This window comes from Pelomonas margarita (assembly GCF_043555875.1).
GTDB classification, from domain to species: Bacteria; Pseudomonadota; Gammaproteobacteria; order Burkholderiales; family Burkholderiaceae_C; genus Pelomonas; species Pelomonas margarita.
Genome location: NZ_JBIGHW010000009.1, coordinates 1 through 113346 on the forward strand (window position 1 = coordinate 1; position 113346 = coordinate 113346).

General features: G+C 68.8%; 98 protein-coding genes and 2 riboswitches (1 of these 100 only partly in view). Of the genes, 45 read left to right on the forward strand and 53 right to left on the reverse strand.

Going from position 1 to position 113346, the window contains the following annotated elements; translation table 11 throughout:
- Positions 1-266: 266 nt before the first annotated feature.
- The 4 genes from ACG0Z3_RS16035 to ACG0Z3_RS16050 form a co-directional block, all read right to left on the reverse strand.
- A complete protein-coding gene (locus ACG0Z3_RS16035) occupies positions 267-1223 on the reverse strand; it encodes a TniB family NTP-binding protein (RefSeq protein ID WP_394399188.1) in 957 nt (318 codons plus the stop codon).
- Positions 1208-3175: a Mu transposase C-terminal domain-containing protein gene (locus ACG0Z3_RS16040; RefSeq protein ID WP_394399190.1), complete on the reverse strand. Its 1968-nt coding sequence runs from the start codon at positions 3173-3175 to the stop codon at positions 1208-1210. The genes ACG0Z3_RS16035 and ACG0Z3_RS16040 overlap by 16 nt, the downstream gene beginning before the upstream one ends.
- Positions 3081-3734, reverse strand: a complete 654-nt coding sequence (locus ACG0Z3_RS16045) for a hypothetical protein (protein WP_394399192.1) — start codon at positions 3732-3734, stop codon at positions 3081-3083. Before ACG0Z3_RS16045 ends, ACG0Z3_RS16040 begins: the two co-directional genes overlap by 95 nt.
- A gap of 349 nt (positions 3735-4083) precedes the next feature.
- Positions 4084-4383, reverse strand: a complete 300-nt coding sequence (locus ACG0Z3_RS16050) for a hypothetical protein (protein ID WP_394399194.1) — start codon at positions 4381-4383, stop codon at positions 4084-4086.
- 32 nt (positions 4384-4415) lie between these two features.
- Between ACG0Z3_RS16050 and ACG0Z3_RS16055 the strand changes: the two genes are divergently transcribed.
- Complete coding sequence (locus ACG0Z3_RS16055; protein ID WP_394399196.1) at positions 4416-5363, forward strand: hypothetical protein; 948 nt, start codon at positions 4416-4418, stop codon at positions 5361-5363.
- 21 nt (positions 5364-5384) lie between these two features.
- Here ACG0Z3_RS16055 and ACG0Z3_RS16060 read toward each other — a convergent pair whose 3' ends face one another.
- Positions 5385-7526, reverse strand: a complete 2142-nt coding sequence (locus tag ACG0Z3_RS16060; RefSeq protein WP_394399198.1) for a hypothetical protein — start codon at positions 7524-7526, stop codon at positions 5385-5387.
- A gap of 237 nt (positions 7527-7763) precedes the next feature.
- On the opposite strand from ACG0Z3_RS16060, the gene ACG0Z3_RS16065 reads away from it, so the two are divergent.
- Together ACG0Z3_RS16065 and ACG0Z3_RS16070 are read left to right on the forward strand one after the other, a co-directional pair.
- Entirely contained in the window at positions 7764-9557 is a 1794-nt protein-coding gene (locus ACG0Z3_RS16065) for an Eco57I restriction-modification methylase domain-containing protein (protein ID WP_394399200.1), read from the forward strand.
- Positions 9547-10557: a hypothetical protein gene (locus ACG0Z3_RS16070; RefSeq protein ID WP_394399202.1), complete on the forward strand. Its 1011-nt coding sequence runs from the start codon at positions 9547-9549 to the stop codon at positions 10555-10557. Before ACG0Z3_RS16065 ends, ACG0Z3_RS16070 begins: the two co-directional genes overlap by 11 nt.
- Positions 10558-10635: 78 nt before the next feature.
- Here ACG0Z3_RS16070 and ACG0Z3_RS16075 read toward each other — a convergent pair whose 3' ends face one another.
- Genes ACG0Z3_RS16075 through ACG0Z3_RS16085 form a run of 3 tightly spaced genes read right to left on the reverse strand, consistent with a single transcriptional unit; the run spans position 10636 to position 13936 of the window.
- Positions 10636-10848, reverse strand: a complete 213-nt coding sequence (locus tag ACG0Z3_RS16075; protein ID WP_394399204.1) for a KTSC domain-containing protein — start codon at positions 10846-10848, stop codon at positions 10636-10638.
- Positions 10848-12677, reverse strand: coding sequence for an ATP-binding protein (locus tag ACG0Z3_RS16080; protein WP_394399206.1), 1830 nt, complete (start codon positions 12675-12677; stop codon positions 10848-10850). The genes ACG0Z3_RS16075 and ACG0Z3_RS16080 overlap by 1 nt, the downstream gene beginning before the upstream one ends.
- Positions 12674-13936 carry an SIR2 family NAD-dependent protein deacylase gene (locus tag ACG0Z3_RS16085; RefSeq protein ID WP_394399208.1) on the reverse strand — a complete coding sequence of 421 codons (1263 nt, stop codon included), beginning with the start codon at positions 13934-13936 and terminating at the stop codon, positions 12674-12676. Before ACG0Z3_RS16085 ends, ACG0Z3_RS16080 begins: the two co-directional genes overlap by 4 nt.
- A 277-nt stretch (positions 13937-14213) precedes the next feature.
- Between ACG0Z3_RS16085 and ACG0Z3_RS16090 the strand changes: the two genes are divergently transcribed.
- From ACG0Z3_RS16090 to ACG0Z3_RS16100, 3 genes are read left to right on the forward strand one after another with little or no spacing between them, the layout of a single operon-like run.
- Entirely contained in the window at positions 14214-14567 is a 354-nt protein-coding gene (locus tag ACG0Z3_RS16090) for a GntR family transcriptional regulator (protein ID WP_268166774.1), read from the forward strand.
- On the forward strand, positions 14564-15433 hold the full coding sequence (locus ACG0Z3_RS16095; RefSeq protein WP_394399211.1) for an ABC transporter ATP-binding protein: 870 nt from the start codon (positions 14564-14566) through the stop codon (positions 15431-15433). Before ACG0Z3_RS16090 ends, ACG0Z3_RS16095 begins: the two co-directional genes overlap by 4 nt.
- A gap of 17 nt (positions 15434-15450) precedes the next feature.
- Entirely contained in the window at positions 15451-16329 is an 879-nt protein-coding gene (locus tag ACG0Z3_RS16100; protein WP_394399213.1) for a hypothetical protein, read from the forward strand.
- A gap of 73 nt (positions 16330-16402) precedes the next feature.
- Here the strand turns inward: ACG0Z3_RS16100 and ACG0Z3_RS16105 are convergent, their stop codons facing one another.
- Together ACG0Z3_RS16105 and corA are read right to left on the reverse strand one after the other, a co-directional pair.
- Complete coding sequence (locus tag ACG0Z3_RS16105) at positions 16403-17275, reverse strand: ferritin family protein (protein ID WP_268166770.1); 873 nt, start codon at positions 17273-17275, stop codon at positions 16403-16405.
- Positions 17276-17690: 415 nt separating this feature from the next.
- A complete protein-coding gene (gene corA / locus ACG0Z3_RS16110; protein ID WP_394399215.1) occupies positions 17691-18683 on the reverse strand; it encodes a magnesium/cobalt transporter CorA in 993 nt (330 codons plus the stop codon).
- Positions 18684-19085: 402 nt separating this feature from the next.
- On the opposite strand from corA, the gene hpf reads away from it, so the two are divergent.
- The 3 genes from hpf (at position 19086) to hprK (ending at position 21177) form a co-directional block, all read left to right on the forward strand.
- On the forward strand, positions 19086-19427 hold the full coding sequence (gene hpf, locus ACG0Z3_RS16115; protein WP_394399217.1) for a ribosome hibernation-promoting factor, HPF/YfiA family: 342 nt from the start codon (positions 19086-19088) through the stop codon (positions 19425-19427).
- A gap of 249 nt (positions 19428-19676) precedes the next feature.
- The gene (gene ptsN / locus ACG0Z3_RS16120; protein WP_394399219.1) at positions 19677-20147 is read left to right on the forward strand and encodes a PTS IIA-like nitrogen regulatory protein PtsN; all 471 of its coding nucleotides are present in this window, start codon (positions 19677-19679) and stop codon (positions 20145-20147) included.
- A 73-nt stretch (positions 20148-20220) separates the two neighbouring features.
- Positions 20221-21177: an HPr(Ser) kinase/phosphatase gene (gene hprK / locus ACG0Z3_RS16125; protein WP_394399221.1), complete on the forward strand. Its 957-nt coding sequence runs from the start codon at positions 20221-20223 to the stop codon at positions 21175-21177.
- Positions 21178-21193: 16 nt separating this feature from the next.
- On the opposite strand, the gene fur is transcribed toward hprK, so the two are convergent.
- Positions 21194-21634 carry a ferric iron uptake transcriptional regulator gene (gene fur, locus ACG0Z3_RS16130; RefSeq protein WP_394399223.1) on the reverse strand — a complete coding sequence of 147 codons (441 nt, stop codon included), beginning with the start codon at positions 21632-21634 and terminating at the stop codon, positions 21194-21196.
- 101 nt (positions 21635-21735) lie between these two features.
- Here fur and ACG0Z3_RS16135 point away from each other — a divergent pair, with 101 nt between their 5' ends.
- From ACG0Z3_RS16135 to ACG0Z3_RS16175, 9 genes are all read left to right on the forward strand, one after another.
- Positions 21736-22305 (forward strand): outer membrane protein assembly factor BamE, encoded by a 570-nt coding sequence (locus tag ACG0Z3_RS16135; protein ID WP_394399225.1) that lies wholly within the window; start codon positions 21736-21738, stop codon positions 22303-22305.
- A complete protein-coding gene (gene dapB / locus ACG0Z3_RS16140) occupies positions 22302-23042 on the forward strand; it encodes a 4-hydroxy-tetrahydrodipicolinate reductase (protein WP_394399227.1) in 741 nt (246 codons plus the stop codon). Before ACG0Z3_RS16135 ends, dapB begins: the two co-directional genes overlap by 4 nt.
- Before the next feature lies 1 nt (position 23043).
- Positions 23044-23682 (forward strand): MotA/TolQ/ExbB proton channel family protein, encoded by a 639-nt coding sequence (locus ACG0Z3_RS16145; RefSeq protein WP_394399230.1) that lies wholly within the window; start codon positions 23044-23046, stop codon positions 23680-23682.
- Between the two features lie 41 nt (positions 23683-23723).
- The gene (locus ACG0Z3_RS16150) at positions 23724-24107 is read left to right on the forward strand and encodes an ExbD/TolR family protein (RefSeq protein ID WP_394399232.1); all 384 of its coding nucleotides are present in this window, start codon (positions 23724-23726) and stop codon (positions 24105-24107) included.
- 125 nt (positions 24108-24232) lie between these two features.
- Entirely contained in the window at positions 24233-26863 is a 2631-nt protein-coding gene (leuS, locus tag ACG0Z3_RS16155) for a leucine--tRNA ligase (protein ID WP_394399234.1), read from the forward strand.
- Positions 26864-26942: 79 nt separating this feature from the next.
- Positions 26943-27428, forward strand: coding sequence for an LPS-assembly lipoprotein LptE (locus ACG0Z3_RS16160; RefSeq protein WP_394399236.1), 486 nt, complete (start codon positions 26943-26945; stop codon positions 27426-27428).
- Positions 27428-28498, forward strand: a complete 1071-nt coding sequence (gene holA, locus ACG0Z3_RS16165; protein WP_394399238.1) for a DNA polymerase III subunit delta — start codon at positions 27428-27430, stop codon at positions 28496-28498. Before ACG0Z3_RS16160 ends, holA begins: the two co-directional genes overlap by 1 nt.
- A gap of 39 nt (positions 28499-28537) precedes the next feature.
- Positions 28538-29125 (forward strand): methylamine utilization protein, encoded by a 588-nt coding sequence (locus ACG0Z3_RS16170; RefSeq protein WP_394399240.1) that lies wholly within the window; start codon positions 28538-28540, stop codon positions 29123-29125.
- Between the two features lie 3 nt (positions 29126-29128).
- The gene (locus ACG0Z3_RS16175) at positions 29129-31513 is read left to right on the forward strand and encodes a putative bifunctional diguanylate cyclase/phosphodiesterase (RefSeq protein WP_394399242.1); all 2385 of its coding nucleotides are present in this window, start codon (positions 29129-29131) and stop codon (positions 31511-31513) included.
- 8 nt (positions 31514-31521) lie between these two features.
- Here ACG0Z3_RS16175 and ACG0Z3_RS16180 read toward each other — a convergent pair whose 3' ends face one another.
- Together ACG0Z3_RS16180 and ACG0Z3_RS16185 are read right to left on the reverse strand one after the other, a co-directional pair.
- A complete protein-coding gene (locus tag ACG0Z3_RS16180) occupies positions 31522-31902 on the reverse strand; it encodes a hypothetical protein (protein ID WP_394399244.1) in 381 nt (126 codons plus the stop codon).
- A 171-nt stretch (positions 31903-32073) separates the two neighbouring features.
- On the reverse strand, positions 32074-33945 hold the full coding sequence (locus ACG0Z3_RS16185) for an ATP-binding cassette domain-containing protein (protein WP_394399246.1): 1872 nt from the start codon (positions 33943-33945) through the stop codon (positions 32074-32076).
- A gap of 275 nt (positions 33946-34220) precedes the next feature.
- Between ACG0Z3_RS16185 and ACG0Z3_RS16190 the strand changes: the two genes are divergently transcribed.
- Positions 34221-35129: an HDOD domain-containing protein gene (locus ACG0Z3_RS16190; protein WP_394399249.1), complete on the forward strand. Its 909-nt coding sequence runs from the start codon at positions 34221-34223 to the stop codon at positions 35127-35129.
- Positions 35130-35150: 21 nt separating this feature from the next.
- Here ACG0Z3_RS16190 and fghA read toward each other — a convergent pair whose 3' ends face one another.
- The 6 genes from fghA to ACG0Z3_RS23440 form a co-directional block, all read right to left on the reverse strand.
- Positions 35151-35981: an S-formylglutathione hydrolase gene (gene fghA, locus ACG0Z3_RS16195; RefSeq protein WP_394399251.1), complete on the reverse strand. Its 831-nt coding sequence runs from the start codon at positions 35979-35981 to the stop codon at positions 35151-35153.
- Between the two features lie 13 nt (positions 35982-35994).
- On the reverse strand, positions 35995-37329 hold the full coding sequence (locus ACG0Z3_RS16200; RefSeq protein ID WP_394399253.1) for a dicarboxylate/amino acid:cation symporter: 1335 nt from the start codon (positions 37327-37329) through the stop codon (positions 35995-35997).
- 164 nt (positions 37330-37493) lie between these two features.
- Positions 37494-38570 carry a lactonase family protein gene (locus ACG0Z3_RS16205; protein WP_394399255.1) on the reverse strand — a complete coding sequence of 359 codons (1077 nt, stop codon included), beginning with the start codon at positions 38568-38570 and terminating at the stop codon, positions 37494-37496.
- Between the two features lie 49 nt (positions 38571-38619).
- Positions 38620-39720 carry an S-(hydroxymethyl)glutathione dehydrogenase/class III alcohol dehydrogenase gene (locus ACG0Z3_RS16210; RefSeq protein WP_394399548.1) on the reverse strand — a complete coding sequence of 367 codons (1101 nt, stop codon included), beginning with the start codon at positions 39718-39720 and terminating at the stop codon, positions 38620-38622.
- A gap of 86 nt (positions 39721-39806) precedes the next feature.
- Positions 39807-41915 carry an FUSC family protein gene (locus ACG0Z3_RS16215; protein ID WP_394399257.1) on the reverse strand — a complete coding sequence of 703 codons (2109 nt, stop codon included), beginning with the start codon at positions 41913-41915 and terminating at the stop codon, positions 39807-39809.
- Complete coding sequence (locus ACG0Z3_RS23440) at positions 41912-44323, reverse strand: tetratricopeptide repeat protein (protein ID WP_474101457.1); 2412 nt, start codon at positions 44321-44323, stop codon at positions 41912-41914. Before ACG0Z3_RS23440 ends, ACG0Z3_RS16215 begins: the two co-directional genes overlap by 4 nt.
- A gap of 121 nt (positions 44324-44444) precedes the next feature.
- Between ACG0Z3_RS23440 and ACG0Z3_RS16230 the strand changes: the two genes are divergently transcribed.
- On the forward strand, positions 44445-45230 hold the full coding sequence (locus tag ACG0Z3_RS16230) for a CPBP family intramembrane glutamic endopeptidase (RefSeq protein WP_394399259.1): 786 nt from the start codon (positions 44445-44447) through the stop codon (positions 45228-45230).
- 43 nt (positions 45231-45273) lie between these two features.
- Here ACG0Z3_RS16230 and ACG0Z3_RS16235 read toward each other — a convergent pair whose 3' ends face one another.
- A complete protein-coding gene (locus ACG0Z3_RS16235) occupies positions 45274-46236 on the reverse strand; it encodes a Bug family tripartite tricarboxylate transporter substrate binding protein (protein WP_394399261.1) in 963 nt (320 codons plus the stop codon).
- Complete coding sequence (locus tag ACG0Z3_RS16240) at positions 46233-46793, reverse strand: MarR family winged helix-turn-helix transcriptional regulator (RefSeq protein ID WP_394399263.1); 561 nt, start codon at positions 46791-46793, stop codon at positions 46233-46235. Before ACG0Z3_RS16240 ends, ACG0Z3_RS16235 begins: the two co-directional genes overlap by 4 nt.
- A gap of 27 nt (positions 46794-46820) precedes the next feature.
- On the opposite strand from ACG0Z3_RS16240, the gene ACG0Z3_RS16245 reads away from it, so the two are divergent.
- The gene (locus tag ACG0Z3_RS16245; RefSeq protein WP_394399265.1) at positions 46821-48035 is read left to right on the forward strand and encodes a flavin-dependent oxidoreductase; all 1215 of its coding nucleotides are present in this window, start codon (positions 46821-46823) and stop codon (positions 48033-48035) included.
- Here the strand turns inward: ACG0Z3_RS16245 and ACG0Z3_RS16250 are convergent, their stop codons facing one another.
- The 4 genes from ACG0Z3_RS16250 to ACG0Z3_RS16265 form a co-directional block, all read right to left on the reverse strand.
- Positions 48036-49730: a DUF885 domain-containing protein gene (locus ACG0Z3_RS16250; protein ID WP_394399267.1), complete on the reverse strand. Its 1695-nt coding sequence runs from the start codon at positions 49728-49730 to the stop codon at positions 48036-48038.
- Positions 49727-50671, reverse strand: coding sequence for a glutathione synthase (gene gshB / locus ACG0Z3_RS16255; RefSeq protein ID WP_394399269.1), 945 nt, complete (start codon positions 50669-50671; stop codon positions 49727-49729). Before gshB ends, ACG0Z3_RS16250 begins: the two co-directional genes overlap by 4 nt.
- 66 nt (positions 50672-50737) lie before the next feature.
- Positions 50738-51922, reverse strand: a complete 1185-nt coding sequence (locus ACG0Z3_RS16260; RefSeq protein ID WP_394399271.1) for a benzoate/H(+) symporter BenE family transporter — start codon at positions 51920-51922, stop codon at positions 50738-50740.
- Between the two features lie 10 nt (positions 51923-51932).
- Positions 51933-53270, reverse strand: coding sequence for an APC family permease (locus tag ACG0Z3_RS16265; protein ID WP_394399273.1), 1338 nt, complete (start codon positions 53268-53270; stop codon positions 51933-51935).
- A 239-nt stretch (positions 53271-53509) separates the two neighbouring features.
- Here ACG0Z3_RS16265 and ACG0Z3_RS16270 point away from each other — a divergent pair, with 239 nt between their 5' ends.
- Positions 53510-54145: an NAD(P)H-dependent oxidoreductase gene (locus tag ACG0Z3_RS16270; RefSeq protein ID WP_394399275.1), complete on the forward strand. Its 636-nt coding sequence runs from the start codon at positions 53510-53512 to the stop codon at positions 54143-54145.
- A 107-nt stretch (positions 54146-54252) separates the two neighbouring features.
- Here the strand turns inward: ACG0Z3_RS16270 and ACG0Z3_RS16275 are convergent, their stop codons facing one another.
- The 7 genes from ACG0Z3_RS16275 to ACG0Z3_RS16305 all read right to left on the reverse strand — a co-directional run bounded on the left by ACG0Z3_RS16275 (position 54253) and on the right by ACG0Z3_RS16305 (position 64616).
- Positions 54253-56136: a potassium transporter Kup gene (locus ACG0Z3_RS16275; protein WP_394399277.1), complete on the reverse strand. Its 1884-nt coding sequence runs from the start codon at positions 56134-56136 to the stop codon at positions 54253-54255.
- A gap of 172 nt (positions 56137-56308) precedes the next feature.
- On the reverse strand, positions 56309-59257 hold the full coding sequence (locus ACG0Z3_RS16280) for a TonB-dependent receptor domain-containing protein (protein WP_394399279.1): 2949 nt from the start codon (positions 59255-59257) through the stop codon (positions 56309-56311).
- 169 nt (positions 59258-59426) lie between these two features.
- Complete coding sequence (gene gshA / locus ACG0Z3_RS16285; RefSeq protein ID WP_394399281.1) at positions 59427-60692, reverse strand: glutamate--cysteine ligase; 1266 nt, start codon at positions 60690-60692, stop codon at positions 59427-59429.
- A gap of 53 nt (positions 60693-60745) precedes the next feature.
- Positions 60746-61870, reverse strand: coding sequence for a GGDEF domain-containing protein (locus ACG0Z3_RS16290; protein WP_394399283.1), 1125 nt, complete (start codon positions 61868-61870; stop codon positions 60746-60748).
- Positions 61871-61971: 101 nt separating this feature from the next.
- Positions 61972-63501 carry an ammonium transporter gene (locus tag ACG0Z3_RS16295; protein WP_394399285.1) on the reverse strand — a complete coding sequence of 510 codons (1530 nt, stop codon included), beginning with the start codon at positions 63499-63501 and terminating at the stop codon, positions 61972-61974.
- Positions 63502-63536: 35 nt separating this feature from the next.
- On the reverse strand, positions 63537-63875 hold the full coding sequence (gene glnK, locus ACG0Z3_RS16300) for a P-II family nitrogen regulator (RefSeq protein WP_268166730.1): 339 nt from the start codon (positions 63873-63875) through the stop codon (positions 63537-63539).
- 21 nt (positions 63876-63896) lie between these two features.
- Positions 63897-64616, reverse strand: a complete 720-nt coding sequence (locus ACG0Z3_RS16305) for a TorF family putative porin (RefSeq protein ID WP_394399288.1) — start codon at positions 64614-64616, stop codon at positions 63897-63899.
- A gap of 287 nt (positions 64617-64903) precedes the next feature.
- Here ACG0Z3_RS16305 and ACG0Z3_RS16310 point away from each other — a divergent pair, with 287 nt between their 5' ends.
- On the forward strand, positions 64904-66415 hold the full coding sequence (locus ACG0Z3_RS16310) for a YifB family Mg chelatase-like AAA ATPase (protein WP_394399290.1): 1512 nt from the start codon (positions 64904-64906) through the stop codon (positions 66413-66415).
- Here ACG0Z3_RS16310 and ACG0Z3_RS16315 read toward each other — a convergent pair.
- Both ACG0Z3_RS16315 and metH read right to left on the reverse strand, forming a co-directional pair.
- Positions 66412-67005, reverse strand: coding sequence for a glycine zipper 2TM domain-containing protein (locus ACG0Z3_RS16315; protein WP_394399292.1), 594 nt, complete (start codon positions 67003-67005; stop codon positions 66412-66414). The genes ACG0Z3_RS16310 and ACG0Z3_RS16315 overlap by 4 nt on opposite strands.
- A 116-nt stretch (positions 67006-67121) precedes the next feature.
- Positions 67122-69815, reverse strand: a complete 2694-nt coding sequence (gene metH / locus ACG0Z3_RS16320; protein WP_394399294.1) for a methionine synthase — start codon at positions 69813-69815, stop codon at positions 67122-67124.
- Positions 69816-69834: 19 nt separating this feature from the next.
- Positions 69835-69905, reverse strand: a riboswitch (S-adenosyl-L-homocysteine riboswitch).
- An 83-nt stretch (positions 69906-69988) separates the two neighbouring features.
- Here metH and ACG0Z3_RS16325 point away from each other — a divergent pair.
- The 6 genes from ACG0Z3_RS16325 (at position 69989) to ACG0Z3_RS16350 (ending at position 76118) form a co-directional block, all read left to right on the forward strand.
- Positions 69989-71191: an HD-GYP domain-containing protein gene (locus tag ACG0Z3_RS16325; protein WP_394399296.1), complete on the forward strand. Its 1203-nt coding sequence runs from the start codon at positions 69989-69991 to the stop codon at positions 71189-71191.
- Between the two features lie 87 nt (positions 71192-71278).
- Positions 71279-71668 (forward strand): GntR family transcriptional regulator, encoded by a 390-nt coding sequence (locus ACG0Z3_RS16330; protein ID WP_394399298.1) that lies wholly within the window; start codon positions 71279-71281, stop codon positions 71666-71668.
- Positions 71665-72564: an ABC transporter ATP-binding protein gene (locus tag ACG0Z3_RS16335; RefSeq protein ID WP_394399300.1), complete on the forward strand. Its 900-nt coding sequence runs from the start codon at positions 71665-71667 to the stop codon at positions 72562-72564. The genes ACG0Z3_RS16330 and ACG0Z3_RS16335 overlap by 4 nt, the downstream gene beginning before the upstream one ends.
- Positions 72561-73229, forward strand: coding sequence for an ABC transporter permease (locus tag ACG0Z3_RS16340; RefSeq protein ID WP_394399302.1), 669 nt, complete (start codon positions 72561-72563; stop codon positions 73227-73229). The genes ACG0Z3_RS16335 and ACG0Z3_RS16340 overlap by 4 nt, the downstream gene beginning before the upstream one ends.
- A 10-nt stretch (positions 73230-73239) precedes the next feature.
- Positions 73240-75342, forward strand: a complete 2103-nt coding sequence (locus ACG0Z3_RS16345; RefSeq protein WP_394399305.1) for an acyltransferase family protein — start codon at positions 73240-73242, stop codon at positions 75340-75342.
- The gene (locus ACG0Z3_RS16350; protein WP_394399308.1) at positions 75339-76118 is read left to right on the forward strand and encodes an ABC transporter permease; all 780 of its coding nucleotides are present in this window, start codon (positions 75339-75341) and stop codon (positions 76116-76118) included. Before ACG0Z3_RS16345 ends, ACG0Z3_RS16350 begins: the two co-directional genes overlap by 4 nt.
- On the opposite strand, the gene ACG0Z3_RS16355 is transcribed toward ACG0Z3_RS16350, so the two are convergent.
- The 3 genes from ACG0Z3_RS16355 to thiL are packed head-to-tail and all read right to left on the reverse strand — an operon-like array spanning position 76115 to position 78103.
- On the reverse strand, positions 76115-76606 hold the full coding sequence (locus ACG0Z3_RS16355) for a CinA family protein (RefSeq protein ID WP_394399310.1): 492 nt from the start codon (positions 76604-76606) through the stop codon (positions 76115-76117). The two genes, ACG0Z3_RS16350 and ACG0Z3_RS16355, sit on opposite strands and share 4 nt — an antisense overlap.
- Positions 76607-76622: 16 nt before the next feature.
- Entirely contained in the window at positions 76623-77168 is a 546-nt protein-coding gene (locus tag ACG0Z3_RS16360) for a phosphatidylglycerophosphatase A family protein (protein ID WP_394399312.1), read from the reverse strand.
- Entirely contained in the window at positions 77165-78103 is a 939-nt protein-coding gene (gene thiL, locus ACG0Z3_RS16365; protein WP_394399315.1) for a thiamine-phosphate kinase, read from the reverse strand. The genes ACG0Z3_RS16360 and thiL overlap by 4 nt, the downstream gene beginning before the upstream one ends.
- Before the next feature lie 105 nt (positions 78104-78208).
- On the opposite strand from thiL, the gene ACG0Z3_RS16370 reads away from it, so the two are divergent.
- The 3 genes from ACG0Z3_RS16370 to ACG0Z3_RS16380 all read left to right on the forward strand — a co-directional run bounded on the left by ACG0Z3_RS16370 (position 78209) and on the right by ACG0Z3_RS16380 (position 81605).
- Positions 78209-80506 carry an NADP-dependent malic enzyme gene (locus tag ACG0Z3_RS16370; RefSeq protein WP_394399317.1) on the forward strand — a complete coding sequence of 766 codons (2298 nt, stop codon included), beginning with the start codon at positions 78209-78211 and terminating at the stop codon, positions 80504-80506.
- 235 nt (positions 80507-80741) lie between these two features.
- Positions 80742-81164, forward strand: coding sequence for a guanyl-specific ribonuclease (locus ACG0Z3_RS16375; RefSeq protein WP_394399319.1), 423 nt, complete (start codon positions 80742-80744; stop codon positions 81162-81164).
- A 45-nt stretch (positions 81165-81209) separates the two neighbouring features.
- Entirely contained in the window at positions 81210-81605 is a 396-nt protein-coding gene (locus tag ACG0Z3_RS16380) for a barstar family protein (protein ID WP_056873061.1), read from the forward strand.
- A 218-nt stretch (positions 81606-81823) separates the two neighbouring features.
- On the opposite strand, the gene rsmA is transcribed toward ACG0Z3_RS16380, so the two are convergent.
- The 3 genes from rsmA to ACG0Z3_RS16395 are packed head-to-tail and all read right to left on the reverse strand — an operon-like array spanning position 81824 to position 86234.
- Positions 81824-82615, reverse strand: coding sequence for a 16S rRNA (adenine(1518)-N(6)/adenine(1519)-N(6))-dimethyltransferase RsmA (rsmA, locus tag ACG0Z3_RS16385; RefSeq protein WP_394399322.1), 792 nt, complete (start codon positions 82613-82615; stop codon positions 81824-81826).
- On the reverse strand, positions 82603-83916 hold the full coding sequence (locus tag ACG0Z3_RS16390; protein WP_394399324.1) for a peptidylprolyl isomerase: 1314 nt from the start codon (positions 83914-83916) through the stop codon (positions 82603-82605). The genes rsmA and ACG0Z3_RS16390 overlap by 13 nt, the downstream gene beginning before the upstream one ends.
- A complete protein-coding gene (locus ACG0Z3_RS16395; protein WP_394399326.1) occupies positions 83913-86234 on the reverse strand; it encodes an LPS-assembly protein LptD in 2322 nt (773 codons plus the stop codon). The genes ACG0Z3_RS16390 and ACG0Z3_RS16395 overlap by 4 nt, the downstream gene beginning before the upstream one ends.
- A gap of 127 nt (positions 86235-86361) precedes the next feature.
- Here ACG0Z3_RS16395 and ACG0Z3_RS16400 point away from each other — a divergent pair, with 127 nt between their 5' ends.
- Positions 86362-86880, forward strand: coding sequence for a hypothetical protein (locus tag ACG0Z3_RS16400; protein ID WP_394399328.1), 519 nt, complete (start codon positions 86362-86364; stop codon positions 86878-86880).
- On the opposite strand, the gene ACG0Z3_RS16405 is transcribed toward ACG0Z3_RS16400, so the two are convergent.
- Both ACG0Z3_RS16405 and ACG0Z3_RS16410 read right to left on the reverse strand, forming a co-directional pair.
- Positions 86881-87828, reverse strand: a complete 948-nt coding sequence (locus ACG0Z3_RS16405; RefSeq protein ID WP_394399330.1) for a LysR family transcriptional regulator — start codon at positions 87826-87828, stop codon at positions 86881-86883. It lies immediately after the preceding gene.
- A 12-nt stretch (positions 87829-87840) separates the two neighbouring features.
- The gene (locus ACG0Z3_RS16410; protein ID WP_394399332.1) at positions 87841-89316 is read right to left on the reverse strand and encodes a M20 family metallopeptidase; all 1476 of its coding nucleotides are present in this window, start codon (positions 89314-89316) and stop codon (positions 87841-87843) included.
- An 80-nt stretch (positions 89317-89396) separates the two neighbouring features.
- Between ACG0Z3_RS16410 and ACG0Z3_RS16415 the strand changes: the two genes are divergently transcribed.
- The 4 genes from ACG0Z3_RS16415 to ACG0Z3_RS16430 all read left to right on the forward strand — a co-directional run bounded on the left by ACG0Z3_RS16415 (position 89397) and on the right by ACG0Z3_RS16430 (position 94634).
- Positions 89397-91172 carry a GGDEF domain-containing protein gene (locus ACG0Z3_RS16415; protein WP_394399334.1) on the forward strand — a complete coding sequence of 592 codons (1776 nt, stop codon included), beginning with the start codon at positions 89397-89399 and terminating at the stop codon, positions 91170-91172.
- Positions 91173-91252: 80 nt separating this feature from the next.
- On the forward strand, positions 91253-92587 hold the full coding sequence (locus ACG0Z3_RS16420) for a hypothetical protein (protein WP_394399336.1): 1335 nt from the start codon (positions 91253-91255) through the stop codon (positions 92585-92587).
- The gene (locus tag ACG0Z3_RS16425; protein WP_394399338.1) at positions 92584-94368 is read left to right on the forward strand and encodes an MORN repeat-containing protein; all 1785 of its coding nucleotides are present in this window, start codon (positions 92584-92586) and stop codon (positions 94366-94368) included. Before ACG0Z3_RS16420 ends, ACG0Z3_RS16425 begins: the two co-directional genes overlap by 4 nt.
- Before the next feature lie 47 nt (positions 94369-94415).
- Positions 94416-94634: a hypothetical protein gene (locus ACG0Z3_RS16430; protein ID WP_394399340.1), complete on the forward strand. Its 219-nt coding sequence runs from the start codon at positions 94416-94418 to the stop codon at positions 94632-94634.
- A 54-nt stretch (positions 94635-94688) separates the two neighbouring features.
- Here the strand turns inward: ACG0Z3_RS16430 and metW are convergent, their stop codons facing one another.
- The 3 genes from metW to ACG0Z3_RS16445 form a co-directional block, all read right to left on the reverse strand.
- Positions 94689-95261 carry a methionine biosynthesis protein MetW gene (gene metW, locus ACG0Z3_RS16435; RefSeq protein WP_394399342.1) on the reverse strand — a complete coding sequence of 191 codons (573 nt, stop codon included), beginning with the start codon at positions 95259-95261 and terminating at the stop codon, positions 94689-94691.
- Positions 95262-95339: 78 nt separating this feature from the next.
- Positions 95340-96518 (reverse strand): homoserine O-succinyltransferase MetX, encoded by a 1179-nt coding sequence (gene metX, locus ACG0Z3_RS16440; RefSeq protein ID WP_394399345.1) that lies wholly within the window; start codon positions 96516-96518, stop codon positions 95340-95342.
- Positions 96519-96562: 44 nt separating this feature from the next.
- Positions 96563-96638: riboswitch (SAM riboswitch) on the reverse strand.
- A 2-nt stretch (positions 96639-96640) separates the two neighbouring features.
- The gene (locus ACG0Z3_RS16445; protein WP_394399347.1) at positions 96641-98200 is read right to left on the reverse strand and encodes a methyl-accepting chemotaxis protein; all 1560 of its coding nucleotides are present in this window, start codon (positions 98198-98200) and stop codon (positions 96641-96643) included.
- Between the two features lie 185 nt (positions 98201-98385).
- Here ACG0Z3_RS16445 and ACG0Z3_RS16450 point away from each other — a divergent pair, with 185 nt between their 5' ends.
- Both ACG0Z3_RS16450 and ACG0Z3_RS16455 read left to right on the forward strand, forming a co-directional pair.
- Entirely contained in the window at positions 98386-98865 is a 480-nt protein-coding gene (locus ACG0Z3_RS16450; RefSeq protein ID WP_394399349.1) for a hypothetical protein, read from the forward strand.
- Between the two features lie 143 nt (positions 98866-99008).
- Positions 99009-100364 carry a hypothetical protein gene (locus ACG0Z3_RS16455; RefSeq protein ID WP_394399351.1) on the forward strand — a complete coding sequence of 452 codons (1356 nt, stop codon included), beginning with the start codon at positions 99009-99011 and terminating at the stop codon, positions 100362-100364.
- A gap of 28 nt (positions 100365-100392) precedes the next feature.
- Here the strand turns inward: ACG0Z3_RS16455 and ACG0Z3_RS16460 are convergent, their stop codons facing one another.
- The 5 genes from ACG0Z3_RS16460 to bufA2 all read right to left on the reverse strand — a co-directional run bounded on the left by ACG0Z3_RS16460 (position 100393) and on the right by bufA2 (position 104350).
- Positions 100393-101772 carry an amidase gene (locus ACG0Z3_RS16460; RefSeq protein ID WP_394399552.1) on the reverse strand — a complete coding sequence of 460 codons (1380 nt, stop codon included), beginning with the start codon at positions 101770-101772 and terminating at the stop codon, positions 100393-100395.
- On the reverse strand, positions 101772-102299 hold the full coding sequence (locus ACG0Z3_RS16465; RefSeq protein ID WP_394399353.1) for a peroxiredoxin: 528 nt from the start codon (positions 102297-102299) through the stop codon (positions 101772-101774). Before ACG0Z3_RS16465 ends, ACG0Z3_RS16460 begins: the two co-directional genes overlap by 1 nt.
- A 55-nt stretch (positions 102300-102354) precedes the next feature.
- A complete protein-coding gene (locus ACG0Z3_RS16470; protein WP_394399355.1) occupies positions 102355-103137 on the reverse strand; it encodes an HvfC/BufC family peptide modification chaperone in 783 nt (260 codons plus the stop codon).
- Positions 103134-103949 carry an MNIO family bufferin maturase gene (bufB, locus tag ACG0Z3_RS16475; protein ID WP_394399357.1) on the reverse strand — a complete coding sequence of 272 codons (816 nt, stop codon included), beginning with the start codon at positions 103947-103949 and terminating at the stop codon, positions 103134-103136. The genes ACG0Z3_RS16470 and bufB overlap by 4 nt, the downstream gene beginning before the upstream one ends.
- A 146-nt stretch (positions 103950-104095) precedes the next feature.
- Complete coding sequence (gene bufA2, locus ACG0Z3_RS16480) at positions 104096-104350, reverse strand: BufA2 family periplasmic bufferin-type metallophore (protein ID WP_394399359.1); 255 nt, start codon at positions 104348-104350, stop codon at positions 104096-104098.
- 273 nt (positions 104351-104623) lie between these two features.
- Between bufA2 and ACG0Z3_RS16485 the strand changes: the two genes are divergently transcribed.
- The 4 genes from ACG0Z3_RS16485 to ACG0Z3_RS16500 are packed head-to-tail and all read left to right on the forward strand — an operon-like array spanning position 104624 to position 109290.
- Positions 104624-105505: an N-acetylmuramic acid 6-phosphate etherase gene (locus ACG0Z3_RS16485; protein WP_394399361.1), complete on the forward strand. Its 882-nt coding sequence runs from the start codon at positions 104624-104626 to the stop codon at positions 105503-105505.
- Positions 105502-106857, forward strand: coding sequence for an MFS transporter (locus tag ACG0Z3_RS16490; protein ID WP_394399364.1), 1356 nt, complete (start codon positions 105502-105504; stop codon positions 106855-106857). Before ACG0Z3_RS16485 ends, ACG0Z3_RS16490 begins: the two co-directional genes overlap by 4 nt.
- Positions 106854-107987 (forward strand): acyltransferase family protein, encoded by a 1134-nt coding sequence (locus ACG0Z3_RS16495; RefSeq protein ID WP_394399366.1) that lies wholly within the window; start codon positions 106854-106856, stop codon positions 107985-107987. The genes ACG0Z3_RS16490 and ACG0Z3_RS16495 overlap by 4 nt, the downstream gene beginning before the upstream one ends.
- Before the next feature lie 4 nt (positions 107988-107991).
- A complete protein-coding gene (locus ACG0Z3_RS16500) occupies positions 107992-109290 on the forward strand; it encodes a glycoside hydrolase family 10-like protein (RefSeq protein WP_394399368.1) in 1299 nt (432 codons plus the stop codon).
- Here the strand turns inward: ACG0Z3_RS16500 and ACG0Z3_RS16505 are convergent, their stop codons facing one another.
- Entirely contained in the window at positions 109291-109758 is a 468-nt protein-coding gene (locus ACG0Z3_RS16505; RefSeq protein ID WP_394399370.1) for a M15 family metallopeptidase, read from the reverse strand.
- A gap of 177 nt (positions 109759-109935) precedes the next feature.
- Here ACG0Z3_RS16505 and ACG0Z3_RS16510 point away from each other — a divergent pair, with 177 nt between their 5' ends.
- Positions 109936-111201 (forward strand): glycerophosphodiester phosphodiesterase family protein, encoded by a 1266-nt coding sequence (locus ACG0Z3_RS16510; protein ID WP_394399372.1) that lies wholly within the window; start codon positions 109936-109938, stop codon positions 111199-111201.
- Positions 111202-111208: 7 nt separating this feature from the next.
- On the opposite strand, the gene ACG0Z3_RS16515 is transcribed toward ACG0Z3_RS16510, so the two are convergent.
- Entirely contained in the window at positions 111209-112150 is a 942-nt protein-coding gene (locus ACG0Z3_RS16515; RefSeq protein WP_394399374.1) for a LysR family transcriptional regulator, read from the reverse strand.
- Positions 112151-112225: 75 nt separating this feature from the next.
- Here ACG0Z3_RS16515 and ACG0Z3_RS16520 point away from each other — a divergent pair, with 75 nt between their 5' ends.
- Entirely contained in the window at positions 112226-113182 is a 957-nt protein-coding gene (locus ACG0Z3_RS16520) for a sodium-dependent bicarbonate transport family permease (RefSeq protein ID WP_394399376.1), read from the forward strand.
- Between the two features lie 3 nt (positions 113183-113185).
- Here the strand turns inward: ACG0Z3_RS16520 and ACG0Z3_RS16525 are convergent, their stop codons facing one another.
- Positions 113186-113346, reverse strand: the 3' end of a protein-coding gene (locus ACG0Z3_RS16525; RefSeq protein ID WP_394399378.1) for a DUF779 domain-containing protein. Its footprint extends 232 nt past the window's final position; only the last 161 of its 393 coding nucleotides appear in the window; its start codon lies beyond the right edge, outside the window; its stop codon occupies positions 113186-113188.

Below are 113346 nucleotides of genomic sequence, written 5' to 3' on the forward strand. Positions count from 1 at the left end.
CTCATCGTGGACGATTCAGCTACATTCAAACCAGTTCCTGCGCGCCTCCCCGGCGCCGCCACGGCAAGCTCAGTTTTGCCGTCCACGATCAGCCTGAAATGGGCGTCCACGATCGCTGAAATACGCACAGCGGCCGATGCCGATCAAGATCCAGCCACCTCATGCCTTGCTCGAACGCAATGCCGTTGGCGCGCAGAGCGCGTAGCGCAAAGCCGAGGCCGGACTCCGCAGGCACGAGATCCAGCCGCACCGGCAACTGGCGTGGGTCAAGCACTGCCATACGGGTTGGGGACTTCGGTGGTCGTGCCGTGCGACCGCTCGAAGGCCAGCCGCAGATGGGGGAGGCTCACTTCGCCGGCTTCAGCATCGACAGCGATCAGCACCGACTCGATGATCAAGCGCATCGTCGCCCGACGACTGCCTCCGGTGGCCAGGTGAGTGGCGGCTCGGATCGCGTTCTCCGTGAGAAGCCGCAGGCTCGGGGTCCGAACATGTTGGGCCAACCCGCGCAAGAAGGCCGACCAGGCGCCGTCGTTCTGGAAGTGCGACAGCGAGAGGGTGACAGAGACTCGGTCGGCCAACGCCCGATCGACATGGTCGATCCGGGGCAGTCGGTGGTCCGCCAGAAGAACCAGCCCGACGCCCGCGCGGTCCATGATCTCGCGCAGCATATTCACCGCGGAGGTGTCCCGGTCGTCCGCGGCACGCCCCCGCCCACGCAGGCACAGGCACTGGGCCTCGTCGATGAACAGAAGCCGGGTGCCTCTGTGCTGCAGGGCCTCGCAGGCGATGTCACGCATGGGCGTGATGCGGTCGTTGCGGACGTTCGTGAAGGGGTGACGCACCGCGTTGAGCACCTGCGACACGATCACCCCGGCGGATGCCCCTGGCCGCAGGCGCACGTACAGCGCGCCGAATCCGTCGACCACGTCAGGCGCTGGCGGCAGGGACTGCATGAAGTAGCGGGCGACGCTGGTCTTGGACGAACCAGGTGGCCCCGTCAGCAAGGCGCCCTGCGGAATCGAGACGTCGCGCGAGAGCTGGTATATGCGATCAAACGCCGCCAGGGCAGTCTTGATCTGTGGGAACAAGATGTACATGTCGGCGACCTCGCGAGCCACCCTGATGGCCTGGACCGAGTACATCGACATGCGCCGCGCCTGCGTCTCCCCGTCATCGTCATCGCCGGGCTCAAATCCATCGTCGATCACATCGCGCGCCATGAGCCGACTCCTTTCAGGACGACCGCCTCGAAGTCTTCTTCGCACAACGGCGGTGGCGGCTCGGGGAGGGGCGTCGATCCTCCGCCCGGGGTGGCCTTGACGTCGTAACTGCCCAGTACGCGCGCCGAGGTGTAGCCCGTCATGACGGCTGCAAGCTTGCGGTCGGCGCGAGTCTTCCAGGCCGTGGCGTCCGTCCAATGTTCATGAAGCCGCAGCCTGGCCTGCTCCAGGTACTCGACAGCGTTGCAGTTCTTCAGCTCCTGACGCGCGAACCTCCTGATCGTGCGATGCTGGATCGAACTCAGCCCGTCGGCGTACGCGTGCCAGCGGCAACTGCTGGCCACCCACTGCTTGCTCTTTGGGTCTTGCACCCAGATTCGACTCATGTCGTCGGGGTCCCATTTGATGAGCGCCTTGAACCGCTCGCCGTGGCACTTGCGCATGTCTAGAAGCTCTGGCCCCCCGTATGGAAGTCCGGCAAGCTCGACACCGCCAGGTCCCACGGTCCTCGTCGCTGACAACGCATATGTCAGACGCAGGGCTTCAAGGTCCGGCGGGTAATGAACGGGCGGCCGGCGCTGGATACCTTCCATGAACAGGTCGTGTGGTCGAGCCAACTTGCGCTGGTTGATCTGGAAGGGATGTACGTCCACAACGAACTGCACGATGCCCTTGACGAAGTCGGAGAACATCACGGCGGCGCCATCGACCGGATCGATTTCGACGACGTTCGCCATCCGCTTGTGAATGCGCCCCTTGGCAAGCGTCAACGTGTCGAGCGTTGAAAAGAAGCGTTCGACGTGCGGCTTCAACCAGGGCGTACGAACCCGGCAGTAGGTGAAGTCCATGCCCAACTCCCAGCCCATCAGCTGGAAGACCGGGCTGTGAAACTCCAGGCCGTTGTCGAGCACGAGCCGGTCCGGAATGCCTTCGGCCAGCCAGCGGTTGGATAACGACAGCCCTTTCGTCATGTCGTCCTTCGCCTGCACCGCGCAACGCAAGGCGCCTGCAACGCTGGTGAGGCCGGACCCATAGAAGCTCACATAGAAGCCGAGAACGTAGTTGGAGAAGGCGTCAACGAGCGCCGTCAGCGTGGGTCGTCCCAGCGGCAGGCCGGTGCGATCGCAGACTACGACCCAGTTCAACGGGGTGTGGTCGACTTCGACGCGCTGCAGCGGATATTCCGCGGCGCCACCGTCCATGCTCGTCCTGCATACCATGCGTGCGCGCGCCGCTCCATGGCGAGCCTCGATGACCCGGTAGCGATCGACGTCGGCGACCCGCCGGCTCAGCGTGGCCAAGCTCATGCGGGCATCGTCCTGGCTGAGCTGGCCGGCACGGACCTTCTTCGCGGCTTCGGCATGGATGGCAGCCAGCGTATGGACGAGCGAGTTGCGTGCTCGGGTCAGATAGACCTGTCGGAGGGCTTTGGCAACGATCTGCTCCATGATGGGAGAAATGCGGCGACCGGCCTTCCTGGTCGCTCGTTTGTCGACCACCGCGCCGGCATATCCCTGAGCTGCATGCAGCTGCCGCGCCCAACGCATCACGGCAGAGGTCGACGGTTTCCTGCTATCGCCGAGGCGTGCAGCGACGGTGTCGATCACCTGCGCGATCTGCGGACGCTGCCCCAAAGAGATGTGCGCTTGGTCGATGCCCTTCAAGTACGCCAGGCGACGCTCCAGCTCCTGTCGGGCAGCCGGCTTCAAGGCCGCGAGCGTTTGGATGCTCGGTGCTGCGGCCCGGGCCTCGCTCGGCGCCGCCGCGCCCTGATTGAGCAGGTTCAAACGGCCGCTCCAGACCTGCTTGAGCAGTTCTGCCTTGTCGAACAGGACCTGCCGCCGTGTCACGCAGTCCTCAAGGGCCAGCTTGCCGTCCGGCAGCTCGCGCGTCAGTTCCAGCGTTCGTTCGCCACGGCGAAACATCAAGCCAGCTTGCAAGCAGAAAGTCATCTTGTTTCTCCAGGAATTCGGGCAGGGTGATGAGGTCGGCCTCGCCGATGTGACGCTTGAAGGTCAGGCGGCGGCGGGCAAGCAGGTGGTAGATCAGCTCCAGCGGCACGCGCGCGCGAACGGCAAGGCGCACGGCGGAATACCCGGGAGGGTGGGCGCGGGCCTCGGACAGCACGCGCACAACGTCCGTCTCATCGGGAGCTGCCTTGCCGTAGCGATGCAGCAGCTCGGCGTGTCGGTGCCGGCCGCCAACGCGCAGCGACACGTTGGAGACGGCGTAGAAGCGTTCACCACGCTGGTGGAGGTACTGGGCCGCCTCGTTGAACAGCGCTCGGTAATCATCGAAACGCTTCTCCAGCTTGACCTCCCAGTACGACACGGCGCCGCTGTGGCACTCGACGCGGTAATCCGGCGTGTACGTCTGGCTGCCCAGCGGCAGCGTGCAAGGTTGGGCTGCGATGTTCTTCACCGCAGGGCAGAGCGCAGCCAGGCGCACGAAGTCAGCCTCGGTCGTTGCCTCGGCCTGAACAGGCGCCACCAGCGCCGGGATGTTGAGCAAGTGCACCGTTCGTGGCGTCGTGGGCTTGATGAGCCGACGTGCAGGCGCGGGGGACACGTCATCTGGCCGTAGTGCGGCGCTGATGACGTCTGTGGGTACTGGTGGTGATGCGCTGGTGCGCGTCGCAGGCACGGTCGGGCCTGCTGAAGGGCTGGGCTTCCGCATGGGCGGTCCTTTCAGGATGAAGGGATGAGTTCGCCCAGCTACCCCAAGGCTTGACGCCTCACGGTATGCAGCCCATACTGGCCACTCAAGTTGCTAGCTTGTCTTCTGGCCTTCGAGCCGGACGCGAAACCCGAGGTTGCCGCCTCGGGTTTTGTCGTTTCTGGGCGGGGAATGTGTCAGGTCTTCAGGTGTTTGGCTCCTCTCGCTGCGTTTGGGCTGTCGAATGAGTGGCGGCGAGTCGAGCTTGGGCAAGCCAGACAGCCACATCTCGGGTAAGTGCAAAGAATCCGCGCCGCTTCGGCAGCGTGAACAAGGGAACGGACACGCGGCCCCGCCTGCGCGCTTGGCGCAGCGACGCGGCGCTCGCAAGGCCTAGCGCCGCGATCAGCTTCTGACCGCCGAGCAGCGGGCCATGCAGCGATTCCAGCTCGCCTCGCAGTTCATCAGCAAAGGCAGCTTGCTCGGCAACTCGTTCCTGTGACATGTGGCCTCGGGCATCCGGTATGGATGCGCGAAGTGTTCTACGTGATCACGCTTCTGACCAGCCGTACAGATATTCGAATTTCTGTACTCTCCGTCGCAATGACTGACCAAGCCAGCACGCGCGGACGTGGACGACCACCGCGCCACATCATCGACGTGCTGTTCACCCACCTGTGGCTCGGCGCAATCAAGGCGCGGACGGGGCTCAGCACGCCTGACGCCGTAGAGGAGCACCTCGAGCCTCGGCTCGTTCAGCGCAGCAAGGACGGAACGAAGCGAACCAGGAAATGGGCGCTGTACGAAGCCGGCCAACGCGTGCCCCAGGGCCCAACGATCTCTGTGGCAGAAGCCCGATATCCAGGTACGGCGAGGTTCATCAACTCGCCGATGCGGGAGCTGCTTCGCGGGGACATGGTCTCGGCTCGGTGGGTGCGAGAGCAACTACTGTCGTTGCCAGCGCCAGTGGTAGACCTGCTCTGGGAGCCGCAGCCGGCGCACAGCGGACCGCCGCGCCTTATGCGCCCGTTTGATCAGGAGCGCGCTGACGCGCTGGTACGCCTAGGCGGCTTTGCTGCGTTGGAGGCGGCAGTCCTTCTGATGAAGTGGGCGGAGTTGATCTCGTCGCCCGCACTTCGGAAGCTCGCGCGCGAGACCTCCATACGCATCCAGCCCAGCCTCCGCGATTCGCTGGAACTATGGCCGGCAATAGATCCAGTGCTGGTGGCAGTCGATATCAGTTTTCCGAACTGGGTGTTTCTGAGACCAGATCTGCGATGCGAAGTGCTTCAGTTCACTTACGTCCGACAGGATGATGACCCCTTCGGTCCATGCGAAGTCGATGCTCCCGAAACCTTGGCGCGCGCGCTCTTTGAGCGGAATCGAGAAGCGCTTGAATCTCGCATCCAGAACCCAGCTTGCCCGCCCGTCTTAGTGAGCGAGTTGCTTGACCTCCTCGGCCACGCCGAACGTCGGCTCAACTGAGCAGCCCCGGTAGGCAACGATCTATCTCCCTTTTGCCAGGTAGGCGTTTCGCAGAAGGTGCATCGTCCGATCCACATCACCGGCCGATTCAAAGACCTGTCTGTTGATCCAGGCCGCGAGCGGCTCGCCCGCGAGCTTGGCTCGGAGCGCGCTGAAGACCATCTCTTTCCACCTCGCATCGAGCTCCCCCGTGCCAGTGGCCCGGAGGCACAGCAGTACGCGCTCTGGCGTTGCCGGCGCGCCCGCGATGGGATTCCAAACCATTGAAAAGCTCGCCTGTTCGGTCGCCTTGCGAGTCGCCGCGACGGCGAGTTCTGCCTGCCGTCGCTGCTGCTCGGCTTGGTTGAAGGCGTTTTCCTCGGCGAGCCTGGCATCTCGCTCTTCCAAGAATCTCTTCTTGAGCACCTCTGCATATCCCACCGTGCCCACCGGTTGGTTCAGAACCGGAGCTATCTCAGGGAACATTTCTGCCAAGAAGGCATCGTCACCGGTGTCACGAGCGAACGTCGCGCTGCCGGCAAGGAGGCTGGCCTTCACCCTGTTCCGATGGGCGGCATATGCCTCGTACTGAAGCGGAAAGGGCGAGACATTGAGGAACTCAATGATGGCGTGCAGAAGCCCCAGCCAAGAGTCTTGCGTCCGCGTCCAGGGCAGCTCGGATCCATCGCCGAGCGTGCTCTTGAAATCGAGTTGTTCGACCGACCCGTACGACACAGCCAGGATGCGCGAGATGCGCCAGGCCAAACCGCCGCGCTCCGTCAGCGACCGCGGCACCTGATCAGCAAGCCACAGATGCTGGATGCGCTTCTCGAACTCGCCGTTCTCCCAATGCATGCCATTGGAGGTGATCTCCAACTCGTTAGACCACCGTCGCTCTAGGACAGCGCGCAGCTCGCGCAGCGCCTCGCGCTGGGTGAGCTGGCCGGCCCAACTGGTTCGGCGGACGGCCTCACGCTGCAGCCGCTCTTTCTCGCTGGCCTCACGCTCTCTCTGCACCACGAGCCGCTTCGCGGTTTCTTCGATGGTCAGTTCGTGCCGAACCTTGTATCCGTTGACCTTGGCCTCGGCGTCCGCGATGAGCCGATCAAGGACTGGATGGCACAGCCACTCCTTAGAAGACACATCGGTTGCGACCAGCGACCCCAGCTCTGACCGAGTGACCTGGCCAGACCTCGCGAACTTGTAGACGTCAATCTGCAAGCACGCGAGGCCCGCCGCACGGATGCGAGCCAGCTTGGTCGCCGACACCGTGCTGGTCTTGGCCACCTCGATCAACAGGCGAAACCGCCCCAGCCCGCCCTGCCTGTCCACAGCCCAGCACACGATGTCGGGCCGAAATCCTTCGTGGTGCACCTCCCATTCGACGTCGCTCAACTCGAGGGTCAGTTCAGGCAGCGTCACTTCTGCCGTGTAGGGCTTCCCGTCGGAAGTCATGACGCTCGCCAGATGCCGGAACACGGGCGTCCTCAGCCGGCCAAGCGTCGCGAGCGAATCCTTCACCACCCAGTGCAGTAGCGACTCAGACGCTTGCTTGGCTGTCGCGCCCTCTGGCAGGTGGATGTCGTCCGGCGAGATATCGAGTCGCTCAAGCGCCTCCTGCCGTGCATCGTGCGCTGCGAGAGCATCCAGCCCGCTCTTGTCCGCGTGGGCGATCAACCGAAGGAACCGCGGCGTGATGCGGGCGTGCTCCAGGATCTGCGCCTCGGACATCATCGCCACCTCAGGATCCGTCACATGGATCTGGATCACAGCGTTGGCACTGCCGAACTCGCCGAGGTGCTGTTCGCCGCGAAGCGTGAAGATGAAAGTGCGGCCGCTCTTCAGCGTAAGTTCGACCTCGATGTCGCTGATAGCCCGTCGGCCAACGACCTCTTCCCGGATGACCTCGCCAACTCGGGCCTTCTCGTAGAGCTTGCCGCTGTGCCCGATGACCGCCCCGGAACCGGTAGGCGCTGGAATCTCGATGATCCCCTTCTCCGCGAAGAGCCGCAGCGCCGTGAGCTCGGCAACACGGTGCTTGCAACCTGGGCCTTGCTGCGCCTGGTGATGCCGGAAGAATGGCACGCGCGTCGAGGTCTCCTGCAGGCCGGGCGCCACCGCCTGCAGCGGCGCATCGCACGCGGGGCAGATGCACGCGCAGGCAAGGCCCTTGTCGGCGCGCACGAGTTGGCCGATGTACACAGGCTCCCGAGAACCCTGCCGGACGGCCCAAGCCATCCCGGACGTCCAGCGCTGAGCCTCAGGACCTTGTTGCCGCTGCTCCACGGTGTCTGACACAGTATTGCCCTCCCTTCATGGTTCGCAACCCGGCCTGTATCGACCTTCTGTGCGACAGCGTCATCGCTGCTGGGCTCGCCCCACCAGCCAAGCGCCAAGCGTATAGATCGGCTAGCTCATGCGATGAGCCAGACGTTGAAGATACTTCCTCGTACGGAGCTTTTCGGAACACTGCGTCCCTGTGCGGCGATCAATAGCCGTGCGGCGAACGTAGCTGGACTGACCAGCCCCGCCTCTAGAATGATTTTTCCCGTGGCGAACTCGTTGATCCATCCAAAAGACACTCCCGAACTCCGCAAGGAGCGCGGCGCCTTCTTCACCCCGGAAGCCATTACGGGTTTCGTGGCGCGGTGGGCCATCAGGTCAGGCGACGATCGCGTTCTCGAGCCATCCGCCGGGGACGCGGCATTTTTGGTGGCCGCCGTATCGCAGCTTGCGAAGCTCCGCGGAGGCAAAGGCGACGAGCCTGCGGTAGACGGCGTCGAGATTCACGCCCACAGCGCAAGGGTCGCTCGCCAAAGGGTGCGCGCGGCTGGAGGGAATGCCCGAGTTCGCCAAAGCGACTTCTTTGATGTCGCCCCAGATCCTGGCTACGACGTCGTCATCGGCAATCCTCCCTACATTCGTTATCAGAGCTTCTCGGGCGAGGCTCGGGCGAAGTCCAGACAAGCCGCGCTGCGCGGCGGCGTCGCGCTCACTGGCCTCGCTTCAAGTTGGGCTGCATTTACGGTGCACTCAGCACTCTTCTTGAAGCGGGGGGGCCGCTTGGGGCTCGTGCTTCCGGCGGAACTGCTGTCGGTGAACTATGCGGCGCCGGTGCGCCAGTTCCTGTTCGACCGATTCCGGAAGGTGGAACTGGTGCTGTTCGCGCAGCGAGTGTTTCCGGAGGCGGAGGCGGACGTCGTCCTCCTACTAGCCGAAGGTTACGGTGAGGGACCAGCGGGCCACGCGACGATTCGGCAGGCACGAAATGCCGAGAGCCTCGCCAGCTTGGAGGCAGGACAGGCGTGGACGCCCGTCGATCCCGCCGGCAAATGGACCAGCAGCATGGTGGACCAAGCCGCTCTCGACGCTTTGTACTCACTGACTCGCGCCGGACACTTCGCTCCTCTGGAGTCGTGGGGTGACACGACGCTGGGCATCGTCACGGGCAACAACAAGTACTTCGCAGTTTCGCCGGGGCGTGCCAAAGAGCTGGGACTCAAGGCTGCAGAGCTGCTTCCTCTGTCCCCTCCCGGCAGCTCGCATTTGCGTGGTCTGTCGCTGACTGCCGAATTGCTTACGAAACTAGGCAAGGACGGCCAGTCCACGCGGCTTTTTTACCCCCGCGAAGAGCCGTCAAAGGAGGCTAAGGCCTACATAGATGACGGGCACCGAACGGGTGTGGACTTAGCTTACAAATGCCGTGTCCGGAAGGTCTGGTATCGCGTGCCGCTTGTCCGGCCCGCCGATCTGCTTCTGACCTGCATGAACGCGGACACGCCCCGGCTCGTGTCGAACGAAGCAGACGCTTATCACCTCAACTCAGTGCACGGCGTGTACCTGTGCGAAGCCAATCGCGACATTGGCCGCGAGCTTCTCTCGCTGGCGAGCCTCAACTCCGTGACGTTGATGCATGCCGAGATGGTGGGGCGCGCCTACGGTGGCGGTATCTTGAAGCTTGAGCCAAAGGAGGCCGACCTCTGGGCTGTGCCCTCGCTCTCGCTTGTGTGCGCGCGCGCGCCAGCATTGCGTGCTGTCAAGAATGGTGTGGTCTCGCAGTTGGTCAAGGGAGAGTTGATGGGCGCGGTAGACCTTGTCGATCGTGCGCTTCTCGTCGACGGACGCGTGCTATCGCGCAAGCAGGCAGAGCAGATGAGAGCTGCGCGCGAATTGCTCGCAAACCGAAGAGAAATGAGGTCCAGCAGTGGCCAGTGAGAAGACCGCCAAAGCCAAGGCCTGGGCCCTATTTGACCGCATCGTCGAGATGGCAGCGCCAAAAGGCGAGCACACCAATCCCTGGGTCAAGACTGCAGACGGAAAGCGCCGCTACGAGCCCGACTACGGAACTCTGTGCCAGCTTCTTGGAGTGCCATTGGCCCTCAAGGCAAATACCCAGTCCGGCGTGCCGGCGCTCGCACTCGACGTTTGGCTCAGCTACGAATTGCGGCGAGCGGGCTTCGGGCCCGACCAAACTTGGCCGCGCCCGGAACACCCGCGCATCCTTCCGGCTTCTGTGGCCAACCTGCTGAAGGCCCTGCCGAGAGAGGATGCGACGGCAGTCAAGAAGCTGCTGAAGAAGGAGGGCGCGATTACCGGCGTGACCTCTGCAAGCGCAAAGATCCTGGGCAAGAACTATCTGAAGCAGGTTGACGTGATCATCACGGACTGGTCGACCGGGCCCGAGCTGTTGATCTCGACCAAACGCATGGACTCGTCATTCGGCAAGAACGCGCCGAACCGCGTCGAGGAGTCCTATGGCGACGCGAAGAATCTAAGGCTGCGACATCCCCAAGCGGCGCTCGGATTCGTGTTTGGCCTGAGCGCGAATGCGCTGGTGGAGGAGCCAGGCACCGCCGAATGGCTCTTCGACCTGTTGATCAAGCTTGGACAAGAGGACGACGCGTATCACGCGACAGGACTCGTGCTGATGGAGTACTCGGGTGCGTCGGTCGTCGATGACGGCGAAGAGCTTGAGCACGGCGTCCCCGAAGAGCCAGGCGTGGAGACCCAGGATGACGTTGTGCCAGCCGCGGATGGCGATCTGGAGAAGGCCATCGCCAAGCTGCCTAAGGTCAAGATCAGGCTCGACGCGACGCCCGATGAGCTCAACCCAGGACGCTTCCTCGCTGCGATGGTCGACCGCGTGCTCAAAGCGACGCCGGTAACGATGCACAAGGTCGCTCGCAAGCGTCGGGCGGAGCTTGCCTCAGCTTGACTATGCGTCGCCGCGCCTAAACGACCACGTAAGGTCAAATCTGCGCTGTCTCGCAGCCCGGCACTATTGGCAGTTGCGCTATCCGACTCGCGAAAATGGGTATGAATTCTTGATCTGGTAGGCCAAGAACTGCCCTTTAGACCCCGCCTCCTTAAACTGATCGAAGACTGCCTGCGTAACGTTGTAATACTGATAAACGGCGCCGTTCGTGAACTCCACTTCGAGCGTCTGCGAAGGTTCATCGTAGCCGATTGAGGCGACATTGGATGACGCTACGGGTTCTCGATTCATTATTTATCCCCCTGTGAATCCGTTGTATCTTCGACTGGAAATCGCACGATACCTAAGTCTCGCGTAACAGCAAAGGTCCTCTGCGCTCGCCAAGAAGCTACAACCCGGTCGTACCCCTCGGCAATACGTTTGTTGGCCCAGGCTTCGGATACCTTGGGATCTGAGCTTTTGGGGCGTTGCTCCGGCCGCGGCAGCGCTACTCGACATCGCACGGGTAGTCTGGCTGCCTCGCCAGCAACAATTGCTTCACCTGTCCTCAATACTGGAAGCAAGTCCACCAATCCGCCCAAATTATCGGGAAGCGCACCTTTCACACGTGCGCGATCGTCCGGATTTGACAATCGCAACGCCAAAATTGTGCCACATTGCGAAAGGATGGTTTCGTCTACTTCGGCAGGGCGTTGAGAGACAACCATCGCCCCTATTCCGTATTTACGCCCTTCCTTGGCAATTCGTTTCACAACGTCTGCTGCTGGCCCATCATCTTTGGCACCCGTAAGGTATCGGTGCGCCTCTTCCATCACGACGAGCAGAGGGCGATGTATTCCCCCTTCCGTTTTCTCCCGACTCCAATATAGCGCCTCATAGACAATTCGGAGAATTGAACCGACAAGTGTGGTCAAGACCGAACTAGGCACTCCCGACAAATCAAGAATCGTGACGGGCTTCTCATGGCCCAGCCAATCGTCTAGCAGCCGATCAAGATCGAGCGGCACTGTTCCATTCAGTGCAGGCTCCCACGGTCCAGGATGCAGGATGAAATCGAATCGATGATCTAGTAATCGCGACCGCATTAGATTTAGCTGCCGTCGAATACCCTTTGCCTGCTGGTTAAGAAACGGTCCCGCTGAACCCATTGCGGCTGGCGTGTACTTTGGTGCGGTCAAAGTCGCCGGATCCCCCGCGCTCTCCAGCGCAGGCTGATCTCGCTGCGGGCCGTTAAATGTCCGCATCTCGAAGTCGACTAGGTCATACCAGCATTGCTTGATACTGAACGGTACTGGGCTATCGACAGTGAGAGATTGGGGATCTAATCCGGGGAAGTTTCCCGCCGCCAGTACCGCAGCCTTCATCTCCTGAATCTTGTCGGAAAATGCAATTTCCTGGTTTTCGTTTAGGCCTCCCGCCACGAAGTCCAGAAGGTCTTTCGATTGAAGGGCCCAGTAAGGCACGAACAGAGGCCGCTCACCGGGCTGTGGCGTCGCGCTGTAAACGCGGGCAAAGTCTGCCAACGCGTGGGTGTACTCGCCATGCAGATCCAGCAACAGGATGCGAGACGCTGGGGCGCCGCCCTGCTGATTTGGCCGCACTATTGAACGCAGGAGGCTGGCGACTGTTGTCGATTTGCCCGACCCTGTCGAACCTAGCACAGCGGAGTGCTTTGTCACCAGCGCGTCCAAGGAAAGCTTGACGGTGATGCTCTCAGAACTGGACAGCGTTCCTATTGCGATTTGATCAAGGCCCTCGCTACCATATATGCGCTTTAAATCTGCTTCGGTAACGATGTGCACTGCGTCGTTGATCGAAGGCAGCTGACTGAGCCCGCGCTCGAAATTATTCCCAAGCGCTTCGCCAGCCAGTTCCACCCTCATCCAGCGCCCACCGCTAGGTGATTTCAAATCTGCTGATGCGCCAACCTCGCTCACGATACCAAAGAGATCCTGGTAGCCCTGGGGAATTCGAACAAACCCGCCGACTTGGGCAACGCGGTACATATGCCCATCAATCAGCGCGATGCCAGAAGCCAGCGATTCAGCAAGAGACACTGTGACCGTTGGCCCTGAAACAGAGACAACCAAGCCAAGAAAGGTTGGATCCTTGGCGCTCACGCTTTTGCCTCCCCCACATTTGCCACGGCAACGGCAACAACTGCCGCGCTTCCGGCACCCAAGGCCGCTACGTTGGCGTCGGGCGTCGCTTGGGCACTCATATCAGTCGCCTGAGCAAGGGCACAGAAGCGAGTGAGAAAGGCGAAGTCCCCAAGCAGAAACTTACTTTCTTCTCCTTCCCACCTTGGTCCCCAGAAGGTCGCTCGAATATCTTCCCAATTCTTCGGTGGGTCACCTGGGCGCCAAGCTCCCTTGACACCGCCAATAACGGCACCATCTGCTGCGTATACCGAAAGATTGGGGCGTTCATATGCCAGCTTGCAGGCTGGCTCCTCAGATGCCAGCGGCATGTACTGAAAGGCCATCACCGCAGCGTTGGCATTCATGGCTAATGCCTCATCCAGCACGGCGCAGATATGCGCATCGCGGAATGAAAACCCAGAAGTCAGCAAGATACTGTCTGGCGTCAAAAGGAATTGGCGCAAACGCTCAAACAGCGCCGAATATGGCTGCTTTTGCGTTAGCTCATATTTTAAGTGATCCGGATAAACGAGTTGAGAAGCTGCCTTCCCACGCCCCCGCACCACAGAATCGCCCTCCAGGGCCCAGCCCAACGAGCCATGCAATTTCCACAGTCGCGACCATCTTGGCGGCAAGTCATCACTTGCAACGCTAACAGGATCGAAGAAAGGCAAATGCCCTCCGGTGAACCCATCGAAATATGATGCCCGAGATCGTTCAAACGCCTCTTCGAACAAAAGGTCATAATTAGTTGTGAAAATCTCGACCGGGTGCGATCGAAGAGTTCCGCTGATCCAGGAGACCAACTCGGTATAGGGATTTCGTTCCTTGGGCAGCGGTGCCCCGACCACTTCGCCTATTTTTTTGCATATTTCTGCGCCGAGTGCCTTGTATCCGTCGGAATCAAGGCCATGGACTTGCGCAGGACCCAACGCCTGTTGAAGCAGTCGGATTCGGGTGAGTATGGATTCGATGTTTGCGGCGGCGCCTAATTCCGCACGAATCGCCTCGGCAGCCACCTTCTGTTGCCCACTCAATGCTTCGATTGACTGGGTCGTCAGAGCCTCCACCCCAGGCATCAATGAACGACCGCCTTCGGCGACCAATGTCCCGGCCTCGTTCACCCGAAGCGACATCGGAGCGCCAGCGCCTACCAACATACCGATGCGCTTGCGCCCCTGCGACAGGACTTGTCGGAGATCCGACATGAAGCGATCGGGATTGTGAAAAGTCTTCAAGCGGGCCTCCCTCTGTATCTCTTAGTAACTGCCATTCTGCACGGTTTGTCATCGGTAGTTGGCACATGTAGATGGCGAAAACCTCAGCCTCGCCAGGGTCACCAGCACTCGTGCCGTACGCACGAGTTCCAAGTTGAGTGCAAGAAGTTCCACCTTGGGTGAGAACCGACACCCAAGTCGCTCATACCCTCGAATCTGCAGTCTGTCGCGCCAAGCTGGGCCGCCAGGCCAGGGGGCGATATGGTGTGCTACATCAGCAACACACCACGGAGCTCCCATGACTCCCACCTGGACAGACCAGGCGCCGATCTACCAGCAGCTGGCCGACCGACTGGCCGTGCAGCTGCTGGACGGCAGCCCCCCGGAAGGCGAAGCCCTTCCTTCGGTGCGCGCACTCGCCAGCCAGTACGTCATCAATCCGCTGACCGTCACGCGGGCGCTGCAGGCGCTGGCCGAGCACGGCCTGGTGGAGCCGCGCCGCGGCCTGGGCATGTTCGTCACGGCCGGCGCACGTGAGCGGCTGCTGCGCCAGGAGCGCGAGCAGTTCCTGCAGAAGGACTGGCCCGCGCTGCGTGCCAAGCTCAAGCGGCTGGGCCTGTCCGCCAAGGATCTGAACTGGGAGTCGACATGAACCTCATCGAAGTCAAAAACGCCACCCTGCGCTATGGCAAGAAAACGGCGCTCGACGATGTCTCCATCACCGTGCCGGCGGGCCGCGTCGTCGGCCTGCTGGGCCACAACGGCGCCGGCAAGACCTCGCTGATGAAGGCGCTGGTCGGCCTTCAGCAGATGCAGGGCGAGGTGACGGTACTGGGCCTCAACCCCTTGCAGAACCGCCAGAAGCTGCTGGAGCAGCTGAGCTACATCCCCGACGTGGCCGTGCTGCCGCGCTGGGCGCGCGTGCATGAGCTGGTCACGCTGATGAGCCGGCTGCAGCCCAAGTTCTCTGCCGACCGGGCCCGGGCACTGCTCAAGCGCACCAGCGTCAGCGAAAACGACAAGGTGAAAAGCCTGTCCAAGGGCATGGTGGCGCAGACGCACCTGGCGCTAATCGCTGCCATCGACGCGAAGCTGATGGTGCTGGACGAGCCGACGCTGGGGCTGGACGTGGTGTCGCGCAAGAGCTTCTACGAGATGCTCATCGACGAGTGGTGCGACGGTGAGCGCAGCGTGCTGATCTCGACGCACCAGGTAGAGGAGGTGGAGGCGCTGCTCTCCGACGTGATCATGCTGGACGAGGGCCGCGTGGCGCTGGCCATCAGCCTGGAAGACATCGACCGCCGCTTCGTCGCGCTGAACCACGACCCGGCGGCCGCCGACGCGATGGCAGCCGCCCACCCGCTGCTGCGCTACCGCGAGCAGGGGCGCACAACCTCGCTGTTCGACGGCGCCCCGCCGGAACACCTGGCCAGCCTGGGGCAGCGCGTGCGCCCCAGCCTCGTCGATCTCTTCATGGCGCTGACCCGCAACCCGGCGCTGAACAAGGCCCAGGCCTGAACCTCGGAGGATTTGCCATGAACACCCACATTCCCACCCTGCTGCTGCGCGAATGGATGCAGCACAAGCGCGGCTGGCTGACGGCGGCCTTCGCTCCGCCGCTGCTATTCCTCTGCATCTTGTTGATCCCGTCGGCCACGGTCCAGGGGCTTCCGGGCGACAAGCTGCCACTGACTGCCACCATGGTGCTCGCGGTCAGCACGATGTCGGTCTACGGCATCTGCCTGCTGATCGCGCTGTTCCAACTGCCGGGCCTGGCGCGCCGCGACGTGCAAGACCGGTCCATCGAATTCTGGCTGTCACTGCCAGGCCGCCCGAGCGAAAGCATCGCAGCCACCGTGCTGGCACACGCCTGGCTGGCACCGCTGGGCGGCCTGCTGGTCGGCACCCTGTTGGGCGGGCCGATCGCGGCGGCGGTGGTCGCCAAGCAGGAAGGCCTGGCCGCTGTCGGCACGCTGCCCTGGGGAGAGATGCTGACCCTGGTCGCCCCCATGCTGCTGCGCGCCATCGTCGGCACGGCACTGCTGCTGCTGTGGCTGGCTCCGGCCATCTTCACGCTGATGGCGGCCTCGGCCTGGCTGAAGCGCCTGGGCGTGCCGGTGGTGCTGGTCGGCGGCGGCGTTGCCGTGACGGTGCTCAAGAAGGCCTATGACATCGAATGGCCGCTGCAGGCCCTGCAGAGCCTGGTGCAGCAGGCCAGCCACGCGCTGTTCGGCAGTGAAATGGTGCTGGGCGAAGCGCTGAAAGCCGGCGACACGGCCGCCATCTGGCAATGGGCTGTGCAGGACCTTGGCCGGGCCGTCAGCCAGCTGGCCTCCCTGGAGTTCATCGGCTGGGCTGCCGTGGCGGCCGCAGGCTTTGCGCTGCTGGTGCTGAAGCGGCAACGCGCAGGCTGACGCCGCGCGGGCACGCGCAAAAGAGAACCGGGGCCTGCGGCCCCGGTTTCCGTTGGTGGCTGCGCCGCCGGGCTCAGGCCGACGCGCCCGCCAGTCCGTCGTCCTTGGCCGGGCTGACGAGGCGCGCTGCCATCTCCTTGCGGAAGCGGTTGAGCTCCTGCACGCTGGCGAAGCTGCGGTCCATCAGCAGGCTCATGTTGTGCAGGATGCGCTCGACGACCTTGTTTTCCCACACGCTGTCGAACTGGATCTGCGTGTCCAGCCAGCGCTCCAGCCACTCGGGGTCGGGCAGGCGACTCTGGATGGTGTCGCGCGGGAACAGCTTGGCGTTCACGTGCAGATTGGTGGGGTGCAGCGCCTGGGCCGTACGGCGGGCGCTGGCCATCAGCACGCCAACCTTGGCGAAGGCGGCACGCGCCTCGTCGCCGAACTTGGCCATGGCGCGCTTCATGTAGCGCAGGTAGGCGCCACCGTGGCGAGCCTCGTCGCGCGACAGGGTTTCGTAGATGGCCTTGATGACCGGCTCGGTGTGCCATTCGGCAGCACGGCGGTACCAGTGGTTCAGGCGGATCTCGCCGCAGAAGTGCAGCATCAGCGTTTCCAGCGCCGGCGCCGGGTCGAAGTCAAAGCGCACCTCGTGCAGTTCCTGCTCGGTGGGCACGAGGTCGGGGCGGAAGCGCTTCAGGTACTCCATCAGCACCAAGCTGTGCTTCTGCTCCTCGAAGAACCAGACCGACATGAACGCCGAGAAGTCGCTGTCTTCGCGGTTGTCGCGCAGGAACATCTCGGTGGCCGGCAGCGCCGACCACTCGGTGATGGCGTTCATCTTGATCGTCTGGGCCTGCTCATCGGTGAGCAGGCTGGCGTCGAACTTGTCCCAGGGAATGTCGCTGTCCATGTTCCAGCGCACGGCTTCAAGTTGCTTGAACAGTTCGGGGTAAAGCATGGTGAATCCTTGTTTAGAGCCGGGATTCTAAAAGTTCGTGCGGCGCGCCGATTTCCGACCTCGTCGGGGCAAGGTCAACCCGTCGGAAAGCCCCATGGAGGCACTGTTTGCAGGTCACTCCTAACGCGCGAGGGCAGGCGCCCGGCTACTGCCGCACAGGGCAACAATCGTCACCGGAAGCAGGGACAACAAGACGCCCCGCGCGCCGCCGCACACCCATGCAGGCTACACACCACAACATGCGACTGCAGCCCACCAAGTGCGGGGCCCTGTCCACAAAACTTAGGCCGCCCAACCTCTCTGAGCGCAGAGCAGCAATCTCGGAGCCCTTCTCCTCCTCCCTCCCTCATTGGCTTCGAGGCGTTCCGCGGCCGCTTTTACAACCAGGGCCCGTGTCGCAAGACACGGGCCCTCGTCATTTCAGCCACCCCTTGCGGCGGAAGTAAATGAAGGGCGCCGCCACGGACAGCAGCATCAGCGTCAGCGCGAACGGATAGCCCCACTCGGACCGCAACTCCGGCATGTGCTGAAAGTTCATGCCGTAGATGGACGCGATCAATGTGGGAGGCAGCAGCGCCACGCTGGCCACCGAGAAGATCTTGATGATCTTGTTCTGGTTGATGTTGATGAAGCCGACCGTGGCGTCCATCAGAAAGTTGATCTTGTCGAACAGGAAGGCCGTGTGCGAGTCCAGCGAGTCGATGTCGCGCAGGATCTGGCGTGACTCCTCGAACTGCTCGGCATTCAGCATGCGGCTGCGCATCATGAAGCTGACCGCGCGGCGCGTGTCCATCACGTTGCGCCGGATTCGGCCATTCAAGTCTTCCTCGCGGGCGATGGAGCCCAGCACCTCACCAGCCTCGGCGTCGGTCACGTCGCTCTTCAGCACGCGGGCGCTGACGGCCTCGAGCTTGTCGTAGATGCCCTCCAGCACGTCGGCCGAGTACTCGGCGTCGGCGTCGTAGAGCTTCAGCAGCACGTCCTTGGCATCCTCGATCAACGCCGGGATGCGGCGCGCCCGCAGCCGCAGCAAGCGAAACACCGGCAAGTCCTCGTTGTGCACCGAGAACAGCACGTTGTTGAACAGAATGAAGGCCACGCGCACATTGCGCGCCGACTTGCCGCCGTCGGCGTCTTCACCGCCCTCGATGAGGAAGTCGGAACGGATGTGCAGTTCGCCGTTGTCTTCCTCGTAGAAACGCGCAGACTCTTCCAGGTCCTCGTCGACGATGTCTTCGGGGATGGTCAGCCCGAAGCGGTCGCGTATCCAGCCCTTCTCCTCGACGCTGGGGCTCTCCAGGTCGACCCAGATCGGGCGCGATTGCGCCAGGTCCTCAGCGGTTTCGATTTCTTCCTGGAACAGCCCGCCCTTCAGGCGGCCATTGTCCAGCGTGAACACATTCAGCATGCATCGTCTCCAGCAGCGCTGGCAAAGGACGACGCCTGGCGCCGTCCGGGGTGGCGGGGTCAGTCAACCGTCTCACTCCGGGCGGGCGCGGCCTGCTCCAGGCCGCCGGCGGGAGTGGACGGTCACCGAGGGTGATCGCTGTCCAAGAAGTGCTCCGTAGCGGAAATAGCCGTGGATTATTGCACCCGCGCAGGCCGTGAAAGAAGACTCAAAAACAAGGCCTGAGCTGAGACAAAAGCACACCGTCATCCCCTTGTCACACCGCCACTTTGCGCGCAGACTGGGCTCGTCGATTTCCCCACTCCCACCCACCTCCGCTACCCGAAAGACCCCTCCTCCTCCCTCCCTCTCCCCCGTTCTTGGTTCCGTTTTTTTCGACCCATTCCTCTGAAAGGAGGCTTTATGAATCTGACGATCAGTGGCCATCATCTCGAAGTCACCCCGGCGCTGCGCGAATACGTGCTCACCAAGCTGGATCGTGTGACTCGCCACTTCGACCAGGTTGTTGATATCAACGTCCTGCTGACCGTAGAGAAGCAAAAGGAGAAGGAACGCCGCCAGCGCGCTGAAGTCACGCTGCACGTGAAGGGCCGCGACATCTTTGTCGAGCAGTCCCATGAAGACATGTACGCCGCCATCGACCAACTGATGGACAAACTGGACCGCCAGGTCTGCCGGCACAAGGACAAGGTGCAAGACCACCACCACGCCTCGGCCAAGCGCCTTGAGGTGCCTGCACGCTGATCCCCCCGCGCATCGTCAAAGCGGCCTTCGGGCCGCTTTCTCATTGCCGCGTCACGCAGCACTCCCCGGCGGCTGTTGCTGCAGTGCCGCAAAAGCCCGCATTCGGGGGTGACGAAGGACGTTTTCAACGCCTGCAGGGTCACGCCCCCTCCGCAAAACGACGCGCAGTTCCATAATCTGCGACTCTGATTGACCCACAGCCGACTGCGGCCGCGCCCACCAGGCGCCCCCGACACGAGGCCCCTGCCCATGAACCGTCTCGCCGCCATCCTGCCCGCCGACAACGTGTTGGTGAACGTGGATGCGTCCAGCAAGAAGCGCGCCTTCGAACACGCAGGCCTGCTGTTCGAGAACCATCATCAGATGGCCCGCGCGCTGGTCACCGACAACCTGTTCGCCCGCGAACGCCTCGGGTCCACCGGACTGGGCCATGGCGTGGCCATTCCGCATGGCCGCGTCAAGGGGTTGAAGAACCCGCTCGCCGCCGTGCTGCGCCTGCAGCAGCCGATCGCGTTCGACGCGCCGGACGATGAGCCCGTGAGCTTGCTCATCTTTCTGCTCGTGCCCGAGGCCGCCACGCAGCGACATCTGGAAATCCTGTCCGAAATCGCGGAGATGCTCTCGGACCGCGAGTTGCGAGAACAACTCAAGAGCGAACCGGAAGCGCAGACGCTGCACAAGCTGATCGCGGCCTGGGAGCCGCTGAAGTCGGTCGCCTGAAAGCGCCTCGCGAAATCCCTGAACAACCATGCGCCGGCCTAGTGCCCGGCGCTCACGCCCTTCTGGCGGCCCCATGAAACCCACCTCCATCAGTGCCGAGCGGCTGTTTGAAGAGCACCGCGAGGCGCTGCGTTGGGAGTGGATTGCCGGCCACGCCCACCCCGAGCGCCGCTTCGACGAAGCCGCCGTGCGTGACGCACAGAGTGCCGCCGACCTGGTGGGCTACCTGAACTACATCCACCCCTACCGGGTGCAGATCGTCGGCCGCCGCGAGGTGGCCTACCTGAGCCAGGAAAGCACGGAGATCCAGGACCGGCGCATCTCGCGCATCGTCACGCTAGAACCGCCGGTCATCATCATTGCCGACGATTCGGTGCCGCCGCCGCGCCTGGTGGCCATGTGCGACCGGGCCGAGATCCCGCTGTTCCGCACCAACGAGTCCGCCGGTCACGTCATCGACCTGGTGCGCGGCTACCTGTCGCAGCTGTTCGCCAACCGCACGACGCGTCACGGCGTGTTCATGGACATCCTGGGCCTGGGCGTGCTGCTGACCGGCGAATCGGGCCTGGGCAAGAGCGAACTCGGCCTGGAGCTGATCTCGCGCGGCCATGGCCTGGTGGCCGACGACGCCGTCGACTTCTTCCGCATCGCCCAGACCGCCATCGAGGGCCGCTGCCCCGAGCTGCTACTGAACCTGCTGGAGGTGCGCGGCATCGGCCTGCTGGACATCAAGGCCATCTTTGGCGAGACGGCCGTGCGCCGCAAGATGCGCCTCAAGCTCATCGTGCACCTGGTGCGCAAGGAAACGATGGAGCGCGACTTCGAGCGCCTGCCCTACGAGCCGCTGTATGAGGACGTGCTGGGCATGCCGGTGCGCAAGGTCGTCATCGCTGTGGACGCCGGCCGCAACCTGGCCGTGCTGGTGGAAGCCGCCGTGCGCAACACCATCCTGCAGCTACGCGGCATCGACACCTACAAAGAGTTCGTCGAGCGCCACCAGCGCGCCATCGACAACGGCTCGATGGACTGAGCCGCTGCGGCGAAGCTCAGCCCTTGTTGGGGCAGTCGGTCTTGATGCAGGTGGCGTACAGCGCCAGCGAATGCTCCTGCAGCTGAAAGCCGCGCTCACTGGCGATGGCGTTCTGGCGCGACTCGATGCCGGAATCGAAGAACTCCTCGACCTTGCCGCAGTTCAGGCAGACGAGGTGGTCGTGGTGGTGGCCTTCGTTGAGCTCGTAGACGGCCTTGCCGGTCTCGAAATGGTTGCGGCTGAGCAGGCCGGCCTGCTCGAACTGCTGCAGCACCCGATAGACCGTCGCCAGGCCGATGTCGGCACCGTCGCCGAGCAGGGCCTTGTAGACATCCTCGGCCGTCATGTGGCGCTGCTGGGCGCGCTGGAAAATCTCCAGGATCTTGATGCGCGGCAGCGTTGCCTTGAGGCCGCTGTTCTTGATGTCGCTGGTTTGGGTCTTGGCAGAAGTGGGCATGGCGCGTGGGCCGGAGCCCGACAGGGCCCCCGCTAGAATCCGCGCGATCATAGCCAGCCGAGCCCTCGGCGGGTGTTCTCCGTCCCATCTCCAGCCGCCCCATGCGTCCCCTGCTTGCCTCTCTCCCGCTGCTCGCGCTGCTTGGCGGCTGCTCCTACCTGCCCAAATGGGACTCGCTGCCCACCATCACCGGCGACAAGGTGCTGGGCGTGCTGACGCCCTACCGCGTCGAGGTCGTACAGGGCAATGTGCTGACCAAGGAAATGGTGGCCCGCGTCAAGCCGGGCATGCCCAAGGCGCAGGTGCGCGACCTGCTCGGGTCGCCGCTGCTGACCGACATCTTCCATGAGTCGCGCTGGGACTACCCGTTCACGATCCGTCGCCAGGGCGCGCCGGAACAGCATCGCCTGGTCGTCGCCGAATTCGACGGCGACAAGCTCAAGACGCTGACCGTGCCCGACGACCTGCCGACGGAGAACGAGTTCGTCGCGGCCATCAACACCTTCAAGCCCGGCAGCAAGCAGCCCAAGCTGGCCCTGAGCGACGCCGAGCGCGCCGCGCTGCCGCCACCCAAGAAGAGCGCCGAGGCGGCCCCCACCGCCGCCGCCGAAGGCCCGGCGCCTGGCCGCGTGTACCCGCCGCTGGATGCCAAGACGGGAGCCGGCTCGTGATCAAGGTTGCCATCACCGGCGCCTCGGGCCGCATGGGCAAGATGCTCATCGAGGCCGTCCAGGCCGCCGACGACTGCACGCTGCACGTCACGCTGGACAAGGGCGATGACGTGCGCGCCGGCTTGGCCGGTGCAGATGTGCTGATCGACTTCACCCGCCCCGAGGCGACGCTGGAACACCTGGCCATCTGCGCCGACCTGGGCGTCAAGGCCGTCGTCGGCACCACTGGCTTTGACGACGCCCAGAAGGCCCAGCTCGCTCAACTGGCCGAGCGCACGGCCATCGTCTTCGCACCCAACATGAGCGTGGGCGTCAACGTCGTGCTCAAGCTGCTGGACATGGCCGCCCGCGCGCTGGCAGAGGGTTACGACATCGAGATCGTCGAGGCCCACCACCGCATGAAGGTTGATGCGCCCAGCGGCACGGCGCTGCAGATGGGCCAGGTCGTCGCCAACGCCGTGGGCCGCGATCTCAAGGAATGCGCCGTCTACGGCCGCGAAGGCGTCACCGGCGCCCGCGATCCATCGACCATCGGCTTTGCCACCGTGCGCGGCGGCGACATCATCGGCGACCACACCGTACTGTTCGCCGGCATCGGCGAGCGCATCGAGGTCAGCCACAAGGCCACCAACCGCAGCATCTACGCCCAGGGCAGCCTGCGCTGCGCGCGCTTCCTGGCCAGCGGCAAGACGACCGGCCTGTTCGGCATGAACGACGTGCTGGGCTTCAGCCGCTGACATGTTCACGACCTTCTGGGGCCAGAGCGATGCCATCGGCCGCGGCGTGGCCGTGCTGCTGCTGGCCATGTCGGTCAGCGCCTGGGCGCTCATCCTCTGGAAGACCTGGCTGCTGCGCCGCGCGCGCAAAGGCCTGCAGCGCGCCGTGCCGGCGTTCTGGTCGGCGGCCGGCGTGAACGAGGGCCGCACGGCCCTGCAGAACTTCGACACAGAACGCTTGCTGCTGCCGCTGCTGGACGCCGCCACGGCCGAAACGCGTGCGGCCACGCTGGACGCTGCCGGTAAGCGTGAATCGCGCCTGACCCGCCGCCTGCGGGACGCGCTACACGCGGTGCTGGCCAAGCTGCAGTTCGGCCAGGTGCTGATGGCCTCCATCGGCGCGACGGCGCCGTTCGTGGGGCTGTTCGGCACCGTCTGGGGCATCTACCACGCGCTGGTCAGCATCTCGGCTGCCGGCAACATCACCATCGAGAAGATCTCGGGGCCCGTAGGCGAGGCGCTGATCATGACGGCCGCGGGCCTGGCGGTCGCCATCCCCGCTGTGCTGGCCTACAACGTCTTCGGCAAGATGGTGGCGGCCTGCGAGGCCGACCTGGAAGGCTTCGCGCACGACCTGCGTGAGTTGCTGGGCCACGACTGATGGCCTTCGGTCGGCTCGAACGCCCCGACACCGCTCGCCCCATGAGCGACATCAACATGACGCCGCTGATCGACGTCATGCTGGTGTTGCTGGTGATCTTCATGATCACCGCACCGCTGATGACCGCCTCGCTGCGGCTGGACCTGCCCAAGAGCGAGGCCGCAACGCCCAGTGACGCGCCCAGCGTCATCGCCGTGGCCATCACACCCGATGGCCAGCTGCATATCGACGACCAGGCGCTGGATGCAAAGGCCTTCCAGCAACGCATCGCGGACCTGGGCCGCGCCAATCCGCAGCTGGAAGTGCAACTGCGCGCCGACCGCAGCGTGCCCTACGGCCAGGTGGCCGAGTTGATCGGCTGGGTGCAGGCGGCAGGGATGAACCGCATCGCCTTCGTCGCGCAGGCCGCCGCTTCCGCGCCCTGACCGAAGGGTTGCGCCTGGGGCGCCACCTACAATTTGGCAAAACTAGACAGCCCCCACGCTCGCCGTTGCTCGCTGCCCCCCCGAGGGGGTGTGTCAGGGGTTTCGGACGGCCGGGCACCCCTGACATGAACGCCAAGACCGAAGCGCCCAGCTACAACCCCAACGAGATCGAAGCCGCCGCCCGTGCCTACTGGACGGAGCGCGACGCCTACCGCGTCACGGAAGACGCGAGCAAGCCGCACTTCTATGCCTGCTCCATGCTGCCCTACCCCTCGGGCAAGCTGCACATGGGCCATGTGCGCAACTACACGATCAACGACATGCTGGCCCGCCAGCTGCGCATGAAGGGCTACAACGTCCTCATGCCCATGGGTTGGGACGCCTTCGGCCTGCCGGCCGAGAACGCTGCGATGAAGGGCAAGGTGCCACCCGCTCAGTGGACGTACTCCAACATCGCCTACATGAAGGGCCAGATGCAGGCCATGGGCCTGGCCATCGACTGGAGCCGCGAGGTCGCGACCTGCCAGCCCAGCTACTACAAGTGGAACCAGTGGCTGTTCCTGAAGATGCTGGAGGCCGGCATTGCCGAGCGCCGCACGCAGGTCGTCAACTGGGACCCGGTGGACCAGACCGTGCTGGCCAATGAGCAGGTCATCGACGGCCGCGGCTGGCGCTCGGGAGCGCTGGTCGAGAAGCGCGAGATCCCCGGCTACTACCTGAAGATCACGCAGTACGCCGAGGAGCTGCTCTCGGCCGTGGCCAACCCCGAGGACCCGAACTACCTGAGCGGCTGGCCCGAGCGCGTGCGGCTGATGCAGGAGAACTGGATCGGCAAGAGCCAGGGCGTGCGCTTCGCGTTTCCGCACAGCATCGAAGGCGGCGGCGGTCGCCTGTGGGTGTTCACCACCCGCGCCGATACCATCATGGGCGTGACCTTCTGCGCCGTGGCACCGGAGCATCCGCTGGCCACCATCGCGGCCAAGGACAAGCCGGAAGTCGCTGCCTTCATCGAGGAATGCAAGGCCGGCGGCACGACCGAGGCCGAGCTGGCCACGCAGGACAAGAAGGGCGTGCCCACGGGCCTGTTCGTCACACACCCGATCACCGGCGCGCAGGTGCCTGTCTGGGTCGGCAACTACGTGCTGATGAGCTACGGCGACGGCGCCGTGATGGGTGTGCCGGCGCACGACGAGCGCGACTTCGCGTTCGCCAAGAAGTACGGCATCGAGATCAAGCAGGTGGTGGCCGCCGACGGCGAGGCCTTCACGACCGACGCCTGGGCCGAATGGTATGGCGACAAGACCCGCGGCGTCTGCGTCAACTCCGGTGTGCTGGACGGCCTCACGCACAAGGCCGCCGTCGACAAGGTCGCTGAACTGCTGGCCGAGAAGGGCATCGGCGAGAAGAAGACCACCTGGCGCCTGCGCGACTGGGGCATCAGCCGCCAGCGTTACTGGGGCACGCCCATTCCCATCATCCATTGCGATGACTGCGGCGTCGTGCCCGTGCCCGAAAAGGACCTGCCCGTCACGCTGCCCGAGGACCTGATCCCGGATGGCAGCGGCAACCCGCTGAACAAGCACGCTGGCTTCCTGAACGTCGGCTGCCCGACATGCGGCAAGCCGGCCAAGCGCGAGACGGACACGATGGACACGTTCGTCGATTCCTCCTGGTACTTCATGCGCTACTGCGACCCGACGAACGACCAGGCCATGGTCGCCGAAGGCACAAAGTACTGGATGCCGATGAACCAGTACATCGGCGGCATCGAGCACGCCATCCTGCACCTGCTGTACGCGCGCTTCTGGACCAAGGCGATGCGCGACCTGGGCCTGGTGACGATCAGCGAGCCCTTCGAGAAGCTGCTGACGCAGGGCATGGTGCTCAAGGGCGCGTTCTTCCACAAGCCCGAGGGCGGCGGCAAGGACTATTACTGGGACTACGAGATCGACGTCATCCACGACGACAAGGGCGGCATCGCCGGCGCCACGCTGAAGAAGGACGGCACGCGTCTCGAGTATGAGATGACGACCATGTCCAAGTCCAAGAACAACGGCGTAGACCCGCAGGCGCTCATCGACCAGTACGGTGCCGACACGGCACGCCTGTTCGTCATGTTCGCCAGCCCGCCGGAGCAGACGCTGGAGTGGAACGACGCGGCCGTCGAAGGCGCACACCGCTTCCTGAAGCGCGTGTGGAACTTCGGCGTGCGCAACGCCGATGCCATCAAGGCCGGTGGCAACGACTTCGCCGCGCTGAGCGGCGACGGCAAGGCGCTGCGCCGCGAGGTGCACAACGTGCTGAAGCAGGTCAGCTACGACTACGAGCGCATGCAGTACAACACTGTCGTCTCCGGCGCCATGAAGCTGCTGAACGCGCTGGAAGGCTTCAAGGCGGAAGGCCAATCGGCCGCCGTGCGTGACGGCTTCTCGGTGCTGCTGCGCGTGCTCTACCCCGCCACGCCCCACCTCAGCCACACGCTGTGGCAGGACCTCGGCTTCGCCGCCGAGCTGGGCGATCTGCTCGACGCGCCCTGGCCCACGGTCGACGAGGCCGCGCTGGTGCAGGACGAGATCGAGCTGATGCTGCAGGTCAACGGCAAGCTGCGCGGCTCGGTCAAGGTGCCAGCCAGCGCCGACAAGGCAGCCATCGAGGCCGCTGCGCTGGCCAACCCCGAGTTCGCCAAGTTCAGCGAAGGCAAGGCGCCGAAGAAGGTCGTCATCGTGCCGGGTCGTTTGGTCAACATCGTCGTCTAAGAACATGCGCCCCCACGCTCGCTCGCGCTCGCTGCCCCCCGAGGGGGCGCAAGACGCCTTGGGACGGCCCGGCGGCGTCTTGGACCGCCGCCTCGCGCTCATCGGCCTCGCAGCCCTTGCCGGCTGCGGGTTTGCGCTGCGCCGCGAGCCCGAGCTGCCGTTCAAGACGCTGGCGCTGACCGGCTTCGGTGCCGACTCGCCGCTGGCGCTCGGCCTGAAGCGCCAGATCAAGCGCACGCCGGTACAGGTGCTGGACGACCCGGCGCGTGCGCAGGTCGTGCTGGAGGCGCTGGACGAGCAGCGCGACCGCTCGGTGGTGGCCTCCACCAGCGTCGGGCAGGTGCGCGAATTCCAGCTGCGGCTGCGCTTCGACTACCTGGTGCGCACGGCCGAGGGCGAGCTGCTGGTGCCCAAGGTCGAACTGCGCCTCGTGCGCGACATGAACTACACCGAGACCGCCGCACTGGCCAAGGAGCAGGAGGCCGCCAACCTCTACAGCGCGATGCATTCCGACGCCATCGCACAGGTGATGCGGCGGCTCGCAGCCATCAGGTTGCCCGGCTGATGCAGCTGCGCGCCGAGGGCCTCGCCGCCCACCTGAGCAAGGGCCTGGCCCGCATCTACACCGTGCACGGCGACGAGCCGCTGCTCGCGCAGGAGGCGGCCGACCAGATCCGCGCCGCCGCGCGCGCGCAGGGCTTCGGCGAGCGGCAGATATTCACCGTCTCGGGCGCCTACTTCGACTGGGCGCCCGTGCTGGCCGCAGCCCAGGCCATGAGCCTGTTCGCCGACCGCCAGTTCATCGAGATCCGCATTCCGAGCGGCAAGCCCGGCAAGGATGGCTCCGAGGCGCTGCAGCGCTACGCCGAGGCTGCGCCCGACGACGTGCTGACGCTGGTGACGCTGCCGCGCCTGGACAAGACCCAGCTGAGCAGCGCCTGGTTCACGGCGCTGGACGGCCACGGCGTGTCCCTGCGCGTGGAGCCCGTCGAGCGCCGCATGCTGCCGGCCTGGCTGGCACAGCGACTCAAGGCGCAGGGCCAGTCGGTGCCCGAGGGCGAGGACGGCCAGCGCGCGCTGAGCTTCTTCGCCGATCGCGTGGAGGGCAACCTGCTGGCCGCCCACCAGGAGCTGCAGAAACTCGCGCTGCTGCACCCCAAGGGCGAACTGACGCTGGCGCAGATCGAAGCTGCCGTGCTGGATGTGGCGCGCTTCGACGTGTTCAAGCTCAGCGAGGCCGTGCTGTCCGGCAACGTGCCGCGCCTGCTGCGCATGCTGGACGGCCTGGAGGCCGAGGGCGAGGCCGCCGTGCTGGTGCACTGGAACCTGGCCGAGGATGCCCGCGCGCTGGCCCGCGTGCGCGCCGCGCTGGACGCCGGCCGACCGCTGCCCATGGCCATGCGCGAGGCGCGCGTATGGGGAGCCAAGGAGCGGCTCATCGAGCGCATCGCGCCGCGGCTGGACTCGGCCCAGGCCGGCGTGCTGGTGCAGGCCGCGCAGGTGTGTGATGGCCTCGTCAAGGGCCTGCGCCACCCCGACTGGCCCGGCGACCCCTGGGCCGCGCTGCGTCGCCTGGCCCTGATGCTGGCAGAAACCGCAAGCGGCAAAACCGGGGCAGTTCTCACGGTCCGCTGAGCGCGCTTGGGCTATCGTGCTGGACGGAAAATCACCGCCATGACGACCGCCCGCCGCCTCGCCTCGCTGACCCTCGCGCTGTGCCCCCTTGCCGCGCAGGCCGTGCCCATGACCGTGCAGCTGCGCGGGCCGGGCGGCCAGCCGCTGGCCGGGGCAGCGGTCGCCGTTGAAGTCAAGGGGCGGCCGGCCAAGACGAGCACTGCAAAGGCCGAGATCGGCCAGCGCGACCGCCAGTTCACACCGCAGGTGCTCATCGTGCAGACCGGCACGGCCGTGAACTTCCCGAACTTCGACACCGTGCGACACCACGTCTACTCGATCTCGCCAATCAAGGTCATGGACATCAAGCTGTACTCCGGCACGCCGGCCGAGCCGGTCGTCTTCGACAAGCCGGGCGTCGCCGCGCTGGGCTGCAACATCCACGACAAGATGAGCGCCCACGTCATCGTCGTCGACACAGCGCTGTTCGGCCGCACCGATGACAAGGGCCAGCTCGTGCTGGACCTCCCTCCCGGCGAACACACCGTCAAGGCCTGGCACGCGGCGCAGAAGTCACCCACGCTGCAGAGCCTACGCCTGAACGTGCCTGCGGCCGGCGGCAACGCCACGCTGACGCTGGCCGACTGACCCATGCCCGCCTGGCTCAACCCCCGTCGACTGGAGGGCCGCATCGTCGGCCTCTTCCTGGCGTTGCTGCTGGTGGTGCAGCTGCTCAGCTTCACGGCCATCCACACCGGCATCAGGCACAACGCCGAGGCCTCGCTGGATGCCGAACTGCAGACCGGCGAGCTGGTGCTGCGCCGCCTGCTGGAGCAGCGCGCCGGCAAGCTGCGCGACGCGGCAGAGCTGCTGGCCAAGGACTACGGCTTTCGCACCACCATCGGCCTGTCGCTGGCCGAGGAAGGCACGCTGGAGACCATCAAGGACGCGCTGGCCAACCAAGGCGAGCGAGTCGGGGCGTCCATGGTGGCCTACTTCGATGGACAGCTGCAGCCGGTGGCGGCCACACGCGACGGCGCCGCCTCGTTCGGCAGCACGCTGCAGCAGCTGGTCGATAAGCCCGACGGCAACGCGCTGGCGGTGCGCGGCACCGACGTGTTCCAGGTCGTCGCTGTGCAGGTGCGCACGCCGGCGCCGGTGGGCTGGGTGCTGATGGCCTTCCAGCTGGACCGCGAGGTGTTGGACGACCTGCAGGCGCTGTCCGGCCTGGACAGCGCGGTGCTACTGCAGCCCGCCGGCCAGCGCTGGCAGGGCACGGTGGCCCACCTCCCGCCGCAAGCGGCTGAGGCCCTGACGCAGCAATTGGGCCCGCAGCAGCCGGCCGAAGGCGTGCTGACACTGGGCGGCGAGCGGCAGCGGGTGCGCTTCGTGCCGCTGCTGCTGGGCGAGCAGCAGCTGGGCGTGCTGCTGCTGCGCTCGCTGGACGCCGCGCTCGCGCCCTACCGCCAGCTGCAGCTGACGCTGCTGGGCATCACGCTGCTGGGCGTGGCGGTGTTCGCGCTGGTCAGCGTGCTGCTGGCGCGCGGCATCAGCAACCCGATCAAGGCCTTGTCCGGCGCGGCGCGGCGGCTGGAGCGCGGCGACTACGAGACGCCGGTGCCAGCCACGTCACCGCTGGTGGAGGTGCACAAGCTCGCGCTGGCGCTGGAGAGCATGCGCGAGGGCATCCGCCGCCGCGACGAGCTCGTCAACGAGCTGGCCTATGTGGACACGTTGACCCAGCTGCCCAACCGCGCCCGCTTCGCGCAGGTGTTGCAGTTCCACCTCGATCTGGGCCACACCCGTGGTGCCGTGCTGATGCTGGACCTGGACCGCTTCAAGCACGTCAACGACGTACTGGGCCACGACTTCGGCGACCGTCTGCTGCAGAGCGTCGCGCTGCGGCTGCAGGCGCTGTGCCAGCCGCTGCAGGCCATCCTGGCGCGGCTGTCGGGCGACGAGTTCGCGCTGCTGCTGCCGCACGCCGACGCCCGCGAGGCCAGCGAGGTGGCATTGGCCATCCTGAAGGACTTCGAGCAGCCGCTGCAGATCGACGACGAGACCATCGACCTGGGCGCTGGCATCGGCATCGCGCTGCTCGGCGAGCATGGGCTGGACGTCAACCTGCTGCTGGGCCGCGCCGAGCTGGCCATGTACGCCGCCAAGACGCGCCAGTGCGGCAGCCTGCTGTATCACGCGCAGCTGGATGCGGGCAGCCAGGAGTCACTGTCGCTGCTGTCGGAGCTGCGCCGCGCCGTCGAGAACGACGAGCTGCGGCTGTTCCTGCAGCCCAAGATCGACCTGCAGCGCGGCAAGGTCATCGGCGCCGAGGCGCTGGTGCGCTGGCAGCACCCGACGCGCGGCCTGGTGCCGCCCATGCAGTTCATCCCTTTCGCCGAGCAGACCGGCTTCATCCGCATGCTCAGCGCCTGGGTGCTGGCCGGCTCGGCCAGGTTCTCGCGCGAGGCGCGCGACGCGGGCCTCACGCTGCGGCTGTCGGTCAACCTGTCCACGCGCGACCTGATGGACCAGGAGCTGCCCGCCAAGATCGAGGCCATGCTTGCGCCGCTGGAGGTCTCGCCCGGCTCGCTGTGCCTAGAGATCACCGAGAGCGCCATCATGGACGATCCCGAGCGCGCGCTGTCCACGCTGGAGCACCTGCACGCGATGGGCTTCAAGCTGTCCATCGACGACTTCGGCACCGGCTACTCGTCACTGGCCTACCTGAAGCGCCTGCCGGTGGACGAGCTCAAGATCGACAAGAGCTTCGTCATGGCCATGGAGCGCGATCTGGACGATGCGCGCATCGTGCGCTCCACCATCGAGCTGGCGCACAACCTGGGCCTCAGCGTTGTGGCCGAGGGCCTGGAGACGGCCAAGGCCTGGGCCATGCTGGCGCAGCTGGGCTGCGACGAGGGCCAGGGCTACTTCATCTGCAAGCCCATGCCGCAGGAGCAGTTCATCGCCTGGGCCAAAACCTGGCAGCCGCCGGACGACTCAGTCACCGCCGAGAGCACGCTCGCGCGGCTGGGCTGAGTCGGGCGCTAGGCCGCGGCCATCACCAGCAGTATCAGCAGCGGATAGGGCAGCGCCACCGTCGGGCGCAACGCGCTCTTCAGGTAGGCGGCCACCAGGCCGGCGCCGCGCGGCCGATTGGTCAACCAGGCGCTGTGCAGCTGCATCGCCACCGCGTCGCCGGCCGTCAGGCCCTGCTCCACGGCCAGCAAGCGCTCACCCAGTCGGGACTGGAAGGTCTTGAGCACCGCTTCCTGCAGCCACAGGAGCGCCAGCAACGCGAGGGCCAGCGTGTTGTCGGAGACAACGACGGTGGCGACGAAGGCCACCAGCTTCACCCCTAGCGCCAACGCCTCGTAGCGTTCATGCTGGCCTTGCAGCGCCAGCCATTCGTGGTGCAAGGGCGTCATGTCAGTCTGCGTCAGTGCGGCACGAAGACGTAGCGGGCCGAGCGCCGGGCCGCCCCAAGCCGGCCCGGTTGGCGATGTGCTTGCCGGTCGATCCGGCAAGCATCGCCGTCCCCGCGGGGGACCGACTGGACACGCCTGCGTTCAGCAGGGCGGGGCTGGGCGAGGGGCATCTCATTTGGCTTCCAGCACTTCCCAGCGCTCCATCAGTGCCAGCAGCTCGCCGTCAATCTCGCCAGCGCGCTCGGTCACTTCGGCGATGCGCTTGGCGCCTTGCGTGTACAGCTCGGTGCCGTTGAGCAGCGCATTCAGCTGCGTCTGCTCGGCCTCCAGCGCGGCGATCTGCTTGGGGATCTCGTCCAGCTCGCGCTGCTCCTTGTAGCTGAGCTTGCGCTTGGTCGCGACGACCGGGGCCGGCTCGGGCGCTGGCGGCGGCGCGACGGCCGCGGCGGGCGCGGCCTTGGCCTGCAGCGCCGCGGCGCGCTTGGACTGCGTCAGCCAGTCCTGCACGCTGCCCTCGTACTCGCGCCAGCGCGCATCACCTTCGTAGACCAGCGTCGACGTGACGACGTTGTCCAGGAAGCGCCGGTCGTGGCTGACGAGGAAGACCGTGCCGTCGTACTCGGCCAGCAGCTCTTCCAGCAGCTCCAGCGTCTCGATGTCGAGGTCGTTGGTGGGCTCGTCCAGCACCAGCACGTTGGCCGGCCGCGCGAACAGGCGCGCCAGTAGCAGGCGGTTGCGCTCGCCGCCAGACAGCGTGCGCACCGGCGAGTTGGCGCGCGCCGGCGAGAACAGGAAGTCACCCAGGTAGCTCTTGACGTGCTTCTTCTGCGTGCCGATCTCGATCCACTCCGAGCCCGGGCTGATGGTGTCGGCTAGCGTCGCGTCGAGGTTGAGCGTGTCGCGCATCTGGTCGAAATAGGCGACCGTCAGCCGCGAGCCCAGGCGCACCGTGCCGCTATCGGGCGGCAGTTCGCCGAGGATCATCTTCAGCAGCGTCGTCTTGCCGGCGCCGTTGGGGCCGATGAGGCCCACCTTGTCACCGCGCAGGATGGTCGACGTGAAGCCGCGCACGATGGCGCGGTCGCCGTAGCTCTTGGACACGTCCTCCAGCTCGGCCACGATCTTGCCGCTGGCCGCGCCGGTGTCGATGTCCAGCCTGACCTTGCCCTGCACATCGCGCCGCGCGGCGTGGGCCAGGCGCATGGCCTCCAGGCGCTGGATGCGCGCGACGGAGCGCGTGCGGCGCGCTTCCACGCCCTTGCGGATCCAGATCTCCTCCTGGGCCAGCAGCTTGTCGAAGCGAGCGTTGAACAGCGCCTCGTTCTCCAGCTCGTAGGCCTTGGCGGCCTGGAAGGCGGCGTAGTTGCCGGGGTAGCCGCGCAGCTGGCCGCGGTCCAGCTCGACGATGCGGTTGGCCACGTTGTCCAGGAAGGCTCGGTCGTGGGTGATCAGCAGCAGCGAGCCCTTGAAGTCGTTCAGCAGGCCTTCCAGCCAGGTGATGGCGTCCAGGTCCAGGTGGTTGGTGGGCTCGTCCAGCAGCAGCACGTCGGGCTGGGCAACGAGCGCACGGCCCAGCGCCACGCGCTTCTTCAGGCCGCCGGAGAGGCTGCCCACCAGACGCGAGCCATCCAGGCCCAGGCGGTGCAGCGTCTCGTCGACCCGCTGCTCCCAGTTCCACGCACCGATGTGCTCGATGCGCTCCTGCACCCAGGCCAGGTCGTCGTTCTCGTCATGGCGCTCGTAGCGCTCGCGCAGCGCCTTGGCCTCGGCCACGCCCTCGCTGACGACGTCGAAGATGGTCGCGTCGCCGCGCAACTCGGGCTCCTGCGGCACGTAGACGTTGGTGAGGCCTTGCTGCTGCTGCAGCAGGCCGTCGTCGAGCTTCTCGAGGCCGGCGAGGATCTTCAGCAGCGAGGACTTGCCGGTGCCGTTGCGGCCGATGAGGCCGACGCGCTCGCCGGTTTCGAGGGAGAAGCCAGCGCCATCGAGCAGCGCGACGTGCCCGAACGCGAGGTGGGCATTGGTGAGGGAGAGGACAGCCATGCCCGTATTGTCAGCGGGACGCCCCGCGCCACGCCGACGCCCGAAGCTGGCACGTATGCTGCCACCGTTGTTCAAAACAAGAAGCGGGGCATGGGATGGGGCTGATGTTGTTGGGACTTGCAGGTGCAGCAGTGGTGATGGCCTGGTGGTGGCTGCGCACACGCGCAGCGCCGCCGCCCGCCCGGCCCTCGATCGCACCACGGCCTGTGGCCGGCCCGCCAGCCCCGCTGCCGCCCCCGGCACCGGCGGCCGAAGCGCCACCATGGCCGACACCGGTGGCGCTGCCGCTGCGCGCCGCCGAGCTGCTGGACGGCCCGCAGGCCGAACAGCTGGTACAGGCGCTGCGGCACCTGCCGCGCCCGCCGCGCTCGTTGCACACCTTGATGTCGCCGCAGTTCGTGCAGACAGCCACTTCCGCCGAGCTCGCCACGCTGGTCATGGGCGAACCGGCCGTGGCAGCGCGCGTGGTGGCCACGGCCAACTCGCCGCTGTATGCGCTGCAACAGCCGGTGAACAGCGTGGGCCAGGCCATCACCTTCCTGGGCCTGGCCAACGTGCGGCAGATGTGCATGCAGCACATGCTGGCCGCCTGCTTCCAGCCGCGCAACGCGGCGCAGCAGCAGGAGTTCGATCGCCTGTGGCGCGCCAGCAGCATCGCCGGCGAGCTGTGCCAGCAACTGGCCACACGGCTGCGCCTGCCCGACACCGGCTCGCTGATGACGCTGCTGGTGCTGTCCTTCCTGGGCCGGCAGGCCTGCGCGGCGCTGCTGGACACCGCCGCGCTGGACGGCCTGGACGCCTACCAGCGCGCGCAGCACGAAGAACAGGCGCTGGGCCTGGTGTCCCACGAGCTGGGCCACCTGTTGATGCGCGCCTGGGACGTGCCGCTGGAGCTAGCCGACGAGGCGCGCACGCTGTCGGCGCTGCGCTTCGACCCCGCACGCCCGATGGCGGCCGACCGCGAGACGGCCCTGACGCTGTGCGCGCTGTGTGCGCTGCTGGGCGAGCGCATCGCCCGGGGCCAGGCCGGGGCCGCGCTGTTCGACCTCGACACCGACACCAGCCCCGACATGGCTGCGCTGCGCCCTCGGCTGGCCCGCCCGCCGCTGGACGCGCTGGCCCGTGAGTGGCACTCGCCGGCGATGCTGCGGGTGGTCAGCCGGCTGATGACGGCGGCGCGCTAAGCGGCCCGGCGCCGCGAACGCTCAGGCCGTGATCAGGTGCGCCGCGTGGTGGCGCAGGTGGTCGTCGACGACGCTGGCGATGAAGTAGTAGCCATGGTCATAGCCCGCGTGGCGGCGCAACGTCAACGGCTGGCCGGCGGCGGCGCAGGCGGCCTCGAAGGCCTCGGGGTGCAGCTGCTCGGCCAGGAACTTGTCGGCCAGGCCCTGGTCCACCAGGATGCCGCCGGGGTAAGGCGCGCTGCGCTGCAGGCGCATCAACTCGCTGGCGTCGTGGGCGGCCCACTGAGCGCGGTCCTCGCCCAGGTAACCGCTGAAGGCCTTGCGGCCCCAGGGGCAGTGCATGGGCGCCGCGATGGGCGCCAAGGCCGACAGAGACTGGAAGCACCCCGGGTGGCGCAGCGCCAGCGTCAGCGCGCCGTGGCCGCCCATCGAATGGCCGAACAGGCCGGTCTGCGTGAGGCCGGTCTCGCGCTGCACCAGCGGGATCAGCTCATTCAACAGGTAGCTCTCCATGCGCCAGTGCCGGGCCCACGGCGCCCGCGTGGCATCGAGGTAGAAGCCCGCGCCGACGCCGAAGTCCCAGGCCTCCGCCTCGCCGGGCACGTTGGCGCCGCGCGGGCTGGTGTCGGGCATCAGCAGCGCCAGGCCCAGCTGCGACGCGAGGCGCTGAGCACCGGCCTTCACGGTGAAGGTCTCCTCGGTGCAGGTCAGCCCGGCCAGGAACACCAGCAGCGCCTTGGGCGCTGGCGGCAGGTACAGCGCGAAGCGCATCGGCAGGCCGATCTCGGCCGACTCGTGGCGGTGGAACCGCTGGGTGCCGCCAAAGCAGCCGTGTTCAGACAACAGTTCCATCCTCAACCTTCCCTCAAGTGGCCATGCGTTGGTCCACTGTATCGAGAACGGCCTCGGGCTCGTCGGCCTGGGCCGGGGTTTCTTCGTTGAGCACGGCCTGCAGGCGCTCGGTGTCGAGGTCGCCGGTCCATTTGCCCACCACCACGGTGGCAACGCCGTTGCCAACGAGGTTGGTCAACGCGCGCGCCTCGGACATGAAGCGGTCGATGCCCAGGATCAGGGCCAGGCCGGCCACCGGCACCTCGCCCACGGCCGACAGCGTGGCCGCCAGCACGATGAAGCCACTGCCCGTCACGCCGGCCGCGCCCTTGCTCGTCAGCAGCAGCACGGCCAGCAACGTGAGCTGCTGCGTCAGCGTCATGGGCGTGTCGGTGGCCTGCGCGATGAAGACGGCGGCCATGGTGAGGTAGATGGAGGTGCCGTCCAGGTTGAACGAGTAGCCGGTGGGGATGACCAGGCCCACCGTGGACTTGCGCACACCCAGGTTCTCCAGCTTGGCCATCATGCGCGGCAGCACCGACTCGCTGGACGAGGTGCCCAGCACGATGAACAGCTCTTCCTTGATGTACTTGATGAACTTCCAGACCGAGAAGCCATGCACGCGGGTGATGAAGCCCAGCACGACAAACACGAACAGGAAGCAGGTGGCATAGAACGCGCCCATCAGCTTGGCCAGCGACAGCAGCGAGCCCACGCCGTACTTGCCGATGGTGAAGGCCATCGCACCGAACGCGCCGATGGGGGCCAGCTTCATGATCATGCCGACGATGGCGAACAGCACATGCGAGGTCTTCTCGATGCCGTCGAAGATCAGCGTGCCGCGGCCGCCGAAGCGGTGCAGCGCAAAGCCGAACATCAGCGAGAACAGCAGCACCTGCAGCATCTCGCCCTTGGCGAAGGCGTCCACCACCGTGGTGGGGATGATGGCCAGCAAGAAGTCCACCGTGCCCTGCATCTTACCCGGCGCGGTGTAGGCGGCAATGCTCTTGGTGTCCAGCGTGGCCGGATCCACGTGCATGCCGGCGCCCGGCTGCAGCACGTTCACCACAACCAGACCCACCACCAGCGCAATGGTGGACACGATCTCGAAGTACAGCAGCGCGTAGCCGCCGGTCTTGCCCACGCGCTTCATGTCCTCCATGCCGGCGATGCCCACCACCACCGTGCAGAAGATGATGGGCGCGATGATCATCTTGATCAGCTTGATGAAGCCGTCACCCAGTGGCTTGAGCGCCTCGCCGGTGTGCGGGAAGAAATGGCCCACCAGCACGCCGACGACGATGGCGGTGATGACCTGGACGTACAGCGACTTGTACAGCGGCTGCTTGGATGTGGGGGTGTGATGCATGAACGGCTCCGTCCAGTCCTGCGGTTGGAACTGGCTGTAACCGTCAGCTTAGGGGCCGGGGCAGGCGGTGGCGATTGTGTGTTCCCACATCCGAACCGCTCCGCTGCCGTGCAAGGCAGCGGGCCGCGAAGCGGCGGTTCTCGCACGGCAAAGCGTCGCGTCGCTCAGCGGCGCAGGACGCGCACGTGCTTGGGCCTGTCGATGCGCAGCTCGCTGCCGGTGCGCGTCAGCGTGCCGCGGTCCGGGTCGATGCGCAGCACGGCGACGCTGCCACCGCCCTGGTTGGCCACCACCAGCCAGCGCCCGCCCGGCACGAGGTCGAAGCTGCGCGGCGTGGGGCCGCCGCTGGGTGTGCTGTCGACGAAGCGCAGCGTGCCGTCCTGCGGGTCGATCGCGAACACCGACAGGCTGTCGTGACCGCGGTTGGACACGTAGAGGAAGCGGCCGCTCTCGTGCACGAGAATCTCGGCCGCCGTATTGCCCTTGGCCGCGGCGCCCGGCGGCAGGCTGGACAGCGCCTGCACCGGCTGCAACGCGCCGCTCACGGCGTCCACGCGGTAGGCCGCAACGCGCGAGCTGAGCTCCAGCGCCACATAGACGTGGCGGCCATCGGGCGCGAAGGCCAGGTGGCGCGGCCCGCCGCCAGGCTCGGTGGCCGCATGCCCGGCAGCCGACGGCGCCAGGCGGGCCGTGCCGGCGTCCAGCCGATAGATCAGCACCTGGTCCAACCCCAGGTCGGGCACATAGGCCAGCGCCTGCGTCGGGCCGGGGTAGATGCCGTGCGGGTGCGGCCGCGTCTGGCGCTGCGGGTGGACGCTGGCGCCCTCGTGCTGCAGCGTGGAAGCCGCCGGCCCCAGACTGCCGTCGTCGCGCACCGGGTAGGACACGACATTGCCACCGTTGTAGTTGGCCAGCAGCAGCACACGCCCGCTCGGGTCCAGCGCCAGGTGGCAGGGGCCGCTGCCCTGCGACGGCTGTGTGTTGATCAGCGCCAGGCGGCCGTCCGTCTGCGCCGCGAACGCGGCGACCTCCTCCCGCCACGCGCCGTCCGCCGCGCGGCTGGCAGTCACCGAGTAGACGAGCGGCCGGGCCGGATGCAGGGCCAGGAAGCCAGGGTTGCCGACAGCCGCCGCCAGCCAGGGCGGCGACAGCGTGCCGCTCGCCTCGTCCAGCGTGGCAACGTAGATGCCCTGGCTGTCGCCGCCGGTGTCGGTGCCGACGTAGACCCGCGTATCAGCCATCACGGCCAGCGGCAACCAGGCGGCAAGCAGCGCCAGCGCCCGCACTGCGTCAGAACTCGACGACCGAGCGGATGCTCTCGCCGCGGCGCATCAGCTCGAAGCCCTCGTTGATGTCTTCCAGCTTCAGCTTGTGCGTGATCAGCTCGTCGATGTTGAGCTTGCCGTCCATGTACCAGTCGACGATCTTGGGCACGTCGGTGCGGCCACGGGCGCCGCCAAAGGCCGAGCCTTCCCAGTGTCGACCCGTGACCAGCTGGAACGGCCGCGTGCTGATCTCCGCGCCCGCCGGCGCGACGCCGATGATGATGCTGCGGCCCCAGCCCTTGTGCGTGCACTCCAGCGCCTGGCGCATCAGCTGCACATTGCCGACGCACTCGAAGGAATAGTCCGCGCCGCCATCGGTCAGCTGAACAATGTGATCGACGAGGTTGGGTACCTCCTTGGGGTTCACGAAGTCCGTCATGCCGAAGCGGCGCGCCATCGCCTCGCGGCCGGGGTTGATGTCCACGCCGATGATCTTGTTGGCGCCCACCATCTTGGCGCCCTGGATGACGTTCAGGCCGATGCCGCCCAGGCCGAACACGACGACATTGGCGCCCGCCTCCACCTTGGCAGTGAACAGCACGGCGCCCACGCCGGTGGTCACGCCACAGCCGATGTAGCAGACCTTGTCGAAGGGCGCGTCGGGGCGGATCTTGGCCAGCGCGATGCCGGGCACGACGATGTGGTTGGAGAACGTGCTGGTGCCCATGTAGTGAAAGATGGGCTCGCCGTTCAGGCTGAAGCGCGACGTGCCGTTGGGCATCAGGCCCTTGCCCTGCGTGGCGCGGATGGACTGGCACAGGTTGGTCTTGCGGCTCAGGCAGAACTTGCACTCGCGGCATTCCGGCGTGTAGAGCGGGATGACGTGGTCGCCCGGCTTCAGCCAGGGCACCTTGCTCTCCAGCACCACGCCCGCGCCCTCATGGCCCAGCACGGCGGGGAACAAGCCTTCCGGGTCGGCACCGGACAGCGTGAAGTCGTCAGTGTGGCAGATGCCGGTGGCCTTGACTTCGACGAGGACTTCACCGTCCTGCGGGCCTTGCAGGTCCAGCGTCTCGATGGTCAGCGGGGCGCCGGCCTTCCAGGCAACGGCAGCACGGGTTTGAATGGGCATGGGGTGACTCCTTGGCGCGCCAGGCGCATTGATTCCTGCCACATTACACCGCGTGACGGGCGCTGCCTGCAGCGGCAGGGTTACGGCAGCCGCTCCAGCGCCGCCACGAACTCGCGCGCCTCGTGGCGGCACAGCCGCAGCCGCCGCAGCAGCCACGGGGTCAGGTCGTGCTGGCCCAGGTGCTCGGGCCAGGCGCCGGCATCGCCGTCGGGCGTGTCGGCCGGAGCGGTGCCCGTCATGGGCGCGCCACCCAGCACGTCGGTGCAGGCGGCGCGGGCCAGCGGCAGCGCGGCCTGGGCGCGGGCCTCGTCCAACCGGTCGCTGCGGCGCTGCGTCAGCTGCTGCACGGCGCCCAGCAGCGCCATCAGCCGGTAGCCGTGGCTGAGCGCGGCCTCGATGTCGACCTCCGGCAGGCGCACACTCTCGGGCTCCACACGGGTGCGCTGCGCGGCCGCAGCCAGACCGGCCAGCGCCGTATAGGCCTGCTGGCGCGACACGCGCTGCGCCAGCTGCGCCTCGGCGCTGGGCCGCCACTGCAGCATGTTGCCGGCGTGCCGCGCCAGCGCGCCGCGCAGCTGCGCACCCAGCCGCGGCACGGCGCTGCGCTCCCAGCTGGGCAGCACGAAGCTGAACAGCCAGGCCAGGCCGGCGCCGATGAACGTGTCGGCGATGCGCTCGACGATGGCAGGGTCGCTGCTCGGGTCCAGCATCAGCGGCTGCAGCAGCGCCATCAGTGTGGCGGCCGTGGCGGCCACGCGGTAGCGGCGGTTCACGTAGGCATGTGCCGTGCCCACGGCGGCCACGAAGCACAGGCTCAGCAGCGGCACCCAGCTCACATGCGACAGCAGCATCACGAACAGACAGCCCAGCACCGTGCCGGCGATCCGGTCATTGCGCCGCGACAGCGTCTGCTCCAGGTTGCCGCGCAGCACCACGGCCACGCTGATGAGCAGCCAGAACGGGTGCGCCGCCCAGGGTAGCGCAGCGCCCAGCGCGTAGGCGAGCGTAAGCGCCATCGCCGAACGCAGCGCATGTCGCATGACACTGGACTGCAGCGTCAGGTGGGGTCGCAGCGCGGCCAGCGGCCAGCCCTCGGGCGACAGGAAGGGCGCCAGCCGCTCGGGCGTCCAGGGGCTGGGCGGATCGTCCGTGCGGGCCTGGCGGGCCACCATGGCGCAGACGTCGTCGATCATGTGCCCCAGCCGTGACTGCAGCGCCGACACCAGGTGGCCGCGCGAGTCGCCAGCCGGCGCGCTGACGTCGGCCAGCCGCGCCGCCAGCTGCGCGCGCCAGGCCTCGGCCGACACTTCGGGCAGAGGCGCGCCCGAGGCCAGCGTGTCGGCCAATGCGGCCAACGCATCGGCCAGGTGACGCAGTGTGTCGGCCAGTGCCGCGCGCCACTGGCGGCCGGGGAAGTCCTGGCCCAGCAGCTCGGTGTCCAGCCGGCTGGCCAGCAGCAGGTCGCGCACCTCGATCAGGCCCAGCACCAGGTCGGTCTGCTTGCGGCTGCGCGGCGAGCGCCGGGCGGCGAACACCTGGTCGCGCGCAGCCTGCAGCGCATCGGCCAGCGCCACGTCGTCGGCGATGGAGGCGCGGATGCGCGCCTCCTCGGCCCCCACCGCCAGCGCGATGCGCTGGGCCCGCGAGCGCATGCGCCGCTCGGTGGCGCGCAGCGCCTGAACCAGCGCCAGCTCGCGCAGCCGGTGGCGCAGCAGCACAGCCGCGCCGCGGGCCCAGCCGGCGTACAGAAAGCCGCCCACCGCTACCCACAGCGCATGCTCGACCGGCGAGGCCGCGCCGGCAGTGCGGTCCCAGGCCATCGCGAACACCAGCGCCAGCACCGGCGAGAACGACAGCGGCCCGGCGCGCAGCCCCCAGGCCAGCGTCATCAGAGACAGGAAGGCAACCACCGCCACCAGGGCCAGCGTCAGCGGCAGCGAGCCGTGCGCCAACCCCACGCCCAGCGTGACCAGCCCGGCCGCGAACGCGGCCGGCAGCACGCGCGGCAGCACCCGCTGCGGCGGATTGGGCACATCGGTCAGGCTAGCGCAGACGGCGCCGCCCACGGCGGCGAGGCCGGCGGTGTCGCCGAACACGGCGTCCACGCCCAGGTGCACCACCGCCACACCCAGCGCGACGCCCAGGCCGTTGAGGTGCGCCGCCTCCAGGCGCTGGAAGAAGGCCTTCACTTGACCAGCAGCGCCAGCACGCGGCGCTCGCTGGCCGGCAGCTCGTGCACTGAGAACCAGGCAGACTTTTCGGCGCGGTAGACGTAGCGCGGCGCGCTGCCATCAGCCATGCGCTGGCGCACCGGCGCGATGGCCTGCTGGGCGCTGTCCTGCAGGCCCTGGGCCTGCAGCGCGCCGGCCTGCACGATGCGGGCGAGATCGCTCCAGCCGCCCAGCGCCAGCGCCTGCTCGGCAATGCGCTGCGCGCCGGGTGCGTCACTCTCCTGCAGCGCCAGCCAGCCCTGCAGCGCCAGCGTGTCGGGGTCGCGCGGGTCCAGCAGCAGGGCCTCGCGCAGCTGCACGCGGGCAGCGTCCAAGCGGCCGGCGCGCAGCAGGTCCAGCGCGTAGTCACGGCGCAGCGGCACCAGGCCCGTGCGCAGCCGCAGCACAGCCTCGTACTGCGCAAAGGCGGCGTCCCAGCGGCCGTCCAGCGCCAGCGTGGCGGCGCGCCCCCACAGCGCCTCGGGCTGGTCGGCCTGGTAGGCCAGCACGGCCTCGTAGGCGGCCAGCGCCGGCTCCACCTGACCCAGGCGGCGGTGGTGGTCGGCAAGCGCGAGGTTCACGCGAAAGCCGTCCTCGCCCTGCAGCCCGGCTGCGGCACGGGCCAGCGCCGGCACCACGTCGGCCGCCAGCGAAGCGCCGCCATGCCAAAGCGCGTCGGCCGCAGTGACATGCAGCGCGCCGCTGCGCGGGTGGCGGGCCAGCGCGCGGCCGGCCAGTGCACGGGCCGCGTCGCCCTCGCCGGCCAGCGCCAACGCGTAGAGCCGGGCGCCGAGCGCGTCCTCATCGGCCGGGGCCAGCGCCAGCGCGCGCTCGATCAGCGGCGTGGCCTCTGCCAGGCGTCCGTCCTCCAGCTTCTGCTGGCCGGCCTTGACCAGCGCCACCGGCAGGCTGGCACGCGTGTCGCGCAGCGCGAACAGCCGGCGCACGAGCGCGCGCAGGGCCGGGTCGGTCGCGACGAGGCGCTCGCGCACGATCTCGCGGCCGTCGAAGGCGTCACGGCGCGGCGACATCTCGGCGTTGGCGCCCTCGGCAAAGTACTCCCACACCGAGCCGCCCGCATAGCGCGACAGGAAGGCCTGGCGCGTCTTCGCGTCGCGGGCCTTTGCGCGGGCGTACAGCGCCTGGATCTCGCGCGCCTGGTCGGCCGTCAGCACGCCGTGCACCTGGTGCGTCAGCTCGTGCAGCACGGTGTTGTACTTGTCGAAGATGCTGCGCTCCACGTCCTCGATGCCGGTGACGGTGAAGTGGCCGCCCATGCCGCGCACGTCGTCCCACAGGCGCGAGTCGTAGTCGATGCGCGCGTCCTTCAGCGCCTGCGCCTGCGGCGTCTCGGACAGGCGCATCCACATCGGCTTGATGAAGTGCGTCGCCCCGCCCTCCACCAACACCGGGATGAAGGCCTTCCACGGCGCGACCGACAGCGCCACGCGCTTGCGGTGACGCGGGGACAGGTCTTGCCAGTTCAGCACATAGCGCTCGATGCCGGGGATAACCGGCATGGGCGTAGCGGCAAAGCGGCGCTCGTAGTCGGTGCGGCGCACGTCAATGGCGAAGCGCTGCGACTCCAGGGCCTTGGCCGCGATGGCATGCGCGCGGCCCAGCTGCGGGCAGCGCTGCAGCACGGCCAGGCTGAGCGCGAGCGCCTCGTCGAAACGGCCCTGCTCGAAGGCGTCGGACGCGCGCCGCACCTCGGCCAGCAGCGGCGCCAGCTCGCCGCCCAGCCGGGCGGCGAGCTGCGTGTAGTTCTCGCGCACATAGCCGTTGCCCAGCAGGTAGTGGGCGGCCTCATGGTGCGGATTGAGCGCCACGGCAGCCTCGGCAGCGGCGATGGCGTCCTCGGTGCGCCCCAGGCGGATCAGCGTGTCGGCCAGTGCGCTCAGGCCATCGGCCGTGCGCTCGGCGGCCAGGCCCTGCTCCAGTTGCGCGAGCGAGGCGTCGAACTCGCGCAGCTGGTAGTGCCGCTGGCCCAGGCCTCGCAGCGCCTCGGCCCGCTCGGCCGGGCGCGTAGCCTGGCGCAACGCGCGCTCGAAGCACTGGCGCGCGCGCTCATGGTCCTGCAGTGACAGAGCCAGCCGCCCGGCGGCCAGCAGGTCAACGGCCTCGGCCCGCGCGTCGATCAGCAGCTGACGGGTGCGACGTGCGACAGCAGCGGTGTCATCCCGCGCGAACAGCCATTGGTAGAGCACGGCGCGCTCGGCAGCGTCGGGCTGGCGCACGCGCAGCAGCGCGTCCAGCGCGGGCCGGGCCTCGGCATAGCGCTGCGCGGTCAGCAGCGTGTGCAGCCGGGCGGTGTCGGTGGCCGCAAGCGCGGCGGTGTGCAGCGAGAGACAGACAGCGAGGCCAACGGCCAGTCGGCACCAGGACATGAGATCAACTCCATCGATGAGGGGCGCATGCTAGCCCTGCCGGCAGGCTTGCCTGCCGCGATGCAGCCGGGCCATCATGCGAGCCCGCAACACCCCGACCTCCAGCGCAACAAAGGCCCCTGTGACCCAGGACGCTCCTCACCCCCTCCCGCCCTCACAACGCCTGCGGCTGGAAGGCAGGAGTGGCAACTTTCCCTTCTACGACGGCCGGCCGGCGGCACTGTCCGCCGCCCAATGGCTGCTCGTCATGGCCGGCGTGGTGGTCGGCTTTGTGGCGCTGATCGCGCCCCTGCCCTGGCCGGCCGGCGTGGTCGGCACGCTGGCACCAGCGGTGCTGTTCGTCTCGCTGCCGCTGGCCGCGCTGGCCCGCGTTGCGCCGCACCACTGGCGGACCTTGTTCGGGCGAGTCGGCACGCGCGAACTGCGCCTGATGGTGGGCTTTGCGCTGCTTAACGTGGTCATCAGCATGAGCATCGGCAGCCTGGTGCGCAGCTTCAGCGACGTAACGAACAACGCCGCCGCCGGCCAATTGCTCACCATGGACACGACCGAGCGCCTCACCTTCTTTGCGAAGACCTTGCCGCAGCTGCTGGGTGAGGAATTGATGACGCTGCTGCCATTCCTGGCGCTGATGGCGCTGCTGACACAGCGCTTCGGGCTGGAGCGCCGGCAGGCCGTGCTGCTGGCGTGGGGCGCGTCGTCGCTGCTGTTCGGGCTCATCCACCTGCCCACCTACGGCTGGAACCTCGTGCAGTGCATCGTCATCATTGGCTCGGCGCGCCTGGTGCTCACGCTGCCCTGGCTGCTGACCAAGAACGTTTGGGTGTCCACCGGCGCCCACATCATCAACGACTGGCTGCTGTTCGGCCTGGGCCTGCTGGGCGCCCGCCTGGCGGCGTCGGCCTGAGCGCGCGTCAGCAAGGGCGCAAGAGCTTTTCGGCAGCGCCCGCTCAGTCGTCCGACGAGAAGCCCGAGGCCTTGACCACCGGGCCCCAGTAGTCGCGCTCGGCGGCCAGGCGGCGTGTGTAGTCGGCCGGCGCCAGGCTCAGCGGCTCGAAGCCCAGCTTGGCCAGCGCCTCCACTACGGCCGGCTCGCGCACCGCGGCGCGGGCGATGTCGGACAGCTTGTCCACCACGGCCTGCGGCGTCCGGGCGGGTGCGAACAGGCCGTAGGTCTCCACGCCCACGATGCCCTTGAAGCCCTGCTCCTCGAAGGTGGGCACATCGGGCGCGAAGCGAGAACGGGCCTTGTCCGTCACGCCCAGCAGGCGCACGCGGCCAGCGGCGAGGTGGGGCAGGAAGTCGCCAACGGAGAAGCAGCCCGACGCGATCTGGCCGCCCATCAGGTCCTGCATGCCGGGTGCGGCGCCACGGTAGGGCGCGTGCGTGAGCTTGAGCCCGGCCGCCTGCTCGAACTGGTTGCCCAGGAAGTGCGGCATGGCACCGGCCGCGGGCGACGCGTAGGCCGCCTTGTCGGGGTTGGCCTTGGCCCAGTCGGCGAACTGGGCCAGCGTCCTGACCGCGGCCGGCACCTGCGGCCCGACGCCGAAGCCGCAGGTGGACAGCGCCAGCGGCGCAACGGCGATCACGTCGTTGGCCGGGTGGTAGGCCAGCTTGCGATAGGCGTGCGGGTAGATGGTGAACATGGACGACGGGCTGACGAGCAGCACCTGCCCGTCGGGCGCAGCGTCCTTCAGTGCCGCAATGGCGATGCGGCCGCCGGCCCCTACGCGCTGCTCCACGAGCACGCTGTCGGCCAGCTTGCCGCGCGCGAAGTCGGCCAGGCGGCGCGCCGTGGCGTCCACCGAACCGCCGGCCGGGAAGCCGACGAGGATGCGCGGCGGCTGGCCCTGCGCACGGGCGGCCAGCGGCAGCGCCGCAAGTGAGGCAAGAACGTGGCGGCGGTCCATCATGGTGTCTGTCTCCTTGGTTTGTTCTGCGGTGTCGTGCTCTGGGCGGTAGCCACCCAGGCCAGGCGGTCGAGCGCCGCCTTCAATGCAGGCCCCTGCTCGCCAAGCCCGGCCAGCAGCGCGCGGTCATGTGCGGCCACGGCGGCTTCCAGCTTGGCCAGGCGCCGCTTGCCGGCGGCGGTGAGGTGCAGGCCCCAGGCGCGGGCGTCGTCGGGCGCGTCGCGCCGCTCGGCCCAGCCTTGCGCGGTGAGCCAGTCGGTCAGGCGCAGCGCGCCGCTGCGGTGCAGGCCCATGGCCTGGCCCAGCAGGCCCTGCCGCAGGCCGGGGTTGCGGGCGATGAGCACCAGCGCCGCGAAGCGCTGCGGGCTGACGTCCCAGGCCGCCGTGGCGCGATGAAAGTCCACGTACAGCGCGTTCTGCGCGCGGCGCAGCGCATAGCCCAGCAGGCCGTCCAGCAGCCCGTAGTCCACGCCGGGCACTGGCAGCATCAGCCCCTCGGGCGCGAGCGCTGCAGCACTGTCGGTCTTGCTCATGCCGTCAGGGTAGGTTTTGTTGCGCATGGCAACTATCTCGCTTACCCTGAACCCATGAACATCCTGATCGCGGGCGGCGGCATCGGCGGGCTGACGGCGGCGCTGACGCTGCATCAGCGCGGCCATGCCGTCACGGTGCTGGAGGCCGTGCGCGAGCCGAGGCCGCTGGGCGTGGGCATCAACCTGCTGCCGCACTCGGTGGGCGTGCTGGAGGGCCTGGGCCTGTTGCCGGCGCTGCGCGGCATGGCGGTGGAGACCTCGGCGCTGGTGTTCGCCAACCGGCATGGCCAGCCCATCCACCGCGATGCGCGCGGCGTCTACGGCGGCTACAGCCACCCGCAGTTCAGCGTCCACCGGGGCGAGCTGCAGATGCTGCTGTGGCGGGAGGCCTGCGCCCGGCTGACCGTGCTGAGCGGCCAGCGCGTGGTGGGCGTACGCGACGGCCACGTGGCCCTCATCGATACCGCCGACGGTCCCCGCGAACAGGCGGCCGACCTCATCGTCGGCGCCGACGGCATTCATTCCGCGCTGCGCAGACGGCTCGCGCCGGACGAGGGCGCGCCCTGCTGGCGCGGCGTGATGATGTGGCGCGGAACGACCTGGGCGCCGCCCTTCCTGGACGGCCGCACCATGGTCCAGGCCGGCCACAGCCGGGCCAAGTTCGTCGTCTACCCCATCAGCACGCCGCGTGCGGATGGGCTGCAGCTCATCAACTGGATTGCCGACCGCCGCGTGCGCGAATCCGCGCCGGGCCTCACTGCGCCCGACCGCGCCGACTGGAGCCGTGCCGGTCGGCTGGACGATCTGTTGCCCACCTTCGGCTCCTGGCGCTTCGACTGGCTGGACGTGCCGGGCCTCATCACCCGCGCCGAGCAGATGCTGGAGTGGCCCATGGTGGACCGCGACCCGCTGCCGTGCTGGCGCCTGGGGCCCTCAACGCTGCTGGGCGACGCGGCCCACCCGATGGTGCCCATCGGCTCCAACGGCGCGACGCAGGCCATCATGGACGCGCAGGCGCTGGCCGACGCGCTGGACCGGCATGCCGGGCTGGACGCGGCGCTGGCCGCCTACGAGGACAAACGCCGGCCGCTGTGCGCTCGCATTGTCGAGATGAACCGCCAGGAAGGGCTGGACGCCATCCTGGACCGCGTGGAGGCGCTAGCGCCCGAGGGCTTCGCGCAGCTGGCCGACGTCATCGACCCGGCCGAGGTGGCGGCCGAGGTCAACGCCTACAAGGCCGCCGCCGGGCACCAGGTGAAGCGGGCCTGATCAGGCCTTGCCCATCTCTGCCGCAATCAGCCGCACCGGCGCGCTGCCGTAGCTGAGGAATTTCTCGTGGAAGGCCTTGGGCTGGAAGCCCGGCCGGGCCTTCAGCTGCTCACGCAGCGCATGGATCTCGCTGAAGCCGCTGAAATAGCTCGTCAGCTGCACCGAGGTGAGCTGCACGCGGCGCCACTTTTCCCGGGCTTCGCGCTCGGTCTGGAAGGCCTGTCGGGTCAGCAGATCCAGCGCGTCAGCCTCGCTCATGCCCAGCACGTGCACGCTGTAGTCGAGGATGGTGTTGGTGACCGAGCGCAGATGCCACTTGCCCCACATCAGCGTCATCTCGGGCGACGCGCCGTAGCCGCTCTCCAGCATCATCAGCTCGCCGTAGACGGCCCAGCCCTCCACCATGGAGCCACTGCCAAACAAGGCCTTGACCTTGCTGGGTACCTGGTTGGCATAGACCAGTTGCGTGTAATGGCCCGGGATGGCTTCGTGGATGTTGAGGATCTGCAGGATCCAGTGGTTGTATTCGCGCAGCGTGCTCTCGGCCTGCTCGGGCGTCAGGTCATCCAGCGGCGTGACGTTGTAGTAGGTGCTGTCCTGCGGCCGGTAGGGCCCGGGCGCCTCGATGCTGGCGCCGGCAATGCCGCGCTGGTAGACCGGGGTCTCGCGCACCACCAGCGGCTTGGCGGGGTCCAGTGTCAGCAGGTCATGCTGGCGTATCCAGGCCTCCAGCTGCGGGATCTGTGCACGGATCTCGTCGACGAACTTCTCACGCGCTACGTGCCGCACGCTGAGCTTGTCGATGACGCGGCCGATCAGCGCGAAACGGTCGGCCGGCAGCGGCTCGCTGCCGATGACGGAGGGCCACAGCGCCGTGGCCTGCGTGTGCATGCTGGCCAGCACGAGCTCGCGGCGGGCCAGCGCGGCCACGTAAGTTTGGCGCGCCGTGCGGGCGGACTGGATGTCGTGCCGGAACTTGGGCTCGTACAGCGCCGTGCCGAGGCGGAAGCTGCGCTTGGCCACGGGCAGCAGCGTGTTCAGGTGTGCTTGGTAGCCCGCCACGGCGCGACGCGCCTTGTCGAGGTCGGGCTGCATCAGCGCCCCCAGGCCCACCTGCTGAGCGTGGGACTCCAGGTCCTCCAACACCGCAAGCACGCCCGGCGCCTGCTGCAGCGCCAGCTCGGTGTGCTCGCGCGTGACGCCAGCCAGGCTCTTGCGCGCCTCGGCGTAGAAGGCCGGCAGTTGCCGGATGCGCGCATGCAGCGCCTTGACGCGCTGCTGCACGGGGGCCCAGTCGGTGTTCAGCGTCAGGTCGATGGGCGCGGCGGGGTTGTGCTCGGACGGGTTCCAGGCCCATTCGCGCAAGGTGTCCAGCCGCCACAGGTCACTCTCGATCTTGGCGAGCAGCATCGCGCGGTCCATGCGCTGGGCGGTGGACAGGCTGGCCTCGGGCACCGCCTGGAAGCGCTGGCGCCAGCCGGCCAGGAAGCCGCGCATCGCGGCGCGCTGCGCTGCACCAGGCAGGCGGATGCGCCCGGCGAACTCGAAGCGGCCGGCCATGACGGCTGCGTCCGCATCCTGCTGCCACAGGGCTTCGAGGAAGGCCTCGGCCTGAGCATCGAAACCGGCAGTCTTGGCCCATGCCGGCAAAGCGGCGCTGGCCACACCCAGCGCGACGAACTCACGCCGCTTCACAGCGCGGCCTCCAGCGCATCGACGAACATCTGGGCCACATCGAAGCCGGTCTGGTCGGTGATCTCCTGGAAGCAGGTCGGGCTGGTCACGTTGATCTCGGTGACGTTCTCGCCGATGACGTCCAGGCCTACCAGCAGCAAGCCGCGCGCGGCCAGGATGGGGCCCAGGTACTCGGCAATCTCGCGGTCCCGCGCAGTCAGCGGCCGGGCCACGCCCTTGCCGCCGGCCGCCAGGTTGCCACGCACCTCGCCGCCCTGCGGGATGCGCGCCAGGCAGTGCGGCACCGGCTTGCCGCCGATGATGAGGATGCGCTTGTCGCCCTCGGCAATCGCCGGGATGAAGCGCTGCACCATCACCGTCTGCTCGCCGTCCTTGTTCAGCGTCTCAATGATGGCGCCGAGGTTCAGGCCGTCGTCCTTGACGCGGAAGATGCCCATGCCGCCCATGCCGTCCAGCGGCTTGAGGATGATGTCGCGGTGCTCGGCGTGGAAGGCGCGGATCTCAGCCGCGTCGCGCGTGATCAGCGTCGGCGCGATGAACTCCGGGAACTCCATGATCGCGAGCTTCTCCGGATGCTCGCGCAACGCGGCGGCCTTGTTGAACACACGCGCGCCCTCACGCTCGGCCTGGCTGAGCAGGTGGGTGGCGTAGAAAAACTCGGGGTCGAAGGGCGGATCCTTGCGCATCAGCACCGCATCGACGTCGGCCAGCGCCACGTCGGCCGTGGCGGTCACGGTGTACCAGTCGTCAGCATCCCCGGTCAGCGCAATTTCGACGGCAGCCCGCGCCGTCACGCGGCCGCCGCGCAGCCACACCAGCTGCTGCGGCTCGCAGGCCAGCAGCGTGTGGCCGCGTTTGGCGGCCTCGCGCATCATCGCGAAGGTGGAGTCCTTGTAGGTCTTGAAGGTGGCGAGCGGGTCGGCGACGAAGAGCAGCTTCATGATCGGCAGTGCAGGGAGTACATGGCGGTTCGGCCAGTGTTGCACAGGGCCCTCAGCCCTGCCCGACTAGGGCCGCCGCCACGCGGCCACCGCCGTGGCCACGCCACCGGCCACCACGCCCCAGAAGGCCGCGCCGATACCGAAGGCGCTAACGCCCGACAGGCACACCAGGAAGGTCAGGATGGCGGCATCGCGGTGGGCCTCGTCCTTCAGTGCCGTGCCCAGCGCCCCGGCGATGGTGCCCAGCAGGGCCAGGCCCGCGATGGCGACCACCAGCTCGCGCGGGAAGGCGCCCAGCAGCAGCGCCACGGCGCCGCCAGCCAAGCCCAGCAGCACGTAGAACAGGCCGGCGGCGATGGACGCCGTGTAGCGCCGCGCCGGATCCTCATGCGCCTCGCGGCCCATGCAGATGGCCGCCGTGATGGCCGCCAGGTTGAACGCATAGCCGCCAAAGGGCGCCAGCAGCGTGGTGGCGGCGCCGGTGACGGTGATGGAAGCCGACACCGGCGTCTGGTAGCCATTGGCCCGCTGGGCCGCCACGCCGGGCAGGTTCTGCGAGGCCATCGTGACGATGAACAGCGGCAGCGCGACGCCGATGGCGGCATGCCACGTGAACGTGGGCGAGGTCCACACCGGCAGCGCCCACAGCTGCGACGTGTCCAGACCCGCGAAGCTGAGCCGCCCCTCGCCCAGCGCGTATGCGACGCCCACCAGCAGCACGCCGGGCACCGCGTAGCGCGGCCACCAGCGCCGGCCCAGCAGGTAGGCGGCGGCCATCGCGAGTACGAGGCCGGGATCGGTCTTCACGCTAGCCACGGCATCCAGCCCGAAGCGCGCCAGTACGCCGGCCAGCAGCGCGGACGCGATGGCGACGGGGATGCGGTCCATCAGCTTCTCGAACCAGCCGCTGGCGCCGGCCGCCACGATGAGCAGGCCGCAGACGATGAAGGCACCGATGGCCTCGGGCATCGCCACGCTGGACGTGGACGCCAGCAGCGCCGCGCCGGGCGTGGACCAGGCGGTGAGCACCGGCTGGCGCGTCCACAGACTCAGGGCCAGGCTGGTCAGCCCCATGCCAAGGCCCAGTGCCCACAGCCACGAGGCCGTCTGCGCCGGCGTGGCGCCGAGCGCGACGGTGGCCTGGAAGATGATGGCGACGGAACTGGTGTAGCCCACCAGCACGGCGACGAAGCCGGCCACGACGGTGGCGGGAGAGAAGTCTTTCAGCAGCGGGCGCATGCGACCCAGCATAGCGGCGGGGTCAGCGCGAGCGCCGGCCGTGCCCCCACAGCAGCAGCGCGCCCAAGACCAGCACCGCCACGCCGACGACCGCGCCAGCCTTCACGTAGACGACGCTGGACCACAGCACATAGGCGCTGGTGCCGGCGAACAGCAGCGGCAGCCACGGGTACAGCGGCACGCGCACGGGGCGCGGCTGGTCGGGTTCGCGGCGGCGCAGCACGATGACGGCCAGCGCGCTCAGCGTCATGAAGAACCAGTACACCGGCGACAGGTAGTCCACCATCGTCGAGAAGCCGCCGCGCGTGAACGTGCCGAAGGCCACCAGCGCCAGCGCCACGCCGGCCGTGGCCAGCACGGCGCCGGTGGGCGTGCCACGGGCGTGGTTCCAGCGGGCGAGCTGCCATTCGGTGGCCAGGTCGCGCGCGGCGGCGTAGGTGGTGCGCGGGCCGGCGATCAGCAGCGCGTTCATCACCGACAGCGCGGTCAGCGTGACGACACCCACCATCAGCAGCTCCGCGCTGCGGCCGAAGGCGATGCGCATCAGGTCGGCCGCCGGCGCCTCGCTGGCGGCCAGGCCGCTCACACCCAGCACGCGCAGGTAGGCCCAGTTGGCCAGCAGGTACAGGCCCATCACCAGCGCCAGGCCCAGCAGCAGCGCGCGCTGGATGCCGCGCTGCGGGTCGCGCATCTCGGCGGACAGCGTGGCCGCGTCGCTCCAGCCGCCGTAGGCCAGGAACACGAACACCAGTGCCAACCCCCAGTCCGCACCCGGCACGGCCGGCGGCGGCGTGGCGGGCGCGTGGCCGGCCAACACCTGCGCGCCGGCGCCCAGGCCCAGCAGCACCAGGCCCAGCAGCACGGCGGCGCTCAGGCCCAGTTGCGTACCCAGGCCCACGCGAACACCCAGCAGGTTCAGCGCCGTGAGGCCCACGATGAGCCCTCCGGCCATCAGTGCGCTGGCATGTGGGCCCAGCCAGGGCGTCAGGTCCACCACCTGCGCGAGGTAGTCGCCGAAGACGAAGCCCAGCAGCGCCATCGACCCCGTGTGGATGACGGCGAAGCGCGACCACGCGAACAGGAAGCCCAGCCGGTGGCCATAGGCGCGGCGCAGGAAGTGATAGTCGCCGCCGGTGTCGGGGAAGGCCGCGGCCAGCTCGGCGAAGCACAGGCCGCCCACCAACGACAGCACGCCGCCCAGCGCCCAGGCCAGCAGCAGCTGCGTCGGATCGCCCAGCGCCTGCGCGGCCATGGGCGAGGTCTTGAAGATGCCGGCGCCGATGACCATGCCCACGCACAGCGCGCCGGCATGCCGCACATCGAGGCGGCATTCGGGCTGGGCGGGAGGCATGGTGGGCATGGTGGGCATGGTGGGCATGGGGCAAAGAGTGGCGCGGGCCTGCGATGCTAGGAGACCGTCGGGCTTTGGGCCTGGAACGCGCCCGAAGCCCGATAGCCTCCTAGATCGCTACTACGTCTGGCCCGGCCGCTGCGCGGGGCGCAGACAAGGGCGAGCGCCACGCAAGGGCACCAAGGCTGGCGCCAGCGCGCCAGCGCGCCAACGGGCAGCATCCCGGCTTCGCTGTTTTGCCCCGTCCCATGACCACCCTGATCGACAAGCTCAAGTGGCGCTACGCCACCAAGAAGATGAACCCCGCCCTGCCCCTGCCGCAGGACAAGCTGGATCGCATCCTGGAAGCCGTGCGCCTGACCGCCACCTCCAGCGGCCTGCAGCCCTATGAAGTGCTGATCGTCCAGGACCCGGCGCTGCGCGCCCGCATCCGCGAACACGCGTGGAAGCAGGCCCAGGTCACCGACGCGTCGCACCTGCTGGTGTTTGCCGCCTGGGACAACTACACGGCCGATCGCATCAACCAGATGTTCGACCTGACGAACGAGGTGCGCGGCTTCAAAAACGACGGCTGGGAGGCCTACCGCCAGCAGCTGCTGTCGGTCTACCCGCAGCGCAGTGCCGAAGAGAATTTCCAGCACGCCGCCCGTCAGGCCTACATCGGCCTGGGCACGGCGCTGATCGCCGCAGCCGAAGAGCAGGTCGACGCCACGCCGATGGAAGGCTTCGACCCCGCCCAGGTCGACGAGATCCTGGGCCTCAAGGCCCGCGGCCTGCGCTCCGTGCTGCTGCTGCCCCTGGGCTACCGCCAGGCCGACGGCGACTGGCTGGTGAACCTGAAAAAGGTGCGCCGCGCGAAGGACCAGTTCGTCTCGACGATCTGAGCGCCAGCGCTGCATGAGCAACGGCCCCGAGGGGCCGTTTTTTTCGTCGGTTGCTTGCTGTCGACCCGAAGCCGCTCTCGGCTGCGGCGATTTCGCAGGGCACAGGCTCAGATCTCGACCTTGCTGCCCAACTCCACGATGCGGTTGGTCGGCAGGTGCAGGAAGTCCGCCGCCGCCGACGCGTTGCGGTGCATGCTGGCGAACAGCTTCTCGCGCCACAGCGACATGCCCGAGCCGATGGTGGGGATGATGATGTCGCGGCTCAGGAAGTAGCTGGTCTCCATCTCCTCCAGCTGCACGCCATGCGTCTTCAGCAGCGCCAGCGCCTCGGGCACGTCGGGCTCGTTCTTGAAGCCGAAGTGCAGCGACACCTGCCAGCACTTGTTGCCCAGCGACTCGACCTCGCAGCGCTTCTCGAAGCCGATGAAGGGCACCTCGTGGTGCTTCACCGTGACGAACACGTTCTGCTCGTGCAGCACCTTGTTGTGCTTGAGGTTGTGCAGCAGCGCGTTGGGCGTGCTGCCACGCTCGGCCGACAGGAACACCGCCGTGCCCGACACGCGCGTGGGCGGGTTGATGAACACGGCCTCCAGGAAGGCCGGTAGCTCGATGGCGTCCTGGCGCAGCTTGTCGGAAAGCAGGCGCCGACCCTGCTTCCAGGTCAGCATCAGCGTGAACACGCAGACGCCGATCAGCAGCGGGAACCAGCCGCCATGGCCCAGCTTGAGCAGGTTGGACGCGAGGAAGGTCACGTCGATGACGAAGAAGATGCCCGTGGCCGCCACACACAGCGCGAGTGGGTACTTCCAGCCGTAGCGGATGACGAAGAAGGTCATCACGGTGGTGATGGTCATGTCGATGGTGACCGCCACGCCGTAGGCCCCGGCCAGCTTGCTGGACGAGCCGAAGAACACCACGGCCACCACCACCAGCGCGAACAGGCTCCAGTTGATGAAGGGCACGTAGATCTGGCCGGTGTCGCGCACGCTGGTGTGCAGGATGCGCAGGCGCGGCATGATGCCCAGCTGGATGGCCTGCTTGGTGACCGAGAAGGCCGCCGTGATCAGCGCCTGCGAGGCCACCGTGGCAGCCGCCATGGCGAGCAGGAACAGCGGGATCTCGGCCCAGTCCGGCGCCAGCAGGTAGAACGGGTTCTTGATGGCCTCCGGGTTGTTCAGCAACATGGCGCCCTGGCCGAAGTAGTTGATGACCAGCGCGGGCATGACGATGCCGTACCAGGCGATGCGGATGGGCTTCTTGCCGAAGTGGCCCAGGTCGGCGTAGAGCGCCTCGCCGCCGGTGACCACCAGCACCACGGCGCCCAGGGCGACGAAGGCCACCCACCCGTACGCCACGCAGAAGTTCAGCGCGTAAGCGGGGTTGACGGCCGCGAGCACGCGCGGGTTGTCGAGGATGTAGGGCAGGCCCAGCGCCGCCAGCGTCAGGAACCAGGCCAGCATCACGGGCCCGAAGGCCTTGCCGATGCCGCCGGTGCCGAAGCGCTGCACCGCGAACAGCCCGGCCAGCACCAGCAGCGTGACGGGCAGCACGGCGTCGTGGTACTGCGGCGCGTAGACCTCGATGCCCTCGATGGCGCCCAGCACCGTCATGGCCGGCGTGATGACGGCGTCGCCGAAGAAGATGGCCGTACCGAACAGGCCCACCAGCATCAGCCCGCGGCGCAGCGGCGGCTTGTCGTTCACGGCGTTGGTGGCCAGCGCCAGCATGGCGATGAGGCCGCCCTCGCCGTTGTTGTCGGCGCGCAGGATGAGCAGCACGTACTTGAGCGAGACCACCACGGTCATCGTCCAGAACAGCAGGGAGAGCACGCCGAGGATGTTGTCCGGCGTGGTGGCCACATGGCCGCCGTGGAACACCTCCTTCAGCGCATAGAGCGGGCTGGTGCCGATGTCGCCGTAGACGACGCCCAGGGCACCAAGGGTGAGGCCCGCTGTTGCCGAGGGGCTGCGGGCCGCGTGGGAAGAACTCACGTCGCGAGGACCACCGGCTTGGGGTGGCGTTTGTTCGAAAGCCGCGATTCTGCGCCCGGTTTTGGTGTTTTGTGCAGCGCAGCAATCCCCGGGCCTCCACCCTTGACAACGAAAAACGGCGCCCGAAGGCGCCGCTGGCATGCCGTCCGCCGGGTGGCCCGGCGGCGGCAGATCACTTGAACACGTAGTCCACGGACACGTTGAACCGGCGGCCCAGCTGGGCGGTGGTGCCCGCATCCCAGTAGGTGAAGGCCGACGGGATGTTGGTGGCGCGGCGGTAGCTGTTGGTGACGTTCAGCAGGCTGGCCGAGATCACCAGGTCCTTGATGCCGCGGTAGGCGCCGCCAAAGTCCAGCGTGCCCTCACGGCCGACGAAGCAGCCGTTGTCCTGCTGCAGCAGCACGTTGGCGGCCGTCGTGGAGCTCAGGCAGCCGGCCGTCGTGGTGCGCCACAGGGCGTCCTGGTGGTTGTAGCGCGTCCAGGCGGACAGCTCCTCGCCCTTCCAGTTCACCTCCAGCGTCGCCTTGGTCTTGGGCAGGTCGGCCGTGGCCGTGCCGGCCAGGCGGTCGACGGTGCCGCCCGCGAGCACCAGCTGGTCAAAGCGCTGGGTGTAGGAGCCGCTGAGCTTGCCGCCAAACTTGCCCCAGTTGCCAGCCGGCAGGCGCACGTTGAGCTCGTAGTCCAGGCCCGCCGTCTTGGTGTACTGAAAGTTGCCGTACTGGCGCACCAGCGCCAGGATGGGCCCGCTGTTCTGCACGCCCGGCAGCCAGGTGGCGGGGTTGGGGTCGCGGATGACGCTGGCCGCGTACGCCACCGGGTCGGCGTTGAAGCGCTCCATCAGGTCCACACCGCGCTGGACGCGGATTTCCTGGTTGCGCCGGAAGTACCAGGCGTCCAGGCTGAGGTCGATCTCCTTGCTCGGCGAGATCAGCACGCCCAGCGTGAAGGACTTGGACTCCTCGGGCTTGAGGTTGCGGTTGGCGCTGACGACCGTCGGGATGCTGCCGGCGGCGTTGGTGGTGGTGCGGCCCAACACGTTGCAGTCGCGCAGCACCGGCGGATCGGCACGGCTGACGCCGTTGTTGCAGCGCAGGTTGTCGACGACCGCGTAGTCCTGGAAGTTGTGGAAGGACGCGAGGTAGGAGTCGCCGATCTGCGAGATCGACGGTGCCCGGAAACCGGTGGCGGCGGTGCCGCGCACGGCCAGCATGGACGGGATGGCCGCCCACTTGAAGCCGAGCTTGCCGGTGGTGGAGTTGCCGAAGTCGCTGTAGTGCTCGAAGCGCAGTGCAGCCTGCAGCTCCAGCTGCTTGAGCACCGGCAGACTCAGCTCGCTGAAGGCCGCGCTGGCCTTGCGCTTGCCGCTGGCGCCGTTGGCCACCAGGCCGATGTAGTCGCCGGCCAGGTAGTTGGCGTCCGGTATGGAGTTCAGCTCTTCCTGGCGGTACTCGGCGCCCAGCGCAATGGCGGCCCGGCCACCAGGCAGGTCGAACAGCTCGCGGCTGGCGCGCGCGTCGACGCTGGTGATCGTCGAGTCGCCGGTGTTGATGGCGTCGGAGCCGATGCTGGCGATGGCTTCCGGCGTGTTGACCTTGCCGAAACGGTAGGTGCCCGACGCGATGGAGGCGGTCAGCTTGGAGGAGCGCAGGCGGTTCTGCTGCACGCGCTCGTTCTCCTGCTTGCTGTGCATGACGGCGGCATCGACATCCCAGCCGGCGATGACGCCCTCCAGGCCGAGCAGGAAACGGCCCGACTGCAGCGTGGAGATGTCGTTGGCCGGCACGTCCTCGAAGCGGTGGATCAGCTGCACGGGCTGCGCATTGGCGGTGCCGTTGGTCGGGTTGTCCGGGTGGCCGACGGGCAGCACGATGGCGCTCTGGCGCAGGAACGTGCCGTCCAGCTTGGGCCAGGTCACGGCGGTCGGCGCGGTGGCGGTGCTGAAGATGCCGGTGGTCAGCGTACGCGGTGCGCCGCGCTCGGTGGTCTTGGTCTTGGAGACCATCACGTCCGCGTAGGCCGTCAGGTCGTTGCTCAGCGCGAAGGTGCCGCGCAGCATGCCGCTGACGCGCTCCTGGGCGGAGATGGCCTCGTCGGCGTTGTCCAGGTTGAAGCGGCACTGGCCGTCGCGCAGGCTGGGGCCGGTGGGGCCCAGGCCCACCGGGCGCAGCGGCACGCCCTTGCCGACGGTGAGCTCCGCCGGGCAGCCCGGCAGCGTGCCCAGGTAGTTGGCGCCGAACGGGCTGTTGTTGGCCACCGAGGCGCCGTTCACCGTCGAGCTGCCGGCGGTGCTCGTCGGCACACGGTAGTAGCTGCTGTACAGAGAGGCGACCGAATCCGGCGTGAAGCGGGTCAAGCCGTTGGTGGTGCCGGAGGCCGTCGCGTTGAGGTAACGGTCATAGGCCGCCTGGTCGCCGCGGTCCTTCAGCTCCGAGTGCATGACCGAGTCACGCTTGGCGACGTCAATGCCGCCGAAGACGTTGAATCGCTGCGTGTCGATGTTGCCGAAGCCGAAGGTCAGGCCGCCGGTCTTCTGCGCGCCCACGCCCTGGTCGTTGGCGCTGTAGCCCACATTGCCTTCCAGGCCCTGGAAGTCCTTGCGCAGCACGTAGTTGATGACGCCGGCCATCGCGTCGGAACCGTACAGCGCCGAGGCCCCATCCTTCAGGATGTCGATGCGGTCGATCGCGCCCTTGGGGATGGTGTTGGTGTTGATCAGCGAGCCGCGGCCGAAGTTGATGTCCACGGCACCGACCGGGGCGATGCGCCGACCGTTGATCAACACCAGCGTGCCCTGCGAGCCAAAGCCACGCAGCGAAATTGTGGACAGCCCGCCGACGAAGCCAGAGGCAGCACCGTCCTGGATGGAGCTGGCGTCCACTGCGCTGTTGGCGCGCAGCATCTCGTCGACGGTCGCATAGCCGGAGCTGCGGATCTCTTCGCGGGTGATGGACTGCACGACGGACGGCGTGGCGCGATCGATGCGCTTGATCAGCGAACCGGTGACCTCGACGCGTTCAATCTTGTTGACCGGCTCAGTGGCGGTCTGGGCCTGGGCCTGGGCGGCAAGCAGGGCAAAGGCAGCGGCAAACCAATGCGGTCGCATCGGACGGGTTCGTGGCATGGTGGAGCTCCGATAACAGCCGGTAGGCTGGAAAGACGAAGCTTCGACACTACTGGCGCTGCCCAGCGTCGCCAGCGCTCAAACACCAAATGCCGCGTTTACCCCAGGAAGTCAGACACAAAAAAGCCACATTTCACCGCCGCCTCGCAGCGCCCATGCCGCTGTTTCGTCAAGCCGCCTCGGCCTCGGCCTGCGGGTCGGTGGCCTCCAGCTCGTAGCTGGCTGCCAGCATGGCCAGGCGGGCGATGACGCCATACATGTAGAAGCGGTTGGGCGCGCTGGCGCCGGGCTTCTCGCCCAGGCGCGGCAGCACGGGCGAGTCGGCAAAGGCCAGCGGCACGTAGCTGGCGCCGGGGGCGTTGAGGTTCTCGTCGATGCCGCGATCGGCATGCACGCGGTAGAAGCCGCCCACCACGTAGCGGTCCATCATGTAGACCACCGGCTCGGCCACGGCCTGGTGCACGCGCTCGTGCGTGGGCACGCCCTCCTGCACGATGACCTCGGCGCCCAGGCTGTCGGGCAGGCCCTGGGCCAGGGCCTCGATGTCGCGGGCGTCGCGCACCGTCATGACGCTGCGGCCGTAGCTGCCCACGTCGCTCTTGACGATGACGAAGGGCTTCTCGTTGATGCCGTACTCCTTGTATTTGCGCCGCACCTTGGTGAGCTGCGCATCGGCAGCTGCCTGCAGCGCCTCCACGCCCTTCTTGCCGCGCAGGTCCACGCTCTGGAACATGGGCGTGATGAGCCACGGGTCCATGCCCAGCAGCTTGCCGAAGCGCTTGGCCACCTCCTCGTAGGCCTGGAAGTGGCGGCTCTTGCGCCGCACGCTCCAGCCGGCGTGCAGCGGCGGCAGCAGGTATTGCTCGTGCAGGCCCATCAGCTGCGGCGGCGTGCCCTGGGCCAGGTCGCTGTTGAGCAGGATGGTGCAGGGGTCGAAGCCCTTGATCATCAGCCGGCCGCGCTTGCGCACCACGGGCTCGATGACAAGGCTGCCGCCGCTGGCCAGCGGCAGCTCATCGGGCGCGGTCTGCGCCGGGTCCAGCGCGCCCAGGCGCACGTTCAGGCCGGCCTGCGTGAAGATGCGCACCAGCGTGGCGAGGTGGTCCAGGTAGAAGCTGCAGCGCGCGCCGGGCTCGGGGATGAGCAGCAGATTGCGCGCCTCGGGGCAGATCTTCTCGATGGCCGCCATGGCCGCCTGCACGGCTTGCGGCAGCATCTGCGGCGTCAGGTGGTTGAAGCCGCCAGGGAAGAGGTTGGTGTCCACCGGCGCCAGCTTGAAGCCGGCGTTGCGCAGGTCTACCGACGCATAGAACGTGGGCGTGTGCTCCATCCATTCCAGCCGGAACCAGCGCTCGGTGGCCGGCATGGACTCCAGGACGCGGGCCTCCAGCTCGTTGATGGGGCCGTTCAGGGCGGTGATCAGATGGGGAACCATGGCGGAATGATCTCAGATGCGCAGGCGGCCCCATCTGGAGGCGCCGCCGCAAATCACAAGACGCCTTCAGCGCACAGCGTGCGGCCGCGGCCGGCGTGCTTGGCGCGGTAGAGGTGGTCGTCGGCGCGCTGGATGGCGGCGGCCAGCGTCTCGCCCGGCAGCACGCGCACGGCGCCGCCGCTGAAATCGACCGGGAACCCCAGGCTGGCCTCGCAGCGGCGCTGCAGGGCCTGGTGCAGCCGGGCGTCGAGCCGCCCGAAGGCCTCGGGCTCGCAATGCCGCAGCAGCAGGCAGAACTCCTCGCCGCCGTAGCGGCCCACGAGGTCGCGCGCGCGCAGTTCGCCGCGCAGCACCTCGCCGGTCAGGCGCAGCACCTCGTCACCCACCGGGTGGCCGCGCTCGTCGTTGACGCGCTTGAAATGGTCCAGGTCCAGCATCAGCAGCACCGCGTCCTCGTCGGCATGCCCCAGCGCGCGGCCGGCGCGCTGCATCCACTCGCGGCGATTGAGCAGGCCGGTCAGCGTGTCCAGCGAGGCCAGCTTCACGAGCGCCTGCTCCGCCTCGTCGCGGTGCGCCAGCAGAAAGCCCATGGTGCCCAGCACCAGCGTGGCATTCAGCACCATCAGCGACGCGATGTTCAGCGGGTGCGGCGCCACGAAGCGCGGGTACACCTCAGGCCAGAACAGCACCAGCAATGCCCGGCCAAGCGTCAGCAGGCCATTGGCCACGCCGGCCATGCCGCACAGCCAGCGCCAGCGCACGCGGCGCGCCCCCTGCAGCAGCAGCACGCTGCCCCACAGGATCTGCAGGCCGATGACGATGTTGGTCACGCCTGTAGCCAGCCCCTGTTGGGCGTAGATGAACGCATGGACCGCCCCCAGCGCCAACGGCGGCCCGAGCAGCCACAGCCGCAGCACTGGGCTGCCCAGGAAGCGGCTCACCGCCAGCACCATGGCCGAGGCCGAGGCGCTGAGCGCCATGACACCGAGCGTGGACAGCACGCCGGGCGCCACCCGGGCCGAGGCGATCAGCAAGCCGAACCCCAGCGCCTGCCCCAGCAGCATGAACTGCCAGGCCTGCAAGCCACTGCGCACGCGCATGCCCACGCAGACCACCAGCGCCATGCTCATCAGCAGTGCATTGACCAGCACGGCCACCAACAGGGTGATGACATCCATGCGGCCCAGCATACCGGCGGCTCGGGCGCGCCCATAAAAAAGCCGCCCGTGGAGGGCGGCTTGCTCGAGAGCGGGAGGCCGGCGCGAAGCCGGCCGCCACATCACTTGTGGTACGCGGTCTCGCCGTGCGACGAGATGTCCAGGCCTTCGCGCTCTTCCTCTTCGGTCACACGCAGGCCGATGGTCAGGTCCACCAGCTTGAAGGCGACGACGGAGACGACGCCCGACCACACCAGGGTCAGCAGCACAGCCTTGGTCTGCGTCCAGACCTGGGCAGCGATGGAATAGGCATCCGGCGCGATCATCGCGACGGTGACCCAGTCGCCGACGGCGCTGGGGCCGCCCAGGTTGGGGCTGTTGAACACGCCGGTCAGGATGGCACCGACGATGCCGCCCACGCCGTGGACGCCGAACACGTCCAGCGAGTCATCCGCGCCCAGCAGCTTCTTCAGGCCGGACACACCCCACAGGCAGGCGAAGCCCGCGACCACGCCGATGACCAGCGCACCGCCGATGCCGACGTTGCCGGCGGCAGGCGTGATGGCCACGAGGCCGGCAACAGCACCCGACGCGGCGCCCAGCATGGAGGCCTTGCCCTTGAGCAGCGCCTCACCCACGCACCAGGCCAGCACGGCAGCGGCCGTGGCGGCGAAGGTGTTGATGAAGGCCAGCGCGGCGAAGCCGTTGGCTTCCAGCGCGGAGCCGGCGTTGAAGCCGAACCAGCCCACCCACAGCAGCGAAGCGCCCACCATGGTCAGCGTCAGGCTGTGCGGCGTGAACGCCTCACGGCCGTAGCCCACGCGCTTGCCCACCATGTAGGCCCCCACCAGGCCCGCCACAGCGGCGTTGATGTGCACCACGGTGCCGCCGGCGAAGTCCAGCGCGCCCCACTGCCAGATCAGGCCCGCCTTGGCGGTCATCTCTTCAGCGACAGCGGCCGAGCTGTAGGCATCCGGGCCCATCCAGTACCAGACCATGTGCGCGATGGGCAGGTAGCTGAACGTGAACCACAGCACCAGGAAGGCCAGCACGGCGGCGAACTTGATGCGCTCGGCGAAGGCGCCAATGATCAGGCAGGCGGTGATGCCGGCGAAGGTCGCCTGGAAGGCCGCAAACACGATCTCGGGAATCACCACACCCTTGGAGAAGGTGGCGGCGTTCGCGAAGGTGCCCGCAGCGTTGTCCCAGATGCCCTTCATGAACAGGCGATCCGTGCCACCGATGAACTTGTTGCCCTCGGTGAACGCGAAGCTGTAGCCGTACAGGAACCAAAGCACGACGATCAGCGAGAAGCCGACCATCACCTGCATCAGCACCGACAGCATGTTCTTGCTGCGCACCAGGCCGCCGTAGAACAGGGCCAGGCCCGGCACGGTCATCAGGATGACGAGCAGCGTCGAGACCATCATCCAGGCGGTGTCGCCCTTGTTGGGCACCGGGGCGGGCGCGGCGGCGGCGGACGCCGCTTCCGCAGCGACCGCAGGTGCAGCCGGCGCAGCAGCGGAGGCCGCATCAGCGGCAGGAGCGGCCGAAGCGGCCACGGCAGCAGGCGCCGAAGCGGCGTCCTGGGCCCAGGCGGCCGGCGCGAGCAGGCCGGCGGCAAGCGCGAGGCCGGCGAGGAGTGTCTTCATGTGAGGTTTCTCCAGACGTTGTGAGTGACGGCGCCTCAGAGCGCGTCGTTGCCGGTCTCGCCGGTGCGGATGCGGACGACCTGGTCCAGCGGCGACACGAAAATCTTGCCGTCGCCGATCTTGCCGGTGCGGGCAGCGGACTCGATGGCCTCGATGACGCGCTCGACGACGTCCTCGTTGACGGCCGCTTCGATCTTGACCTTGGGCAGGAAGTCGACGACGTACTCGGCGCCGCGGTACAGCTCGGTGTGGCCTTTCTGGCGGCCGAAGCCCTTGACCTCGGTGACCGTCAGCCCCTGCACGCCGATGGCGCTCAGGGCCTCACGCACCTCGTCGAGCTTGAACGGCTTGATGACGGCAGTGATCAGTTTCATGGGGTTCTCCAGCGCGGGAAATCAGAAGGCGTACTTCAGGCCGACGACGACCGAGGTCTTGCCCAGGAACTTGTCCTTGACGGTGTAGAAGCCCTTGTCCGCGTCGGTGCCGACGACGGCGACGCTGGGCGTCAGGGCGCCGAAGGACTTGGACAGCGTCAGCGAGTAGTCCGTGTAGGTGGCGGCGCCGCCCAGCGGGCCCTTGATCTTCTGGTGGCCGACGTGCGGGGCCAGCATCCAGCCGTCCGTCACTTCAAAGCTGGCCGACACGTCCAGGTAGCCGCTGCCCTTGCTGTCGGCGTTGCCGAAGGTGTCGGTCAGCGCGTGCGAGTACTTCACCGTGACCGGGCCGTAGCTCAGCGCGCCGTACAACTCGAAGGTGTTGGCGCTGGGGTTCAGCTTGTTGCTGGGGTAGTAGTACTGCAGGCCGCCGACGTCCAGCGTCAGGCCCGGGGCGACCTCGCCCTTCCAGCCGCCGTAGACGTCGATCTCGACGTCGGACTTGCCGCCGAAGTCCTTGATCCACTTGATCGTCGAGCCCCAGGCGCCGATGTAGAAGCCGGCCGGTGCCGCGTAGTCCAGGCCGCCCTGCAGCGCCGGCTTCACGCGGGTCTGCGAGATGCCGCGATAGCGGTAATCGCTGACGACGCTGGCATTGAAGGTCAGCGGCGAGGCCTCCTGAGCAAAGGCCGGCAGCGCCGTAGACAGTGCCAGGGCGATCAGCGACGGAGAAAACTTCATGGCGGGGCTCCTAGTTCAAGTTGGTCAAGGTAGGGGGGTACTCCGACCCCTGATTGCAGCTTCCGTGCCAAGCGTCACACCATGGGTGAAGCCGCACAAATCTGGGCGCCGGACGCACACAAGTCAGGCACACGCACCATGGAGGCGCCAAGACACTCAATTTCGCACCTTGTCGGTGCCTTGTGTGCAAAAAGCACACGGTCGGCGATACGGACAGGCCCGCAAGCCCCGGCTAGACTGGCCCGCAGCCAAATCGCGCCGCCCAGCACCATCCATCCAAGCTATCGATGAGCCTGGCCACCGTCCACTCCCGCACCCTCGACGGCCTGGCGGCTGCGCCGGTCACCGTGGAGGTGCATCTGGCCAACGGCCTGCCGTCCTTCACGGTCGTGGGCCTGGCGGACACCGAGGTCAAGGAGGCCCGCGAGCGCGTGCGCGCCGCGCTGGCCAACAGCGGGCTGGGCTTCCCGGGCAATAAAAGGATCACGGTCAATCTCGCACCGGCCGACCTGCCCAAGGAAGGCGGCCGCTTCGACCTGCCCATGGCCCTGGGCCTGCTGGCGGCCAACGGCCAGATCGACCCGGCCCGGCTGGCCGGGCTGGAGTGCGCGGGCGAGCTGTCGCTGGCGGGCGAGCTGCGCCCGGTGCGCGGCGCACTGGCGATGGCCCTGGCGCTGCGCCAGGCCGGTGCGGGGCGCGAACTGCTGCTGCCCGAGGCCAGCGCCGCCGAGGCCGCGCTCGTCGATGGCCTGGTGGTGCGCCGCGCCAGCCACCTGCTGGACGTCGTGGCCGCGCTGCAGCCCGAGGGCGAGGCCCTGCCCCGCGCGGCGGCGCTGCCGCGCGAGGCACAGGCCGGCCTGCCCGACCTGGCCGACATCAAGGGCCAGGCCGCGCCGAAGCGCGCGCTGGAGATCGCCGCAGCCGGCGGGCATTCGCTGTTGATGGTCGGACCGCCCGGCACCGGCAAGTCCATGCTGGCCCAGCGCCTGGCCGGCCTGCTGCCGGCGCTGGACGACGAAGCCGCGCTGGAATCCGCCGCCGTGCTGAGCCTGGCCGGCCACTTCGACATCAGCCGCTGGGGCCAGCGGCCGGTGCGCAGCCCGCACCACTCCGCCTCCAGCGTCGCGCTGGTGGGCGGCGGCTCACCGCCCCGGCCCGGCGAGATCTCGCTGGCGCAGCACGGCGTGCTCTTTCTGGACGAGCTGCCCGAGTTCCCGCGAGCCGCGCTGGAGGCGCTGCGCGAGCCGCTGGAGACCGGCCGCATCCTGATCTCGCGCGCCGCGCGGCAGGCGGAGTTCCCGGCGCGCTTCCAACTCGTCGCAGCGATGAACCCCTGCCCCTGCGGCCACCTCGGCAACCCGCTGCGCGCCTGCCGCTGCTCGCCCGACCAGGTGGCGCGTTACCAGGGCAGGCTCAGTGGGCCCTTCCTGGACCGCATCGACCTGCTCGTCGAGGTGCCCGTGATCCCGCCACGCGAGCTGCAGGACCTGGCCCCCGGCGAACCCAGCGCCGCCGTGGCCCGGCGCGTGGCGGCCGCGCGCGAGCGGGCGACGGCGCGCCAGGGCACGGCCAACGCCCAGCTGCAGGCGCAGGGCCTGGGCACCCACGCCGTGCTGGAGCCCGCCGCCAAGGCGCTGCTGGAGCGCTCGGCGGAGAAGCTGGGCTGGTCGGCCCGCAGCTTCCACCGCGTGCTGCGCGTGGCACGCACCGTGGCCGACCTGGCGGGCGCCGAGCTCATCGGCACGGCCCATGTGGCCGAAGCCATCCAGCTGCGCCGCGCGCTGCCCGGCGCCGCTTAGACGCGACTGAAGCCGTTTTCGCTCAGCCGCACCTCTTCACCCACGCGCAGGCCCGGGTCGGCGCGGCGCTCGAAGCGGCGCGTGCGGCCGTCGCGCTCTTCCACCTGCACCACCCAGACCGTGAAGCTTTTCTGGTTCTTCTCGATCTCGTTGCCGGCATAGCCGCCGCCCACGGCGCCGGCCACGGTGGCCAGCTTCTTGCCGTTGCCGCCGCCCACCATGTTGCCCAGCAGGCCGCCGACGACGGCGCCGCCCACGGCACCCACGCCGCTGGCCTCGCCGCGGCGGGTTTCGGTGTGCACGGCGGTCACGCGGGCGCAGCCCTGGCACAGCGCCGCGGCCACGGGCTTGGCGGCGACGGGCGCGGTGCGCGCCGGCTCGCGCGAGGCGTCTTCCCGGCTGTGTTCACGCGGCAGATCAGCCGCCGCCTGCCGCTGCGGGCCGGTGGCGGCGGGGGCGTCGGCCAGTTGGGCCGGCGGCGGGCTGTCGACGCCTTGCGAGCGGCCCACCGCGTAGGCGCCGCCGAGCAGCGCCATCACGACGGCAACGCCGGCAACGATCTGGGGGGCCTTGATGGGGGCAGTGGACATGCGGAACTCCAACGGTTCTTGAGATGCCGTCAGCATGCCCAGCGCCGCCGGGCGCCCCTGTAGGACAGCGCCCTGGCCCGCCGGCCGCAAGGTAAGCAGATGCTTCGGGAGCGGGATCAGCCCAGCAGCGGCGCCAGCGCACGGCGCGCGTCGGCCTCGCTCAGGCCGCAGCGCGCGGCCCAGTCGGCCAGCTGGTCGTCGCCGATGCGGCCAACGTTGAAGTAGGCCGCATCCGGGTGCGCCAGGTAGAAGCCGCTGACGCTGGCGGCTGGCGTCATGGCCATGCTGTCGGTCAGGCCCATGCCGATCTCGTCCGGCGCCAGCACCTTGAACAGGTCGGCCTTGGCGAGGTGGTCCGGGCAGGCCGGGTAGCCCGGCGCCGGGCGGATGCCGCTGTACTGCTCGGCGATCAGCGCCTCGTTGCTCAGCGCCTCGCCCGGCGCATAGCCCCAGAACTCGCGGCGCACGCGCTCGTGCAGCCACTCAGCCGCAGCTTCGGCGAGGCGGTCGGCCAGCGCCTTCAGCATGATGGACGAGTAGTCGTCATGTGCGGCCAGGAACTGCGCTTCCTTCTTGTCCACGCCCAGGCCGGCCGTCACGGCGAACAAGCCGATGTGGTCGCCCTGCTCAGCCACGAAGTCGGACAGGCAGCGGTTGGGGCGCTTCTGGCCATCGACGACCGGACGCTCGGACTGCATGCGCAGGCCGCGCCAGGTCATGGGCGGTTCGCTGTGGATGGCGATGTCGTCGCCCTCACGGGCCGCCGGGTAGAGGCCGAACACCGCGTGCGCCTGCAGCCAGCGGCCGTCGATGATCTTTTTCAACATGGCCTGCGCATCGGCCAACACCTTGCGCGCCTCGGTGCCGACGATCTCGTCGTCCAGGATGGCCGGGTAGGGGCCGGCCAGGTCCCAGGTCTGGAAGAACGGGCCCCAGTCGATGTACTTGGCCAGCTCGGCCAGGTCCAGATTCTTCAGCACGCGACGCCCGGTGAACTTCGGGGCGGGCGGCACGCGGCTCAAGTCCAGCGGCGCGGCGTTGGCGCGGGCGGCGGCCAGTGTGACCAGCGGCGTCTGCTTCTTGCCGGCGTGCAGGGCGCGGGTCTTCTCGATGTCGGCCTTCAGCTCGGCGATGTAGGCGGACGCGCGCTCGTCGGACAGCAGCTCCGAGCACACGCCCACGGCGCGCGACGCGTCGGGCACATAGACCACCGGGCCGTCGTAGTGCGGCGAGATCTTGACGGCGGTGTGCACGCGGCTGGTGGTGGCGCCGCCGATCAGCAGCGGCATGTGGCGCGACCGGAAGTAGTCGTCGCGCTGCATCTCGGCGGCGACGTGCTGCATCTCTTCGAGGCTGGGCGTGATGAGGCCGGACAGGCCGATGATGTCGGCGCCCTCTTCCTTCGCTTTGCGCAGGATGTCCTGGGCCGGCACCATGACGCCCATGTTCACGACCTCGTAGTTGTTGCACTGCAGGACCACCGTGACGATGTTCTTGCCGATGTCGTGCACATCGCCCTTGACGGTGGCGATGACGATCTTGCCCTTGGGTTTCACGTCGCCACCGGCCGCTTCCAGCTGGCGCTTTTCTTCTTCGATGTAGGGCACGAGGTGGGCAACGGCGCCCTTCATCACGCGGGCGCTCTTCACCACCTGAGGCAGGAACATCTTGCCCTGGCCGAACAGGTCGCCCACCACGTTCATGCCGGCCATCAGCGGGCCCTCGATGACGTGCAGCGGCCGGCCGCCGCTGGCGCTGATGGCCTGCCAGGCCTCCTCGGTGTCGGCCACGATGAAGTCGGTGATGCCATGCACCAGCGCATGGCTCAGCCGCGCGTTGACGTCACCGGCGCGCCAGGCCAGGCGGGCCGAGTCGTCCTTGCCGGCGCTCTTGGCGCGGTCGGCGATCTCGATCAGGCGCTCGCCCGCATCGGGCCGGCGGTTCAGCACCACGTCTTCAACGCGCTCGCGCAGCTCGGCGTCCAGGTCGTCATAGACGCCCACCATGCCAGCGTTGACGATGCCCATGTCCATGCCCGCCTGGATGGCGTGGTACAGGAACACCGTGTGGATGGCCTCGCGCACCGGCTCGTTGCCGCGGAAGCTGAACGACACGTTGGACACGCCGCCCGACACCTTCGCCCCGGGCAGGTTCTGCTTGATCCAGCGCGTAGCCTCGATGAAGTCCACCGCGTAGTTGTCGTGCTCCTCGATGCCCGTCGCGATCGCGAAGATGTTGGGGTCGAAGATGATGTCCTCGGGCGGGAAGTCCACCTCGTCGACGAGGACGCGGTAGGCCCGCGCGCAGATCTCGGTCTTGCGGGCGAAGGTGTCGGCCTGGCCCTGCTCGTCGAACGCCATGACGACGGCCGCCGCGCCGTAGCGCTTCACCAGCCGCGCCTGGCGCCGGAACTCGTCCTCGCCTTCCTTCAGCGAGATGGAGTTGACGATGCCCTTGCCCTGGATGCACTTCAGGCCCGCCTCAATGACGCTCCACTTGGACGAGTCCACCATCACCGGCACGCGGGCGATCTCGGGCTCGCTGGCCATCAGGTTCAGGAAGCGCACCATGGCGGCCTGGCTGTCCAGCATGGCCTCGTCCATGTTCACGTCGATGACCTGGGCGCCGTTCTCCACCTGCTGGCGGGCCACGGCCAGCGCCTCCTCGAACTGGCCGGCCAGGATCATTCGGGCGAAGGCCTTGGAACCGGTGACGTTGGTGCGCTCGCCGATATTGACGAACAGCGAGCCCTCGCCAATGGCGACAGGCTCCAGGCCGGAGAGCTTCAGGGGGGGCGGCGAAATGGTCATCGAGGCGGCTCGGGCTGAGGGTCGATGAGCGCCGTTCGTCGATATCCGAGCCTGGCAGGCCGAACACCCGTCGCAGCGCTCCTCGGAGAGCCGGGAATTCTACGCAGCGAGGCCTTCGCCAGGGCTCAAGAGCGGGTCGCAGCCCCCGAAGGCCCCGCAGAATCCGCGGCGCCATGGCCGCCGACCTCATTCCCCTGCCCGCCCACACGCTGCGCCTGGGCATGACGCTGCCCTACGACCTGTTCGACGCTGGCGGCAAGCTGCTGTTCGCACGCGGCCAAGTGCTGCGCGACTCGCCGTTGGTGCGCAGCCTCATGGCCGGCGGCGCCTGGGTCAACACGGCAGACACCGTGGAATACCAGCGCGCGCTGGCCCACCGGCTGGACACGCTGGTGATGCAGGACGTGCCAATCGCCGACATCGCCAAGGCCGACGCCAGCTTCCGCCTGGAGCCGCCGTCCGCCCCTCGGCCGGAGCCAGGCGCGCGGGAGGCCTGGTCGGACCTGCTGCTGCACACCCACCACCTGCTGCGCGATGGCGAGCACAACGACTTCCCCGCCCGCGTGGCCCTGCTGCGCGACGCCGCGCTGAAGCGCCTGCACGCCCAGCCCGACGCCACGCTGATGCTGCTGGTGTTCGAGACCAGCCAGGCCTTCGAGGACTACAGCGCCCGCCACGCGCTGCTGACGCTGGCGCTGTGCGAACTCGTCGCCCAGCAGCTGCAACTGCCCGCGCCGCTGCGCGAGACGCTGCACAACGCCGCGCTGACGATGAACCTCGGTGCCAGCACCGCGCATGACCGCCTAGCCAGCCAGACCGACCGCGCCACGCCCACCCAGCGCCACGCGCTCAGCGCCCACGGCGAGCGCGCCGCGCAGCGGCTGGCCCAGGCCGGTGTGACCGACGAGGTCTGGCTGACCGCTGTGCGCCTGCACCACGACGCCGGCCCCGGCCCGCTGGCCGCCCGCAGCGACGGCGAGAAGCTCGCGCGGCTGCTGCGCCGCATCGACCTGTTCGGCGCCCGTCTGTCCCCGCGCCGCAGCCGCACGGCCATGAGCGGCGCCTCGGCGGCCCGCGCCGTGTTCCTGGACGAACTGGGCCAGCCTGACGAGGCCGGCGCCGCCCTCATCAAGGCCGTAGGCCTGTACCCGCCCGGCACCATCGTGCGGCTGGCCAACGGCGAGGTGGGCATGGTGTTCAAGCGCGGCTACAGCGCCAACGAGCCGCTGGTGGCGGTGCTGATCGGCAAGAGCGGCAGCCCACTGTCCACCCCCGTGCCGCGCGACACCCGACTGGCCACGCAGGCCATTGCCGCCAGCCTCGCGCCGGTGGAGCTGAAGCTGCGGGTCAACCTGGACGCATTGCTGAAGCTGTAGCCCCTCGCCCAGCCGCCCGGCGCTCAGCCCCATCCGTCAGTGGGCTTGCGTTCACACGGCCAGGAAGATATTCTGTGTATACACAATATGCACAGCAGCCTCCTCATCTCCCAGGTCGACGCGCGGCCGATGTATCTGCAGATCACTGAGCAGATCCGCCAGCGCGTGGCCGCCGGAGACTGGCCGCCGGGCAAGGAGCTGCCGTCCATCCGTGCGCTGGCGGCTGACCTGAAGGTCAGCGTCATCACGGTGAAGCGGGCCTACCTGGACCTGGAGGCCGAGGGCGTCATCGTGACCCGCCACGGCAAGGGCTCCTTCGTCGCCGACGCCCAGGGTCTGGCCGTGGACATGCGGCTGGCGCAGCTGGACGAGCACCTGTGCGCGGCCGCTGAGATCGCCCGTTCGCTGGCCCTGCCCGAGCAGGACCTGCTAGACCGACTGCGCCATGCGCTGACCACCCAGGAGCCCGCGGCATGAGCGCGTCCCCCGTTTTCGAGATGACCGGCGTGAGCAAGGCCTTCCCCTTCTTCACGCTGAACGACGTGTCGCTGCGCCTGGCGCCCGGTCAGATCATGGGCCTCGTCGGCCCCAACGGCGCCGGCAAGAGCACCACCATCCGGCTACTGATGGGGCTGCTGACGGCCGACGCTGGCGAGGTGCGGCTGCTGGGCCAAGCCATGCCACGCGAGCAGGCCGCTGCCAAGGCCGACGTGGGCTTCGTCAGCGACGACATGCGGCTGTTCCCGCACGCCACGCTGGCCTGGCACATGGACTTCACCGCAGCCATCTACCCGGGTTGGGACGCGGCCTACGCCGCGCGGCTGCTCAAGCGCTTCGGCCTGCGCGCCGAGCAGCCGGTCAAGGGCCTGTCCACAGGTGAGCATGGCAAGGCGCTGCTGCTGCTGGCGCTGGCACGCCGTCCGCGCCTGCTGGTACTGGATGAGCCCACGTCGGGCATGGACCCCGTCGCCCGCCACGAGCTGCTGACCGAGTTCATGGACGTACTGCGCGACGAGGATCGCGCCATCCTGTTCTCCTCCCACAACACGCTGGACGTGGAGCGCATCTCCGACCGCCTCGCCTTCATCGACCGCGGCCACGTGGTGGCGGCCAGCGACACGGCGGACTTCCTCGAACGCTGGCGCCGCGTGCAGCTGCGCCTGCCGCCCGGGCAGGCCCTGGCGGCGCTGCCCGAGGTGGTCCACTGCGAGCGCGACGGCGGCCTCGCCACGCTGACCGTGAACGGCTTCAGCGAGGCCTGGCTGGCCCGGCTGAACGCCCCGGCACAGGCTGTGCAGCGCATGAGCCTGGAGGAGATCTTCGTCGCCACCGTCATGCACAGCCGCAACGTCCAGGAAGGCCTCACCGCATGAACGCCCTCACCACCCGGCTGCTCGCCAAGGAGCTCCACCAGCACGGCGCGCTGATGACCGCCGCCACCGCCGCGGGTCTGGCCGCGCTGCCGCTGGCGCTCACCGGCGGCGCGGGCTTTCACGTGGCCTTCGTCGTGTGGCTCACGGCGGTCATCGCGCTGGGCGTGATGCTGGCTATGTTCGGCGTCAGCAACGAGCGCAAGGAGCGCGCGCGCCTGTTCGTGCTCAGCCTGCCGCTGTCGCCGCTCGACTACGTGCGCATCAAGCTGTTGGGGCTGGTGGCCTGCTTTGTGCTGCCCTGGGTCGTGTTGAGCGCGGGCGCCGTGGCGCTGGTGGTGGCGCTGCCGGGCCTCGCCGACGGCCTGCTGCCCTACACCGTGCTGCTGTGCGCCTACCTGCTGCTGAACTACGCGCTGGTGCTGAGCGCGGCGCTGCACATCGCCTCGGAGGCCGGCATGGGCGGCGTGATCATCCTGACCAACATGTCGGTGTCGCTGTTCCTAGCCGGCGTCGGCCGCCTGCCCGGCATCGGCGAGCACATGGGCGCCGCCGCGCCCGTGTGGACGGCCACGTTCTGGCTGCTGCTGGCCGCCGAGCTGGCCGCCACCCTGCTGGCCCTGTGCCTGCCGCTGTTCTTCGCCGCGCGACGGCGAGACGCCCTCTAGGAGGAAATCCATGTCCACCCACCCCAACGCCGAGCGGCTCCATGCCCTCGACGCCGTGCGGAGCTTTGCCCTGTTGCTGGGCGTGGCCTTCCACGCCGCGCTGTCCTTCATCCCCGGCCTGCCCCCCGGCCTGTGGGCGATGACGGATCACTCGCCCAGCGCCTTCCTCGGCGATGCGAGCTTCGTCGCGCACAGCTTCCGCATGACGCTGTTCTTTTTCATCGCCGGTTTCTTCGGCCGCCTGCTGCGCCAGCGGTTGGGCACGCGCGGCTTCTGGGTCAACCGCGGCCAGCGCATCGCGCTGCCGCTGATCGTTGGCTGGCTGCTGCTGTTCCCGGCCATCGCGCTCGTGTGGCACGTGGGCCTGCAGAAGGTCTTCCACGGTGTGCCGCCAGCCCTGCCCGAGCTGCCCCAGGCACCCGGCGCGTTCCCGCTGACGCACCTGTGGTTCCTCTACCAGCTGCTGTGGCTGTACGCCGGCGCGCTGCTGGCTCGCGGCGTGCTCGTGCGGCTGGACCGGGGCCAGGTCTTGCGCGGGCTGCTGGACCGCGCCGTCACCGGCGCACTGCGCGGGCCGGCCGCCACGCTGCTGCTGGGCCTGCCGCTGGCGGGCGTGCTGCTGGCCACACCCGCCTGGTTCCCCTGGGGCGGCATCCCGACGCCCGACCGCTCGCTGATCCCCCAGCTGCCCGCCACGGTCGCCTATGGCGTGGCCTTCGTGTTCGGCTGGCTGGTTCAGCGCGCGCCCGGCGCGCTGGCCGCACTGCGCAGCGGCGGGCTGCTGCAGGCGGCGCTGGCCGTCGCGTCGTCGGCCACCTGCCTGTACCTCATGAAGACGCAGCCGCCCCTGGGCATGCCCGACGCGCCCAAGCTCGTCTTCACGCTGGCCTTCGTCACGTCCAGCTGGGCCTGGCCGCTGGCCCTCACCGGCCTGGCACTGCGCTGGCTGTCGACGCCCAACGCCGCCGTGCGCTACGTGGCCGACGCGTCCTACTGGATCTACCTCGCGCACCTGCCCGTCGTCGCGGCGCTGCAGGTCTGGGTGGGCCACTGGCCGCTGCACTGGGGGCTGAAGTACCCGTTCGTCGTCGTCGCCACGCTGGCCCTGCTGCTGGCGAGCTACCACCTGCTCGTGCGCACGACCGTCATCGGCCGGGTGCTCAACGGCCGCACCCACCCGCGCCGTGCAGCGCCCCCAGCGGCCACGCCCGGGCTCGACGGCGACAGCGACGGCGTCGTCGCGTCACTGAGCGGCGTGTTCAAGCGCTACGGCACGCTGCAAGCACTGTGCGATGTGGACCTGCAGCTGCGCCGCGGCGAGCTGCTCGCGCTGCTGGGCCCCAACGGCGCCGGCAAGTCCACGGCCATCGCGCTGTGGCTGGGCCTGCAGGAGGCCGACGCGGGCCGCGTGCAGCTGCTGGGCGGCCCGCCGCAGGACATCGCGCGCCGGCAGGGCCTGGGCGTCATGCTGCAGGACGTCGAGTGCCCCAAGGACCTGAAGGTGCGCGAGCTGGTGGCGCTGTCGTGCAGCTACTACCCGCAGCCGTTGACGGTGCCGCAGGCGCTGGACCGCGCCGGCATCGCCGCGCTAGCGGAGCGCCGCTACGGACAGCTCTCCGGCGGCCAGAAGCGCCAGGTGCAGTTCGCGCTGGCCTTGTGCGGCCGGCCGCGCGTGCTGTTCCTGGACGAGCCCACCGTCGGCCTGGACCTGCAGGCCCGCGAGGCACTGTGGGCCTGCATCCGTGCGCTGCTGGACGAGGGCTGCTCCATCCTGCTGACCACGCACTACCTGGAGGAAGCCGAGGCGCTGGCCACGCGCGTGGCCGTGCTGGCCCAGGGCCGCGTCATCGCCTCGGGCAGCGTGGACGCGATGCGCGCGCTGGTGTCGCGCCGCCACATCCGCTGCGCGACGACGCTGCCCCAAGGCGAGGTGCGGCGCTGGCCGGGCGTCGTCGACGTGGCCGGCGACCCGACCCAGCTGTCCATCGTCGCCACCGACGCCGAGTCCGTCGTGCGCCGCTTGCTGGCGGCCGATCCTCGGCTGTCACGCCTGGAAGTGAAGCAGGCCGGCCTCAACGAGGCCTTCCATCAACTGACCCGGGAGGCCGCATGAGCACCCTGACCCACCCGCCCGCGGCGCCAGCGCGCCGCACGTCACCCTACGCCGTGGAGATGCGGCTGGAGTTGCTGCGCCTGCTGCGCTCGCCGGCCTTCGCGCTGCCGATGTTCCTGCTGCCGGTGGGCACCTACCTGCTGTTCGCGTTCGCGGTCGCGGGCGAAGCGGTGGCCAAGGACCCCGACACCGGCCGCTTCATGTTCGCCGGCTTCTCGGTGATGGCCGTCACCATGGCCGCGCTGTTCGCCACCGCCCCCCACCTGGCCCTGGAGCGCGAGCAGGGCCTGCTGACCCTCAAGCGCGCCCAGCCCGCACCGCCCGGCGCCTGGCTGGCGGCCAAGATCGTCGCCGGCTTGCTGAGCGGTGCCATCGCCTACCTGCCCATCCTCGTGCTGGCCGCCTGCACCGGCCAGGCGCATCTGAGCGGCACGCAGCTCGCGGCCATGAGCGCTGTGCTGTTAGCCGGCACCCTGCCGTTCTGCGCGCTGGGTGTCATGCTGGGCTCGCTGACCAGCGGCTCGGCCGCACCGGCTTACGCCAACCTGGTCTACCTGCCGGGCATCTACTTGTCGGGGCTGTTCTTCCCGCTGCCCAAGTCCATGCACTTCCAGACCGTGCTGTGGCCGCAGTTCCACCTGGACCAGCTGGTGTTCGCGGCCGGCGGCGTCGCCAAGTTCCGCTGGATCCCGCCCGAGATGGCCTTCGCCGTGCTGCTGGGCTTCACGGTGCTGTGCAGCGGCGTGGCGCTATGGCGCCTGCGGCAGGCGGCTTAGGCGTCGCCCAAAGCAGCGTTCGTGGCGGCGTCCAAGGCGGCATCCAGCGCCGCCAGCCCCGACGCCACGGTCTGCGCGCGCACGGCCTGGCGATCACCGTCGAAGCGCTCGCGCCACACACGCACGGCGCCGCCAGCCCGCGCCAGCGCCAGCCACACGGTGCCAACCGGCTTGGCAGGGCTTCCGCCCGTGGGCCCGGCGATGCCGGTGACGGCCAGCGCCCAGCCGACGGGCGCCCGGGCCAACAGGCCCAACGCCATGGCCTCGGCCACCGCGGCACTGACGGCGCCATGGGCTTCGATCAGCGCGGGCGGCACGCCGAGCAGCTCGGCCTTGGCTGCGTTGCTGTAGCTGACGATGCCGCGCTCGAACCATTGGCTGGAGCCGGCCACGTCCGTGCAGGCCGCGGCGATCAGCCCGCCCGTGCAACTCTCCGCCGTGCCCAGGCGCTCGCCACGGCGCAGCAGGCCGGCCGCAATACGGTCCATCAGTTCATCCATCGCCTCACCCCATCAGCACGCGATACAGCGCAACGGCGACCAGCGTGCAGCCGGCCGCCACGAAATCGTCCACCAGGATGCCCAGCCCCTGCGCCCAGCCGATGGGCGCACCGCGCTCGGCCTTGAAGAGCCGGTCCGCCCAGCCCACCGGGCCGGGCTTGGCCGCGTCAAAGAAGCGGAACAGGCCGAAGGCCACAGCCTGCGCCAGCAGGCCGCTTGGCGCGATCAGCCACAGCACCAGCCAGAAGGCCAGCACCTCGTCCCAGACGATGGATCCCGGGTCTGGCGTGTGCATGTGCTGGGCGCAGCGCGTGCAGGCCCACCACCCCACCAGCGTGCCCAGGCTGATCAGCAGCACCCAGCCGGCATCGCCCAGCCAGGGCGACAGCAGGCTGAACGCGGCCCAGGCCCACAGCGTGCCCACGGTGCCAGGCGCGCGCGGCGCCAGGCCGCTGCCAAAGCCCAGCGCGATCCAGCGCGCCGGGTGGCGCGCCATGAAGCCCAGCGTGGGACGCACGGGCGCTTGCGGCTCGAACGGCGCGGCGCTCATGCGGCGAAATGGTCGAAGCTGCGCAGGCCATGCGCGAGGTCGCGGCCCTGGGCGTCCACCACGCGCAGGCCCGGCGCGGCCTCGATGACGCCGATGCGCGTCAGCGGCACGCCCACGTCCGGCAGCCGGGCGCCGGGCGGCGCGGTGAACACCAACTCGTAGTCGTCGCCACCGGCGAGCACGCAGGTGTGCTGCAGCGCGGCAGGCTGCGCGGCCAGCACGGCGCTACGCGGCAGCGCGTCGACATCGAGGCGTGCGCCGACGCCGGACGCGGCCAGCAGATGGCCCAGGTCGCCCAGCAGGCCGTCGGAGAGGTCCAGCGCCGCCGTAGCGATGCCGCGCAGCGCCTGACCCAGCGCGACGCGCGGCGTGGGGCATTCCATCGCCAGGCGCACGCGCTCGAAGGCATTGCCGACCAGCGCCACCGTGCCGCGGAACACCTCCAGTGCCAGCCGCGCATCGCCCAGCATGCCGGACACCCAGATCTCGTCGCCCACACGCGCGCCGCTGCGCAGCAGCGCCTGGCCGGCAGGCGCCTCGCCGAACACGGTGATGCACAGGTTCAGCGGGCCCTGCGTCGTGTCGCCGCCCACCAGCGGGCAACCCTGCGCATCGGCCAGCCCGAGCAGCCCGCGCGAGAAACCGGCCAGCCAGGCTTCGTCAACGCGCGGCAGCGCCAGCGCCAAAGTGAAGCCTCGCGGCGCGGCGCCGCAGGCGGCCAGGTCGCTGAGGTTGACGGCCAGCGCCTTGTGGCCCAGCCGCGCCGGATCGACAGTCGACAGGAAATGCCGCCCTTCCACCAGCATGTCGCTGGACACCAGCCAGCGCACGCCCGGCGTGGGCACCAGCACCGCGCAGTCGTCACCCACGCCGACGTCCACGCCGGCAGCCGCAGGGCGCTGGAAGTAGCGCCGGATCAGATCGAATTCACCCATCGCCGCGATTGTCTTGCGTGTGGACATCCGCAGCGACCGCACGCGGACGGCGGTGGCATGATTCCCACCCCGCCGGCCTTGCGCCTCCGTTCTGCCCGTTCCGCCATGCCCAGCTCCGAAGAAAAACGCGCCCAACTCCGCCAGGCCGCCCTCGAATATCACGAGTTCCCGACGCCCGGCAAAGTGGCCATCGCGGCCACCAAGTCGCTGGTCAACCAGCGTGACCTGGCGCTGGCCTACTCGCCCGGCGTGGCCGCCGCCTGCGAGGAGATCGTCGCCGACCCGGCCAACGCTTTCCGCTACACCTCGCGCGGCAACCTCGTCGCCGTCATCTCCAACGGCACGGCCGTGCTGGGCCTGGGCAACATCGGCCCGCTGGCATCCAAGCCGGTGATGGAAGGCAAGGGCGTGCTGTTCAAGAAGTTCGCCGGCATCGACGTCTTCGACCTCGAAGTGGCCGAGAACGACCTCGACAAGCTCGTCGACTGCATCGCCGCGCTGGAGCCCACATTCGGCGGCATCAACCTCGAGGACATCAAGGCGCCGGACTGCTTCTACGTCGAGCGCGAACTGCGCAAGCGCATGAAGATCCCCGTCTTCCACGATGACCAGCACGGCACGGCCATCGTCGTCGGCGCGGCCTTCCTGAACGGCCTCAAGGTCGTAGGCAAGGACATCAAGCAGGTCAAGCTCGTCACGTCCGGCGCCGGCGCTGCGGCGCTGGCTTGCCTGGGCCTGCTCGTCAAGCTGGGCCTGCCGCGCGAGAACATCTTCGTGACCGACCTGGCCGGCGTCGTCTACGAGGGCCGCACCGAGCTGATGGACCCAGACAAGGCCGAGTACGCCCAGAAGACCGAAGCGCGCTCGCTGCGCGAGGTCATCAACGGCGCCGACGTGTTCCTGGGCCTGTCGGCCGGCGGCGTGCTGAAGGCCGACATGGTGGCCACGATGGCCGACAAGCCGCTGATCTTCGCGCTGGCCAACCCGACGCCCGAGATCCTGCCCGAGGAAGTGCAGAAGGTGCGCTCCGACGCCATCATGGCCACGGGCCGCACGGACTACCCCAACCAGGTCAACAACGTCCTGTGCTTCCCCTACATCTTCCGCGGCGCTCTGGACTCGGGCGCGACGACCATCAACGTCGAGATGGAGATCGCCGCCGTCCACGCCATCGCCGAGCTGGCCCAGGCCGAGCAGAGCGAGGTGGTGGCCGCCGCCTACGTGGGCGCGACGCTGAGCTTCGGGGCTGAGTACCTCATCCCCAAGCCCTTCGACCCGCGCCTGATGATGCGAATCGCGCCAGCCGTGGCCAAGGCGGCCGAGGACTCCGGCGTCGCCGCCCGCCCCATCCAGGACTGGGATGCCTACCGCGAGAAGCTGCAGAGCTTCGTCTACGCGTCCGGCAACACGATGAAGCCCATCTTCACCGCTGCCAAGCGCGCGCCCAACAAGCGCGTCGCCTATGCCGAAGGTGAGGAGGAGCGCGTGCTGCGCGCGGCCCAGGTCGTCGTTGACGAAGGCCTGGCCCGCCCGACGCTGATCGGCCGCCCGTCCGTCATCGCCGAGCGCGTTGAGCGCTTCGGCCTGCGCCTGCAGCACGGCCGCGACTACGATGTCGTCAACGTCGAGCACGACGACCGCTACCGTGACTACTGGCAGACCTACCTGCGCATGACCGAGCGCAAGGGCGTCACCCAGCAGCTCGCCAAGATCGAGATGCGCCGCCGCCTGACACTGATCAGCGCCATGATGCTGCACAAGGGCGAGGTCGACGGCATGCTGTGCGGCACCTGGGGCACGACGGCCACGCACCTGTCCTACATCGACCTCGTCATCGGCAAGCGCGCCGGCGTCAAGACCTACGCCTGCATGAACGGCCTGATCCTGCCGGGCCGCCAAGTCATGCTGGTCGACACCCACGTCAACTACGACCCCACCGCCGAGCAGCTGGCCGAGATCACCATCATGGCCGCACAGGAGATGTGCCGCTTCGGCCAGGTGCCCAAGGCCGCGCTGCTGTCGCACAGCAACTTCGGCACCAGCGACAAGCCCTCGGCCATCAAGATGCGCGACACGCTGGCGCTGATCCAGCAGCTGGCGCCGTGGCTGGAAGTCGACGGCGAGATGCACGGCGACACCGCGCTGGACGCCGGCTACCGCAAGCAGCTGATGCCGCACAGCCCGCTGACCGGCGAAGCCAACCTGCTGGTGCTGCCCAACATCGACGCCGCCAACATCTCCTACAACCTGCTGAAGACGGCCGCCGGCGGCGGCATCGCCATCGGCCCGGTGCTGCTGGGCGCGGCCAAGCCGGTGCACATCCTGACGCCGTCGGCCACCGTGCGCCGCATCGTCAACATGACCGCGCTGACCGTCGCCGACGCCAACGCGGCACGCGGCTGAGGGCCCTGCCGGCAGCGGGAAGGGCCGGGCGCAAGCGCCCGGACTCCCCCAATTGACAGAAGTTTTCGTTCCGAAAACCCTGCCAACACCCCGTCACAAACCCTTTTAAAACAAGCACTTGCAGGCATGTGAGCGCCGGCTCACATGCCCTTGCACGGGACTCCGGCACCCCGAGCCGGCTTGAGCTTTTGGGGTCGCTTCGGTACCATATCGGTTTCGAATCAAGGGTAAACCCGTGTCGTTGCTCTCGTGGCTGGCGCGCTCCGGCGCCTCGGCGGTCACCACCGCCCTGCTGCTTTCCGGCCTCGCCGGAGGCGTGCAGGCCAGGGAAGCAGCCCCCACCGACTCGCCCGCTCTGGCTGAAATATCGCTGAGCGCGCTGCCCGTCCAGGCCCAGGAAACCCACCGGCTCGTGCTTGCCGGCGGCCCGTTTCCCTACAGCAAGGACGGCACGGTGTTCGGCAATCGCGAACGACTGCTGCCCCGCAAGGCGCGCGGCTTCTATCGCGAATACACGGTCAAGACCCCTGGCGCACGCAACCGGGGCGCTCGCCGCCTCGTCTGTGGCGGCACACCGCCCACGTCGCCCGAGGTCTGTTACTACACCGGCGACCACTACGCCAGCTTCCAGCGCATTCGCGCCGGGGCCGGCCGGTGAAGCCAAGGTTCAGCTGTTTTGTGACTTGAAAGGAGGAACGTGACCATGCTTTTGCAGACCGTCCGTCCCAATATCGTGCAGGCCATACGGGCCTACCGGGTCGAGGACTTGATGCAGGCCGCTCAAGAGGCGGGCCAGCATTTCCTGTACGCCAATCTGTCGGAGGCGCAGTCCAAGCAGGACGTGCTGGACGGCATCGCCCAGGCTTTCCTCTTCCCTGCTCACTTCGGCAAGAACCTGGACGCCCTGCATGACTGCATGACCGACCTCGTCCACAAGGCCGGCAGCCAGCCGGGCTTCGTCGTGGTGCTGGAGCAGTTGCCCGACAACGTGCGCTTCGATCGCGAGGCTCGTGAGCAGTTGCTCGACGTCTTCCGCGACACGGCCGACTACTGGGCCGACAGGAAGATTCCCTTCCGGTGCTTCTATTCTTTTCAGTAGCCCGCTCCCAAGAAAACGGGTCATGGGAGCGGGCTACTGAGGTGGCCCCGGTTATTGAGAAGCCTGCGCCGAAGAGCGCGAAGTCGACCATCGGCAATCCCAACTTCGGCGTCAACATGCCGATGATGTGCAGCGCCTTCGACACGTCGATGTGGCTCAGCGCGGCCTGACGCGCTGAACGCCAGCCAAAAGAAAACGGGACCCTCGGGTCCCGTTTGTCATTGCGGCGACGCCACTTCCAGCGCCAGCGCGACGAACTCGTGCACCGGCACTTCCTCGGCCCGGCGCTGCAGGTCGAAGCGGCCCTGGTAGCCGCGCTCGGCCAGCCACTTGCCCAGGCTGTGGCGCAGCAGCTTGCGCCGCTGCGAGAACGCGCTGGCGACGAGTTCCCCCAGCAGCGCCGGGTCCAGCGCCGGCGGGGCCTTGAGCGGATGCATGCGCACGATGGCCGAGTCCACGCGCGGCGGCGGATCGAACGCCTCGGGCGGTACGTCCAGCACCGACTCGATGTCGTAGCGCCACTGCAGCATGACGCTGAGGCGCCCGTAGTCCTTGCTGCCAGGGCTGGCGGCCATGCGGTCGACGACCTCCTTCTGCAGCATGAAGTGCTGGTCGACGACGTCTTCCACCGCGTCCAGCAGGTGGAACAGGATGGGCGTGGAGATGTTGTAGGGCAGGTTGCCGACGACGCGCAGCTTCGCCCCCTTGGCCACGGCCAGCGCGCGGAAGTCAACCTTGAGCACGTCGCTCTCGATGACCTCCACGTCATCACGCTTGCGCAGGCGTGCGGCGAGGTCGCGGTCCAGCTCGATGACGGTCAGCTTGGGCGACGCGGCCGGGATGCGCGCCAGCAGCGGCAGCGTCATCGCTCCCAGGCCCGGACCGATCTCCACCAGCGTCTCGCCGGCCTGCGGCGCGATGAGGTCGATGATGGCGTCGATCAGCGCCTTGTCGGTCAGGAAGTGCTGACCGAAGCGCTTGCGGGGGATGTGGCTCTTCAATCCAGCCACTCGCGCACTTCGACGAAGGCCTTGGCGCGCAGCTCCTTGACCCAGTCCTGGTAGACCTCGTCATACTTCTGCTCGCGCAGTGCGCCGCGGGCCTGGTCGCGGAGAACCTTGGGGTCGACCTCGACGGTGCGTCGCTCCAGCACCTGGATCAGGTGCACGCCGAAACGCGACATGACGGGGCCGGAGATGCCGTTCAGCGCCAGCGCGTTCATGGCCTCCTCGAACTCGGGCACGAAGCCACCCGCGCCCATCCAGCCCAGGTCACCACCGCCTTCGGCGCTACCGTCCTCGGAGTTGGCCTTGGCGAGGTCCTCGAACTTGGCCTGGCCGGCCTCGATCTGACGCTTCATCTCGGCCAGCCGGCGCGCGGCGACCTCGGCGGTCAGCTGGGCCGAGGGGCGCAGCAGGATGTGGCGGGCGCGCGTCTGCAGGCTCTGCGTCATGGACGCAGCGCCCTGGCGCTCGACGACCTTGAGGAGGTGAAAGCCCGCGCCGCTGCGCAGCAGGGCCGGCGCGACCTGGCCGGTCTTCAGGTCCTTCACGGCGCCGACGAAGATGTCGGGCAGGCGGTCGACCGGCCGCAGGCCGATCTCGCCGCCGCGGGCCTTGTTGCCGTCCTCAGAGATTTCGCGCGCGACCTTGGCGAAATCCTCACCGCCCTGGACGCGGGCCAGCGCCGCCTCGGCGACGGCGCGCCGCTCGGCGACGACGGCCTCAGCGGCGCCGTCGGGCACCGTCACCAGCACCTGGGCGAGGTTGACCTGCCCGCCCTGCTCCAGCGCCTGGCGCTTCTTGTCCAGCCAGGCGTCGATCTCGGCGTCGCTGACCTTGATGCGGCCCTGCACCTCGCGCTCACGCACGCGCTCGGTCATCATCTGGTCGCGCAGGTTCTCGCGGAAGCTCTTGTAGTCGGTGCCGTCCTGCTTAAGGCGCTGCAGCAGCTGCGGCATGGTCAGCTTGTTCTGCGCCGCCACGTTGGCGACGACGCGATCCAGCTCGGCCTCGTCGATCTTGTTGCCGGTCTCGCGGGCGTGGGTGATGAGCACGCGATCCTCGATAAGCGCCTCCAGCGCCTGCTTGCGCAGGCCAGCCGTCTCGGGCATGACCTCGCCCTTCTGGCGGGCTTCCTGGCGCAGCCGCTCGGTGCGGGCGACGACCTCGCTGGCAGCCACGACGTCCTGGTTGACGACGGCGGCAATGTAGTCCCCCGGCTGCAGCGTGGGCGCCGTCTGGGCCGACGCACCAAAGGCGGCCAGGGCCAGCGTCACTGCGAGGAAAGTGGGAGCGAGGCGATGGATCATGGGAGGAAGTCTGAACTCGGCGAACGGTCGGAACTCAGCCGGCGGTAACCGGGCACATTGTCCTTCAAGACCTTCAGGGCATTGGAGCCCAGCTGGCTGAGGCCCACGAGCTCCAGTTGCAGCATGAGCCGGGTGTTGGTCTCGGCCCGGCCGGTGGAGAGCCGCTCGACGCCGAAGCGCAGCAGCCAGCAGCCAGCGTCGTACTCGAAACCGGCCACGGAGTCGGTCAGCCGCTTGTCGCGCAGCGAGTACTGCACGCGCCCGGCGCTGTACCACGCGCCGCCGCAGCTCTGGCTGTTGGCGCCGCGCTGGGTAACGGGCTGACCGTAGAGGGGCCACTGCCAGGCCAGCTCGACCTGCTCGCTCTGCGCGCGCGCCAGCCGATAGGCGACGCTGAGAGTCTTGAACGGCCCGGGCGAGAAACGAACCCGCACCACCGAGCGCACGTAGCGGTTGGTCTCAGGGTTGAACTCCAGCGTGCTGTCAGCCCACCAGCGCTCGTCCAGGCGCGCGGCGGCGGCCAGCAGCAGGTCGGAGAAGCGCTGCGTGACCGGCTGGCCATCGGGCGTGACGCGCTGGTCACGGAACAGCACGCGCTGCACGGCGCCCACGCGCAGGATCTCCTCGCCCTGCGACGCACTGATCCAGCGGCTTGTGGCGCCGAAGCTCAGCGCATGCATGTCCGACACCCGGTCCACGCCCGAGAACTGGTTGTCGGTGTAGATGGAGTCGAAGTTGAAGTCCTTGGGCGCCGAGTCGAAGTTGGGCAGGCTCAGCTGGTCGCGGTACGGCGTGTTCACGTACAGCAGGCGCGGCTCCAGGCTCTGGCGCATCGCGCGGCCGAACAGCTTGGTGTCGCGCTCGAACACCCAGCCGTGGTCGACGCTGAGCGTCGGGATCAGCCGGCTCATGCGGCGGCGGCCATCGGCCAGCGGCTGATCCAGGTCATAAGCCGCCGCGTTGACGGACACGCGCGGGATCAGCCACCAGGCCTCGCCGCCCAAGGGCGCCGCCACATGCCCCAGCGCGTGCATGCGCTGGCCGCCCTGCGCCTGACCGGCCAGTGCCGAGCCGGGCAGGTCGAAGCGGTTGTATTCCAGCTCCAGCCCGCCCTCCAGCCGCGCCTTGCGGCCCCAGGGGCGGAAGCTGTCCAGCACGGCCTCGTCGGCGGCGGTGGACACGCGCACGCCCAACTGCGGGCTGCGCTGGTAGGGCGAGTCGAAGCGCGACAGCGCGTCGCTGCCCTGCAGCGTCTGCCAGCGCTGCACGCGGGCGTAGCTGTCGATGACGCCCCAGGACAGCTCGCGGTGGCGCTGCAGCGAGAAGTCGTTGGCCAGCAGCCGCGGCGTCTGGCTCTCGACACGGCGCGACAAGTCCTTCCAGTAGTCGTCGTCGGACACCCGCTCGCTCTTGAGGCGGTAGCGCCAGTCGCCCAGCGTGCCGTCATTCTCGAGCTTGAGGCTCCAGCGAGAGCTGCCGTAAACACGGTCGCCAGGCAGCAGGTCGACGTTGATACGGCCAGCGTGGCCGGGCTCCAGGTAGCGGAACTCGGCGTCCACGCCCACGCCGCGCTTGGTCATCGCGAACGGCGCCACCGTGGCATCGCGGTTGGGCGCGATGTTCCAGTAATAGGGCACGCCCAGCTCCAAGCCGGAGCGGTTGTCCAGAAAGATGTTGGGCGGCAGCCAGCCCGACTTGCGGGCCGAGCTCAGCGGGAAGCTCAGTGCCGGCGCGGCCAGCAGCGGCACGCCGAGGAAGCGCAGCACGGCGCCGTCGGCCTGGCCTTCGTTGCCAGCCATGTCCAGGCGCAGCTGCTTGGCGGTGATCTGCCAGGCCGGCTCCTGATCTTCCACGACCGGGCAGCTGCTGTAGCTGGCCTGTGTGGCGCTGAAGCGGTTGCTGTCATGGAAGCGCACCACCTGCGCCTTGCCGGCGCCCCCGGTCGTCGCCAGGAAGAAGCTCGGCGTCAGGAACTCGCCCTCGAAGCGGTTCACATACATCTGCAGCAGCGGGCCAGTGAACAGGTTGCCGTTGTGCTGGATGCGGACGTTTCCCTCGGCGCGCGCCAGGTCCTCAACGACGCGATAGCTCAGCTTGTCGGCATTCAGCAGCAGCTCGCCATAGCGCAGCTCCACGCCATCCTCGGCCTGGGCATCCTGGTCGGTCTGAGCCGTGAGCTTGCCGGCCGTGATGACCATGGCCGGCTTGGTCGTCGGCTTGGCCGGCGCCGTCAGCAGCCGGCTGCCACGCAGCGTCACGGCCTCCTCGGCCGGCCGGGCCGACACCGACCCCCAGGCGCACAGGGCCAGGGCGATCAACGCGGACAGCGGGCGGGGGTGGGGCGTTCGGGGCAGGCGCGGCACAGGCGGCAAAGGGGCACGAAGTCAGTGGGTTTGCCGGGGCCGGCTTCTTAGAATTTCATTATCCACGAGCGCTTTCCTGCCCATGACCTCCCCAGACACCTCCGCTGACTCCCTCCTGCGCGACGCCTGCGCCGCCCTGCGCGCGCAGCCGCCGTCCCTGCTGGCGCCCGACACGGCCGCGCTGCAGGCAGGCCTGGCGCGCATCGCCGAGGCCGGGCTGGACACCGTGCTGCAGCGCCTGATCGACGAGGCGCCGCAGGGCTCGCCCACCGACGGCATCGCCGCCCTGCTGCGCCCGGCCACACAGAGCTGGGACGAGGCCGAGGAGATCGACGTTGCCGTGCGCCACTGGGAGGCCTGCCGCGCCGCCGGGCAACTCGACAACGAGCTGGCCGCCGACTTCGGCGAGTACTGGCGGCGCCTGGAATGGAGCGCGCTGCGCCACCACCTGACGCTGCTGGGCCAGGGGCATGCCGAGGAACGCAGGCTGCTGGCCTACATCGTCAAGACGGCCTCGCGCTACGTGGCGCTCGGCGCGCTGAAGCGCGCGATGGAGGCGCGCTTCCCCGAGTTTTTCGAGCTGGGCTTCAGCCTCAGGTAGTCAGGGGCAGGTCGCGCAACCGGCTGCCACCAGCCAGGGGTCGCGGTCCTCGCCGCCGAAGACCTGCAGCAGGAAGTCCAGGAAGGCGCGCGTGCGCGCCGGCACGTATTTGCGCGTGGGCATGCCGGCCCACAGCGTGGTGCTGAACAGCCGCCACTGCGGCATGACGCGCTCCAGCGCCTGTTCCAGCAGCGCGTCTTCCACCATGAAGCTGGGCAGGCCGGCTACGCCCAGGCCGTGCAGCGCGGCAGCGTAGTTGGTGTCCATGTGCGTGGTGGACAGCGCCGCGCGCGACGGCACGATGGGCAGCGTGACCTCCTCGGCCCCGTCGCCGCGCTGCAACGTCAGCCCGCGCATCAGCATGGACGTGGGCGGCAGCAGCGCGTCGTGCTCCTTGAGCTGCAGCGGGTGTTGCGGGCGGCCGCGCTGGTCCAGGTAGTCTGGCGACGCGCACATGATGAACTCGCTGCGCGCCAGGCGGCGGGCGATGAAGTCACCGTCGGGCAGTTCGCGGGTCAGGAAGATGGTGAGGTCATAGCCATCGTCCACCGTCTCCACCGGCCCGGGCGACGTGATCTCCAGCGTCACCGCCGGGTAGTCGCGATGAAAGCGCGGCAGGTGCTTGGCTAACTGGTGCACCGCGATGGCCGGCGGGCACAAGAGGCGCAGCAGGCCGCGCACCTCCTGCGTGGCCGAGGCCGCCAGCGCCGCCGCCTCCTCCACGTCGGCCAGGATGCGCCGCGCGCGCTCCAGGTAGGCCTCACCGATCTCGGTCAGCGCCAGCCGCCGCGTGGTGCGGTTCAGCAGCCGCGTGCCAAGGTGCTCCTCCAGCTCGGCCACCAGCCGCGTGACGACGGCCGGCGCCAGGTCCAGTGCCCGCGCCGCGCCGGCGAAGCTGCCCTCGTCGATGACACGGACGAAGACCTTGATGGCCCGGAGCTGGTCCATCCGCGCAGTCGATCAGGGGTGCGCGGCCATCACCTGCGCGACTGAAGCGGTCAGTCGCTTGCCGTAGGGCACGTGCAGGAACTCGTTGGGGCCGTGGGCGTTGCTCTTGGGGCCCAGCACGCCGCAGACCATCATCTGCGCGCTCGGGAAGCCCTTTTGCAGCATGCTCATCAGCGGGATGGTGCCGCCCTGGCCGATGTAGCCCACCGGCGCGCCGAAATGCGTCTGGCTGGCGTCGTTCAGCGCCTGGCTGAGCCAGGGCGACAGGTCGGGCGTGTTCCAGCCAGTGGCACCGAAGGCCCCGGCGCGGCCGTCAGGCACGAAGGTGACCTTGGCGTTATAGGGCGCGTTGTCTTCCAGCAGCGCCTTGAGCTTGAGTGCAGCCTCGTTGCCGTCGATCAGCGGCGGCAGGCGCAGGCTGAGCTTGAAGGCGGTGTAGGGCCGCAGCACGTTGCCGGCGTTCTTCAGCTCGGGGAAGCCGTCCACGCCCACCACCGACAACGTGGGCCGCCAGGTGCGGTTGAGCAGCACTTCCACCGGGTCGGTCGTCACCGGCAGCACTGGACCGCCATCGGCGCCGCAGGCCCAGGGCATGCGCTTGTAGACCTCGTCCTTCAGGATGGCCGCCGTGGCTTGGGCCTGCGCCAGCCGCGCGCCGGGAATCTCGCAGTGGAAGCTCTCGGGCAGCAGGCGGCCGGTCTTGCTGTCTTCCAGCCGGTCCAGCACCTGGCGCAGGATGCGAAAGGAGGACGGTACGCAGCCCGATGCGTCACCGCTGTGGATGCCCTCGCTCAGCACCTCGACCTTGAGCACGCCCGACACCATGCCGCGCAGCGACGTGGTCAGCCACAGCTGGTCGTAATTGCCGGCGCCGGAGTCCAGGCAGACCACCAGCGACACCTTGCCCAGGCGCGGCTTGAGGATGTCGATGTAGGCCGGCAGGTCGTAGGAGCCGCTTTCCTCGCAGGTCTCGATGATGCCCACGCAGCGCGGGCGCGGGATGCCCTGCTGGTCCAGCGCCATGATGGCCGTGAGTGAGGCATAGACCGCGTAGCCGTCGTCCGCGCCGCCGCGGCCGTAGAGCAGGCCGTTCTCGTACTTGGGCGTCCAGGGGCCGAGGTCATTGCGCCAGCCGCTGAACTCGGGCTGCTTGTCCAGGTGGCCGTACAGCACGATGGTGTCGTCGCTGCCCGGCTTGGTGGACGGCACCTCGAAGAAGATCACCGGCGTGCGGCCCGGGATGCGCACCACCTCCAGCGTCAGGCCCGCAACCTTCTTGCCTTCCACCCACGCGGCGGCCTGGGTCAGCACCTTCTCAAGGTGACCGTTAGCCGCCCAGTCGGCGTCGAACATGGGGCTCTTGGCGGGGATGGCGATGTAGTCGGTCAGCGCGGGGACGATCTCGTCGTCCCAGACCTGGGCGGCATACGCGCCGAGCGCGGTGGCCTCGTCGGCCTGCAGGGGCAGGTGGGGATCTCGTGCATTCATGGCGGAACTCCTGTGTCGGCGCTTGTGGCGCGCGGCGGCCAGTTTAGGCGCTCCCATAATGGGCTGTTACACATCAACCCATGCGCCTGACCCGCCTGTTCCTGCTGACGACCGGCCTGCTGCTGGCCCTGGTTTCCGCACTGCTGCTGCGCTCCATCTGGACGGACTGGCGCCAGGTGACGGCGGCGGAGCTGGGGCTGGCGGCCATGCAACGCGCCTACCTGGCCATGAAGGTGGCCGAGAAGGCCTCCGCCGAGCGCGGGCCGGCCATCCCGGTGCTCAACGACACCGAGCCCGCCGACCCCGCCAAACGCCAGCGGCTGAAGGCGTTCCGCCACACCACCGACGCGGCCTTCGACGAAGCGCTGGCCGCGCTGGCGGGCGTCAACGACGCGGCCTCGCTGTCCGCGCGCGCGCAGCTGGAGAAGGCACAGCGGGAACTGGCCCATGCCCGCGTGGAGGTCGACCGCGTCGCCGCGCTGCCCCACGCCCGGCGCAGCGCACCGGGCCAACGGCTGACGCGCGCGCCCATCGACCTGATGTTCGCCGTCATCGACACGGTGCTGGCCGGCGTCACCACGCAGTCGGCCGCCGCCGAGGCGGTCTACCCCGAGCTGGCCATGCCGCTGGTCGGTGCGCGCTACGCGGCCGAGCTGCGCGAGTACGCCGGTCGGCTGGGCTCGCAGTTCACCGCACCGTTGGCCACCGGCCTGCCGCTGGGCCGCGAGGAGCAGCGCGAGATCCCGCTGCTGATGGGGCGCATCGAGCAGCTGCGCAAGCTCATCGAGCTGCAGGCACGCGCGGGCCACACGCCGGCGCCGCTGCAGGCTGCCATCGCCAGCATGGAGGCGCAGTACTTCGCCGCCGACCTGCCCTTCATCGAGCAGCTCACCGAACGCGGCATCGCCGGCCAGCCCTATGGCCTGGACTCCGCGGCGTTCGTCGCCCGCTATGTGCCGCCGATGAAGAGCATCGTCGCGCTGCGCGACGCGTTGTTCGCCGCCGCGCGCGACAGCGCCACCGAGCGCGTCGCCGAGGCGCAGCTGCGCATGGCCATCAACGCCGCCCTGGGGCTGGCGGTGCTGTGCATCGAGCTGACGGTGTTCCTGCTGATCCGCCACCGCGTGCTGCTGCCGCTGCTGCGCAGCACGCGCGCCATGAACGCCGTGATGCGTGGCGAGCTTGTCCGGCCCGCTGCCAACTCCGCCACCATCCTGCGCACCGACGAGATCGGCGACATGGCCCGGGCGGTCACCGCGCTGCAGGAGGCCACCCAGCGCAGCCGCGCGCTGGAGGCCGAGCGCGAGCAGCTCATCGCCCAGCTGCGCCAGGCCAGCGACACCGACTTCCTGACCGGCCTGCTGAACCGCCGCGCGTTCAGCGAGCAGGCCGCGCGGCTGATCGCCCAGGCCCGCCGCCACGGCTGGCCGGTGGCCCTCATCGTGTTCGACATGGACCGCTTCAAGCGCATCAACGACGAGCACGGCCACCCGGCCGGTGACGCCGTGCTGTGCGCAGCCGCCGAGACCGCGCGCGGCCAGGTGCGCCAGGGCGAGCTGCTGGCCCGCCATGGCGGCGAGGAGTTCATCCTGCTGGCCGTGGGCTGCCGGCCCGACGAGGCCCGCCAGCTGGCCGAGCGGCTGCGCCTGGCGCTGGACTCACAACCGGTGCACCTGCCCGACGGCGCGCCGCTGCAAATCACCGCCAGCTTCGGGCTGGCCTGGGTGGAGGCGCGCCAGCCGGTCGAGCTGGACGAGCTCTACCGCAACGCCGACCGCGCGCTCTACCGCGCCAAGTCGACCGGCCGCAACCGCATCTGCAGCCACGACGAGCTGCCACCGCCTGCGCCGAATTGAGGACTCGGGCACGCTGCGGCGAGGCCTGATCGGGGAAAACGACGGCCCGGCCGCCCTGGCGCTGCACGTAGGCTCGCCGCATGCGCTCACTCCTGCTGTTGCTCGTCACGCTGCTGCTGGCGGGTTGCGCCTCCGGCCCCAAGTTCACGGTGGACGATGGCCGCCCGGTCAACGAGCAGCTGCTGGCCGGCATGCGCGCCTACGGGGCCGGTGAACGCCTCATCCGCCCGGCCATCGCACGCAGCGCCGCGCTGAAGGACAAGGACTGCGACAAGCAGTGGGAGTTGCCCTTCGCCGTGGCCACCAGCGCCGGCTGGAGCGACAACGACCGCGTGGCCTGGGCGCGCGCGCTGCAGGTGGACGAACGCCTCACCGTCATCGCCGTCACGCAGGACTCGCCGCTGCCCGCCGGCACCCGCCTCGTCAACATCGCCGGGCGAGCCAGCGAGGACGGCGAACAGCTGCTGGAATGGCTGGCCGAGGTGCGCGACGCCGGCCAGCCCTTCAACGTCGGCACGGCTGCCGGCAAGACCGTGCCCATCAAGCCCTTCGAGGTCTGCCGCGGCTACACGCGCTTCGCGCCGCCCAACACGCCGCAGATGCAGGACTACCACTGGCTGCTCAGCCTGCACCCGCTGGAGGTCATCCAGGCCGAGCCCACGCCCGACGAGGCGCTCTGGGCCGTGCTGTGGACGCAGGGCCTGTCCGAGGAGGGCGGCGCCCGCATGAAGACCTACCACTACGCGGTCAAGATCGCCGGCACGCTCTACAACCTGGCCACGCTGGCCTCGGGCGTCAAGGCCGCCGCGCTGGCCGCCGATGCGGCGCTCAGCGCCGCCAAGAGCGCGGCTGCGAACGTGGCCAGCGAGTTCCTGAAGAACCAGCTCATCGAGCAGGGCCGGGCGCTGGCCGCGCAGAAGCTGCGTGAGGGCCTGATGGACGCCGCGCAAAGCCTGACCCGCCAGCAGGTGGTCAACGTCATGCAAGCGGCCGCCGCCAACCGCGGCTCGCTGTCGGGCATCTCGCGCATCGCCGCCACCGCCTTCGAGCGCGCCGACGCCTGGGCCTTCGCGCGCATGGCCGCCTTGGGCGCGCCGCCGCTGGCCGGCTTCACGCTGCACCAGAAGCTGGTGGAGCGCAGCCTGGCGCAGAACTCGCTGCTGTTCGACGCCGACCGCCTGACCGCGTTGAACAAGCTGGCCGCCGGGCGGGGCTTCGAGGGCGAGGTGACGGCCATCCTGGGCGGCTTCCGCGCCGACACGCTGGCGGCTCAGATCGGCGCCATGCCACTGGCCTCCACGCAGACCGCCTTCTCGTTCGACAGCCCCGACGACCCTGGCGCCGGCCGGTTCTCGCGCGGCCTCGTGGACGCCATGCTCGACATGCCCGCCGAATCGGGCCGCCGCAAGAAATGACTGCCCGACTCGCTGCCCTGCTGTGCCTGGCGCTCGCTGCGGCCTCGCCCGCGCGGGCCCAGACGCCACCTGAACCTGCGGCGTCCGCGCCGGAGCCCGCCGCCTCCGCGCCCACCCTGCCCGAGCCCACCCCCACCCCGGCCCCGCCGCCGCCCAGCTGCGCCCAGCTCACCAGCCGCGCGCTGTCGGCCGACCTGAAGGCCGCCACGGCCCAGTCGCAGAATCAGCCGCTGCAGACCCAGGTCAAGCTCTACGACGAAGCCGTGGCCCAATGGGGCGCCGCCATCGCCGCCTGCGACGGCCGCGCCCGCGACCGTGCCCAGCGCAACCTCGCCGACAGCCAGAAGGCCCATGACGCCTTGGCCGAGAAGCTGCAGTCCGGCAGCCAGTGCGAAGGCGCCCACCGCGACGCCAGCGCACTGCAGGAACTGGCCGGCACGGCCTTCAGCGAGCGCCGCTTTGCCGATGCCGCCAGCCTCTACCGCAAGGCCGAGGGCATGTGGGAGCTGGCCGCTGAGCAATGCAGCGGCAGCCAGCAGCAGACCGCGCAGCGCCGCCGCGAGCAGAGCGAGGTGGACGGCCACAACGCCGAGTTCTGCGCGCCGCCATTCGAGCGGGCGCGCGAGTTCTCCGGCAAGCTGCGCAACAGTGCCGCCGCGCTGCCGCTGGCAGAACGCCAGACGCAGAGCCAGATCGGCGAGACGCTGTGGCGCGACACCGCAGCCCAGTGCCGCGGCAACGCACAGGAACTGGCGATGAACAACGCGCTCGCGCTGGCCCGCGAGCGCGGCACGCCGTGGGTGGCCACGCCGCTGCCCGGTGCGCCCCCCGCCCTCAAGGCAGCGCCAGCGCCAGCCACCACCACCACCGCCGCCAAGCCGGGCGCCCCGGCCGCTGCGGCGGGTGCGCGCCCCGCCACGACAGCCGCCACCGTCGCAACGACAACGGCGACAGCAGCGGCCGCCCGCCCACCGGTGAGCGCACCGACACCAGCCGCAGCCCCCCCGGTGGCCGCTACCCCGCCGGCCACCGCTGCGGCGGCGCCCGAGCCCAAGCTCTTCGACCGCACGGCGGGCGACACGCGCTACGTCGGCCAGTTCGTGCGCGAGGAGGACGACACCGTCAGCGGCACCGGCCGCGTCGAGTGGAAGAACGGCGATGTCTACGAGGGCCCGTTGACGCGCAGCCGCCGCCATGGCGTGGGCGAGATCCGCTGGGCCAGCGGCCAGCGCTACAAGGGCGACTGGGTGGACGACCGCGCCACGGGCAAGGGGCTGATGGCCTTCGCCAACGGCAACCAGTTCGAGGGCAGCCTGGTAGACGGCCAGCCCCATGGCGAAGGCAAGATGACCTACGCGTCAGGCGACGTCTACACCGGCCAGATCAAGCAGGGCCAGCCGCACGGGCGGGGCAGCTACGCCTGGGTCAGCGGCCAGCGCTACGAGGGCGACTGGGTGCAAGACAAGCCGCAGGGCAGCGGCAAGATGCGCTTTGCCAACGGCAACCAGTACGAGGGCCAGCTCAGCGCCGGGCTGCCGCACGGCAAGGGCCGCATGGTGTTCCCCAGCGGGGACGTCTACGAGGGCGAGTTCGAGGCCGGCAAGGCGCACGGCACGGGCAAATACGCGTGGAAGGGCGGCGAGCGCTACGAGGGCGCCTGGGCCCGCGGGCTCAAGCATGGCCAGGGCAGCTTCCACTGGCCCAGCGGCGACCGCTGGGAAGGCGTGTTCAAGGACGACGAGCGCACCGACGACGGCCACACCATCCGCAAGGGCAGCTGAGGCGCGCGAGGCCCGGGATACTGTGAACCCTTGAGAAGAAAGACCCCATGAAACACCTGCTCATCGCCGCCGCCCTGGCCGTTGCCTTCCTTGCCGTGCCCGCCGAGGCCCGCGTCAACCCGACCCACGGCAAGCCCCACACCAGCGCCACCGTCAAGGCCAAGGCTGCCAAGACGGGCAAGAAGGCCTTGAAGAAGAGCGCCAAGAAGGTCGGCGCCAAGGCCAAGCACAAGAAGTCAGGCAAGAAAGCCGCACGCAAGGGCTGACCCCCGCCGCCGGGCCGCCCCGCGTTCAGCGACGGCGAACCGGACGAGGCGCGCCTATTCCCTTTCGAACTTGAACACTGCCACGCTGGCCGTCAGGTTGGGCAGCGTGCGATGCACCTGCCCGTTCTGCAGGCCGAAGCTGTCCAGGATCTTGAGGCGGTTCTTGCGCGCCAGCACGCCGAAGTCGGTAAACGTACCGACGCGGATGTTGGGGGTGTCATACCACTCATAGGGCAGCGCCCGCGTGACGGGCATGCGGCCCATCGCCACCTGCAGCCGGTTGGGCCAGTGCGCGAAGTTGGGGAAGCTGACGATGCCGATCTTGCCGACGCGCGCCGTCTCCTTGAGCATGGCCTCGGCATTGCGCAGGTGCTGCAGGGTTTCGAGCTGCAGCACGACGTCGAAGCTCTGATCCTCGAAGATGGACAGGCCTTCCTCCAGGTTGCGCTGGATGACGTTGACGCCGCGCTTCACGCAAGCCAGCAGGTTGGTGTCATCCAGCTCCACGCCGTAGCCCGTGCAGCCCTTGTGCTTGATGAGGTGCTCCAGCAACTCGCCCGTGCCGCAGCCCAGGTCCAGCACGCGGGAGCCGGGCGGCACCAGCGCCGCAATCGCCGGATCAAACATGGGTACCCCCTCCGGCCTGCGGCCTGGCCCCCCGAGGGGGCGCGAGCTTGCTTGGGACGGCCCAGCGCTGCGCTCCGCTCATACCGCCCCCCCCTTGATCTGCAGCGACGACCGCGCCGCCGGGCACAGGTTGCCCGCCACGCGCTCGAAGTAGGCGCGCAGCACGCCGTGGTAGCGCGCGTCGTCCAGCAGGAAGGCGTCGTGGCCATGCGGCGCATCGATCTCCGCGTACGACACGTCCAGCCGGTTGTCCAGCAGCGCCTTGACGATCTCGCGCGAGCGCTGCGGCGAGAAGCGCCAGTCGGTCGTGAAGCTGGCGACGAGAAACTTGGCCTTGGCCGCCGCGAAGGCGCGCGTCAGGTCGCCGCCGTGCTCGGCCGCCGGGTCGAAGTAGTCCAGCGCGCGGGTGATGAGCAAATAGGTGTTGGCGTCGAAGTAGTCGCTGAACTTGTCGCCCTGATAGCGCAGGTAGCTCTCGATCTGGAACTCGATGTCCTGTGTCGTGTAGCCCAGCGCGCCGGTCTTGAGCTCGCGGCCGAACTTTTCCGCCATGACGTCGTCGGACAGGTAGGTGATGTGGCCGATCATGCGCGCCACGCGCAGGCCGCGCTTGGGCACCACGCCGTGCTCGTAGAAATGGCCGCCGTGGAAGTCGGGGTCGGTCACGATGGCACGCCGCGCCACCTCGTTGAACGCGATGTTCTGCGCCGACAGGTTGGGCGCCGTCGCAATGGCGATGCAGTGCGCCAGGCGGTCGGGGTAACGCAGGGCCCAGTCCAGCGCCTGCATGCCGCCCAGCGAGCCGCCCAGCACGGCTGCCAACTTCAGGATGCCGAAGCGCTCGACGACGCGGGCCTGCGCGTCCACCCAGTCGTGCACGGTGACGACGGGGAAGTCCGCGCCCCAGGCCTTGCCGGTCGCCGGGTTGATGTGCATGGGCCCCGTGGAGCCGAAGCAGGAGCCCAGGTTGTTGACGCCGATGACGAAGAACTTGTCGGTGTCCAGCGGCTTGCCCGGGCCGATGAGGTTGTCCCACCAGCCCTCGCTCTTGGCCTCGCCGGCATAGGTGCCGGCCACGTGGTGGCTGGCGTTCAGCGCATGGCACACCAGCACCGCGTTGCTGCGCTCGGCGTTGAGCTGGCCGTAGGTCTCGACCACCAGGTCGTAGGCCGGCAGGCTGGCGCCGCTGCGCAACGGCAGCGGCTCGTCGAAATGGAAAGTCTGCGGCGACACGTCGCCGACGCTACGGCCCGTCATGGCCTCACTCCAGAAAAAACAAACCGGCGCCACTTGCGGGACGCCGGTCGACCGGAGCGCCCTGTTTAGCGGCATTTGTAGAGCGCCCGCAATCCGGAACAAATCGGCGCTGTGGCGGGATTCTAGAACCTGAACTGCGCCACGGCGCCAGTCAGCAACTGCAGCTGCTGGCGCAGGCTGTCGGCCGCAGCGGCGGATTCCTCCACCAGCGCGGCGTTCTGCTGGGTCATGTGGTCCAGCTGCGTGACGGCGCTGTTGATCTGCACGATGCGCGCGCTCTGGTCGGCCGCGCCCTCAGCCACCTCGCCGATCATGTCGCTGACCTTCTGCACGTTCTCGACGATCTCGTTCATCGTCATGCCGGCATGCTGCACGAGGCGTGCGCCGGCCTCGGTGCGGTCGACACTGGCCGCGATCAGCGTCTTGATCTCGCGCGCCGCGCCCGCCGAGCGCTGGGCCAGCGCCCGCACCTCGCTGGCCACCACGGCAAAGCCGCGGCCCTGCTCGCCGGCACGGGCGGCCTCCACGGCCGCATTCAGCGCCAGGATGTTGGTCTGGAAGGCGATGCTGTCGATCAGGCCCACGATGTCGGCGATGCGGCGCGAGCTCTCGTTGATCTGGTCCATGGTCGTGACCACCTCGCCCACCTCCTGGCCACCCCGTCGTGCCACCTCGGCGGCGCCCTCGGCGAGCTGGCGCGCCTTGCCGGCCGCGTCGGCGCCGTGGCGCACACCACTGGTCAGGTCCTCCATGGAGCTGGTGGTCTGCTGCAGGCTGGACGCAGCCTGCTCGGTGCGCTGGCTCAAGTCCTGGTTGCCGGAGGCTACCTCGCTGCTGGCGGTCTCGATGCTCTGCGCCGAGGTCTTCACCTGGCTGACCAGCTCTCGCAGACTGCCCTGCATCGCATCCAGCGCACGCAGCAGGTCGGCCGCCTCGTCGCGCCCCTCGGCGCGGATGACGTTGTTCAGGTCGCCGCCGGCAATGGAGGTGGCCACCGTCCCGGCATAGCGCATGGGGCTGGTGATGGTGGCCGAGTTGATCAACGTCAGCGGCACCACGAGCACCATGACGATGGCCAGCACGGCGGCCGAGCGCCAGCCGATGCGGGCCATCTCGGCCATGAACTCGGCCTCGGCGGCACGCGTCTGCTCGTCGACGAGGACGCCCAGGCGATCGACGCGCTTTTCGATCTCGCTCATCGCTGCCTTGGGCCGGTTCAACATGCGATCGGCCACGCGCGCGGTGTCGAAGCCACCAGCCTCGACCTGGCTCAACACCGGCTGGGCCGCCTTGCGGTAGTCGTCCAGGAACTTCTGCGCCTCGGCCGCCATCGCCTGGTTCTCGCCAAGGCTGGCTTCCTGCAGTGCCTTAAGCGCCGCCGCGAGCCGCTGGGCAGCAGCGTCCCAGCGCTGGCGGAACTGCTTGACCTGCTCGGGCTCCTCGTAGGCAATGACCATCTGTTTCTCCTCCAACCTCAGCTCGCCCAGCGCCTGCCGGATGGTGCCCAGTTGCTGGAGCTCATGGATGCCATGCGTGGTGACGGCCAGGTTCAGCGCCATCAACTGTCGCCCGCCCATCCAGCCGGTCAGCCCCAGCAGGGCGAACATGACCAGCACCATCGCGATGGCCCCGTGCATCCGGGTCCTGATGGTGAAGCCGCGCATCCAGGTCGCGATGTTCATGGGGGTCTCCTTGTTCGGCTGATCGGGCAGCGGGTTCATCAAATCGTAGTGATTTGCCCCGGGCGGTCAATTGACGCAGACCACAGCGGGGCGCCAAATTCACGGCCTCGCGTCCGAGCCGTTGGCATGGGGTCGAGAACGATCCCCTGACGGCGCCATCGAGCGGTGCAGAATCACCCATCATCATGAACACCTCGCAAGCCCTGCCCCCCTTTCGGCGCCAGGTGGCCCGGCCCAGCTTCGGGCGGGTCAGCGTGGGCGTGTACGGCCGCGTGATGCTGTCGGTGGCCGAAGGCCCGTTCGACGCCGAGCTGATGACGGCCACCAAGCGTGCCATCGCGCTGGCCGGCAAGCGCCTGCCACAGGACCGGCGCTTCGGCGACCTGCTGGAGATCCGCGGCAGCCTGGTGATGGACGCCGATGCGCTGGCCGCGCTGCGGGCCAGCATCGAGAGCTTCGCGCGCCGTGGCGTCGTGGCCGTGTCCACGGTCTTCCTGGTGCCGGCCGGGCTGCCGGGCATCGAGCGGCTGCCGGCGCTGATGGACATCTGGCGCGCCAGCCGCCCGGTGCGCCGCGCCGACCACTTCGACGCGGCCTGGGCGCTCGTCAATGCCGACCTGAAGGCGGCCGGCCTGCCGCCGCAGCAGCCGCCGCCACGCGCTTGAGCCACACTGTGCGCCTGCGATCGGCGCTGAACACATGAGGCACGCCACTTGTGTTCGCTCGTGAGGGGCGGCTGTTCGGCAAGTGCGCGTTGATTGGAAACCAGCTCGGCCTCGTCCTGAAGCGTCGAGACACAGGGAGCGACATGTCAAGAATCCTGAAGACCTGCGCGGCCGTCGCGCTCGGCTGGCTGCCTGCGCTGGCCTGGCTGGTGGCGACGCCGGCACAAGCCGACATCAGCCTTCAGCTGGAGGTTGTCCGCCACGTCAAGGCCCAGCCCGGTGCGTCGGGAGTTCCTGGGGATAGCCAAACCACGCTTGACGTGACGCTGGGCGACAAGACCATGACGGTGACGTCGACCGACACGACCACCGTCTACGACTTTGCGGCCCGAAAGCGTTGGGTGATTGACCGCCGCACGAAGACCCGCGTCGACTACTCGCTGTACGACACCGTCGGTTTTCGCACCTACGAACTCAGGAATCGCAACACCTTGGGGGCCGCGCTATCAGCGGCCAAGGTGGGCGATGCCGTGATGGTGCAAGTCGACAACGAACACAATCTGTCGGTGCAGGACAAACCGTCGGCGCCGCTGCGGGTCACGACCGAGGGCGCTAACGAGCTGTTCCATGCGGGACCGAAGCTCATGTTTCGCCGCGGGGCCCACCTGCTGCCCGCAAAACCGGGCGAGGCACGCATGTTCGCCCAGTTGCTCCGCTACGCGTTGGGCGGCCACCCACAGATTCTCAGCGCGCTCGCCCAGGCAGATTCGATCCCAGCGCAGTTCTCGCTGGTCGCCTACGACGCGGTTGGGTCCATCACGCAGACCGTGGTCATTCGGCATGTTCATTCCAACCCCGTTCCAGCGTTTGACGCATCGGCCTTCCCGGTACGGCCGGCGTCCGAGTCAGGCCACCCGGTGGACCAGGCCCTGGACCGCGCAGCGGCTCTCACGCCGGATGAGCTGTTGAGCGCCCGGCGGCGCAGCAAGGACGAACTTGAGACCGCGCTGCGGGAGGGACGGGCGCTCGACGCATTCCTGGGCATGTTCGAGTGGAGCCTGATGACCGGCGAGGCCCCGACACCGCTGACGGCGGACCAGAAGCAGTTGTTCCAGACCAACGACGCGGTGCGCCGGGTGACAGTGGCATTGAGCGCCAAGTCCAAGGATGACCTGGCCAAGGCAATCACCGATCTGACCGATATCGCCAAGAGCACCGCGACCAAGGCTCATGTGCTCCGGATCTTCGAGGCGAACAATCGCGCGATGCTCGGCGACCGGAAGGCCGCTCAAAAGCTGTTCATCGACGTTCTGAAAACAAACCCCTACATCGCTGGCGTCTACAAGGACCTGGGCGATTCCTTGTTTGTCGAGTACGACACGCCGCGTGCATGGCGCTGCTGGGACAGCGGCCGAAAGATGGCGCCTGGTTTCGCCAACTTCCAGGCCATCAACCAGTTCGAAACCTCGCTGGCTGCACGGCATCCTGAGTTCTTCTAGGAGGCTGTCGGCAAGCAGACCAGCGGCGTCACCCGGCGCCCAGCGGCCACGGGCGCTGCGCCGGCCTCATTCGCTCCCACGCCGCCCCCAGGGCCAGCACGCCGGCATCGTCGAAGCGCCGGCCGATGATCTGCAACCCGATCGGCAAGCCCGCCGCCGTGTATCCGGCGTTGATCGCCAGCGCCGGCTGCTCGCTCATGTTGAACGGCAGCGTGAACGCGATGTGCTCGAAGGGCCGCGCCGGGTCGTGCAGCGGGCTGGCCTGGTGAGCCGGGTAGGCAGCCATGGGCGAGACGGGCGACAAGACGAAGTCAAACGGTTCGCAGGCCGCGTTGGCCGCCTCGCGCAGCGCCTGCATCTGGCTGTAGCCGTGGAAAACGGTAGCGCCGTCGTAGCCGGCGGCGGGCGCCACCCAGTCGAGGATGTAAGGCAGCACGCGGGCACGGCGCTCGGGCGGCAGCGCCGAGATGTCCAGCCACGAGCGCATGCGCCAGAAGCGGTCGATGCCGTCGGCCATCTCGCGCGTCGTGAAGCCAGCCAGCGGCTCGACGACGGCACCGGCCTGCTCGAAGGCGCGCGCGGCCGCTGTGATGGCATCGGCCACCTCGGGCTGCAGAACATCGCCCCAGCCGGCGTCCAGCAGCAGGCCCAGGCGCAGGCCGCGCAGGTTCAGCGGCCGAGGCGTCACATCACCGGGCGGCAGCTGCGTGGGGTCGCGCGCGTCGGGCTGCGCGAGCACGGCCAGCATCGCGGCAGCGTCGGCCACCGTGCGCGTCAACGGGCCGGCCGCGCGGCCGGCATAGCCCGGCTTGATGGGTACGCGGCCATGGCTGGGTTTGAGGCCCACGAGACCGCACCAGCCCGCCGGCAGCCGGATGGAGCCGCCGATGTCGGTACCCAGGTGCAGCGGGCCGTAGCCGGCCGCGGACGCTGCGGCGGCACCGGCACTGGAGCCGCCCGGCGTCAGCGCAGTGTCCCAGGGGTTGCGCGCCGGCTCGGCGTAGAGGCTGCTCAGGCCCGAACTCAACATGCCGTAGTCAGGCATGGTGGTGCGGGCCCACGCGATGGCACCCGCCTCCCGCAGCCGTGCGGCCGGTGGGGCCTCGAAACTGGCAACCGCATCGGCGGGTGTGGCGGCCGTGCCCAGCCGGTAGGCGGCGCCGGGCGCGGCGATGTTCTCTTTCAACGTAACGGGCACGCCGTCCAGCGCCAGTGGCATGCCGGCCCGCCAGCGGGCCTCGCTGGCGCAGGCGGCGGCGAGCGAGGCCTCGGCGTCCACCGCGCACAGCGCATGCAACTGGCCTTCGCGCGCATCGGCCTGCGCGAGCACGGCCTGCATCACATCCACCGGCGACAGCACGCCGCTGCGGTAGGCCGCCAGCAGCTCGGCGACCGACAACGCGGCGATCACTTCTTCAGCTTCTCGGCGGCCTTGAGCATCGCGTCGATGTGGCCGTCGGGGTTCATGCTGGCGTGCACGGCGGCCACCTTGCCATCGGGCGAGATCAGGTAGGACACGCGGTCGGCCATGGTGCCCGGCACCATCTTGAGCTCCACGTCATAGGCCTTGATGACTTTGCCGGCAGCATCGGCACCGACGGCGAACTTGCTGCGACAGGCCTCGACGCTGAACTTCTTCAGCGTCTCGATGTTGTCGTTGGACAGGCCGATGACGGTTGTGTTGACCGCCTTGAACTTGTCGGTCGCCTCAGCGAACTGGTGGGCCTCGACCGTGCAGCCGCTGGTGAAGGCCTTGGGGTAGAAGTAGACGACCACCGGGCCCTGCTTCAGCGCATCGGCGAGCTTGAACTTGAAGGGCTGGCCGCCGACGGCGGCGTCGGTGGTGAAGTCCGGCGCCGGCGCGCCGACGGCGAGCGCGGCGTGGGCGGTGGGGATGAACAGGGCCGCAAGCAGGGCCGTCAGCAGTCGGGACATGGGGCTACCTCGTTGAAGCGTGCTGGAAGGATAGCCAAGCCGGCAAGTCCCGGCGTCAGGCCGGGTCAAGCAGCAGCCCGTCGGCCAGCCAGCGCTGCAGCGCCGCGACAGTGGCCGGGACAGCGGCGGCGTCGTCGTCCAGCAGGGCCGCCGCGCACTCGCACAACAACGCGAACGGCGTGGCGCGGCCCACGGCGTCCAGCAGCGTCGCTTCGAACGCGTCCAGCGAGCGCCAGCGCGTCTCGCCTTGCTGACGCCAGGCCAGCAAGGTGTGGGCATGCGGCGCCGGCTCGGCCAGCTCGGGCTGGGCGTCGCCGCTGTCGGGCTCCCATTCGCGCAGCGCACGCCACGCGGGCTCGACGGCATGCGCCAGCGCCACGCGCTGCACGCTGGGATGCAGGTGCAGCACCAGCGCCGCCCAGTCGTCGGGGCCCAGCGCAGCGAGCGAGGCCGGCGTCAGCAGCGGCGCGTCGGCCGCGTCGAAGGCGCCGCGCAGCGACCAGTCCATGCGCGCCAGGTCCACCAGGCCGGCATGGGGCACGAGCTCGTCGCCCGCGCCAGCCATGAAGCCGGCCAGCGCATCACCGAACCAGCGGATGGACGGATGCCGGCTGGGGTGCGCGTCGATGTAGGCCTGGGCCAGCACATCGAAGGCGTCGTCGCCCAACGCGCGGGCAAGCACGGTGTAGTTGTCGGCCAGCGCCTCGGCCAGCCGTGCGCGGTAGGCGTGGCGGTAGACAGCCAGGCCCGAAGCGAAGTCGCCGGCCAGCAGGCCCGTGGCGTCAGCGCTGTCGCGGATGGCGGCGGCGAGCTGCCGCTGTTGCCGGGCGACGCTCATGCAGCCAGCCGGCGTGCGATGGCCAGCTCATCCAGCAGCTCGGCCAGTGGCGGCAGGCGATCGTCGCGCTCGATCATTGTCGGCACACGGCCGAAGCGCTGGATCGCGTAGACGTACAGCGCCCAGACCTCGGGCCGCACGGGGTGGTCGTGCGTGTCGATGACGATGTCGCCACGGTCCTCGTGGCCGGCGAGGTGGATCTGCGCAATGCGGTCGGCGGGCAGCGCGTTCAGGTAGTCCAGCGGGTCGAAGCCGTGGTTGCGGCCGCTGACGTAGACGTTGTTGACGTCCAGCAGCAGTCGCGCGCCGGTGGCCTGCAGCAGCTGTGCGATGAAGTCCCACTCGGTCATCTCGTCGGCGGCGAAGCGCACGTAGCTGGACACGTTCTCCAGCACCAGCGGCTGGCCCAGCACATCCTGCACCTGCGCGATGCGGCTGCCGACGTGGTCCAGCGCGGCGCGTGTAAGCGGCACGGGCAGCAGGTCGTGCAGCTGGCTGTGCGCGTCCGCGCTCCAGCACAGGTGGTCAGACACCCAGCCGGGCTGCAGACGGTCGGCCAGCGCTTTCAGGTCGCGCAGGTAGGCCAGGTCCAGCGGCTCGGGCCCGGCGACCGACAGCGACACGCCGTGCATGACCAGCGGGTAGTCGGCTCGGATGCGCGCCAGATGCGCCAGCGGCGGGCCGCCGGGCACCAGGTAGTTCTCGGAAATGATCTCCAGCCAGTCGGGGCGCAAGGCGGCATCGACGCCCGCCTCGAAGGCGGCGTAGTGCTCAGTGCGCAGGCCGAGGCCGAAGCCTTGGATTGAGGTCATGTGGACAGAAGAATTTGACGCGGGCCGCAGGCTCTCGCGCCATCCAGCGGCACTGGCGGAACTGGCTCCGCCAGGCCGCACAGTGCGCCCCCTTTAGGGGGAGGCGCATGAGCGCCTCGGGGGTGGGCCAGTCCTCGGGGGTGGGCTTATTTCTCCACCTTGCCACCGGCCTTGGTGCACTCGTCGGCCGTCTTCTTGCTCACCCAGCCCTGGCCCTTGCAGCCGTTCTGGCCCTTGCAGCCGCTCTTGGCTGTCTTGCATTCGGAGGTGCCCTTGCAGCTGTTGACGCCGGAGCACTTGACCATGCCGTCGGCGGCCAGGGCGGTGGTGGGCACGGCGGTGGCAAACAGCGCCGCGGCCGCGGCGGCCAGGCTCAGGCCGGTCTTGAGGGAAGCATTCATGAAAGTCTCCAGACAAAAGGGAAGTGGATGAGATCGGGTCACCACAGGCCGGCGCGGACGGCACCGGCCTGCCCGCTTGCGTCGGCGTGACCCGCCAAGTCCTTACAGCCGGTGCGCGAAAGTCAGTGTGCCGTCCGGGCCGGTCGCTGCCCAGCCGCCCCCCCAAGAAGCGCAGTGCTGGATTACCTGCCGTTATGGCCGCACCGGCGCGCGGCATTCGTCAGCGCGCGGCGCCAGCGGCTAGAGTGCCGCCAGCCCTGCTGCCGCCGCCCCATGCTGAACACCGAAACCCCGAGCAACCGCCACCCCGACCTGGACACCTACGCCACGCCGGCACTGCTGGAGGCCTTCATCGCCGACCAGACCGCCGCCGTCGCGGCCGTGAAGGCGGCGGCACCGCAACTGGCCGCCGCCGTGGACGCCGCGCTGCCGCGCATCCGCGCCGGCGGGCGGCTGCTGTATGCCGGCGCTGGCACCTCGGGCCGCCTGGGCGTGCTAGACAGCGTGGAGCTGTACCCCACGTTCTCGTGGCCGCGCGAGCGCGCAGTGGCCGTGATGGCCGGCGGCGCAGGCGCAATGTTCGTCGCCGTCGAGGGCGCCGAGGACGACCGCGCCCAGGGCGCCGCCGACCTCGCCGCGCTGAACCCCGGCCCGAACGACGTGGCCCTGCTGCTGGCCGCCTCGGGCGGCACGCCTTATGTGCTGGGTGCCATCGAGGCCGCCCGCGCTGCCGGCGCGCTGACCATAGCCTTCGCGAACAACCCGGATGCGCCCGTCACCCAGCAGGCCGAGATTGGCATCACGCTGGACACCGGGCCCGAGGTCATCTCCGGAAGCACGCGGCTGAAGGCCGGCACGTCGCAGAAGATCGCGCTGAACACCTTCTCGTCGGCGCTGATGGTCAAGCTCAACAAGGTGTACGGCAACCTGATGGTGGACCTGAAGGCCACCAACGCCAAGCTCGTGAAGCGGGCACTGGCGCTGACGGTGCGCGCCAGCGGCGCGAGCGAGGCCGAAGCACAGGCCGCTCTCGGCGCTTGCGACCACCATGTGAAGACGGCGCTGGTGATGCTCAAGCGCGGCGTGTCGGCCAGCGACGCGCGGGCCTTGCTCGACGCCACCGACGGCAGCGTGAGCCGGGCGCTCGGCACATGAGCGGGCACCGCTCGCCGTGGGCGTGGATCCCCACGCTGTATTTCGCACAGGGCATCCCGTATGTCGTCGTGATGACCCTGTCGGTCGTCATGTACAAGAACCTCGGCATCTCCAACACCGACATCGCGCTCTACACCAGCTGGCTCTATCTGCCCTGGGTCATCAAGCCGCTATGGTCGCCGCTGGCCGAGCTGTTCGGCACCAAGCGGGTATGGGTCACGGTGCTGCAGTTCTTCATCGGCGCGGCGCTCGCGGGTGTGGCGCTGACGCTGCCGATGGAGCGCGCCTTCCAGATGTCGCTGGCGGTGTTCTGGCTGATGGCGTTCGCGTCGGCCTCGCACGACATCGCAGCCGACGGTTACTACATGCTCGCGCTGCCACAACACCAGCAGGCAGCTTTCGTGGGCGTGCGCTCCACCTTCTACCGGCTGGCCAACATCGGCGGCCAGGGCGGTCTGGTCTACCTCGCCGGTGAGCTGACGGAGCGCACCGGCAGCGTCGTGCAGGCGTGGACGTGGGTGTTCTGGCTGCTGGGCGGTCTGTTTATCGTGCTGGCGCTGTGGCACGGGCTGATACTGCCGCGCCCGCTGGCCGACGTGCGCGGCGCGGGCGGCGCGGCCGCACGCGGGCTGGTGGCGGAGTTCTTCGCGGTGTTCGCCAGCTACTTCAAGAAGCCCGGCATCCTCGTCGTGCTGGGCTTTCTGCTGCTGTACCGCTTTCCCGAGGCGCAGCTGCTGAAGCTAGCCACACCCTTCCTGCTGGACCCGGTCAGCGAAGGCGGCCTGGGCCTGTCGACCAAGGACGTCGGCATTGCCTATGGCACCGTCGGCCTGACGGCGCTGACGCTGGGCGGGCTGTGCGGCGGCTGGGTCATCAGCCGCGTCGGGTTGAAGAAGGCGCTGTGGCCACTGGTGGCGGCCATGCACGTGCCCAACGTCGCCTTCCTCGTGCTGGCGCTGACGCACCCGACCAGCCTGGCCGTCATCAGCGCGGCGCTGGCCGTCGAGCAGTTCGGCTACGGCCTGGGCTTCACGGCCTACCTGATGTACATGATCCTTGTCGCCAGCGGGCCGCAGGAGCCGGCGACGGGCCGCCCCGAGCCGGCTCAGCCCCCCCGGGGGGTGGCACAGCAGGCGCCTGCGAAGCCTGGGGGCCAGTCCACCGCCCACTACGCCATCTGTACCGGATTCATGGCGCTGGGCATGATGATTCCCGGCATGTGGAGCGGCTGGCTGCAGGACCACATGGGCTACGCGCCCTTCTTCGCCTGGGTGCTGGTTGCCACGGTGCCCAGCGTCGCGATGGCAGCGCTGATCAAGATCCCCGACGGCTTCGGGAAGAAGGTCGAGTGAACGGCCGAGTCCTCAGCCTGGATGCGTTCCGCGGCTTCGCCATCGCGGCGATGCTGCTCGTCAACAACCCCGGCGACTGGGGCCAGGTCTACGCACCGCTGCTGCATGCCCCATGGCACGGCTGGACGTTCACGGACTGGGTGTTCCCATTCTTCGTGTTCATCAGCGGCATGGCGATGACCATCAGCCTGGCCCGCCGCGCCCAGGCCGGCACCGACAAGTCCGCGCTGCTGCTGGCTACCTGGCGGCGCGCGGCGCTCATCATCGGCCTCGGCCTGCTGCTCAACCTCATCCCCAGCTTCGACTTCGCCACGGTGCGCATCCCCGGCGTGCTGCAACGCCTGGGTCTGTGCACGCTGCTGGCCGCGCCCATCGTGCTGTGGTGCGGCGCGCGCGGCGTGGCGCTGTGGGCCGCCGGGCTGATGGCGGTCTACGCGGTAGTGCAGTTGTGCGTGCCCGTACCCGACGCCGACGGCGTGGTCCACACCGGCGTTCTGGCGCCCGGTAAGGATGTGGGCGCCTGGCTGGACCGCCAGCTGATGGACGGCCACCTGTGGCGCCAGGCCAGGACCTGGGACCCCGAAGGCCTGCTCTCCACGCTGCCGGCCGTGGCCTCGCAGCTGCTGGGCGCGCTGGCGGGCTATGTGCTCGCCTCCAGCCGGCAGCCCGCCGAGAAGGCCATGACCTGGATGCTCGCCGGCCTGGCCGCGCTATGGCTGGGCCAGGTGCTGGATGCGTGGCTGATGCCCATCAACAAGTCACTGTGGACGCCGTCCTTCGTGTTCGCGATGGCGGGCTGGGCACTGATCGTGTTCGCGGCCCTCTACTGGCTGCTGGACGCGCAGCCCCAGCCGCTGTCGCGCGCGCGCTGGGCGCGGCGGCTGCAGCCGCTGGTGGTGTTCGGCATGAACGCGCTGTTCCTGTTCGCGCTCTCGGGCCTGCTCGCTAAGCTGCTGTACACGCTCAAGCTGGATGACGGCCTCAGCCTGGGCCGCCACCTCTACCAGCCACTGCTGGACCTGGACATCGGCGCCAGGAACGCCTCGCTGCTGCATGCGCTGGGCTTCGTGGCCGTCATGTACGCCGTGGCCTGGCTGATGCATCGCCAGCGCTGGTTCGTGAAAGTCTGAAGCCATGAAACGCCGACACCTCCTCAGCCTGGCCAGCCTGCCCGTGCTGGGCGGCTGCGCCAGCTCCCCGGCGCCGCTGCTCCCGCCGGCCCCGCCCTCGCCCCCCTCCCCCGGCGAGGCCGCACTGGGCGCGCCACTGCCCGTGCAAGACCCGTCCCCCACGGCTGCACCCGCGCTGCCGCCCGCGCCGCCACGCGAGTGGCGGGCCGCCTGGGTGGCCACCGTGGCCAACATCGACTGGCCCAGCAAGCCCGGCCTAAGCGCCGAGGCCCAGCAGGCCGAGATCCGCGCGCTGTGCGACGCCGCGCAGCGCACGGGGCTGAACGCGCTCATCCTGCAGGTGCGCACGAGCGCGGACGCGCTGTACGAGTCCGCGCTGGAACCGTGGAGCGAGTACCTCACCGGCACCCAGGGCCGCCACCCGGGCTACGACCCGCTGGCCGTCTGGCTGACCGAGGCCAAGGCGCGCGGGCTGGAGCTGCACGCCTGGTTCAACCCCTACCGCGCGCGGCAGAACGCCGGCCGCTCGGCTGCCGCCGAGAACCACGTCAGCCGCAGCCGCCCGGCCTGGGTAAAGCGCTATGGCGACCAGCTCTGGATGGACCCCGGTGAGCCCGCCGCCGCCGAGCACACGCTGGCCGTCGTGCGCGACTGCTTAAGCCGCTACGCCGTGGACGGCGTGCACATCGACGACTACTTCTACCCCTACCCCGTCACTGACCCCGCCACCAAGCAGGAAGTCGACTTCCCCGACGAGCCCAGCTGGCAGACCTACCTGGCGCAGGGCGGCACGCTGGCGCGGCGCGACTGGCGGCGCGACAACGTCAACCGCCTGGTGCAGCGCCTGTACGCGCTGGCGCACGAGGTGCGGCCCGGCACGCGCGTGGGCATCAGCCCCTTCGGCCTGCCCAAGCCGGCCGCACGGCCGCCGGGCATCGCCGGCTTCAGCCAGTACGACAAGCTCTATGCCGACGTGGAGCTGTGGCTGCGCGAGGGCTGGCTGGACTACCTCGCCCCGCAGCTCTACTGGCCGCGTGCGCAGACGGCCCAGGCCTTCGACGTGCTGCTACAGACCTGGCGCGCGCTGAACCCACTGGCCCGCCCCATCCACCCGGGCCTGTTCACCAGCCGCATCAACGACACGCCGCAGAGCTGGCCGGCCAGCGAGATCACCGGCCAGATCGACAGCATCCGCCGGCTGTCGCCAGGCAGCGGCCACATCCATTTCTCGATGGTGGCGCTGGCGCAGAACCGCAAGGGCATCGCCGACACGCTGCGCAACGGCGCCTACGCCGCGCCCTGATCAGGGGTAGAAGGCCTTGGGCAGCTCGTAGTGCGGGCCGTCGATGAAGGCGCGAAGCCCCTGCTTCTTGCGCCGCGCCACGTAGGCGGCCACCAGGTCCTCGGGCGTGTCGTCGGAGGCGGTGAAATCCACGTCCCAGGCACCGCCCCAGCGCAGCGGGATGCCCTTCTCGCGCGCCGCCATGCGCACCGCATCGGCAATCACGTAGATCGGGTCCCACTCCCAGCGCAGCTTGCCGTTCACATAGGGCACCAGGTCCACCGCGTGGCCGGTGAGGTGGCGCGAGTCCATGGTCTGCGAGGCGCCGGCCGCGATCAGCTGCTGCTGCTCGGCCACGGTGCGGATGCCGTCGTGCACCGAGAAGTCCTGCACCGTCAGCTGGATGGCGCGTTTGACGACCGCCACCAGGTCGGCGTGGACGCCCTTGAGCTCGGCCAGCGAGCGGGTGCCGAGGGTGAACTGGGGCATGGTGGCTCTCCTGTGGGATGGCTGGCGCGGGTTCTACCCGCCGGCCTCGCGGCGCACATCCACAGCGCGGGGGAGGCCGGCGCGCGCCCCCCTAACTCGCAGCCTCATGGCCCGCCTGTCATGCCGCCTTCATCGCGGCGGCCTAGCGTGCCGTCACCCCCTTCCACGGAGACACCCATGCGCCGCATCCTCGCCCACCTGGCCTTGCTGACGCTGGCCGCCGCCGCGCTGCCGGCCAGCGCCCACGACGCCGAGCACGACCGCCGCACCGGCGGCGTGGGCAGCGTGCAGTTGGGCCCGCGCCCTTTCTTCCTGGCCGACGACATGGCCGACAGCCCGCTCAAGCGCCGGCTGCAGCAGTGCGCCGCGCGGCGTGACGAGTTCAAGCCCACGCTGTTCTCCATCGGCCACCGCGGCGCGCCGCTGCAGTACCCCGAGCACACGCGCGAGAGCTATGTGGCGGCCGCGCGCAGCGGCGCCGGCATCGTCGAGTGCGACGTGACCTTCACCAAGGACAAGGCCCTGGTCTGCCGCCACGCGCAGAACGACCTGCACACCACCACCAACATCCTGGCTACGCCGCTGGCGGCCACGTGCATCAAGCCCTTCACGCCGGCCGTGTTCGACGCCGCCGGCACGCTGGTGGCGCCCGCCGCCGCCGAGTGCCGCACGTCGGAACTGACGCTAGCCGAGTTCAAGACCCTGCGCGGCAAGATGGACGCCTTCAACCCGCGCGCCCGCAGCGTGGCCGAGTACATGGCCGGCACCGCCAACTGGCGCACTGACCTGCAGGCCGGCCCTACCAGTGGCACGCTACTGACGCTGAAGGAGGCCATCGCGCTGTTCAAGCAGCTGGGCGTGAAGATGACGCCGGAGCTCAAGTCGCCCAGCGTGCCCATGCCCTTCGAAGGCTTCAGCCAGGCCGCCTACGCGCAGAAGATGCTCGACGAGCACAAGGCTGCCGGCGTGCCGCCGCGCGACCTGTGGCCGCAGAGCTTCGACATCAACGACGTCCTGTACTGGGTCAACAACGAGCCCGCCTACGGACGCCAAGCCGTCTACCTGGACGACGCCAACACCGTGGCCGACCTGCCCACTGCCCAGCAGCTGCGGGCCTACCGCGCGCAGGGCATCCGCATCGTCGCGCCGCCGCTGTTCGCGCTGCTGACGGCCGACACCAGCGGCAACCTGCTGCCCTCGCAGTACGCCCGCGACGCCCGCGCCGCCGGCCTGGACATCATCACCTGGACGCTGGAGCGCAGCGGCATCCTGGCCGACGGCGGCAACAGCTTCTACTTCCAGACATTCGACAGCGCCATCAAGCGCGAGGGCGACGTCTACCGCGTGCTGGACGTGCTGGCCGAGCAGGTGGGCGTGCTGGGCGTGTTCTCGGACTGGCCGGCCACCACCAGCTTCTACGCCAACTGCACCGGCCAGCGCTGAGGCGCGCTCAGGTCGGCCGCGCCCGCACGCCCAGACGCTGGCGCAGGTCGTCCAGCAGCGTGCGGGCCGGCAGCGACAGCGCGCGGTCCTGCCGCCACACCAGCACCCACTGCCGGCGCAGCGGAAAACCCGCCACCGGCAGCACCACCAGCCCCTCGCTGGCCGGGTCGGCCGCCAGCGTGTGGCGCGACAGCAGCGCAAGCCCCAGCCCGGCGCGCACCGCGTGCTTGACGGCCTCGTTGCTGCCCAGCGCCATGCGCGGCGGCCAGGCCATGCCGTGCTCGGCCAGCGCCTCCTCCAGCACGGCCCGCGTACCGGAGCCGGTCTCGCGCACCAGCAGCGGCTCGCCCGCCAGGTCCTGCAGCCGCAGCCGGCGGCGCGCGGCCAGCGGGTGATCCTGCGCGGCGATGAACACCAGCGGGTTCTCCAGGAAGGGCCAGCGCGCCAGCGGCAGGTGCGCGGGCGGCCGCATCATGGCAGCCAGCTCGTCGTCGCCGCGCTCCAGCCGCGCCACGACCGCGTCGCGGTTCTCCACCGCCAGCTCGATGCGGATGCCCGGGTAGGCGCGGGCAAACGGGCCCAGCAGGTCGGGCAGGAAGTATTCGGTCGTCGTGACGGCCGCAATGCGCAGCCGCCCCTGGCGCAGGCCCTGCAGCGCGGCGGCGTCTTCCTCGAAGCGCTGCCAGCGCGCCGCCATGTCGCGTACCGCCTCGGCCAGCTGCGCGGCCACCGCCGTGGGCGCCAGGCCTCGGCCTTGCGGCTCGAACAGCACCAGGCCCAGGCTGGCCGCCAGCTCCTTGAGCTGCGTGGACACCGTGGGCTGCGCCAGGTGTAGCGCCCGCGCCGCGCGGCCCACGCCGCCCAGGCGCACCGTGGCCTCCAGGCTGCGCAGCTGCGGCCAGTTGGACCGCCAGGCCTTCTCCAGCCCCGGGGGCGGTGCTTCATGCATTGTCGTCTCCGATGAATTGCATTGACATCCATCAATTGTGCAGAAGCGCTGGCCTGCGCATCATCGCGCCCCGTCATGCAGAACTTCCTCGATCCCGCCATCCTGTTCTTCGTCTTCGGCCTGCTGGCCGGCGCCGTCAAATCCAACCTCGAGATCCCCCAGCCCATCGCGCGCTTCCTGTCGCTGTACCTGCTGATGGCGCTGGGCCTGAAGGGCGGCTTCGCCCTCGCCAAGTCGGGCCTCACGGCCGAGGTGGCCGTCAGCCTGGGCTGCGCGCTGCTGTTGGCCGTCGTGGTGCCTGCCGTGGGCTATCTGCTGCTGAAGCGGCTGGTGTCGCGCTTCGACGCCGCGGCCATCGCAGCCACCTACGGCTCGGTCAGCGCGGTCACCTTCATCACCGCCACGCAGTACCTGGGCAACCAGGGCATCGCCTACGGCGGCCACATGGCGGCAGCCATGGCGCTGATGGAGTCGCCCGCCATCATCATGGCCGTGGTGCTCGCCAACCTGGCCCGCCAGCGCGAGGGCAGCACGGCGCATTCGCACAGCCTCAAGGCCGTGCTGCATGAGTCGCTGACCGATGGCGCGCAGCTGCTGCTGATCGGCGCCATGGCCGTGGGCCTGATCACCGGCGCTGCGGGCGAGGCCGCGATGCAGCCCTTCACCGGCGACCTGTTCAAGGGGATGCTCGCCTTCTTCCTGCTGGACATGGGCCTGCTGGCCGCGCGCAACGTCGGCTCGCTGCGCGGCGAGTCGCCCAGGCTGCTGGCCTATGCACTGATCGCGCCGCCGGTGCATGCGGCACTGGCGCTGGCACTGGCCTCGGCCTGCGGCCTGTCGGTAGGCAACGGCGTGCTGCTGATGGTGCTGGCCGCCAGTGCGTCCTACATCGCCGTGCCGGCGGTGGTGCGCATCGCCATCCCCGAGGCACGGCCGGCGCTGTACTTCGGCATGTCGCTGGGGCTGACCTTCCCGCTCAACATCCTGGTGGGCATCCCGGTCTACACGGCGGTGGCGCAGCGGGTGCTGTGACGCTCAGCCCGCCACCACCGGCGCCATGGGTGCCAGCCGCGCGACCTCGTCGTCCGTCCACAGCCGCAGCCGGGCGACGAAGTGCTGGCCCGAGCCGTCCTCCAGCCCGAAGCTGCCGCTGTCGCCTGGCGCCACGTCCAGCGTCATCTGCAGGCCGGCCAGGT

Bases quoted from the DNA above. Each gene is read 5' to 3' on its own strand.
- ACG0Z3_RS16035 (WP_394399188.1), bottom strand. From the start codon at position 1,223: ATGGCGCGCGATGTGATCGACGATGGATTTGAGCCCGGCGATGACGAT.
- ACG0Z3_RS16040 (WP_394399190.1), bottom strand. From the start codon at position 3,175: ATGACTTTCTGCTTGCAAGCTGGCTTGATGTTTCGCCGTGGCGAACGA.
- ACG0Z3_RS16050 (WP_394399194.1), bottom strand. From the start codon at position 4,383: ATGTCACAGGAACGAGTTGCCGAGCAAGCTGCCTTTGCTGATGAACTG.
- ACG0Z3_RS16065 (WP_394399200.1), top strand. From the start codon at position 7,764: ATGAGCCAGACGTTGAAGATACTTCCTCGTACGGAGCTTTTCGGAACA.
- ACG0Z3_RS16075 (WP_394399204.1), bottom strand. From the start codon at position 10,848: ATGAATCGAGAACCCGTAGCGTCATCCAATGTCGCCTCAATCGGCTAC.
- ACG0Z3_RS16090 (WP_268166774.1), top strand. From the start codon at position 14,214: ATGACTCCCACCTGGACAGACCAGGCGCCGATCTACCAGCAGCTGGCC.
- ACG0Z3_RS16095 (WP_394399211.1), top strand. From the start codon at position 14,564: ATGAACCTCATCGAAGTCAAAAACGCCACCCTGCGCTATGGCAAGAAA.
- ACG0Z3_RS16100 (WP_394399213.1), top strand. From the start codon at position 15,451: ATGAACACCCACATTCCCACCCTGCTGCTGCGCGAATGGATGCAGCAC.
- ACG0Z3_RS16105 (WP_268166770.1), bottom strand. From the start codon at position 17,275: ATGCTTTACCCCGAACTGTTCAAGCAACTTGAAGCCGTGCGCTGGAAC.
- corA (WP_394399215.1), bottom strand. From the start codon at position 18,683: ATGCTGAATGTGTTCACGCTGGACAATGGCCGCCTGAAGGGCGGGCTG.
- hpf (WP_394399217.1), top strand. From the start codon at position 19,086: ATGAATCTGACGATCAGTGGCCATCATCTCGAAGTCACCCCGGCGCTG.
- ptsN (WP_394399219.1), top strand. From the start codon at position 19,677: ATGAACCGTCTCGCCGCCATCCTGCCCGCCGACAACGTGTTGGTGAAC.
- hprK (WP_394399221.1), top strand. From the start codon at position 20,221: ATGAAACCCACCTCCATCAGTGCCGAGCGGCTGTTTGAAGAGCACCGC.
- fur (WP_394399223.1), bottom strand. From the start codon at position 21,634: ATGCCCACTTCTGCCAAGACCCAAACCAGCGACATCAAGAACAGCGGC.
- ACG0Z3_RS16135 (WP_394399225.1), top strand. From the start codon at position 21,736: ATGCGTCCCCTGCTTGCCTCTCTCCCGCTGCTCGCGCTGCTTGGCGGC.
- ACG0Z3_RS16145 (WP_394399230.1), top strand. From the start codon at position 23,044: ATGTTCACGACCTTCTGGGGCCAGAGCGATGCCATCGGCCGCGGCGTG.
- ACG0Z3_RS16150 (WP_394399232.1), top strand. From the start codon at position 23,724: ATGAGCGACATCAACATGACGCCGCTGATCGACGTCATGCTGGTGTTG.
- leuS (WP_394399234.1), top strand. From the start codon at position 24,233: ATGAACGCCAAGACCGAAGCGCCCAGCTACAACCCCAACGAGATCGAA.
- holA (WP_394399238.1), top strand. From the start codon at position 27,428: ATGCAGCTGCGCGCCGAGGGCCTCGCCGCCCACCTGAGCAAGGGCCTG.
- ACG0Z3_RS16170 (WP_394399240.1), top strand. From the start codon at position 28,538: ATGACGACCGCCCGCCGCCTCGCCTCGCTGACCCTCGCGCTGTGCCCC.
- ACG0Z3_RS16175 (WP_394399242.1), top strand. From the start codon at position 29,129: ATGCCCGCCTGGCTCAACCCCCGTCGACTGGAGGGCCGCATCGTCGGC.
- ACG0Z3_RS16180 (WP_394399244.1), bottom strand. From the start codon at position 31,902: ATGACGCCCTTGCACCACGAATGGCTGGCGCTGCAAGGCCAGCATGAA.
- ACG0Z3_RS16185 (WP_394399246.1), bottom strand. From the start codon at position 33,945: ATGGCTGTCCTCTCCCTCACCAATGCCCACCTCGCGTTCGGGCACGTC.
- fghA (WP_394399251.1), bottom strand. From the start codon at position 35,981: ATGGAACTGTTGTCTGAACACGGCTGCTTTGGCGGCACCCAGCGGTTC.
- ACG0Z3_RS16200 (WP_394399253.1), bottom strand. From the start codon at position 37,329: ATGCATCACACCCCCACATCCAAGCAGCCGCTGTACAAGTCGCTGTAC.
- ACG0Z3_RS16205 (WP_394399255.1), bottom strand. From the start codon at position 38,570: ATGGCTGATACGCGGGTCTACGTCGGCACCGACACCGGCGGCGACAGC.
- ACG0Z3_RS23440 (WP_474101457.1), bottom strand. From the start codon at position 44,323: ATGTCCTGGTGCCGACTGGCCGTTGGCCTCGCTGTCTGTCTCTCGCTG.
- ACG0Z3_RS16235 (WP_394399261.1), bottom strand. From the start codon at position 46,236: ATGATGGACCGCCGCCACGTTCTTGCCTCACTTGCGGCGCTGCCGCTG.
- ACG0Z3_RS16240 (WP_394399263.1), bottom strand. From the start codon at position 46,793: ATGCGCAACAAAACCTACCCTGACGGCATGAGCAAGACCGACAGTGCT.
- ACG0Z3_RS16245 (WP_394399265.1), top strand. From the start codon at position 46,821: ATGAACATCCTGATCGCGGGCGGCGGCATCGGCGGGCTGACGGCGGCG.
- gshB (WP_394399269.1), bottom strand. From the start codon at position 50,671: ATGAAGCTGCTCTTCGTCGCCGACCCGCTCGCCACCTTCAAGACCTAC.
- ACG0Z3_RS16260 (WP_394399271.1), bottom strand. From the start codon at position 51,922: ATGCTGGGTCGCATGCGCCCGCTGCTGAAAGACTTCTCTCCCGCCACC.
- ACG0Z3_RS16265 (WP_394399273.1), bottom strand. From the start codon at position 53,270: ATGCCCACCATGCCTCCCGCCCAGCCCGAATGCCGCCTCGATGTGCGG.
- ACG0Z3_RS16270 (WP_394399275.1), top strand. From the start codon at position 53,510: ATGACCACCCTGATCGACAAGCTCAAGTGGCGCTACGCCACCAAGAAG.
- ACG0Z3_RS16280 (WP_394399279.1), bottom strand. From the start codon at position 59,257: ATGCCACGAACCCGTCCGATGCGACCGCATTGGTTTGCCGCTGCCTTT.
- gshA (WP_394399281.1), bottom strand. From the start codon at position 60,692: ATGGTTCCCCATCTGATCACCGCCCTGAACGGCCCCATCAACGAGCTG.
- ACG0Z3_RS16290 (WP_394399283.1), bottom strand. From the start codon at position 61,870: ATGGATGTCATCACCCTGTTGGTGGCCGTGCTGGTCAATGCACTGCTG.
- ACG0Z3_RS16295 (WP_394399285.1), bottom strand. From the start codon at position 63,501: ATGAAGACACTCCTCGCCGGCCTCGCGCTTGCCGCCGGCCTGCTCGCG.
- glnK (WP_268166730.1), bottom strand. From the start codon at position 63,875: ATGAAACTGATCACTGCCGTCATCAAGCCGTTCAAGCTCGACGAGGTG.
- ACG0Z3_RS16305 (WP_394399288.1), bottom strand. From the start codon at position 64,616: ATGAAGTTTTCTCCGTCGCTGATCGCCCTGGCACTGTCTACGGCGCTG.
- ACG0Z3_RS16310 (WP_394399290.1), top strand. From the start codon at position 64,904: ATGAGCCTGGCCACCGTCCACTCCCGCACCCTCGACGGCCTGGCGGCT.
- ACG0Z3_RS16315 (WP_394399292.1), bottom strand. From the start codon at position 67,005: ATGTCCACTGCCCCCATCAAGGCCCCCCAGATCGTTGCCGGCGTTGCC.
- metH (WP_394399294.1), bottom strand. From the start codon at position 69,815: ATGACCATTTCGCCGCCCCCCCTGAAGCTCTCCGGCCTGGAGCCTGTC.
- ACG0Z3_RS16325 (WP_394399296.1), top strand. From the start codon at position 69,989: ATGGCCGCCGACCTCATTCCCCTGCCCGCCCACACGCTGCGCCTGGGC.
- ACG0Z3_RS16330 (WP_394399298.1), top strand. From the start codon at position 71,279: ATGCACAGCAGCCTCCTCATCTCCCAGGTCGACGCGCGGCCGATGTAT.
- ACG0Z3_RS16335 (WP_394399300.1), top strand. From the start codon at position 71,665: ATGAGCGCGTCCCCCGTTTTCGAGATGACCGGCGTGAGCAAGGCCTTC.
- ACG0Z3_RS16340 (WP_394399302.1), top strand. From the start codon at position 72,561: ATGAACGCCCTCACCACCCGGCTGCTCGCCAAGGAGCTCCACCAGCAC.
- ACG0Z3_RS16345 (WP_394399305.1), top strand. From the start codon at position 73,240: ATGTCCACCCACCCCAACGCCGAGCGGCTCCATGCCCTCGACGCCGTG.
- ACG0Z3_RS16350 (WP_394399308.1), top strand. From the start codon at position 75,339: ATGAGCACCCTGACCCACCCGCCCGCGGCGCCAGCGCGCCGCACGTCA.
- ACG0Z3_RS16355 (WP_394399310.1), bottom strand. From the start codon at position 76,606: ATGGACCGTATTGCGGCCGGCCTGCTGCGCCGTGGCGAGCGCCTGGGC.
- ACG0Z3_RS16360 (WP_394399312.1), bottom strand. From the start codon at position 77,168: ATGAGCGCCGCGCCGTTCGAGCCGCAAGCGCCCGTGCGTCCCACGCTG.
- thiL (WP_394399315.1), bottom strand. From the start codon at position 78,103: ATGGGTGAATTCGATCTGATCCGGCGCTACTTCCAGCGCCCTGCGGCT.
- ACG0Z3_RS16370 (WP_394399317.1), top strand. From the start codon at position 78,209: ATGCCCAGCTCCGAAGAAAAACGCGCCCAACTCCGCCAGGCCGCCCTC.
- ACG0Z3_RS16380 (WP_056873061.1), top strand. From the start codon at position 81,210: ATGCTTTTGCAGACCGTCCGTCCCAATATCGTGCAGGCCATACGGGCC.
- ACG0Z3_RS16390 (WP_394399324.1), bottom strand. From the start codon at position 83,916: ATGATCCATCGCCTCGCTCCCACTTTCCTCGCAGTGACGCTGGCCCTG.
- ACG0Z3_RS16400 (WP_394399328.1), top strand. From the start codon at position 86,362: ATGACCTCCCCAGACACCTCCGCTGACTCCCTCCTGCGCGACGCCTGC.
- ACG0Z3_RS16405 (WP_394399330.1), bottom strand. From the start codon at position 87,828: ATGGACCAGCTCCGGGCCATCAAGGTCTTCGTCCGTGTCATCGACGAG.
- ACG0Z3_RS16410 (WP_394399332.1), bottom strand. From the start codon at position 89,316: ATGAATGCACGAGATCCCCACCTGCCCCTGCAGGCCGACGAGGCCACC.
- ACG0Z3_RS16415 (WP_394399334.1), top strand. From the start codon at position 89,397: ATGCGCCTGACCCGCCTGTTCCTGCTGACGACCGGCCTGCTGCTGGCC.
- ACG0Z3_RS16420 (WP_394399336.1), top strand. From the start codon at position 91,253: ATGCGCTCACTCCTGCTGTTGCTCGTCACGCTGCTGCTGGCGGGTTGC.
- ACG0Z3_RS16425 (WP_394399338.1), top strand. From the start codon at position 92,584: ATGACTGCCCGACTCGCTGCCCTGCTGTGCCTGGCGCTCGCTGCGGCC.
- ACG0Z3_RS16430 (WP_394399340.1), top strand. From the start codon at position 94,416: ATGAAACACCTGCTCATCGCCGCCGCCCTGGCCGTTGCCTTCCTTGCC.
- metW (WP_394399342.1), bottom strand. From the start codon at position 95,261: ATGTTTGATCCGGCGATTGCGGCGCTGGTGCCGCCCGGCTCCCGCGTG.
- metX (WP_394399345.1), bottom strand. From the start codon at position 96,518: ATGACGGGCCGTAGCGTCGGCGACGTGTCGCCGCAGACTTTCCATTTC.
- ACG0Z3_RS16445 (WP_394399347.1), bottom strand. From the start codon at position 98,200: ATGAACATCGCGACCTGGATGCGCGGCTTCACCATCAGGACCCGGATG.
- ACG0Z3_RS16450 (WP_394399349.1), top strand. From the start codon at position 98,386: ATGAACACCTCGCAAGCCCTGCCCCCCTTTCGGCGCCAGGTGGCCCGG.
- ACG0Z3_RS16455 (WP_394399351.1), top strand. From the start codon at position 99,009: ATGTCAAGAATCCTGAAGACCTGCGCGGCCGTCGCGCTCGGCTGGCTG.
- ACG0Z3_RS16465 (WP_394399353.1), bottom strand. From the start codon at position 102,299: ATGTCCCGACTGCTGACGGCCCTGCTTGCGGCCCTGTTCATCCCCACC.
- ACG0Z3_RS16470 (WP_394399355.1), bottom strand. From the start codon at position 103,137: ATGAGCGTCGCCCGGCAACAGCGGCAGCTCGCCGCCGCCATCCGCGAC.
- bufB (WP_394399357.1), bottom strand. From the start codon at position 103,949: ATGACCTCAATCCAAGGCTTCGGCCTCGGCCTGCGCACTGAGCACTAC.
- bufA2 (WP_394399359.1), bottom strand. From the start codon at position 104,350: ATGAATGCTTCCCTCAAGACCGGCCTGAGCCTGGCCGCCGCGGCCGCG.
- ACG0Z3_RS16485 (WP_394399361.1), top strand. From the start codon at position 104,624: ATGCTGAACACCGAAACCCCGAGCAACCGCCACCCCGACCTGGACACC.
- ACG0Z3_RS16490 (WP_394399364.1), top strand. From the start codon at position 105,502: ATGAGCGGGCACCGCTCGCCGTGGGCGTGGATCCCCACGCTGTATTTC.
- ACG0Z3_RS16500 (WP_394399368.1), top strand. From the start codon at position 107,992: ATGAAACGCCGACACCTCCTCAGCCTGGCCAGCCTGCCCGTGCTGGGC.
- ACG0Z3_RS16505 (WP_394399370.1), bottom strand. From the start codon at position 109,758: ATGCCCCAGTTCACCCTCGGCACCCGCTCGCTGGCCGAGCTCAAGGGC.
- ACG0Z3_RS16510 (WP_394399372.1), top strand. From the start codon at position 109,936: ATGCGCCGCATCCTCGCCCACCTGGCCTTGCTGACGCTGGCCGCCGCC.
- ACG0Z3_RS16515 (WP_394399374.1), bottom strand. From the start codon at position 112,150: ATGCATGAAGCACCGCCCCCGGGGCTGGAGAAGGCCTGGCGGTCCAAC.
- ACG0Z3_RS16520 (WP_394399376.1), top strand. From the start codon at position 112,226: ATGCAGAACTTCCTCGATCCCGCCATCCTGTTCTTCGTCTTCGGCCTG.